The organism is Rahnella sp. BIGb0236 (genome assembly GCF_004364755.1).
GTDB lineage: Bacteria > Pseudomonadota > Gammaproteobacteria > Enterobacterales > Enterobacteriaceae > Rahnella > Rahnella victoriana.
The window spans coordinates 113,208-200,450 of sequence record NZ_SOAO01000008.1 but is presented as its reverse complement, the minus strand read 5'-3'; the positions used below and the strand labels follow the sequence as shown (position 1 = coordinate 200,450).

General features: G+C 52.8%; 79 protein-coding genes, 2 tRNA genes and 1 other RNA gene (1 of these 82 cut by a window edge). 41 read left to right on the top strand and 41 right to left on the bottom strand.

Features of this window, described 5'->3' with window-relative positions; genetic code table 11:
• Positions 1-142: 142 nt before the first annotated feature.
• From EDF78_RS17260 to EDF78_RS17235, 6 genes are all read right to left on the bottom strand, one after another.
• Positions 143-931 carry a heme ABC transporter ATP-binding protein gene (locus EDF78_RS17260; protein ID WP_133823554.1) on the bottom strand — a complete coding sequence of 263 codons (789 nt, stop codon included), beginning with the start codon at positions 929-931 and terminating at the stop codon, positions 143-145.
• Positions 924-1,931, bottom strand: a complete 1,008-nt coding sequence (locus tag EDF78_RS17255; protein ID WP_133823553.1) for an iron ABC transporter permease — start codon at positions 1,929-1,931, stop codon at positions 924-926. Before EDF78_RS17255 ends, EDF78_RS17260 begins: the two co-directional genes overlap by 8 nt.
• 17 nt (positions 1,932-1,948) lie before the next feature.
• Positions 1,949-2,779, bottom strand: a complete 831-nt coding sequence (locus EDF78_RS17250; protein WP_131693467.1) for an ABC transporter substrate-binding protein — start codon at positions 2,777-2,779, stop codon at positions 1,949-1,951.
• Positions 2,776-3,810, bottom strand: coding sequence for a ChuX/HutX family heme-like substrate-binding protein (locus EDF78_RS17245; RefSeq protein ID WP_131693466.1), 1,035 nt, complete (start codon positions 3,808-3,810; stop codon positions 2,776-2,778). The genes EDF78_RS17250 and EDF78_RS17245 overlap by 4 nt, the downstream gene beginning before the upstream one ends.
• A 340-nt stretch (positions 3,811-4,150) precedes the next feature.
• Complete coding sequence (locus EDF78_RS17240) at positions 4,151-5,197, bottom strand: 3-deoxy-7-phosphoheptulonate synthase (RefSeq protein WP_133823552.1); 1,047 nt, start codon at positions 5,195-5,197, stop codon at positions 4,151-4,153.
• Positions 5,198-5,325: 128 nt separating this feature from the next.
• Positions 5,326-6,147: a pyruvate, water dikinase regulatory protein gene (locus tag EDF78_RS17235; RefSeq protein ID WP_133823551.1), complete on the bottom strand. Its 822-nt coding sequence runs from the start codon at positions 6,145-6,147 to the stop codon at positions 5,326-5,328.
• 523 nt (positions 6,148-6,670) lie between these two features.
• On the opposite strand from EDF78_RS17235, the gene ppsA reads away from it, so the two are divergent.
• On the top strand, positions 6,671-9,046 hold the full coding sequence (ppsA, locus tag EDF78_RS17230) for a phosphoenolpyruvate synthase (protein ID WP_133823550.1): 2,376 nt from the start codon (positions 6,671-6,673) through the stop codon (positions 9,044-9,046).
• A gap of 134 nt (positions 9,047-9,180) precedes the next feature.
• Here ppsA and rprA read toward each other — a convergent pair.
• Together rprA and ydiK are read right to left on the bottom strand one after the other, a co-directional pair.
• Positions 9,181-9,291, bottom strand: an RNA gene (gene rprA / locus EDF78_RS17225) — antisense sRNA RprA.
• A 188-nt stretch (positions 9,292-9,479) separates the two neighbouring features.
• On the bottom strand, positions 9,480-10,577 hold the full coding sequence (gene ydiK, locus EDF78_RS17220) for an AI-2E family transporter YdiK (RefSeq protein ID WP_133823549.1): 1,098 nt from the start codon (positions 10,575-10,577) through the stop codon (positions 9,480-9,482).
• A 326-nt stretch (positions 10,578-10,903) separates the two neighbouring features.
• Between ydiK and EDF78_RS17210 the strand changes: the two genes are divergently transcribed.
• Positions 10,904-13,960: an FAD-binding and (Fe-S)-binding domain-containing protein gene (locus EDF78_RS17210; protein WP_095921457.1), complete on the top strand. Its 3,057-nt coding sequence runs from the start codon at positions 10,904-10,906 to the stop codon at positions 13,958-13,960.
• Between the two features lie 14 nt (positions 13,961-13,974).
• Complete coding sequence (locus tag EDF78_RS17205; protein WP_133823548.1) at positions 13,975-14,394, top strand: hotdog fold thioesterase; 420 nt, start codon at positions 13,975-13,977, stop codon at positions 14,392-14,394.
• A gap of 116 nt (positions 14,395-14,510) precedes the next feature.
• Here the strand turns inward: EDF78_RS17205 and EDF78_RS17200 are convergent, their stop codons facing one another.
• Complete coding sequence (locus EDF78_RS17200; protein ID WP_133823547.1) at positions 14,511-14,915, bottom strand: hypothetical protein; 405 nt, start codon at positions 14,913-14,915, stop codon at positions 14,511-14,513.
• A 457-nt stretch (positions 14,916-15,372) separates the two neighbouring features.
• Here EDF78_RS17200 and sufA point away from each other — a divergent pair, with 457 nt between their 5' ends.
• The 7 genes from sufA to EDF78_RS17165 all read left to right on the top strand — a co-directional run bounded on the left by sufA (position 15,373) and on the right by EDF78_RS17165 (position 22,398).
• Entirely contained in the window at positions 15,373-15,744 is a 372-nt protein-coding gene (gene sufA / locus EDF78_RS17195; protein ID WP_013576101.1) for a Fe-S cluster assembly scaffold SufA, read from the top strand.
• A 46-nt stretch (positions 15,745-15,790) separates the two neighbouring features.
• On the top strand, positions 15,791-17,314 hold the full coding sequence (gene sufB / locus EDF78_RS17190; RefSeq protein WP_015697806.1) for a Fe-S cluster assembly protein SufB: 1,524 nt from the start codon (positions 15,791-15,793) through the stop codon (positions 17,312-17,314).
• 123 nt (positions 17,315-17,437) lie between these two features.
• A complete protein-coding gene (sufC, locus tag EDF78_RS17185; protein WP_095921460.1) occupies positions 17,438-18,184 on the top strand; it encodes a Fe-S cluster assembly ATPase SufC in 747 nt (248 codons plus the stop codon).
• The gene (gene sufD, locus EDF78_RS17180) at positions 18,159-19,460 is read left to right on the top strand and encodes a Fe-S cluster assembly protein SufD (RefSeq protein ID WP_095921461.1); all 1,302 of its coding nucleotides are present in this window, start codon (positions 18,159-18,161) and stop codon (positions 19,458-19,460) included. The genes sufC and sufD overlap by 26 nt, the downstream gene beginning before the upstream one ends.
• Entirely contained in the window at positions 19,460-20,680 is a 1,221-nt protein-coding gene (sufS, locus tag EDF78_RS17175) for a cysteine desulfurase SufS (RefSeq protein ID WP_119826257.1), read from the top strand. The genes sufD and sufS overlap by 1 nt, the downstream gene beginning before the upstream one ends.
• A 28-nt stretch (positions 20,681-20,708) precedes the next feature.
• A complete protein-coding gene (gene sufE, locus EDF78_RS17170; RefSeq protein ID WP_095921463.1) occupies positions 20,709-21,122 on the top strand; it encodes a cysteine desulfuration protein SufE in 414 nt (137 codons plus the stop codon).
• 262 nt (positions 21,123-21,384) lie between these two features.
• Complete coding sequence (locus EDF78_RS17165) at positions 21,385-22,398, top strand: L,D-transpeptidase family protein (protein ID WP_131693460.1); 1,014 nt, start codon at positions 21,385-21,387, stop codon at positions 22,396-22,398.
• Positions 22,399-22,601: 203 nt separating this feature from the next.
• Here the strand turns inward: EDF78_RS17165 and EDF78_RS17160 are convergent, their stop codons facing one another.
• The 5 genes from EDF78_RS17160 to EDF78_RS17140 form a co-directional block, all read right to left on the bottom strand.
• Entirely contained in the window at positions 22,602-22,838 is a 237-nt protein-coding gene (locus EDF78_RS17160; RefSeq protein WP_056773575.1) for a major outer membrane lipoprotein, read from the bottom strand.
• Positions 22,839-23,131: 293 nt separating this feature from the next.
• Positions 23,132-24,544: a pyruvate kinase PykF gene (gene pykF / locus EDF78_RS17155; protein WP_015697801.1), complete on the bottom strand. Its 1,413-nt coding sequence runs from the start codon at positions 24,542-24,544 to the stop codon at positions 23,132-23,134.
• 549 nt (positions 24,545-25,093) lie between these two features.
• Positions 25,094-25,170 (bottom strand) — tRNA-Val (locus tag EDF78_RS17150).
• A gap of 29 nt (positions 25,171-25,199) precedes the next feature.
• Positions 25,200-25,276: transfer RNA gene (locus EDF78_RS17145), tRNA-Val, on the bottom strand.
• A gap of 220 nt (positions 25,277-25,496) precedes the next feature.
• Positions 25,497-26,870: an MATE family efflux transporter gene (locus tag EDF78_RS17140; RefSeq protein WP_095921465.1), complete on the bottom strand. Its 1,374-nt coding sequence runs from the start codon at positions 26,868-26,870 to the stop codon at positions 25,497-25,499.
• Between the two features lie 254 nt (positions 26,871-27,124).
• On the opposite strand from EDF78_RS17140, the gene EDF78_RS17135 reads away from it, so the two are divergent.
• A complete protein-coding gene (locus EDF78_RS17135) occupies positions 27,125-27,778 on the top strand; it encodes a riboflavin synthase subunit alpha (RefSeq protein WP_095921466.1) in 654 nt (217 codons plus the stop codon).
• 87 nt (positions 27,779-27,865) lie between these two features.
• On the opposite strand, the gene cfa is transcribed toward EDF78_RS17135, so the two are convergent.
• Together cfa and punC are read right to left on the bottom strand one after the other, a co-directional pair.
• Positions 27,866-29,017, bottom strand: coding sequence for a cyclopropane fatty acyl phospholipid synthase (gene cfa / locus EDF78_RS17130; protein ID WP_133823546.1), 1,152 nt, complete (start codon positions 29,015-29,017; stop codon positions 27,866-27,868).
• Between the two features lie 361 nt (positions 29,018-29,378).
• On the bottom strand, positions 29,379-30,590 hold the full coding sequence (punC, locus tag EDF78_RS17125) for a purine nucleoside transporter PunC (RefSeq protein ID WP_119826251.1): 1,212 nt from the start codon (positions 30,588-30,590) through the stop codon (positions 29,379-29,381).
• 136 nt (positions 30,591-30,726) lie between these two features.
• Between punC and punR the strand changes: the two genes are divergently transcribed.
• On the top strand, positions 30,727-31,632 hold the full coding sequence (gene punR, locus EDF78_RS17120; RefSeq protein ID WP_119826249.1) for a DNA-binding transcriptional activator PunR: 906 nt from the start codon (positions 30,727-30,729) through the stop codon (positions 31,630-31,632).
• Positions 31,633-31,671: 39 nt separating this feature from the next.
• On the opposite strand, the gene purR is transcribed toward punR, so the two are convergent.
• Complete coding sequence (gene purR / locus EDF78_RS17115) at positions 31,672-32,697, bottom strand: HTH-type transcriptional repressor PurR (RefSeq protein WP_095921470.1); 1,026 nt, start codon at positions 32,695-32,697, stop codon at positions 31,672-31,674.
• Positions 32,698-33,285: 588 nt separating this feature from the next.
• Positions 33,286-34,188 carry a C40 family peptidase gene (locus tag EDF78_RS17105; protein WP_119826247.1) on the bottom strand — a complete coding sequence of 301 codons (903 nt, stop codon included), beginning with the start codon at positions 34,186-34,188 and terminating at the stop codon, positions 33,286-33,288.
• A 354-nt stretch (positions 34,189-34,542) separates the two neighbouring features.
• Here EDF78_RS17105 and EDF78_RS25985 point away from each other — a divergent pair, with 354 nt between their 5' ends.
• Positions 34,543-34,671, top strand: coding sequence for a hypothetical protein (locus EDF78_RS25985; RefSeq protein ID WP_267890961.1), 129 nt, complete (start codon positions 34,543-34,545; stop codon positions 34,669-34,671).
• On the top strand, positions 34,652-34,993 hold the full coding sequence (locus tag EDF78_RS17100; protein ID WP_015697793.1) for a Grx4 family monothiol glutaredoxin: 342 nt from the start codon (positions 34,652-34,654) through the stop codon (positions 34,991-34,993). Before EDF78_RS25985 ends, EDF78_RS17100 begins: the two co-directional genes overlap by 20 nt.
• Positions 34,994-35,081: 88 nt before the next feature.
• On the opposite strand, the gene rnt is transcribed toward EDF78_RS17100, so the two are convergent.
• The 3 genes from rnt to EDF78_RS17085 form a co-directional block, all read right to left on the bottom strand.
• Positions 35,082-35,792 (bottom strand): ribonuclease T, encoded by a 711-nt coding sequence (rnt, locus tag EDF78_RS17095; protein ID WP_095921473.1) that lies wholly within the window; start codon positions 35,790-35,792, stop codon positions 35,082-35,084.
• Between the two features lie 92 nt (positions 35,793-35,884).
• Entirely contained in the window at positions 35,885-36,292 is a 408-nt protein-coding gene (gloA, locus tag EDF78_RS17090) for a lactoylglutathione lyase (RefSeq protein ID WP_013576081.1), read from the bottom strand.
• Between the two features lie 163 nt (positions 36,293-36,455).
• The gene (locus EDF78_RS17085) at positions 36,456-37,547 is read right to left on the bottom strand and encodes an alkene reductase (protein WP_095921474.1); all 1,092 of its coding nucleotides are present in this window, start codon (positions 37,545-37,547) and stop codon (positions 36,456-36,458) included.
• A 200-nt stretch (positions 37,548-37,747) separates the two neighbouring features.
• On the opposite strand from EDF78_RS17085, the gene EDF78_RS17080 reads away from it, so the two are divergent.
• Together EDF78_RS17080 and EDF78_RS17075 are read left to right on the top strand one after the other, a co-directional pair.
• On the top strand, positions 37,748-37,987 hold the full coding sequence (locus EDF78_RS17080; protein ID WP_095921475.1) for a DUF1289 domain-containing protein: 240 nt from the start codon (positions 37,748-37,750) through the stop codon (positions 37,985-37,987).
• A 106-nt stretch (positions 37,988-38,093) separates the two neighbouring features.
• Positions 38,094-38,990 carry an aldo/keto reductase family oxidoreductase gene (locus EDF78_RS17075; protein WP_095921476.1) on the top strand — a complete coding sequence of 299 codons (897 nt, stop codon included), beginning with the start codon at positions 38,094-38,096 and terminating at the stop codon, positions 38,988-38,990.
• A gap of 4 nt (positions 38,991-38,994) precedes the next feature.
• Here the strand turns inward: EDF78_RS17075 and EDF78_RS17070 are convergent, their stop codons facing one another.
• From EDF78_RS17070 to EDF78_RS17060, 3 genes are read right to left on the bottom strand one after another with little or no spacing between them, the layout of a single operon-like run.
• A complete protein-coding gene (locus EDF78_RS17070) occupies positions 38,995-41,046 on the bottom strand; it encodes an FUSC family protein (RefSeq protein WP_133823545.1) in 2,052 nt (683 codons plus the stop codon).
• Between the two features lie 9 nt (positions 41,047-41,055).
• Positions 41,056-41,913 carry an HlyD family secretion protein gene (locus EDF78_RS17065; RefSeq protein ID WP_095921478.1) on the bottom strand — a complete coding sequence of 286 codons (858 nt, stop codon included), beginning with the start codon at positions 41,911-41,913 and terminating at the stop codon, positions 41,056-41,058.
• 2 nt (positions 41,914-41,915) lie between these two features.
• On the bottom strand, positions 41,916-42,140 hold the full coding sequence (locus EDF78_RS17060; RefSeq protein WP_095925101.1) for a DUF1656 domain-containing protein: 225 nt from the start codon (positions 42,138-42,140) through the stop codon (positions 41,916-41,918).
• A 194-nt stretch (positions 42,141-42,334) separates the two neighbouring features.
• Between EDF78_RS17060 and slyA the strand changes: the two genes are divergently transcribed.
• Positions 42,335-42,769: a transcriptional regulator SlyA gene (slyA, locus tag EDF78_RS17055; protein ID WP_095921479.1), complete on the top strand. Its 435-nt coding sequence runs from the start codon at positions 42,335-42,337 to the stop codon at positions 42,767-42,769.
• 114 nt (positions 42,770-42,883) lie between these two features.
• On the opposite strand, the gene EDF78_RS17050 is transcribed toward slyA, so the two are convergent.
• A complete protein-coding gene (locus EDF78_RS17050; RefSeq protein WP_095921480.1) occupies positions 42,884-43,354 on the bottom strand; it encodes a glycine zipper 2TM domain-containing protein in 471 nt (156 codons plus the stop codon).
• 396 nt (positions 43,355-43,750) lie between these two features.
• Here EDF78_RS17050 and anmK point away from each other — a divergent pair, with 396 nt between their 5' ends.
• The 5 genes from anmK to pdxY all read left to right on the top strand — a co-directional run bounded on the left by anmK (position 43,751) and on the right by pdxY (position 48,443).
• Positions 43,751-44,869: an anhydro-N-acetylmuramic acid kinase gene (anmK, locus tag EDF78_RS17045; protein ID WP_119826243.1), complete on the top strand. Its 1,119-nt coding sequence runs from the start codon at positions 43,751-43,753 to the stop codon at positions 44,867-44,869.
• 84 nt (positions 44,870-44,953) lie between these two features.
• Positions 44,954-45,265 carry an MliC family protein gene (locus EDF78_RS17040; protein WP_095921482.1) on the top strand — a complete coding sequence of 104 codons (312 nt, stop codon included), beginning with the start codon at positions 44,954-44,956 and terminating at the stop codon, positions 45,263-45,265.
• 111 nt (positions 45,266-45,376) lie between these two features.
• A complete protein-coding gene (gene pdxH / locus EDF78_RS17035) occupies positions 45,377-46,042 on the top strand; it encodes a pyridoxamine 5'-phosphate oxidase (RefSeq protein ID WP_095921483.1) in 666 nt (221 codons plus the stop codon).
• A 162-nt stretch (positions 46,043-46,204) separates the two neighbouring features.
• Positions 46,205-47,479 (top strand): tyrosine--tRNA ligase, encoded by a 1,275-nt coding sequence (gene tyrS, locus EDF78_RS17030; RefSeq protein ID WP_095921484.1) that lies wholly within the window; start codon positions 46,205-46,207, stop codon positions 47,477-47,479.
• 103 nt (positions 47,480-47,582) lie between these two features.
• Positions 47,583-48,443 (top strand): pyridoxal kinase PdxY, encoded by an 861-nt coding sequence (gene pdxY / locus EDF78_RS17025; RefSeq protein WP_095921485.1) that lies wholly within the window; start codon positions 47,583-47,585, stop codon positions 48,441-48,443.
• Positions 48,444-48,518: 75 nt separating this feature from the next.
• Here the strand turns inward: pdxY and gstA are convergent, their stop codons facing one another.
• From gstA to EDF78_RS17000, 5 genes are all read right to left on the bottom strand, one after another.
• Complete coding sequence (gstA, locus tag EDF78_RS17020) at positions 48,519-49,124, bottom strand: glutathione transferase GstA (protein WP_095921486.1); 606 nt, start codon at positions 49,122-49,124, stop codon at positions 48,519-48,521.
• A gap of 172 nt (positions 49,125-49,296) precedes the next feature.
• Positions 49,297-50,163, bottom strand: coding sequence for a 4-hydroxy-tetrahydrodipicolinate synthase (gene dapA, locus EDF78_RS17015; RefSeq protein ID WP_133823544.1), 867 nt, complete (start codon positions 50,161-50,163; stop codon positions 49,297-49,299).
• A gap of 124 nt (positions 50,164-50,287) precedes the next feature.
• Positions 50,288-51,961, bottom strand: coding sequence for a GGDEF domain-containing phosphodiesterase (locus tag EDF78_RS17010; protein ID WP_133823543.1), 1,674 nt, complete (start codon positions 51,959-51,961; stop codon positions 50,288-50,290).
• A 191-nt stretch (positions 51,962-52,152) separates the two neighbouring features.
• Positions 52,153-53,220, bottom strand: coding sequence for a GGDEF domain-containing protein (locus tag EDF78_RS17005; protein WP_162928662.1), 1,068 nt, complete (start codon positions 53,218-53,220; stop codon positions 52,153-52,155).
• 208 nt (positions 53,221-53,428) lie between these two features.
• Positions 53,429-53,698: a hypothetical protein gene (locus tag EDF78_RS17000; RefSeq protein ID WP_095921490.1), complete on the bottom strand. Its 270-nt coding sequence runs from the start codon at positions 53,696-53,698 to the stop codon at positions 53,429-53,431.
• Between the two features lie 306 nt (positions 53,699-54,004).
• Between EDF78_RS17000 and EDF78_RS16995 the strand changes: the two genes are divergently transcribed.
• The gene (locus EDF78_RS16995) at positions 54,005-55,036 is read left to right on the top strand and encodes an AraC family transcriptional regulator (RefSeq protein WP_095925102.1); all 1,032 of its coding nucleotides are present in this window, start codon (positions 54,005-54,007) and stop codon (positions 55,034-55,036) included.
• 165 nt (positions 55,037-55,201) lie between these two features.
• Positions 55,202-57,097, top strand: a complete 1,896-nt coding sequence (locus EDF78_RS16990) for a diguanylate cyclase (protein ID WP_095921491.1) — start codon at positions 55,202-55,204, stop codon at positions 57,095-57,097.
• Between the two features lie 94 nt (positions 57,098-57,191).
• Here EDF78_RS16990 and dtpA read toward each other — a convergent pair whose 3' ends face one another.
• The 8 genes from dtpA to pspF form a co-directional block, all read right to left on the bottom strand.
• Positions 57,192-58,703: a dipeptide/tripeptide permease DtpA gene (gene dtpA / locus EDF78_RS16985; protein WP_095921492.1), complete on the bottom strand. Its 1,512-nt coding sequence runs from the start codon at positions 58,701-58,703 to the stop codon at positions 57,192-57,194.
• A 582-nt stretch (positions 58,704-59,285) separates the two neighbouring features.
• Positions 59,286-60,488, bottom strand: a complete 1,203-nt coding sequence (locus tag EDF78_RS16980; RefSeq protein ID WP_119826235.1) for a peroxidase-related enzyme — start codon at positions 60,486-60,488, stop codon at positions 59,286-59,288.
• Between the two features lie 129 nt (positions 60,489-60,617).
• Positions 60,618-61,427, bottom strand: a complete 810-nt coding sequence (sapF, locus tag EDF78_RS16975; protein WP_095921494.1) for a putrescine export ABC transporter ATP-binding protein SapF — start codon at positions 61,425-61,427, stop codon at positions 60,618-60,620.
• Positions 61,427-62,419, bottom strand: coding sequence for a putrescine export ABC transporter ATP-binding protein SapD (gene sapD / locus EDF78_RS16970; protein WP_095921495.1), 993 nt, complete (start codon positions 62,417-62,419; stop codon positions 61,427-61,429). Before sapD ends, sapF begins: the two co-directional genes overlap by 1 nt.
• The gene (gene sapC / locus EDF78_RS16965; protein WP_095921496.1) at positions 62,419-63,309 is read right to left on the bottom strand and encodes a putrescine export ABC transporter permease SapC; all 891 of its coding nucleotides are present in this window, start codon (positions 63,307-63,309) and stop codon (positions 62,419-62,421) included. Before sapC ends, sapD begins: the two co-directional genes overlap by 1 nt.
• Complete coding sequence (sapB, locus tag EDF78_RS16960) at positions 63,296-64,261, bottom strand: putrescine export ABC transporter permease SapB (protein ID WP_095921555.1); 966 nt, start codon at positions 64,259-64,261, stop codon at positions 63,296-63,298. Before sapB ends, sapC begins: the two co-directional genes overlap by 14 nt.
• Positions 64,258-65,922, bottom strand: a complete 1,665-nt coding sequence (gene sapA, locus EDF78_RS16955; protein ID WP_133823542.1) for an ABC transporter substrate-binding protein SapA — start codon at positions 65,920-65,922, stop codon at positions 64,258-64,260. Before sapA ends, sapB begins: the two co-directional genes overlap by 4 nt.
• Before the next feature lie 364 nt (positions 65,923-66,286).
• Positions 66,287-67,294 carry a phage shock protein operon transcriptional activator gene (pspF, locus tag EDF78_RS16950; protein ID WP_133823541.1) on the bottom strand — a complete coding sequence of 336 codons (1,008 nt, stop codon included), beginning with the start codon at positions 67,292-67,294 and terminating at the stop codon, positions 66,287-66,289.
• A gap of 233 nt (positions 67,295-67,527) precedes the next feature.
• Between pspF and pspA the strand changes: the two genes are divergently transcribed.
• The 6 genes from pspA (at position 67,528) to EDF78_RS16920 (ending at position 71,647) form a co-directional block, all read left to right on the top strand.
• Positions 67,528-68,199 (top strand): phage shock protein PspA, encoded by a 672-nt coding sequence (pspA, locus tag EDF78_RS16945; RefSeq protein WP_133823540.1) that lies wholly within the window; start codon positions 67,528-67,530, stop codon positions 68,197-68,199.
• An 89-nt stretch (positions 68,200-68,288) separates the two neighbouring features.
• Positions 68,289-68,516 (top strand): envelope stress response membrane protein PspB, encoded by a 228-nt coding sequence (gene pspB, locus EDF78_RS16940; RefSeq protein ID WP_013576050.1) that lies wholly within the window; start codon positions 68,289-68,291, stop codon positions 68,514-68,516.
• Positions 68,516-68,875 carry an envelope stress response membrane protein PspC gene (gene pspC / locus EDF78_RS16935; RefSeq protein WP_095921559.1) on the top strand — a complete coding sequence of 120 codons (360 nt, stop codon included), beginning with the start codon at positions 68,516-68,518 and terminating at the stop codon, positions 68,873-68,875. The genes pspB and pspC overlap by 1 nt, the downstream gene beginning before the upstream one ends.
• Positions 68,876-68,959: 84 nt before the next feature.
• Positions 68,960-69,211 (top strand): phage shock protein PspD, encoded by a 252-nt coding sequence (locus EDF78_RS16930; protein WP_095921560.1) that lies wholly within the window; start codon positions 68,960-68,962, stop codon positions 69,209-69,211.
• Positions 69,186-70,583, top strand: a complete 1,398-nt coding sequence (locus tag EDF78_RS16925; RefSeq protein WP_133823539.1) for a YcjX family protein — start codon at positions 69,186-69,188, stop codon at positions 70,581-70,583. The genes EDF78_RS16930 and EDF78_RS16925 overlap by 26 nt, the downstream gene beginning before the upstream one ends.
• The gene (locus tag EDF78_RS16920) at positions 70,580-71,647 is read left to right on the top strand and encodes a YcjF family protein (protein ID WP_133823538.1); all 1,068 of its coding nucleotides are present in this window, start codon (positions 70,580-70,582) and stop codon (positions 71,645-71,647) included. The genes EDF78_RS16925 and EDF78_RS16920 overlap by 4 nt, the downstream gene beginning before the upstream one ends.
• A 114-nt stretch (positions 71,648-71,761) precedes the next feature.
• Here EDF78_RS16920 and EDF78_RS16915 read toward each other — a convergent pair whose 3' ends face one another.
• A complete protein-coding gene (locus tag EDF78_RS16915; protein WP_013576041.1) occupies positions 71,762-71,953 on the bottom strand; it encodes a hypothetical protein in 192 nt (63 codons plus the stop codon).
• Between the two features lie 424 nt (positions 71,954-72,377).
• Here EDF78_RS16915 and EDF78_RS16910 point away from each other — a divergent pair, with 424 nt between their 5' ends.
• From EDF78_RS16910 to hemB, 3 genes are all read left to right on the top strand, one after another.
• The gene (locus EDF78_RS16910) at positions 72,378-73,664 is read left to right on the top strand and encodes an HlyD family secretion protein (protein ID WP_133823537.1); all 1,287 of its coding nucleotides are present in this window, start codon (positions 72,378-72,380) and stop codon (positions 73,662-73,664) included.
• The gene (locus tag EDF78_RS16905) at positions 73,651-75,750 is read left to right on the top strand and encodes a peptidase domain-containing ABC transporter (protein ID WP_095921568.1); all 2,100 of its coding nucleotides are present in this window, start codon (positions 73,651-73,653) and stop codon (positions 75,748-75,750) included. Before EDF78_RS16910 ends, EDF78_RS16905 begins: the two co-directional genes overlap by 14 nt.
• A 216-nt stretch (positions 75,751-75,966) precedes the next feature.
• Complete coding sequence (gene hemB, locus EDF78_RS16900; protein ID WP_119826220.1) at positions 75,967-76,941, top strand: porphobilinogen synthase; 975 nt, start codon at positions 75,967-75,969, stop codon at positions 76,939-76,941.
• Positions 76,942-77,054: 113 nt separating this feature from the next.
• Here the strand turns inward: hemB and EDF78_RS16895 are convergent, their stop codons facing one another.
• Positions 77,055-77,270, bottom strand: coding sequence for a YgdI/YgdR family lipoprotein (locus tag EDF78_RS16895; RefSeq protein ID WP_133823536.1), 216 nt, complete (start codon positions 77,268-77,270; stop codon positions 77,055-77,057).
• Positions 77,271-77,677: 407 nt separating this feature from the next.
• Here EDF78_RS16895 and EDF78_RS16890 point away from each other — a divergent pair, with 407 nt between their 5' ends.
• The 6 genes from EDF78_RS16890 to opgB all read left to right on the top strand — a co-directional run bounded on the left by EDF78_RS16890 (position 77,678) and on the right by opgB (position 85,448).
• A complete protein-coding gene (locus tag EDF78_RS16890; protein ID WP_095921571.1) occupies positions 77,678-78,802 on the top strand; it encodes a branched-chain amino acid ABC transporter substrate-binding protein in 1,125 nt (374 codons plus the stop codon).
• A gap of 86 nt (positions 78,803-78,888) precedes the next feature.
• A complete protein-coding gene (locus tag EDF78_RS16885; protein ID WP_095921572.1) occupies positions 78,889-79,803 on the top strand; it encodes a branched-chain amino acid ABC transporter permease LivH in 915 nt (304 codons plus the stop codon).
• A 10-nt stretch (positions 79,804-79,813) separates the two neighbouring features.
• The gene (gene livM / locus EDF78_RS16880; protein ID WP_119826214.1) at positions 79,814-81,103 is read left to right on the top strand and encodes a high-affinity branched-chain amino acid ABC transporter permease LivM; all 1,290 of its coding nucleotides are present in this window, start codon (positions 79,814-79,816) and stop codon (positions 81,101-81,103) included.
• On the top strand, positions 81,100-81,993 hold the full coding sequence (locus EDF78_RS16875) for an ATP-binding cassette domain-containing protein (RefSeq protein WP_119826212.1): 894 nt from the start codon (positions 81,100-81,102) through the stop codon (positions 81,991-81,993). The genes livM and EDF78_RS16875 overlap by 4 nt, the downstream gene beginning before the upstream one ends.
• Positions 81,990-82,706, top strand: coding sequence for an ABC transporter ATP-binding protein (locus EDF78_RS16870; protein WP_095921575.1), 717 nt, complete (start codon positions 81,990-81,992; stop codon positions 82,704-82,706). Before EDF78_RS16875 ends, EDF78_RS16870 begins: the two co-directional genes overlap by 4 nt.
• Before the next feature lie 435 nt (positions 82,707-83,141).
• The gene (gene opgB / locus EDF78_RS16865) at positions 83,142-85,448 is read left to right on the top strand and encodes a phosphatidylglycerol--membrane-oligosaccharide glycerophosphotransferase (RefSeq protein WP_131693443.1); all 2,307 of its coding nucleotides are present in this window, start codon (positions 83,142-83,144) and stop codon (positions 85,446-85,448) included.
• 171 nt (positions 85,449-85,619) lie between these two features.
• Here the strand turns inward: opgB and EDF78_RS16860 are convergent, their stop codons facing one another.
• Positions 85,620-86,027 (bottom strand): hypothetical protein, encoded by a 408-nt coding sequence (locus tag EDF78_RS16860; protein ID WP_095921577.1) that lies wholly within the window; start codon positions 86,025-86,027, stop codon positions 85,620-85,622.
• 158 nt (positions 86,028-86,185) lie between these two features.
• Here EDF78_RS16860 and EDF78_RS16855 point away from each other — a divergent pair, with 158 nt between their 5' ends.
• Both EDF78_RS16855 and EDF78_RS16850 read left to right on the top strand, forming a co-directional pair.
• On the top strand, positions 86,186-86,992 hold the full coding sequence (locus EDF78_RS16855; protein ID WP_133823558.1) for a helix-turn-helix transcriptional regulator: 807 nt from the start codon (positions 86,186-86,188) through the stop codon (positions 86,990-86,992).
• 180 nt (positions 86,993-87,172) lie between these two features.
• Positions 87,173-87,243, top strand: the 5' portion of a protein-coding gene (locus EDF78_RS16850; protein ID WP_133823535.1) for a MetQ/NlpA family lipoprotein. It continues 772 nt past the right edge of the window; the window shows 71 of its 843 coding nt (coding positions 1-71); its start codon is at positions 87,173-87,175; its stop codon lies off the right edge, out of view.

Below are 87,243 nucleotides of genomic sequence, written 5' to 3'. Positions count from 1 at the left end.
GGGAAAGAGCCTTTCCCCGAGTGGTAAAGGAAAGGCCCTGGAAGTATCCTAAAGCTCAGAAAAAAGCCAGTCTGTTGCTTAACTGACTGGCATTACACATCTGCTGTGGCATTTTTTTTATTTCCGCTGACCAGGGCCGGATCTACTGGCGCAAAAACACCTGCGGCAGCGCCGTTTCCGGATGCGGACAGACATTCAGATCGGCCTGATACCAGCGACTCAAAATCCCTTCACTCAGCACTTCGGCAGGCGTACCGCTGGCGACCACGCTGCCGCTGTGCAACAAAATGATCCGGTCAGCATACAGTGCGGCAAGATTCAGATCGTGCAGCACGCAACACACGGTCAGTGGCGTCTGCCGGGTTAACTGACGCAGCAGACGCAATGAATGTTGCTGATGGTATAAATCCAGCGCCGAGGTCGGCTCATCGAGAAACAGCCAGCGCGGCGAGGGCTCAGGCTGCCACAGCTGGATCAGTACCCGCGCAAGCTGCACGCGTTGTTGCTCACCGCCGGAAAGATGGCGGTAATCGCGTTCGGCGAGACTCAGGCAGTCCGTTTGCGCCATCACTTCCGTCAGCGCGCGCTGCATATTTTGCTGTCCGTGAGGTGAGCGCCCCAGCGTCAGCACTTCCCGCACCTTGAAACCAAAGGCTAATGTGCTGTTCTGGCGCATAACGGCGCGTGTCCGGGCCAGTTCCTGCGCGGTCCATTCGGTGAGGGGTTTTCCCAGAAGCGAGCACTGGCCTGACTGCGGCGTCAGATAACCGGTCAGTATCCGCATCAGTGTCGATTTCCCGGCGCCGTTTGGCCCGATCAGCGCCACCATATCGCCGCTTTGCAGACTGAGCGACACATCATTGATCAGGCGACGCCCGCCGGCGGAATAGGAGAGGTTTTCTGCATGCATTGATGAACTGAAATCAGACATTGCGCGGCACTCCTGAACGCAGGATCAGCCATAAAAAGTACGGCCCGCCGATCAGGCTGGTCAGCAATCCCACCGGCATTTCAGCCGGCGCCACCAGCGTGCGTGCCAGGGTATCGGCCAGCAACAGCAGACAGGCACCGGCCATCGCTGAACCCGGCAGCAGCCAGCGGTGATCCGCGCCGATACGCATGCGCAACAGATGAGGGATCACCAGACCGATAAAGCCGATCACACCTGACACCGCCACTGCCGCGCCCACCAGCAGGGCACTGAGCAACAGCAACTGCAACTGAGTGCGACGGACGTTGACGCCCAGATAGTGCGCATCCTCCTCACCCAGTTGCAAAATATTCAGGCGGCGGGCCATAAACATGGCGGCGACACAGGCGGGCAGGATCAGCGAGGCGGCGACGGCCAGCGTAGGCCATTGCGCCTGTCCCAGACTGCCCATGCTCCAGAGAGAGAACTGACGTAACTGCTGATCATCACTGACATAGGTGAGCACGCCGACCGCCGCGCCACACAGCGCATTGATGGCAATCCCCGCGAGCAACAACCGGGACAACCCGCCATGCCCGAAACGGCTCAGCGTAAAGACAATGGCGGAAATCGCCAGACTGCCAATAAATGCGCTGATCATGTGGCTGTAAAGCGCCAGCAAGGGCGGCAGCGCCAGTGGCATGACAATCGTCAGCGCCACGGCCAGCGCAGCTCCGCTGCTGATACCAAGCAAACCCGGATCCGCCAGCGGATTGCGGAACAGTCCCTGCATTACTGCGCCGGAACAGGCCAGCGCACACCCGACCACCACCGCGAGTAACACTCTTGGCAGGCGGATAGTCAGCCAGACCTCCCACAAACCATCATCAAATGGCCGCGTGAACAAGGTTCTCAGTGACAGGGACATGGCGCCGGTATTGGTTGCCAGAACCGCCAGTACCAGCAGAGCACCGCCGAGGCCGATCAGCGCCCAAACCGGCGAGCGGCGTCGTGATGGCATTGGAGGGCTCATGCTGCTCATGGGTGCTGTTCCGCTGCCTGACGAAGCTGCGCCATCACGGCCGGGGTCTGCAGGCCGAAGCCCAGCAATGACATATCATCCAGCACCAGCACGCGCTTGTTTTTGCCCGCAGGCGTCATGGCCACACCCGGTAACTTCCACACCTGATCCATTCCGCCCAGTGATTTGACGCCGTCTGACGTCAGCAGAATGATATCCGGCGCGCTGGCGATCACACCTTCCTGCGAGAGCGGGCGATAACGGCTGAAACCCTGCATGGCATTTTGCGCACCGACGGAGGTGATCATCGCATCTGCGGCGGTATTCTGACCGGCCGCCATCGAGGACATGCCACCGTGACTCATCACAAACAGCATTTTCACCGGCAGGGCATCGTGATGAATGGCAGCAATCTGAGCACGATACGTCGCGATCAGTTTGTCACCTTCTGCCTGACGGCTCAGCGCCGCAGCAATCACCTCGATTTTTTTCGGCACGGTATCAGCAGAAGGCGTGCCCGGGACCCGGACAACCTTCACGCCGTTTTGCTCCAGCTGCTGTAATACCAGCGAAGGCTCAGCCAGTTCACTGCTCAGCACCAGCGAAGGGTGCATGGACAGAATGCCTTCCGTGTTCAGCTGGCGCATATAGCCGACATCCGGCAGCGCCAGTACCGCCTGCGGATGCAGGCTGGTGCTGTCACGGGCGACCATCTCATTGCCTGCACCCAGCGCGTAGACAATCTCAGTAACATCGCCACCGATGCTGATCAGCTTTTCAGCCGCCTGCAACGCCGGAGCCGCCAGCAAAACAGCGGCAGCCATCAGTGTTTTCAGCGTGTATTTCATGCGGCAACGCCTTCATGACTGAGCTGAGCCAGCTGCTCGCGCCACTGCGTTTGCTCCGGATTGCCTTCGGTGCGCTGACCATAAAGTTGCGCGATCTGGGTGCCATCGGCAGCGAACAATTCCAGACTGGTCACGAAACCGTCTTTGGTCGGCTTACGGGTGATCCAGCTTTGTGCAATGGCACTTTCTACCAGATGCAGGGTGAAGCGTGAGTTAAAGACGTTAATCCATTCACCGTGCGGCATGACTTTTTCAATCTGCCCGGTGAAGATCTGCACACAGCCACGGTTACCGACGAAAATCATAATTTCATTCTGGTCTTCTTTGGCGATGTTCAGTAAGCGGGTCAGCGAACCATTTTCGACACGCCATGCCAGATCGTCACCGACAGCCTGGAAAGCCTGCTGACGGGTGATGTCATGGCGTTTCAATAACTGGAAGAACTGATGAACGTCGGTCATTGCGCGCCAGTCAGCATCGATAGCCTGGGCATCGGCGGCATTCAGGGCAGGTACTGCCGGCGCGGCTTCAGGCTGCAACGGCGGGTTAACATCACTTTTGTACTGCGCGATCAGCGCGTCCCATGCCGCCATATCGGTTTCATCAGTGTTATAGACTTTATGCACCGCATCGCCTTGCGCATCGAAGAACTGAATGCTGTGACGCACACCACGGGCCGTGGTTTCTGACATGCTGAAAATATGCTGCCAGTGTTGCAGGAACAGACGCAGATCCAGCGCACGCGGGTTAAGGATCAGACCTGCATGGCCGTTCAGATGTTGGTTCTCGTAACGCCCCTGTTGTTCATGCACTGCATAGTCGTTACGGGTAATGGATTTGGTGCCACCGACATTTTCCAGCGCAGCGAGGAGCGTGCGGGCATCAACATCCAGTCGTGAGGCATCGTGGGAAACGCGCAGGGCGGTTAATTCCGCTTCGCTGATCCCCAAAATTTCCGCCAGATCGCGGGCATATTTACCGGGATTGGCTTCTTTGGCCTGTAAATAGTCCTGATAGTGAACTGAATGCATTGCTGTCTCCTCGTTTTCTAAAGTCATCCGCGCGGGGCGCGGATAAAAACTCGCGATGTTATGTGAATGATTTGTAAAAATATTCGGGTCAGAAGCCCGGATTATTCATGGATAGTAATGGGAATTAATATCAATTTGATAATCATTATCAAATCATTGCCAGAACACATCAAGGAAATTTTTGTGGCGGGGATGTAATTTTTCGCTGATAACCTCTTCATTTAAGAGGGGAAGCGGGATTAAAGAAAGTTGAAAAAGACAGCGATGACAGGGGGTCAGCCATAAGACGAGAGTAAAAAGGGCAACATTTGTTGCCCTCAGTCAGGTTACAGCGAGGTGATCAAAAGCGGCTGTCGGTGGCGTTTGCCAGCATCTCCAGCAAGGTTTCGGTATCTTCCCAGCTCAGGCAAGGATCGGTAATCGATTTGCCGTAAACCAGTGGCTTACCCGCGACGATAGGCTGAGTGCCTTCAACCAGGAAGCTTTCCGCCATAATGCCCGCAACGGCGGTCGAACCGCTGATGATTTGCTGGCAAATATCGTCTGCCACTTCCAGCTGACGGCGGTGCTGTTTCTGGCAATTGCCATGACTGAAATCGACCACCAGACGCTGAGGTAAATCGAATTCTGCCAGATTCAGACAGGCTTGCTCAAGATCATCCGCATGATAATTCGGCTTTTTACCGCCACGCATAATCACATGCCCGTAAGGGTTACCGGCGGTGCGGTAAATGGTCATCTGACCATTTTTGTCCGGCGACAGGAACATATGGCTGGTGCGTGAAGACCGGATCGCATCAATGGCGATACGGGTGTTGCCATCCGTCCCATTTTTGAAACCTACCGGGCAAGACAGCGCCGATGCCATTTCGCGATGGATCTGGCTTTCCGTGGTGCGGGCACCGATGGCACCCCAGCTGATGAGGTCGGCAATATACTGGCCGATCACCATATCCAGAAACTCAGTGGCGGTCGGAATACCCATCTGGTTGACGGTCAGCAGCACTTTACGCGCCAGCTCAATACCGTCATTAACACGGCAAGACCCGTTGAGTTCCGGGTCTGAGATCAGGCCCTTCCAGCCGACAACAGTACGTGGCTTTTCAAAGTAGGTACGCATGACGATTTCAAGACGGTCCTGATACTTTTCACGCATTACGCTGAGCTTACCCGCGTAATCAATAGCCGCTTCGATATCGTGGATAGAGCAGGGACTGACAACGACCAGCAACCGCTGATCTTCACCACTGATAATCTTTTCAATCCGTTTACGTGATTCCATCACGTGTTGTGCGACCGACGGGGAAATTGGCAATTTGTCTGCCAGTGCCTGAGGCGTGATCAGGCTGTCGATGCGCGTCGTACGCAGTTCATCTGTTTGTGACATCGTGTTCTCGAAAATTTGTTTCTTCTCTGCGGCAGGAATACCGGGAAGTGATGCCGATCACAATAACGCAAAAACCGACGAATTCAACCACTGTTGGCAGGATATGCCATCCACATCAGTAAAAGGATTCAGAACATACGTCGGCTCATGCCAAAGCTGTCCATGATCTTCGCTGAAATCTCCTCAACGGAATAATTTGTGCTGTTGAGGTAGCGGATCTGGTTCTTGCGAAATAAGGCTTCGACTTCAGAGACTTCCATCCGGCACTGGCGTAAAGAGGCATAACGGCTGTTTTCAACACGCTCCTGACGAATTGCCGTCAGACGATCCGGGTCAATCGTCAGCCCGAACAACTTGTGCATATGTGGCTTTAAGGCGGCGGGTAACTGGATGTTGTCCATGTCGTCGGCAGTAAACGGATAGTTAGCGGCACGGATACCAAACTGCAACGCCAGATAGAGGCTGGTGGGCGTTTTACCGCAGCGGGACACGCCGAGCAAAATGACCTGCGCCTGATCGAGATTACGCAGGGAGATGCCGTCATCATGCGCCAGTGTGTAATCAATCGCGGCGATACGGGCATCATATTTGCTGATGTTGCTTGCCGTCAGGCCGTGAGTCCGGTTGGCGATAGGGGTCGGATCTACACCGAGTTCATTTTGCAGGGGCGCAACCAGCGACTGAACAATGTCCTGACAGAAGCCTTCACTGCCTTTAATGATGTCGCGGATAGTGGGTGAAATGATGGAATAAAACACCAGCGGGCGGGCACCGGTTTTTTCATAAATGTCATTGATCTGGCGGCAGACGGCTTTGGCGCGTTCTTCACTTTCTACAAAGGGCAACGAGTAAGTTGTCGCGTTGACCGGAAATTGAGAAAGCACAGCATGGCCTAACACCTCAGCCGTGATGGCGGTACCGTCGGAAATATAAAACACGCTTCTGTCCACGCACTGCTCCTGATTGATATCACTTCATTTACTGATCGGCTCATCACACCCTTCCGGTGCGTATTTAGTAATAACCAGAATTCGCGGAAATAAAAAGCCTAATTCTTCTGCTACGGGATGTTCTGTTCATTGCTGCGAGGCAGTGCGCAAAATGGCTGTAATAAATGAAATGGCATTTTAAATTTTCCACGTTATCTCGCAGCTTTTTGAATTGCTTCAGCAGAACTTCAGCAGCTCTGATAGCATTAATTCCGCTGAGAAACTAAATGCGATTTATCCATGATTCATAAGGAATAATAACGATTTTGTCCCGATCACAAAATTTGAAGCGCTGGAATTTTCCTAAACAAAAATAGTTTGATTTGCTGGATCGATTCACCTGTCTGTTCCTTATGGATCATTATGCTAGTCTCAAAATGACAGCGTTGTTAAAACCCCTCAAAAAGGTGGCAGGCAACGACTGAATAACCGGTTCGCATTCCTCCTGACCTTTACTGTAAATAAATTAAGAAAGGACTGTTTCATGGCTCATCTCGATCCCGATTTACGCAATGTTATCTGGTACAACCAACTGGGTATGAACGACGTTGATAAAGTCGGGGGCAAGAACGCATCCCTCGGGGAAATGATCACCAATCTGTCTGATCTGGGTGTTTCCGTTCCTAACGGTTTTGCCACGACGTCTCAGGCATTCAATGATTTTCTCGATCAGAGCGGCGTAAACCACCGAATCCATGAATTGCTGGATAAAACGGATGTGGATGATATCGGGCAACTGACCAAAGCCGGCACCCAAATCCGTCAGTGGATCATTGAAACGCCCTTCCAGCCTGAACTGGAAAAATCCATCCGCGAAGCTTATCAGCAGCTTTCCGAGGGTGAGCCAGATGCCTCATTTGCTGTTCGTTCCTCGGCCACCGCGGAGGATATGCCGGATGCCTCATTCGCCGGGCAGCAGGAAACCTTCCTGAATGTTCAGGGCTTTGATGCCGTGCTGACCGCGGTGAAACATGTTTATGCGTCTTTATTTAATGACCGCGCGATTTCTTATCGTGTGCATCAGGGTTACGACCATCGCGGCGTCGCGCTTTCTGCCGGTGTGCAGCGCATGGTGCGTTCAGATCTCGCTGCGGCGGGCGTGATGTTCACCATCGATACGGAATCAGGTTTTGATCAGGTGGTGTTTATTACCTCGGCTTACGGCCTCGGTGAAATGGTGGTTCAGGGCGCGGTGAATCCGGATGAGTTCTACGTGCACAAACCGACGCTGGAGAAGAAAAAACCCGCGATTGTGCGCCGCACGATGGGCTCGAAAAAAATCCGCATGGTGTATGCACCGAGTCAGGAACACGGCAAGCAGGTACAGATTGAAGATGTCCCTGCCGAACTGAGCAGCCGTTTTTCACTGACGGATGACGAAGTTCAGGCGCTGGCGCGTCAGGCTCTGTTGATTGAAAAACACTATGGTCGTCCGATGGATATCGAATGGGCGAAAGACGGGCATAACGGCAAACTGTATATCGTACAGGCGCGTCCGGAGACTGTGCGTTCAAACGGTCAGGTTATGGAACGCTATCAGCTCAATGGCAGCAGCAACGTGCTGGTAGAAGGGCGTGCAATCGGCCACCGTATCGGTGCCGGTCCGGTCAAAATCATTCATGACATCAGCGAAATGCACCACGTTAAAGCCGGTGATGTGCTGGTGACCGACATGACGGATCCCGACTGGGAGCCGATCATGAAAAAAGCCTCGGCGATTGTCACCAACCGTGGCGGTCGTACCTGTCACGCGGCCATTATTGCCCGTGAACTGGGCATTCCTGCGGTGGTCGGATGTGGCGATGCCACCGAAAAACTGACAGAAAACCAGAAAGTGACGGTTTCCTGTTCTGAAGGCGACACCGGCTATGTGTATCAGGATGAGCTGGATTTCTCCGTGCAGAGTTCAGAAATTGATGAACTGCCGGCATTGCCGCTGAAAATTATGATGAATATTGGCAACCCGGATCGTGCGTTTGATTTCGCCTGTCTGCCAAACGAAGGCGTCGGACTGGCGCGTTTAGAATTCATCATCAACCGCATGATTGGCGTGCATCCAAAAGCATTGCTGGAGTTTGACCAGCAAACGCCAGAGCTTCAGGAAGAGATCAGCAAACTCATTCAGGGTTATGACAGCCCGAGAGAATATTACGTCGCAAGACTGACGGAAGGGATCTCTACACTGGGCGCGGCGTTCTGGCCAAAGCGTGTGATCGTCCGTTTATCTGATTTCAAATCAAATGAATACGCCAATCTGGTCGGTGGCGAGAAATACGAACCTCATGAAGAAAACCCGATGTTAGGTTTCCGTGGCGCCGGTCGGTATGTTGCTGACAGCTTCCGTGATTGCTTCGCGCTTGAATGCGAGGCAATGAAACGGGTGCGCAATGATATGGGGCTGACGAACGTTGAAGTGATGATTCCGTTTGTGCGTACCGTGGCACAGGCTGAAGCGGTGGTGGCTGAGCTGGCAAACCAGGGGCTGAAACGCGGCGAAAATGGTCTGAAAGTGATCATGATGTGTGAAATCCCGTCAAATGCCTTGTTGGCAGATCAGTTCCTGGAGCACTTTGATGGCTTCTCTATCGGGTCTAACGACATGACTCAGCTGGCACTGGGGCTGGATCGCGATTCGGGTGTGGTGTCTGAACTCTTTGATGAACGTAACGACGCCGTGAAAGCGCTTCTGTCGATGGCCATCAAAGCCGCGAAGAAACAGGGTAAGTATGTCGGTATCTGTGGGCAGGGCCCGTCAGATCATCAGGACTTTGCCCAGTGGCTGATGGATGAGGGCATCGACAGTTTGTCGCTGAATCCTGATACTGTCGTACAAACCTGGCTGGCGCTGGCTGAGAAGTAAATAAATTCCTAATGCCCTAAATTAAAGGCTGTCACTTACAGGTGATGGCCTTTTCTTTTTTCTGAGCCGCTCATTTCGGGAAATAGAAAAGAATAAGGATGAAGGAAGAAATAACAAAATGGCGGGAAAAAGATTAAAAAAAAAGCCCGTCTTGGGAGACAGGCAAAGACTACACACAGCAATTTGGGGTATACAGGCTCAGGGGAAAGCATGTATATAAATCAGTGAGTTGAAATCCGAACTGTTAATAATACTAAGTTTCTCAATGTATTTAGTCTGTAAGAATTCTCCTAATAGAGTTTATTCTCATTCTCATGGATGAAGCGGGATGTTGTCTTCGGTTAAAAAGTCATGGCGGGATTTGAATAAAGAAAAAGGCGTTGCCCGTTAAATTTTCGGAGCAACGCCTGAGATGCATTAACGCGTGATGAAATTACTCGTCCAGTGCTTTCAGTGCCTCGACTGGATCTGCATCAGGCTCCGGTGCTTCATTCACCCAAAGTGAAATCAGGCGATAGGATACCGCCAGCACAACCGGTCCGATGAACAGGCCAATCATACCGAAGGCAAACAGGCCACCGATAACGCCGGATAAAATCAGTAACATCGGCAAATCTGCACCCATCCGGATAAGAACCGGGCGCAGTACGTTATCGAGCGAGCCGACCACGCAACTCCACACCAGCAGCACGGTGCCCCAGGTATTGTCACCAGACCAGTACAGCCAGATGATAGCCGGGATCAATATCAGCAATGGCCCGATTTGCGCGACACAGCAGACGAACATCACGACCGTCAGTACCGTGGCGTAAGGGATCCCGGCGATTGTCAGCCCGATACCGCCCAGCACAGACTGAACAATCGCAGTCACCACCACGCCCAGTGCCACTGCCCGGATCGCCTGACCGGCGAGGATCACTGCCGCATCACCGCGCTCTGCCGCCAGACGCACCGCGAAATGACGGATGCCCATCGCAACATTTTCCCCACGGCTGTAAAGCAGCGCACTGAATAACAACATCAGCGCACAGTGCACGATAAAGCGACCCAGATGACCCGCTTGTGTCACAAACCATGCAGCAGTTTGTCCGACGTAGGGTTGCACTTTACTCATCAGCGCATTACCGCCGCCATTAATCAGGGCATGCCAGCCGTTGTAGAGTTTATGCCCCACCAGCGGGATCGCATTCAGCCACTGAAAATCTGGCATGTGTAACGAAGAAGGATGGCTGGCAATTTCGACCAGCGGTGCGCCGTTCTCCACCGCGCTGCTGACCAGCAAGGCGATAGGCATGACGAACAACAGGATCAACAGCAGCGTCATGATAATGACGGCCAGAAAACGGCGTCCCCAGAGAAGGCGCTGAAGCCTGATCATCAGCGGCCATGTGGCGATGACCACCATTCCGGCCCAGACAAACCCGAGAATAAAGGGTTGGACAATCCAGATGCTGGCAACGGTCATCAGGGCAATAAACAGAACCCCGAACATAATCTGGGGTAAGTCATAACGTTTAATTGGGAGATTCATTCATGTTTCTCATATGGATAAACGAAATAAGGCACGAACCCTGTGCCTCAAAAAATGTGTCAGACAACGTCAGTCATAAAATAAGCATGGAACACCACGCGGCATTTGGATAGTGCGCCACACAATAAGTTGCAACGCGTTGTTGCAACGAGTGCTTTTTGCGAGATGTCATGAAACATCTGCAACAAAGGTCAACCAGACGGAGCGCTTAAAAACGAAGTATGTTAGTTTTTATTCTGGGTAAAGAACAGGGTGGATCTGCCCCGCAGATCCGGCAGGTCGCCTCGGGCCCGCCAGGCATACAACAAAGAAAGAGTCATAATTCAATGATCCCACAGATTTCTCAGGCGCCGGGTGTCATCCAGCTGGTGCTCGATTTTTTGGAAGCGTTAAAAAGCAATGGTTTTACGGGTGATCTCACAACAACTTATGCCGACAGACTGACGATGGCCACAGACAACAGTGTCTATCAGCTGTTGCCTGATGCGGTGTTATTCCCGCTTGCCACGTCGGACGTCGCCCTGATTGCGCGTCTTGCAGGACAGGAACGTTTCAAAACGCTGGTGTTCACGCCACGCGGCGGCGGCACCGGCACCAACGGCCAGTCACTTAACCGCGGTATTGTGGTGGATATGTCCCGTCATATGAACCGCATTCTGGATATCAATACCGAACAGGGTTGGGTGAAAGTGGAAGCCGGTGTGATTAAAGACCAGCTCAATGATTACCTGCGTCCGTTTGGTTATTTCTTTTCCCCTGAACTCTCGACCAGTAACCGCGCCACACTGGGCGGCATGATAAACACGGATGCGTCGGGGCAGGGGTCACTGGTATACGGTAAAACCTCCGACCATGTGCTCGGTGTCCGGGCCATCGTGCTCGGCGGCGATATGCTCGATACCACCGCCATCCCTACGGCTCTGGCGGATAAGCTGGGTGAAGAAGATTCGGTTATCGGGCGGATTTACCGCACCGTGCTGGACAGCTGTCGTGATAACCGTGCGCTGGTGATCGAAAAATTCCCGAAACTTAACCGCTTTCTGACCGGTTATGATTTGCGCCATGTACTGAGCGACGATCTGCAAACCTTCAATCTGACCCGCATTCTGACCGGTTCAGAAGGTTCGCTGGCCTTTATTACCGAAGCGCGGCTGAACATCACCCCCATCCCGAAAGTGCGCCGTCTGGTCAATATTAAATATGACTCGTTCAACTCAGCACTGCGCAACGCGCCGTTTATGGTGGAAGCCAAAGCGCTGTCTGTGGAAACCGTCGATTCCAAGGTACTGAATCTGGCGCGTGAAGACATTGTCTGGCACAGCGTTCGTGATTACATCACGGATGTTGAAGGCAAAGACATGCAGGGGTTGAACATTGTCGAGTTCGCTGGTGATGACGCTGAGCTGATTGAAAGTCAGGTGAGTGCGTTATGCGAGCGGCTTGACGGTCTGATGAGTGATAAAGAAGGCGGCGTCATCGGCTATCAGATTTGTGCCGACCTGGCAGGAATCGAGCGTATTTATAATATGCGAAAAAAAGCCGTCGGTTTGCTGGGTAACGCGAAGGGGCAGGCTAAACCGCTGCCGTTTGCAGAAGATACCTGCGTGCCGCCTCAGCATCTGGCGGATTACATTGTTGAATTCCGTGCACTGCTCGACAGCCATAACCTGAGTTATGGCATGTTCGGTCATGTGGATGCCGGGGTATTGCATGTGCGTCCCGCGCTGGATATGTGCGACCCGCAGCAGGAAATGTTGCTCAAGCAGATCTCTGATGAAGTGGTGGCGCTCACCGCCAAATACGGCGGTTTGCTGTGGGGAGAACACGGCAAAGGTTTCCGTGCGGAATACAGTCCGGCATTTTTTGGCGAGGCACTGTTCCATGAATTGCGCCGCATCAAAACGGTGTTCGACCCGGATAACCGTCTGAACCCCGGTAAAATTTGCGCGCCGCTGGAATGCGATGAACCGATGATGAAAGTGGATGCGGCTAAACGCGGAACACTCGATCGTCGTATTCCGCTGGAAGTTCGTCAGTCTTTCCGTGGCGCCATGGAGTGTAATGGCAACGGTCTGTGCTTTAACTTTGATGTCAAAAGCCCGATGTGCCCGTCGATGAAAATCACCGGCAGCCGCATTCACTCGCCGAAAGGCCGTGCCGGACTGGTGCGCGAATGGCTGCGTTTATTGTCAGAGCAGGGTGTGGACCCGCTGGTACTGGAAAATGCGTTGCCGGAAAAAGGCTTGAGTTTCCGCAGCCTGATCGACCGCACCCGCAATAGCTGGCATGCCAGTAAAGGCGAATATGACTTCTCACACGAAGTGAAAGAAGCGATGTCGGGTTGTCTGGCCTGCAAAGCCTGCTCAACGCAATGCCCGATCAAGATTGATGTCCCTGGCTTCCGTTCCCGCTTCCTGCAGCTATATCACACGCGCTATCTGCGTCCGGCACGAGACCATGTTGTCGCCAGTGTTGAAAGTTATGCACCGCTGATGGCGAAAGCCCCTAAATTGTTCAACTTCTTCCTTAAACAACCGTGGGTCAGGGAGATGAGCCGGAAGAGTATTGGCATGGTGGATTTGCCCCTGCTGTCTTCCCCGACGCTGCGGGAACAACTGTCAGGCCATCGTGCCAGCAACATGACGCTGGAACAGCTGGAGGCTATCCCGCCAGTGCAACGAAACGACTATGTGCTGGTCGTGCAGGATCCGTTTACCAGTTTCTATGATGCAAAGGTCGTGGCTGATTTTGTGCAACTGATTGAAAAACTGGGACTGAAGCCGGTACTGTTGCCATTCTCACCCAATGGTAAAGCGCAGCATATCAAAGGGTTCCTGACTCGTTTTGCAAAAACAGCGAAGAAAACATCGCAGTTTCTGAACCGTGTAGCGCAGTTAGGTATGCCGCTGGTGGGGGTCGATCCGGCGCTGGTGCTCTGTTATCGCGATGAATATAAAGAAATCCTTGGCGATGCCCGGGGTTCATTCCAGGTTCAACTGGTGCATGAATGGCTCGACAGCTGGCTGGCAGAACGTCCTGCACAACAGCAAAGCGGCGAGTCCTGGTATTTGTTCGGGCACTGTACCGAAAGTACCGCGTTACCAAACAGCAGCAAACAGTGGAGCGACATCTTTGCCCGTTATGGTGCGAAGCTGGAAAACGTCAGCGTGGGCTGCTGCGGTATGGCCGGCACCTACGGTCACGAAACCAAAAATCTCCAAAACTCACTGGGGATTTATGAGCTCTCCTGGCATACCTCCTTGCAGCGGTTGCCGCGTCAGCGCTGTCTGGCAACCGGGTATTCCTGTCGCAGTCAGGTAAAACGCATTGAAGGCAACGGCGTTCGTCACCCGCTGCAGGCTTTGCTGGAAATCATTCCCTAACAAAAGGAAGCACGATGTCATTCTGGAAACGGAGTACCACGCTGGAAGCCCTGAATCAGCGCAGTCAGGGATGCATGGTCGGGCATGTGGGCATTGAATTTACGGTACTGGGAGAGGATTTCCTCGAAGCGACAATGCCGGTGGATGCCCGTACGACCCAGCCATTTGGTTTACTTCATGGTGGCGCATCTGTAGTGCTGGCCGAAACCCTCGGATCAATGGCGGGCTATCTGTGCTGCGAGGGCAATCAGACCGTGGTCGGCGTGGAAATTAATGCCAGCCATATGCAGTCAGCAAGGGAAGGGCAGGTGCGCGGTGTATGCCGTGCCTTACGTACCGGACGCCGGAGTCAGGTATGGCAGATTGAGATTTTTGATCAGAAAGGCAATCTTTGCTGTGTGTCGCGACTGACCACCATGGTGATAGAACATTGATGTAGGCTATTAATCGCGGCGTGTGGCACGGTTGATATCTCTGAGAGGCGGATACATGTTATATGTGTCCGCTTTTTTATTTGGCTTAAAGCAAGGCGTAACTTATTGAAAAAGAATTAAAGCTGGAAAGGGACGCGCTTGGCAAAGTCAGTTTGAAAGGCTGTTGCTTTTTCCCAGATGCCCATCATGGCATAATACTGACAAATGAGTTTTAACGTATGTCGCGCAAAATGATAGCTCTGAACACGGAAGAGTTCGCAGCGGACAACACTGTTGATTTCCAGTATCAGCCGGTTGTGTAATTTGCATAAAGCATGCAGATAGCTGTGGTCATCCCCGTTTTGCAGACACAGATTGGCCATATCCAGACAGATACTGTTAAAACGTTTGAGGTGGCAGAGATGTGCTTCAGGGCGTCGCAAGGCAGCATCCGCCATATAAAAATCCACCGTCGCATCGCGGACACTGGATTTATAGTCGTCGATCTTGCCTTGCAACCACGCATTTACCGATTGAGCCATTCTCAGTATTCCGGGTTATCTGAATGATAATCATTATCAAAGAATGACTATCATATTGGCAAAAAATCACCGGATCAACGATTTCATCCGGTTTTTTTCATTTTGTTGCTCAAAAGCAGCTAAGCAAAAAGAGCCTTATTCTTTCGATTATGTCGAATTCATAAATAGGCATTTCCGATGAATGTTTTATAATAGACACAATGAAAGCTATTAAACCTTAGCATTTATAGGGTTATTTTAAATTTTTAACAAAAAATTGACAATTTATTCAATCAGTTGATGGTTGCGGTGTTCAAGACCCGCCAGCGGCCGGATGTAAAGACGATACGCATTGAGTGTCTTTCCTTATGCGTCATCGCTATACCCTCTTAAAACAAGAGGTTGAAGTGATTAACGTTATCACTAGAATAGAGACAATAGGTCTTGTCTATGACCGTAAAAATATGAGGTAAGACAGATGCAAACTGAAACTGTCGGCTCTTTCTCTTTAGACGACAACGTATGGCAAGGTGTGAGCCTGACTGATTCTGCAGCCAAACAGATTAACACGCTGGTGGCACAGGATCCCGAGGTCAAAGGTCTCCAGCTCTCCGTGAAACAATCGGGCTGCGCCGGCTTCGGCTACGTTCTGGATTTAACCAAACAACCGGCCAGCGATGACCTGGTGTTTGAACATGACGGCGCTTTGCTGTTTGTTCCGCTGAAGGCCATGCCTTTCATCGACGGAACCGAGGTGGATTTTGTCCGTGAAGGACTGAATCAGATATTTAAATTCAATAATCCTAAAGCTCAGCATGCCTGCGGGTGTGGCGAAAGTTTCGGTGTTTAAGACTTTCTGTTTCTAAGATTATTGTAAACAAAGCGATGTAACCAACATGTCACGAAGCAACGTAGAAATTCCAGATGATGTGCAGTCTTGGGTCGGCGAGGGGACGAATTACAAGGAAGGGTTCTTTACCCAGCTGGCAACCGATGAATTAGCATCAGGCATCAACGAAGATGTGGTGCGTGCGATTTCCGCAAAGCGCAACGAGCCTGAGTGGATGCTGGAGTTCCGTCTGCAGGCTTATCATGCCTGGTTGAAAATGGAAGAACCGCACTGGCTCAAAGCGTATTACACGCCTCTTGATTACCAGGATTACAGCTATTATTCCGCGCCATCCTGTGGCAGCTGCGATGATACCTGCGGTTCTCAGCCTGGCGCCACGCAGCAACCTCCGGAAGATTCTCACAGCATTCCTGCGCTTGACGGTAAAAACTACCTCACCAGTGAAGTAGAAAAAGCCTTTGAGCAACTGGGTGTTCCGGTTCGTGAAGGCAAAGAAGTCGCGGTCGATGCAATCTTCGACTCCGTTTCTGTCTCCACGACTTACCGCGATAAGCTGGCGGAATCGGGCGTGATTTTCTGCTCATTCGGCGAAGCCATTCACGAATATCCTGATCTGGTACGTAAATACCTCGGGACCGTGGTGCCTGCACAGGATAACTTCTTCGCCGCGCTGAATGCCGCCGTTGCTTCTGATGGTACCTTTGTTTACGTGCCAAAAGGCGTGCGTTGCCCGATGGAACTGTCGACGTATTTCCGTATTAACGCGGCGAAAACCGGTCAGTTCGAACGTACCATTCTGATTGCTGACGAAGGCAGTTATGTCAGTTACATCGAAGGTTGCTCGGCGCCGGTACGTGACACCTACCAGCTGCACGCAGCGGTCGTAGAAGTCATCCTGCACAAAGACGCGGAAGTGAAATATTCCACCGTGCAGAACTGGTTCTCCGGCAGCAAAGACAGCAGCGGCGGTATTCTGAACTTCGTGACCAAACGTGCATTGTGCGAAGGCGCAGGTTCTAAGATGTCCTGGACGCAGTCTGAAACCGGTTCAGCGATTACCTGGAAGTACCCGAGCGTGATCCTCAAAGGGGATAACTCCATCGGTGAATTCTTCTCGGTTGCGCTCACCAGCGGCAAGCAACAGGCCGATACCGGCACCAAGATGATCCACATTGGTAAAAACACTAAGTCGACCATCATCTCTAAAGGTATTTCTGCCGGTCACAGCCAGAACAGCTATCGCGGTCTGGTGAAGATCCTGCCGAGTGCTGAAAACGCCCGTAACTTTACGCAGTGTGACTCCATGCTGATTGGTGCCGACAGTGCCGCACATACGTTCCCGTATGTTGAAGTGCGTAACAACACGGCTCAGCTGGAACATGAAGCCACGACGTCAAAAATCGGCGATGATCAACTGTTCTACTGTCTGCAACGTGGTATCAGCGAAGATGATGCTATTTCCATGATTGTTAACGGTTTCTGTAAAGATGTCTTTTCCGAGCTGCCGCTGGAGTTTGCTGTCGAAGCACAGAAACTGCTGGCAATCAGCCTTGAACACAGCGTCGGTTAATTCTCCGTACGCTTTTCCTCCCGACGTCGCAGGGTGTGATGTGGTCGTCGGGCAGGTTTGAGTTCAGCACAGTCAAAGCATAAACAGAATTATGAGCGCGCAGGCGCAAACTCAAGGATACGTATGTTAAGCATTAAGAATTTGAAGGTCCGTGTCGAAGAAAAGGAAATTCTGAAAGGACTTGATCTGGAGATCAAACCGGGTGAAGTACACGCCATCATGGGCCCGAACGGCTCAGGTAAAAGTACACTCTCCGCGACACTGGCTGGCCGTGAAGATTACGAAGTGACCGACGGTTCCGTAATGTTCAACGGTAAAGATTTGCTGGAACTGGCGCCTGAAGATCGCGCTGGCGAAGGCGTATTTATGGCTTTCCAGTATCCGGTAGAAATTCCGGGCGTGACCAACCATTTCTTCCTGCAAACCGCAGTGAATGCGGTACGTAAATACCGTGGTCAGGAAGCCATGGATCGTTTTGACTTCGCCGATTTTATCGAAGAGAAAATCGCGATGCTGAAGATGCCTGCCGATTTGCTGACCCGTTCAGTGAACGTTGGCTTCTCCGGCGGTGAGAAGAAGCGTAACGACATTCTGCAAATGGCGGCACTTGAGCCAAATCTGTGCATCCTTGATGAAACAGACTCCGGTCTGGACATCGATGCGCTGAAGATCGTTTCTGACGGTGTTAACACATTGCGTGACGGCAAACGTTCATTCGTTATCGTTACCCACTACCAGCGTATCCTCGACTACATCAAGCCTGACTACGTGCACGTTTTGTATCAGGGCCGCATTGTTAAATCCGGCGATTTCACCTTGGTTAAACAGTTAGAGGAGCAAGGTTATGGCTGGCTTACCGACGAAGAGTAATGTCCCTGCGGCGGGCAGTTCGCACGCCATGCAGCAACTTTACCGTCTTTTTGAAAGCCGTGGCGGTGAGCAATCTCCCCACGCACATGCGCACTGGCAACAGGTGCTGCGTCTCGGTTTTCCGCATGCCAAACTGGAAGACTGGAAATACACGCCGGTTTCCTCACTGCTGGGCAATCAGTTCTTTGCTCCTCAGCAGCAGGCGCTGACGGTTGAGAAAGTGAAATCCCTGGCATTGCCACTGGATTGTTACCGTCTGGTTTTCGTGGATGGCCGTTTTGATGCGAGCCTGAGCGACAGCGACACCGGTGCGTTTGAAATCGAAAAACTGAGCCCGTCTGCGCAACAAACGTTGCCGGATCCGATTCAGTCAGAGGTGTTTTTACACCTGACAGAAAGTCTGGCACAGGATCCGTTTACCGTGCGTTTGCCTGCGGGCAAGCAAGCTGAAAAACCGCTGTATCTGTTACATCTGAGCAGTGGTCGTGATCAGTCACGTGAAATGAATACTGTTCATCATCGCTATCATCTGGCGATTGAAAACGGTGCGAATGCCGAAGTGATCGAACACTATCTGAGTCTTAACGATCAGGGGCATTTCACCGGTGCGCGTATGACCGTGAATGTGGGCGATAATGCAGATTTCACGCATTACAAACTGGCGTTCGAAAGCCAGGCCAGTTTCCACTTCTCGCACAATGATCTGGTCATCGGGCGTGACGCCCGTGTGTCCAGCCACAGTTTCCTGTTGGGCGCGGGTCTGACCCGTAATAACACCAGCGCGCAACTGAACGGCGAGAACAGCAATCTGGATATCAACAGTCTGGTTCTGCCGGTTGATTCTGAGATTGCCGATACCCGCACGTATCTGGAACACAACAAAGGCTATTGCAACAGCAACCAGCTTCACAAAGTGATCGTGAACGATCGTGCTAAAGCGATTTTCAACGGCATGATCAAAGTGGCGCAGCATGCACTGAAAACTGACGGCAAAATGACCAACAACAACTTGTTGCTGGGCAAACACACTGAAGTTGATACCAAACCTCAGCTGGAAATTTATGCCGATGACGTGAAGTGCAGCCACGGTGCGACAGTGGGTCGTATCGACGACGAACAGCTTTTCTATCTGCGTACCCGTGGGATCAGCGGTCAGGATGCTCAGCAAATGATCATCTTTGCTTTTGCCGCTGAACTGACGGAAGCCATTGAGAATGAAACCCTGCGTGAAGTCGTGATTGCCCGTATTGCAGGCCGACTCAATCGAGGTAAGTAATGAGTTTTCCACTGGAAAGAGTACGTAGCGATTTCCCTGTGCTGAGCCGTGAAGTCAACGGCCAGCCGCTGGCTTACCTTGACAGCGCGGCCAGCGCACAGAAACCGCGTCAGGTCATTCAACGTGAAATGTCATTCTTCGAGCAAGGTTATGCTGCGGTTCACCGCGGCATTCATACCATGAGCGCAGAAGCGACTGAGCAGATGGAAAACGTCCGCACTCAGGCCGCACAATTCATGAATGCCGCATCGGCGGAAGAAATTGTCTTCGTCAAAGGTTCCACGGAAGCCATTAACCTGGTCGCCAATACCTGGGGGCGTGCATTTTTACAGCCCGGCGACCACATTATTCTGACTGAAATGGAACACCACGCGAACATCGTGCCATGGCAGATGCTGGCGAAAGAACGCGATTTGCATATTGATGTCTGGCATCTGACGCCGGACGGCGAGCTGGATTTGTCACAGCTCGAATCGCTGATTACGCCGCGCACTAAATTACTGACGATGGCGCATGTCTCTAACGTGCTGGGCACCGTTAATCCGATCGAAAAAATCATCCCGCAGGCGAAAGCGGCCGGGCTGACCGTTCTGATCGACGGCGCACAAGCGGTCATGCACCATGCGATCGACGTGCAGGCACTGGGCTGTGATTTCTATGTCTGGTCCGGGCATAAACTTTACGGGCCGACCGGCATCGGTATTCTGTATGGCCGCAAGGCCTTGCTGGATCAGATGCCTGCCTGGGAAGGCGGCGGTTCGATGATCAAGCACGTTAGCCTGACGGAAGGCACGACCTTCGCGGCTGCCCCGTGGCGTTTCGAAGCGGGCACACCTAATACCGGCGGGATTATGGGATTAGGTGCGGCGATGGAATATGTGACTGAACTGGGTCTGGAGAATATCCATGCTTATGAACAGGAACTGATGAACTATGCCCTCGAACAGATGGCGACAGTACCGGACATTCAGATCTACGGTCCGGCGACCCGCGCAGGGGTCATCGCGTTCAACCTTGGCAAACATCACGCCTATGATGTCGGCAGTTTCCTTGATCAATACGGTATTGCTATCCGCACCGGCCATCACTGTGCGATGCCATTAATGTCCTTCTATGGTGTGCCGGCTATGTGCCGTGCGTCGCTTGCGATGTACAATACCCGGGAAGAAGTCGACCGTCTGGTCGCGGGACTGCAGCGTATTCACCGGTTGTTGGGGTAATCCCGGCAGCCTTGATCAGGATGTTGTTATGGCTTTGCCAGATAAAAATAAGTTAGTTAAAAACTTTTCCCGGTGCCCGAACTGGGAAGAAAAATATCTGTATGTGATTGAGTTAGGTGGCCAGTTACCGGCATTGCCGGAAGCGCATCGTCAGGATAAGAACCTGATTTCAGGCTGCCAGAGTCAGGTATGGATTGTGATGCACACCGATGAAAATGGCGGGCTGACTTTCGAAGGTGACAGTGATGCCGCTATCGTTAAAGGTCTGGTCGCGATTGTATTCAGCCTGTATCAGGGTTTAACGCCGCGTGATGTGGTGGAACTGGATGTCCGTCCGTTCTTCACTGAACTGGAACTGAGCCAGCATCTGACGCCTTCACGCTCGCAAGGGCTGGAAGCGATGATCCGCTCCATTCGCGCCAAAGCTGCGGAACTGTCGTAATTTCGGCGTCCGTACGCTGCTTTGCTCATTAGGATTTATCTGCTAATGAGCAAAGCAAATCCCGTCTTTCTCCCCACGTTTTTGCTTTTTAGTCCTGATTTTTCAACTCTCTATCCTCCGGCTTTTAATTCCGTTTTATGACAGGTAACTTTCTGATTTACCGTGGTTTGATTGCCATGAAATTCTGCGCTGCTAGTATTACCAGACAAGATAAATTGTCTTGCCTCAGATTCGCTGAGCGCAGGCCGAAAAAGGACTGAGTATGAGACGCGCATTACCCCTTCTGGCGATGTTAGTGGGCACTATGATGGCCACGCATACCATGACCGCAAGTGCAGCGGAATATCCCTTGCCACCAGAGAACAGCCGCCTGATTGGCGAAAACACTACGTATGTGGTGCCCAACGATGGTAAACCGCTGGAAGATGTGGCGGCAAAATACCAGATCGGATTGATCGCTATGCTGGAAGCCAATCCCGGAACGGATCCTTATTTGCCGAAAGCCGGGACGGTGCTGACCATTCCATCGCAGATGTTGCTGCCGGATACCAAACGCGAAGGGATCGTGGTTAATCTGGCCGAACTGCGTCTGTATTATTATCCGAAGGGCGAAGATAAGGTCATCGTCTATCCGATTGGTATTGGTCAGCTGGGCCGCAACACGCCGGAAATGGTGACGTCCGTCAGCCAGAAGATCCCCAATCCAACCTGGACGCCTACTGCCAATATCCGCAAAGCCTATCTGAAAGATGGCATCACTTTGCCGGGCATGGTGCCTGCCGGGCCGGATAATCCGATGGGATTGTTTGCCATGCGTCTGTCAGCAGGCACGGGGCAATATCTGATCCACGGGACGAATGCCAATTTTGGCATCGGCATGCGAGTCAGCTCCGGCTGTATCCGCCTGCGTCCGGATGACATTGAAGCGCTGTTCAATTCCGTGCCGAAAGGAACCCGCGTACAGATCATCAATCAGCCGATCAAGTACGATATCGAACCGGACGGGAAACGCTATATCGAGGTGCATCAGCCGTTATCTCACACTGAAAAAGATGATCCGCAAACCAAACCGATCCCGCTGACTGCTGCAATGAAGAAATTCGTTAAAAGCGACGACACCAATGCAGAGATGGTGAAAGAGGCGATAAAACGCCGTTCGGGGATGCCGGTCGTAGTGAGTGTGGGTGATAAAGCGGGCGATATGCCGCCGGTTATCAATGAACCGCAGACCGCGACGTCGGGTGAACCGGCAGTGACGACCGCCAGCACGCAGTAAACGTCACAGGAAAGCCATAGCTGGGATGTAATCAAAAGGGGCCATTATGGCTCCTTTATTATGTCTGACATTCAGGAGGGCGATAGAAGGCGTTTTATAGCCATACAGGATTGATGATTGACAGGTTGGCAGGAGAAGGGAAAGCCTTTTGCAGGCAAAAAAAATGGCGCACTGAGTGCGCCATTGAACTAGAGAAGTAAATATTACTTCTTGTAAGCGTGAGCTTGGTTGTCCAGACGTTGGTTAGCGCGAGCTGCATCGTCTTTAGCTGCTTGAACGTCAGAACGCATTGCGTTCACGTCGTTGCTCAGTTGGTCAACTTTAGAGTTCAGAGTAGAAACGTCTGAAGACAGTTGGTCGATTTTAGCATTGCTTGAACAACCAGCCAGCATAGTTGAAGCCAGGATTACAGCGCCCAGTACCAGTTTAGTGCGATTCATTATAAAACCCTCTAGATTAAGTTAATCTCCATGTAGCGTTACAAGTATTACACAAACTATTTTCTAATGAGAATAATTTTTTGCCGGTAAACGCTATATTTTGATCGTTCGCTCAAAGAAGCATCTTTTTTTACGAAAAAGTTAAAAATTGCAGCGAAAACAGCCGTATTCCATGGGACTTATCCCAATTTAGCAGCGACTGCTTTTAGCACTTTTTATGAAACAAGATACTTTTTGAATAAATGAGCGCCACATTTTGCGGCGCTCATTAATGCTCATGGTCACGTTTTTAATTAAACAACATGCACCGAAGAAGTATTGGTTGTGCCGCTCTGAACCAGTGCGCCAGAAACCATGACAACGATATCACCTTTCTGAGCCAGACCACTTTCAATCGCGGCTTCTTTACCGATACGGTAGAAGTCGTCAGTAGAAGCAATCTCTTTCACCAGCTGAGTCACTACGCCTTTTGTCAGGATTAACTGACGTGCAGTGATTTCATTGGTGGTCAGGGCAAGGATAGTCGCATGCGGGAAGTATTTACGCACGGCTTTTGCTGATTTACCGCCGCTGGTTGCGACCACGATCAATGGTGCATCCAGTTTCTCAGCTGTTTCAACAGCACCGCGGCACACTGCTTCAGTGATGCGCAGTTTGCGATTTTCGTTCTGGCCATCGATGCGGCTTTGCATCACGCGGTCAGTACGGTCGCAGATGGTGGCCATGATAGTCACTGCTTCCAGCGGGTATTTACCTTTCGCACTTTCACCGGACAGCATGACTGCGTCGGTACCGTCGATGATGGCGTTCGCCACGTCGCCAGCTTCAGCGCGGGTAGGGCGTGGGTTTTTGATCATGGAATCGAGCATTTGCGTCGCGGTGATGACCACTTTGCGCGCACGGTTACATTTCTCAATCATCATCTTCTGCGCGAAGATCACTTCTTCAACCGGGATTTCAACGCCCAGGTCGCCACGTGCAACCATGATACCGTCAGAAGCTTCGAGGATTTCGTCGAAGTTGTTCAGGCCTTCCTGGTTTTCGATTTTGGAGATGATCTGAATGTGCTCGCCACCGTGTGCTTTCAGGTGTTCGCGGATTTCCAGAACGTCCGAGCGTTTACGGATGAAAGAAGCCGCAACGAAATCAACGCCTTGTTCGCAACCGAAGATCAGGTCGCGCTTATCTTTTTCAGCCAACGCTGGCAGAGCGATAGAAACGCCTGGCAGGTTAACGCCTTTGTTTTCGCCCAGATCGCCATTGTTCAGCACTTTACAGGTCACTTCAGTTTCGGTGACGTTAGTCACTTCCATGCCGATCAGACCATCGTCCACCAGAATGGTGTTGCCGATTTTCAGGTCAGCGGCGAAGCCCTGATAAGTGACAGCAACACGTTCGGTGTTACCGATCACGCTTTGGTCAGTGGTAAAGGTATAAGTCTGGCCCGCAACCAGAGAAGCGTCTTTGCCGCCTTCCAGTTTCATGGTGCGGATTTCAGGACCTTTGGTGTCCAGCAGAATTGCCGCTTTGTGACCGGTCTTCGCCATCACGTTGCGGATATTTTGAATGCGCTGACCGTGCTCTTCATAATCACCGTGGGAGAAGTTCAGACGCATAACGTTCATGCCTGCATCAAGCAGTTTGGTCAGCATTTCTTCGGATTCGGTTTTCGGGCCGATGGTACAAACAATTTTGGTCTTTTTCATGACGATTTTATCTACAAGTTGTGATGGATTGGAAAAGTGTTTGCCTGACAGCATGGCTGCCCGCGCGGAATTGGGGTGTTGCCTGGTTGAATCAAATCATTACTAAGCGTAGAAGACTGTGAAAGGAATGGTGTAGTAAGTTCAGCCAAAGCATAGCGATTTGTGCGATTTATCATCGCTACTGGAGTGGTCACGCTTTTATAAGTGCGATATCGACAGATCAAGGGGCTGAAACCATTCAATCGAAGAGACGATGCGTATTATAGAGGGGATCAGGTTGGGAAACCAAATAAAAAACGTGATGCGGCGCAAGCTTAGCGCAGATTTCGGAACGTTGTTTTGAAATTATCCAATGCGGGCAGGGGAGAAAGCACAGGCGATAACGCTTTGTTCACGCAACTTTCAAAAATGACACATACGGGAAATAATCTTAAAAAAATACAAACGGATGACTTAACGTAAATTCAAAAGGTCATGAGAAATCTGTCAGGAAATGTTCAGGGTGTTTTGAGGGAGTGTGTTGCAAGAGGAGAGTTTGGGAAGTTGCTTTGGTGCGTCCGAGTGGACTCGAACCACCGACCCCCACCATGTCAAGGTGGTGCTCTAACCAACTGAGCTACGGACGCACAATATGCAACGGTACTGCTAAGAAAGATGGTGCGTCCGAGTGGACTCGAACCACCGACCCCCACCATGTCAAGGTGGTGCTCTAACCAACTGAGCTACGGACGCATCGTTTTTCTTTTTCGTCAGCCAGTGTTGGCGACGGGGACGAATATTAACGACCTCTCTGAATACTGGCAAGGGAAAAAAGACATTTTCCTGTCATATTGTGCGTGACTGCCGAGCTTATGTGCATTGCGTTGTTTTTTTAGGCATAACAGCCAGCGTACTGGCTGAAAATTCCGCGCACCGGGACATACATTCACGGCCCGCGGAAAGCGGAAGGGGATCAGCGGCCCGCTTTTTGCAAAATGGTATAAGAGGGCTGTTTCTGCAACCAGCGCATCCGTAACGTCATCATCAACGCGGCGAAGGACAGGCCCAGAATAAATCCGCACCAGAAACCGCTCGGCCCCATACGTGGCACCAGAAAATCGGTCAGACCGAGGGTATATCCCACCGGCAGGCCCAGCACCCAGTAGGCGACAAAGGTAATATAGAAGATTGAACGTGTGTCTTTATAGCCGCGCAACACGCCGCTGCCGATAACCTGTACCGCATCTGAAATCTGGAACAGCGCCGCAAAGATTAAAAGATGCGACGCCAGCGTCACCACTTCCGGGCTGTCATTATAAAGAGAAGCAATGTCCTCGCGGAAAATGATGGCCGTCAGACTGGTGCAACAGGCCATCATAATGCCCGTGCAGATACTGGTATAAGCAGCCACTTTTGCGCCCTCGACGGAGGATTCACCCAGCCGTGAGCCTACCCGGATGGTGGCAGCAACCCCCAGCGATAAGGGGATCACAAACATCAGCGAACCGACATTCAGGGCGATCTGGTGGCTGGCAACCGCCACGATACCCAGCGGGGAGACCAGCAGGGCAACGATCGCAAATAGCGTCACTTCGAAAAATAAGGCCAGCGCAATCGGCATGCCTAACTGGATCAGGCGGCGCAGCGTCGGCCAGTCAGGTTTAGCAAAGCGCGAATGTGGCTGAGTATCACGCAGGGCGCGATTGTGGCGCACATAAATGCGCATCATAAAGAACATCACCCAATACACCGTGCCGGTTGCCACGCCGCAGCCCACACCGCCGAGCGCGGGCGCACCAAATTTCCCGTAAATGAAAATGTAGTTAACAGGAATATTGACCAGCAGGCCGATAAAGCCGAAGACCATGCCCGGCTTAGTTTTGGACAACCCTTCACACTGATCGCGCAGCACCTGGAAAAACAGATAGCCCGGCGCGCCCCACATGATGGCGTGCAGATAGCCGACGGCTTTCGCTTTCAGCTCAGGATCAATATTGTGCATCAGGTCGAGAATATGGTTGCTCTGATACAACACCGCGATGACCAGAACGGAGACGCCGGAAGCCAGCCAGAAACCCTGCTGGACCTGATGACCTATTTTGTCGCGGCGGCCTGCGCCATTGAGATGTGCAATGGTTGGCGTCAGCGACAATAATAAGCCGTGACCGAATAAAATCGCGGGCAACCAGATGGAGGTCCCGACGGCGACGGCAGCCATGTCCGTTGCGCTGACGGAGCCGGCCATTATAGTGTCCACCACACCCATGGAGGTTTGAGCGATTTGCGCAAGGATGACCGGGATGGCAAGCGCTAATAACACCCGCGCTTCTGCAAGGTACTTCTGCACAGATACACCTTTTTTGTTGATTATATTGAATAAAAAAAGCCACAAGACGCGGCATTGAACAGAGAAAAATAGTCCGAAGATTGTACATCGTCGGTATTTTTAAGCAAACAAAGCTGTTAACAGCCGGTTAAATAATGAAATTGAAGCGGACGGTGCTATTTCTTACCGCAGAGAATTGGCTTTCAATTAATTCTGCGGCAAACTGGCGGAAGTGACGTTTTAATACAACAGATTCAAACATTGAGGAAAAGGCTATGTTTACCGGAATTGTACAGGGAACCGGAACGGTAGTGTCTGTCGACGAGAAACCCAATTTCCGTACCCATGTTGTTCGTTTACCTGAAGATATGCTGGATAACCTGCAACTTGGTGCGTCGGTTGCGCACAACGGGTGCTGTCTGACGGTGACTGAAGTCAACGGCGATCTGGTCAGTTTTGACCTGATGAAAGAAACCCTGCGCCTGACCAATCTCGGTGATCTGAAAGAGGGTGACCAGGTTAATCTGGAACGCGCCGCGCGCTTTAATGACGAAATTGGCGGACATTTAATGTCTGGTCATATTATTTGTACTGCGGAAGTCGCAAAAATTCTGACATCAGAAAATAACCGTCAGATCTGGTTCCGTATGCCACATGAAGATTTGATGAAATATGTATTACATAAAGGGTATATCGGCATTGATGGTATTAGTCTCACCATCGGTGAAGTGACCCGTACCCGTTTCTGTGTGCATCTGATTCCGGAAACGCTTCAGCGTACAACGCTGGGTACCAAGCGTCTGGGCGACAAGATTAATATCGAAATCGATCCGCAAACACAGGCGATCGTCGATACCGTCGAGCGCGTCTTAGCCAGCCGCGAAGCAGCGATGGCAACGGCACAGGCGATGATCGATAAAGCCGAATAAGCCGGATAGTGCCTTTTCAGGTGATTTACAGACACAAAAAAACCGGACGTTGAATGTCCGGTTTTTTTTGGTCACGTCATACTGCCATTAACGCGGAACGCGCATCCCGCCATCAACCCCTTCAGGGCTGAAGACCACCTGCCACAACTGAATGTCACGGGCTCTGAACGCACCCGCACAAGCATTGAGGTAGTAAGTAAACATGCGGTGGAAACGATCCCCATATTTTTCTGCCAGTTCCGGCCAGTATTTCTGGAAACGTTCATGCCACGCCATCAGCGTACGATCATAATCCGCACCAATGTTGTGCCAGTCTTCCATTACGAACAATGATTCACTGGTTTGCGCAATTTGCTGAACAGACGGCAGACAACCGTTCGGGAAGATGTATTTATCAATCCACGGGTCGACGTTCAGATCTGTTTTATTAGAACCGATGGTGTGCAGCAGGAAAATGCCGTCAAGTTTGATATTGCGTTTGGCGACATTAAAGTAGGTCTGATAATTTTTCGGACCCACATGTTCGAACATCCCGACAGAGACAATGCGGTCAAACTGATCGTTGAGGTCACGGTAATCCTGCAACAGGATGGTGACATCCAGACCTTCGCAGCGTTTCTGGGCGAGTTTTTGTTGTTCAGCGGAAATCGTAACACCCACGACGCTCACGCCATAATGCCGGGCAGCATACTCGGATAATCCACCCCAGCCGCAACCGATGTCCAGCAAGCGCAGGCCCGGTTTTAATTGCAGCTTATCGCAGATCATTTTGAGTTTTGCTTCCTGCGCTTCTTCAAGCGTAGTGGCATCCTTCCAGTAACCACAGGAATATTGCATATAAGGATCGAGCATCAGGCTGAATAAATCATTGCCCAGATCATAATGCTCTTTGCCGACAATCCATGCCCGTTTGCGTGATTGCAAATTGGTCAGGCGTGCCGCCGCGATACGCAAGGTATCTTTAAAATGGTGGGGGAGTTTATTTTCCAAACCGGCACGAAGAACGCGCTGAAAAAAGATATCCAGACGATCGCATTCCCACCAACCGTCCATATAACTTTCGCCGAGGCCCAGAGAACCTTCCTGTAAAACACGCTTAAAGAAGTCAGTGTTTTTTACTTTAAGGTCGAAAGGACGATTACCATTTACCTGAATATCTGCCATCGCCAGCATTTCACTGGCGATGCGGTACCACTGATTGTCCTGAATGCTTTGGTCTTCTATACACGATGAACTCATAGCTTCTCCATCACTTTCTCTTCTGACTTATTAACCTGCCGGGAAAAGCAAAGGCTATTTTTGCAGGTCTTTATGAGAACAGACGACTCAGCGCCTCGTCCAATATCCGACACCAACAGAGGAAATTAGAAGAACACCTGCGCGCCGGGGGCGTGCAGGGAAATCGTCCTTGAAAAACGCACTATAAAAAATAGTGTGACGCTGTCCGCGCGTCGGGCTTAAGTATGTAATAAAAGTTTTGTAAAAATGCTATTTTATTGGGTTTTGTTGAGTATAGGCTCGCAGGCAGGCATTCTCAATAGTTAATCGTCGCAAATGAAAATGTCCGTTAAGTGATTGTTACTTAAGGTCATTATCACCCTTAATTCACCTGCCCGCGCTGAGCTTCCTGCCCGGATTTCTGTTTCACATCCTGAGTGCTTTCTGGTCGCAGTGACAGCCACCGGCCCAAAACCACCAACAATAGTGTAGACAGCATGATTGTGACTGTCGCCATTAATGGTTGCACAATAAATGCGGAAACCAGCAGACTGGCGAGGAAACACAGCCCCAGTTGCAGGGTATTCTGCAACGCCGCCGCTTTCCCTGTATTAGCAGGAAATGGCATTAAGGCATTTGCGACAACAATTGGATAGATTGCACCATTCACCAGAGCCATTAAACAGAACGGGATCAACAGGCTGATCAGTCCGGCATGGGTGAACATCCCGATACAGAACAGGCTCACCATACTCACCGCATAACCCGCCAGTAACCACGGCAAAATCCGGTTTCCGTCCAGCTTACTGATCAGAACGCGACAGCCGAAACCGCCCAGCAGGAACGCGATGGTCTGCGGAACATAACTCAGGCCAATGGCACCAGGGGAATAGCCCATGTCGCTTAAAATAAACGGTGAACCGGTCAGCCACGCGAAGAAACCAGCGGAACAGGCGGAGTAAATCATGACGTTACCGCTGTAAACCCGTGATTTAAGCAAGGTGCCAAAGCCCGCTTTATCGGCTTTGGCCTGTGGCGCAGGTTTGTTTTCGCGCAATGTCAGCGTGGTGATCAACAGAACAACAGCCACGACGGTCAGCAGGGCAAAGATCGCTTCCCAGTCAAAATGATTCAGCACCCATGCGCCGAGCAACGGGGCGAGGGCTGGGGAGAGCGCCACCAGCGGCATAATGCTGGCGAAGGTTTTTTTAGCCACATCCGCCGGGAAACGGTCAACGACGATGGCCTGCCAGGTGACGGCTGCCGCACAAACGCCCATTGCCTGCAGGAACCGCAAGGCCAGCAGGGCGCGCACGTTTTCAACCCACAACACACCCAGACAACCCACTGCAAACAGTGTCAGGCCAATGAGCAATACCGGTTTACGGCCGATGCGATCGGACAGCGGCCCCCACAACAACTGGCCGATGGCAAAGCCGCCGAGAAAAATACTCAGGCTGGCGCTGATCATGCCCGGACTGGTTGTCAGACTGGTTTGCATGGCGCTGAAGGCAGGAAGGTACATGTCGGTGGCTAAAAAGCCGAGCATGCTCAGTCCCGCGAGATAGAGCATAAATCCAAAGGAGGGTTTCATTATTGTCTCGTTAATGTCGTGATTGCAGGTGATTTGACGCAGATTACGTACCGGAGGCGGAGTTTAACGCTTTGATAACAGCGTTGTGAAACGCTAATATTTGCACTCTGCTATCAAAAAAGTTGAAGGCTAAAATATGTGGTCAGAATACGCTCTTGATGTGGTGGATGCGGTGGCAAGAACGGGCAGCTTTAGTGCCGCGGCGCAGGATTTACACCGCGTGCCTTCTGCCATCAGCTACACCGTCCGGCAGCTTGAACAATGGCTGGCAGTGCCGTTATTTGAACGCCGTCATCGTGACGTGGTGCTGACGCCTGCGGGCAAGGTTTTTGTCGATGAAGCCCGCATTCTGACAAAAAAAATGATAGCCACCCGTCGCCAGTGTCAGCAGGTCGCTAACGGCTGGCGCGGCGAACTACGCGTGGCGGTAGACCGGATTGTTAAACCCGCGCGGACGCGAAGGCTGGTACTCGATTTTTACCGCCATTTTCCCGATACGGAACTGATCATCCACTCGGAAGTGTTTAACGGTGTCTGGGATGCGCTGGTGGACGGAAGGGCGGATGTGGCTATCGGTGCCACGAGAGCCATACCGGTGGGTGGCCGGTTTAATTTTCGCGACATGGGATTCATGGACTGGCACTGCGTGGTCAGCCCCCAACATCCGCTGGCGCAGTTGTCCGGTTCGCTCAGGGATGACCAGCTGCGGCCTTATCCGGCGCTCTGTCTGGAAGACACCTCCCGCACATTGCCCAAACGCGATACCTGGACGCTCGACAACCAGCGACGTCTGGTGGTGCCTGACTGGACCTGTGCGCTGGAATGCCTGACAGAAGGATTATGTGTCGGCATGATGCCGGTTCATCGCGTCATCCCGTGGATAGAACAGAATAAATTGCAGGTGCTGACACTGGAAAATCGTTTCCCCGACAGCCCGTGTTGTCTGACGTGGGACCAGAGCAATCCGTCGCCGTCACTGGCGTGGTTACTGGACTATATGGGCGATACAGAAACGATGAATGAGGAATGGTTGCGGGATTAGCAAAAAAAAACGCCTGCACAGGCAGGCGTAGTTACACAATTAACGGCGGTAGTCGCGATACGGACCGTCGGCCACGGAACGGCGTTCAACCAGTTTCGGATGCACTTCGATGGTCTGCGATTCTTCGCGCTTACTGACAATTCTGTCCAGCAACATGGTAAAAGCCATTTCGCCCAGACGCTCTTTAGGCTGATGAACCGTGGTCAGCGCCGGTGAGAAATAGCGGGCATTACGCACATTGTCATAGCCGATCACAGAGATATCCTGCGGAACCCGCAGGCCAAGCTCATCGGCAGCACAAATGGCGCCCATCGCCATCACGTCACCGCCACAGAACACCGCAGTAGGGCGGCTTTTCTGCATCAGGATTTTATGCATCGCCTGATAGCCGGATTCCGGTTCAAAATCGCCCTGAACGACCCATTCATCACGCAGAGGAATATTGGCTTCGGTCAGTGCCTTCACAAAACCCTGGAAACGACCGCCGCCGGTATTACGCGCCAGTTGCCCCGGGATCACACCAATATCACGATGACCGCGTTCAATCAGATAACGACCGGCCATGTAGCCGCCCTCGAAAGCATTATCAATAATGCTGTCGGTGAAGTTTTTGCGCGCCTCGCCCCAGTCCATGACGACCATCGGGATTGAGCGGTACTCCTCCAGCATATTAAGCAGTTCGTCGGGATATTCCGCGCACATCACCAGCAAGCCATCGACGCGTTTTTGCGCCAGCATCTGCAGGTAAGCCTGTTGTTTCTCCAGATTGTTGTGCGAGTTACACAAAATCAGCGTGTAGCCTTTGGAGAAGCAGCTGTTTTCGACGGCTTCAATCACTTCGGCGAAATAGGGCGCTTCACTGGAGGTGGCCAGCAGACCGATCGTTTTGGTGTTATTAACCTTCAGGCTGCGCGCCACGGCGCTTGGCGAATAGTGTAAGTCCTTGATGGCAAGGAGAACCGCAGCTTTAGTTTCTTCGGCGACGAAACGTGTTTTATTGATGACGTGCGACACGGTTGTAGTGGAAACGCCAGCGCGCTTTGCGACATCTTTAATCGTTGCCATGTAAACAATGACTCCTGAACTCACGTGTTTCAGCACGTTAGCATTATGTTAATCGTTTGCTTGCGTGGATTTAACTGCTGACTTCTAAAAGGGCAGTGAAATCGTTGGGTGGATTCTTCAGAATGAGGCGTGAAATGCTCTCGGGTGAAATCGACCGGCACACAGGCGTGGTAACCGACAATTTTCTCTTATAATGCAGGAAAGTGGAAGCAAAATTCTCATGACAGCATTGTCATTCAGCACAAGATTTTAAATGTGAATTATGAGAAAATGCGTTGGCACACATTTAGTGTGGCTTAAAAAATGCCACAACTTGATCCGAAAGGGGGTTTGATGGACAGCAACCTGAAATTATCGTTGATCACCACGGTATGCGCTTTGCTTATGATTATCGCTTTCAGCTTTACTGCGGTAATGAACTGATTTTATAAGCGATCCGCAATAAAAAAGGGCGATCCCGGTAACAGGTATCGCCCTTTTCAATGTGATGCAGTCACCTTATCCGCCGACATTCTTCCCTGCAGAAACTCTTCGTTAAATGCTATTCATTGGCTGATTAGCGAAACTTCAGACTTAACGAATTGTTTATTATCGGATCGTTTTCGGGGTCATTACCCGACGTGCGCCCACATAGTGATCTTGCCAGTAATCATCGCCCAGTGAGGTGATTTTAATGTCTTCACCGGTTCTTGGCGACTGGATGAATTTGCCATTACCGACATAAACACCCACATGGTCTGCTGCGCCGCGATTATTAATTCTGAAAAACACCAGATCGCCGCTTTCCAGTTCACCGCGTTTGACCGGTGCCGCATCGCGCAGATGGTACATTTCATTCGCTGTGCGTGGCATCTTAATGCGAATCAAATCTTTGTAGGCATAATAGACTAAGCCACTGCAATCAAAACCGGTGTTGGGAGAGGTGCCGCCCCAGCGATACGGTTTGCCGACCTGGTGCATCAGCTTGGTCATCGCCGTTTGCTGTGCGTGCTGATAACGTTTTTTGTGTGTCGCGCTCAGCGTAATCGGTTTGCTGTCTTCTTCGCGGAGCTTCTTGCCCTTGCGGTGGCGGCCATAAGCGTCTTTCTTACTGACCTTTGCGCTACTGTTCTTTGCCAGTGCGCGGGTTTTGGTTTGTTTCTCGGTCTTGCTCTCGGCCCGCGTGGTCCTGAGGGTCTTTTCTTTTTTACTCTCAGCCCGGGTCGTTTTTACGCTTTTATCAGAAGTGGCCTTTCGTTTAACCAGTTCAGTACTTTTTACTTTCTTCTTCGAATTCTTGTCCTGTGTTTTTTGTTCTGTTACCGGCGCGATTTTTGATTTTTTATTGGTTTTGGCGGCGGCGGTCTTTCGCTTTCGGCGTTCTTCAGGGGCGGCCTGATTAACATGGCTCTTTCGCTGATCGGCAGAGACGCGCGTCTGTGGCGATGCATGGGCGATATTGAGGAAAAGCTGGGTAAAGAGCAGCACAAAAAGCGTGAACAGTAAGCGCATAGCTTCGTTACCATGAGTGGTAGGGTTAAACATCAGGGTTGTCAGAGTATTGCCTAAAAGAACCCGACAAAAAAGCACGAATTGACTCGATTCTAGATCATATTGTGAGAAAAAGTTAATAGCTTTTTTTATGTCGAAATAACCGCCATTTTTAGTCAATAAAATAACCATTTTTCATCAGGTTAATATTTGAGTTAAAGAATGGGATTTTGCAAATCTGACATTATCGTTGAACGCCAAAAATGTTATTCTCGATGAATCTTTAAATATGTGAACCTGAACCCAGGCGCCGAAAATTGTTTAATAAAATGCCAGTATTGAGAAAGACCCCACAAAAAATGGCGTTTTTATCTGGTGGCAGCCATCGTTACAATAGAAGGCATTGTGTTTGCGCACCGTCTTTGTGTGCTGCGCGTGAAGAGTAATGACCGTGACAGCCTGTACCGGCTTGAGGAAGCAAGAAATGACCACTCCAACGATTGAAAAGATTCAGAAGCAAGTTTCTGAAAACCCGATTCTGCTGTACATGAAAGGTTCTCCAAAACTGCCAAGCTGCGGTTTCTCCGCCCAGGCCGTTCAGGCGCTTTCCGCTTGTGGCGAACGTTTCGCTTACGTTGATATCCTGCAGAACCCGGATATCCGCGCTGAGATGCCTAAGTTTGCTAACTGGCCAACCTTCCCGCAGTTGTGGGTTGATGGTGAACTGGTTGGCGGTTGTGACATCGTGGTTGAGATGTTCCAGCGCGGCGAACTGCAACAGCTGATCAAAGAAACGGCTGAGAAATACAAATCTTCTGAAGAGTAATGTCTGAGAAGAGCCGGTCTTGTGGCTGGCGAATAAAAAGAGCGACATCATGTCGCTCTTTTTTTGTCTGCTATCCGCACTCAATCCGCTATTGCTGATTTTCTTCCGGTGCCGTTTCGGCTTCGTCTGCGGTCATCGCCAGCGGCCAGCCGCCCAGGCGTTTCCAGCGGTTTACCAGCTCACAAAACAGTTCTGCGGTGCGTTCGGTGTCATATAACGCGGAATGCGCCTGACTGCTGTCAAACACCATTCCCGCGCTGATACAGGCTTTCGCCAGAACCGTTTGCCCCAGCACCAGACCGCTCAAGGCGGCGGTATCGAATGTCGCGAAAGGGTGGAACGGATTGCGTTTCAGCCCGGCACGTTCCGCTGCTGCCATCAGGAAACTGTGATCGAAATTGGCATTATGCGCCACGATAATGGCACGGTTGCAGTTTTGCTCTTTCATGCCCTTACGGATGACTTTGAAAATCTCGTGCAGGGCGTCATATTCGCTGACTGCCCCGCGCAGCGGGTTCGTCGGATCGATACCATTGAATGCCAGTGCTTCCGGCACCAGAATTGACCCCTCGAAAGGTTCAACATGGAAATGTACGGTCTCATCGCTTTGCAGCCAGCCGTCCTCATCCATCTTCAGGGTGATCGCCGCTATTTCCAGCAACGCATCGGTTTGGGCATTAAATCCGGCAGTTTCTACATCAATAACCACCGGATAAAAACCACGGAAACGGCCTCTCAGGGCGTTAATGTCACTATTCTCGGCCATTAGTTTCTTATCTTCATCGAATTCAGCGCGCATTATGACAAATTTTGCCGCCGCTTGCAGGGGTGTGGCAAAAATCGGGCAATAAAAAAGGGCGCGGTAGCGCCCCTTGCAGCATTCAGGGTGAATTAATTGCCCAGACCCTGACCGGCATGTTTGGATTCAATCAGTTCGATTTTGTAACCGTCCGGATCTTCAACAAACGCAATAATGGTCGAGCCGCCTTTCACCGGGCCGGCTTCGCGGGTGACTTTGCCACCTGCATTGCGGATGTCGTCACACGTTTGTGCCACGTTATCCACGCCGAGCGCGATATGACCGTAAGCGGTGCCGATATCGTAGCTGTCGACGCCCCAGTTATAGGTCAGTTCGATCACCGCGCCTTCGCTTTCTTCGGTATAGCCGACAAAGGCCAGGGAATATTTATATTCGGTGTTCTCGCTGGTGCGCAGCAGGCGCATGCCTAACACATCGGTATAGAAACTGATAGCGCGTTGCAGATCGCCAACACGAAGCATGGTATGGAGTAAACGCATAGGTTCCTCTTTATTTGCAGGATGAGAATTATCGGGTCAAGCCTAACCGATAGCTGCCGTTTTGTCTGTATTACGCCAACCGGTTGTTGAATGACTGACCAAAAAAAGCAGCAGCCGGAGGGTACTCAGCTGCTGCAAACAAGGGTGCATTAATTTTTATTGATTACAGTGTCGGATAGTCTGTGTAGCCCTGAGCACCGCCGCCGTAGAAGGTTTCCGGTTTCGGCTCGTTAAGCGGCGCATGGGATTTCAGGCGTTCAACCAGATCCGGGTTGGCGATATAACTGCGGCCAAAGGCCACGGCATCGATGTAACCTTTTTCGATCAGCTCTTCGCCTTTTTCGGCGGTGTAAGCGCCTGCGCCGACAATCACGCCCTGATAATGCGCACGGATCACCGCACGGAATTCTGCGGTATAAGGTTTGCCGCCTGCCCAGTCTGGTTCTGAAATGTGCAGATAGGCCAGTTTGCGTTTGTTCAGTTCGTCGAGCAGATAAATCGCCGCCTGTTCCTGGTCTTCGCCGTTGTCCAGCCCGTTGAATGGCCCCATCGGAGAAATACGGATCCCCACACGGTCTGCGCCGATGGCGTCAATGGCGGCATCCACCACTTCCAGCGTCAGGCGGGTACGGTTTTCAATGCTGCCGCCGTACTGATCTTCGCGCAGGTTAGAGGCCGGAGACATAAACTGGTGCAGCAGGTAACCGTGCGCGGCATGCAGTTCGATGTAATCGAAACCGGCTTCGGCGGAGCAGGCTGCCGCGTGACGGAAATCATTCACGATGCCCGGAATTTCGCTCAGTTCCAGCGCGCGTGGCGTCGGACAATCGACACGAATGGCGTGGCCCTGTTCGTCGCGCAGGCTGGTACGGGTATTCGGATTCACAGCTGAGGGTGCAACCGGCGTCTGGTTGTCCGGCTGTACGCTGTTGTGCGAAATACGACCGGTGTGCCACAGCTGAACGGCAATGCGACCGTCTTTCTGATGCACACCGGCGACGATTTTTTTCCATGCCGCGACTTGCTCAGGCGTATGCAGGCCAGGCGCACCGGCGTAACCTTTCGCCTGGAAGGACACCTGTGTGGCTTCGGTAATGATCAGCCCGGAACTGTGGCGCTGGGCATAGTATTCCCCCATCAGCGGCGTAGGGATATCACCTGGTTCGATGCTACGCAGACGGGTCAGCGGCGCCATAAAAACGCGGTTAGGCAGGGTGTTTTTGCCAACAACGATTGGCGTGAAAAGCTTACTCATTTCAGTCACTCCGAAGTTAATGGATTGATCCGCATACGGTTAATAAAAAGGTTTCCGGTGATGCGATCAGGTCGTTATTCCCCCTTTTTACCGTATCAACAGCCCCGGTGACTACGCGCACAGTGCCTTTTCACAAATCACCTTGCGGGATAGCCGGAAAACGTCTTGAATGAAAGTTCACCGTTATTGGCGGAGGGCGTGTGGCCCAGCAACTTGAGTTTTTTGAAATCCCCAGTCCGTGCCGTGGCATTTGTCAGGCTGACGAGCGCGGTTATTGCCGTGGTTGCCTGCGCAGCCGTGAGGAACGTTTCGGCTGGATGAAAATGACCGACGCGGAAAAACGCCATGTGCTGCGCTTATGCCAGCAGCGTTTACTGCGCCAGCAGCGGGCCGGAAAACAACCGGATGAGCCTCTGCCGGAGCAACCGGAACTGTTTTGAGTGCGTACCTCTCACTTCTTTGTATTTCCCCCGCCGGCATCAATACAGCGTTCATCCGGTTGTGTATTCTGTCGGATGAATTTACGAAAAATATAAAGGAATCAAAATGGAAGCTCGTACCACGATTTCTCCGCAAGGCCCGAATTTCTCTAAACTGATTTGCGGTTACTGGCGCCTGATGGAATGGAATATGACGCCGCAACAGGTGCTGGCGTTTATGGAACAGCACATTGAGCTGGGTATCACCACGGCTGACCATGCCGATATCTATGGCGATTATCAGTGCGAGGCGGCGTTTGGTGAGGCATTACGTCTTAAACCGGCGTTGCGCGAGAAAATGCAACTGGTCAGCAAATGTGGCATCGCAACCAAAGCGGATCCGGACAATAAAATCGGGCATTACATTACTGATAAAGACTATATCGTGGCGCGTGCCGAGAAATCGCTGAGCAATCTGCAGACGGATTATCTGGATCTTCTGCTGATCCACCGTCCTGATCCGCTGATGGATGCCGATGAAGTGGCAGAGGCGTTCACGCAGTTACACAAAAGCGGCAAAGTGAAGCATTTCGGCGTGTCCAACTTCACGCCAGCGCAGTTCAGCCTGTTACAGTCGCGCCTGCCTTTTTCGCTGGTGACCAATCAGGTGGAGATATCGCCAATCCATCAGCCCGCCATTCTGGACGGCACGCTGGATCTTTGCCAGCAACTGCGTATCAGGCCGATGGCCTGGTCTTGTCTGGGAGGCGGTCGTCTGTTCAGCGAGGCGGAGTTCCAGCCACTGCGCGATGAACTTCAGGCCGTTGCGCAGGAAATTGGCGCAGACACCATCGAGCAGGTGGTCTACGCCTGGGTGATGCGTCTGCCATCGCAGCCGTTGCCGATTATCGGTTCCGGCAAAATTGAGCGCGTGCAATCCGCCTGGCAGTCATTGTCCCTGAATATGACCCGTCAGCAATGGTTCCGCATCCGTAAAGCGGCGATCGGTTACGACGTTCCGTAATGTCTTACGCGGGTTTTGTGGTGCTGACCACCGGACCCGCCGGGCCATCGTCTGTTGAGATGGCCTGCTGCAACTGAGAAAGCGAGCAGTATAAACGCCAGATCACACCGGCCAGTTCACGCGCCGCCGGTTCAGGATGATGAGTCAGTGAATTGCTCATCCGCAACAGTTCGATCAGCGTGGCGTCCAGATTTTCATGGCTGACGCCGCGCTCCGTCATCACGCCTTTCAGGCAATGAATACAGACGTCACGCACCGCAGAAAGCGGGTCAGAGCGGGTTTCCCATTCACGTAATTGCCAGACGATGTGGCTGCAATTGAGCAGCACCACACCCCAGCGCAACAACCAGGTACGCGAGATCTGATCCTTACTCTGATTGAGCTGATTCATCCGGTGATAAATCAGCGACTCAAACTGGAAATGGCTCAGCGACGGTTTGCGGCTCAGCTGATCCATAAAATCACGGCGCAGGGCGCGGATAATGCGGCGGCTTTTACGTTTATCAGAACTTGGCCTTAATACCTGAAAGGCAATCCCTGCCAGCATCACACCGGCAATTTTTGCCACGCCGTCATTCATAAAAGCCTGATAGTCATAGTCCGGGGGATTGGTAACGGCCAGAAATGATCCCATAAAAACAATCAGTTGACCCCATAAACCGGCATAACGTTTGTATTGCAGTTTCATCATCTGCATGGTGACTAACATCGGCAGGAAGAAGGCACAGAAAACCCAGAAGCTGTCGAGCTGGATCATCAATCCGAATTTGAGCAGGAAGCAACCGGCAAACAATAAGCCCAGCGATTTGATCAGCAGGGTGACACTGCTGATCGGTGAGGTGGTGGAAGAATACAGCACGCAGCTGACGGCGGTGAGTGCCACCGCACCGGCGCCGGAATCCCATTGCGTGGTCATCCAGAACGCGCAGCCGATCACGATGCACAGGAAAGTCCGCAGGCCGTTATAGGCGGCTTCCACCGTGTCGGTATGTTGCGCCAGATGGCTGATTTTCGGCGGCTGGATGTTTTCAGCTTCCGCCGCATTGGCATTTTCTACCCGGCGTAACCAGCGTTCACTGCGCAGGTACAGCCAGCAGAAATCGCGTAAACGCAGCCAGAATGCCTGATGGCGGAAATCCGAGGTGTCTTGCGGCCGGATGTGTTGCAGAATTTTCGACAGCTTATATTTATCGGTATCGGGCCTGCGCAGTTCGTCGAGCAGTACTGCCAGCACCTCCGGTAAATTCTCCGGCGGGTGTGGCCAGTTGAGCAGCATACGACGCAGGCTGGAAATATAACTGGTCATGCGTAATTGCTGATGCAGCAGATAATTCAGCACGTTGTTCTGACGCCGCAGCCGGTAGTGGCTCCAGAACGCCTGAATGCGCAGCAGGTTCATGGTCAGAATCTGGCCGATCAGCCCTTCGTGCGAGGTTCTGATTTGATCGGAAATTTCAGTGCGCCACAGTAGTTGGGCGTGTTCCAGCAACTGCGTGTGCATCTTGCGCAGCGAGGTGAGCAGGGCGTCGCCGTCGGAGGTGCTGGGCAGCACCATCATCATAAAACCGCCGCATAAAATACCGGTAATGACTTCACCGACGCGGGCCTGGGCAATATCAAATATCTGCGTCGGATCGGTCACATCGACCGTCGAGAACGCGATGATCGCCGCGGTATAACCCGCCAGCGCAAAGGCGTAGGAGACGTTATTCTGATAATGGTTCGAGATATAGGTGCAAAGACCCAGCCACGCGGCAATGGCAAAGGTAAACAGCCACGGTTCATTGAGGCAATGTCCGGCGATAAACACCGCGCCCATTGCGCCCAGCAGGCTGCCGATGATACGTCCAATGCTCTTGCTGATCACGCCGCCGACCGTCGGGAAACTCACGACGGCCGCTGACGTCAGTGCCCAGTAAGGCTCATCCATCTGGAATTCAAATGCGATATACAGCGCCAGAATCATCGCGATGGAATTGCGCAGGGCATAACGCCATTGCCCGCCGGTGGCTTTTCCCCACGGGGTATTTTTCCATTCGAGCCAGGAAAGGTTCACCGGGCAGCCTTAATGGCGAATCGAAATGGTGCAGGTGGTACCGGCCACCAGAACCACATGTTCCGGCACATTTTCCAGTTTGATACGCACCGGCACGCGTTGCGCCAGCCTGACCCACGGGACATTCGGTTTCACGTTCATCAGTAAATCTTCCGGCGTGTCGAGACTCTGGTCATAAATGGCGCGGCCAATACTTTCTACCCGACCCTGCAAAGGAATATTGCCATTAAATAACGTGATCTCTGCCTGACTGCCTTCACGAATATTCTTAAGTTTGGTTTCTTCGAAATAGCCGAGCACGTAAAACGAATGAATATCTACCAGCCCGACCAGCGGTGTGCCGGTTGTGGCATAGTTACCCCGGCGGGTTTGTAAATTGGTGATATAACCATCAGCAGGGGCCACAATATTGGTTTTACTCAGATTCCATTTAGCTTGTTCTAATGACGCCTGCGCAGCCTGATAGGCCGCCTGCATCGATTTGGCATTGATATTCGATTCATCCAGAGATTCAGCGGAAATAACGTTGGTGCCCAGTCCTCTGCGGCGCTGCGCCTCATGATTGGCCTTCGCTAAATCAGCCGCCGCTTTTGCCACTGCCGCATCGGCATTATCAACGGCAATTTTAAACGGCACCGGATCGAGGCTAAACAGGGCGTCACCGCGTTTAACAAACTGATTATCATGGATATGGATATCAATAATTCGCCCGGACACTTCCGGCGTGATATCGACAATCTCGGCCCGTACTTTCCCGTCGCGGGTCCAGGGAGACTGCATATAATAATTCCACATCCACCAACCTGCGCATATTGCGACCGCGAAAACCAGCACCGTGGAGAAATATTTGAGTGTCTTAAATTTCATTTTCAGAGGTTCACCATAAGCATCAGGGCGGCACAAATAGAGATCACAAAAAGAGATAAATCCATCAGGGTGGGATGCCAGACTTCACCGGAATAAATCCAGTCACGCAGCACCCGGTGTATCAGCAGCCAGAATACTAACCCCAGTAAAAATGCTTTGAACATCGGGGGGAAATAAAGTGAGGCACCCAGGACCAGATCCGGTAGCGGGAAGCCTGAGTGAAACATTTGCGCATTCACAATATTAATCTCTGCCGGTGATTGTGTTATAAACAAGTTTACCTTTGGAAGCAGAGACGCCGCTTCCGGATGCAATAGTACCTACCATTATATATAGAATTGTAATTTCTCGATTAAAGTTCCTAAAACTAAGCTAAACTCTGGGGAGTTATCTTAGCATGCTAATTATAAGGAGGGGATAATTGGAATCGAATCTGGGGTCAGATCTAGCACGATTAGTTCGTGCCTGGCGTGCGTTGATTGACGATCGGTTAAAACCGTTGGAACTCACGCAAACACATTGGGTAACTTTACATAATATCAATATGTTACCACCGGAACAGTCGCAAATTCAGCTGGCGAAAGCCATCGGGATTGAGCAACCGTCTCTGGTTCGTACCCTGGATCAGCTGGAAGAAAAGAAGCTGATCACCCGTCAGACATGTGCGAGCGATCGCCGTGCTAAGCGCATCAAGCTGACAGAAGAAGCCGCGCCAATCATCAATGAGATGGAGTCAGTGATTGATTCCACGCGCAAAGAGATTTTGTCCGGCATGTCTTCTGCTGAAATTGAACAACTGGGCGGGATGTTGTCCCGGCTGGAAAAAAATATTGCTTCCCTGCAAAGCAAATCATAAGAATCACCTCTTTTTAGTCCGTCACACAGCGTTGCTTTTGATCTGCCGGTTAAGTTCGACCCATAAAAAAACCGAAGCCATTGGCTTCGGTTTTTTGCTTCAGGGCCAGGGAAATCAGGCACCCGGAGAAACGGTAATGGTGCTGCCGCTGCTCGCCATGCTGACACGCTGGCCGACGCTGAATTTGGTCGGGCCGGCTTTCTGAACCACCTGAATGGTTGTGCCGTCATCACGACGGATTTGCAGCTCTACACCGTTAGAACGGTTAAGTGTGCTTTGTACGCCCTGACCTGCAACGCCCCCCGCCACAGCACCGGCAGCCGTCGCCAGACTACGACCCGAACCGCCACCGACGGTGTTACCCAGGAAGCCACCTAAGACGGCACCACCCAGTGCCCCGACGATATTGGCATCGTCACCGCCCTGGATTTGTACGGCACGGGTAGAGACGATAGTACCGTAGGTAACCTGCTGAATTTGTTTCGCCTGAGAGGCGGAGTACACATCGCCAGACAGAGAGTTATCGCTGACGCAGCCAGCAAGGGAAACGCCGGCCAGTGCGACGACGAGTAAACGCTTAATCATAAATAGCTCCTTTTTAATGCTGCTGAACTGCTTTCAGAAGAGCGCCAACAACAGAGAAAAACGGTACAGGGTTCAACATCAGTGTCGAAGGTGTCATATAACATATCTGCTTCACTTACTCCAAGTATACAGCAGCCGTGCTCAACTAATAATAAACGCAGGTTTAGGTTTTAGACAGCCTTGTGCCAAATCAAAAATACTGACGGGAAATGATGTTATTGGTTATTAAACCCTCACAGCTATTTTGAAGAATAAAAAAACGTAACAAGAAAAACACGAAGTCATCACAAGGTGTAATAAAAATTCAGTAACTCATGGCGTTGTCATTCAAATACCGATTACTCTGGAGCTATTACTTTTGTCGGACACTTTTCTCGGGAGTTTAGGATGTTATCTATGAAGTCAGGTCGCTATATCGGGGTCATGTCCGGCACCAGCCTCGACGGTGTTGACGTCGTGCTGGCCGCGATTGATGAACGTATGGTCGCGCAACAGGCCAGTTATTCGCATCCTATTCCCCCTGCGCTGAAAAATGCCATCCTCAGTATGTGTCAGGGGCAACAGGTGACTCTCGAACAGGTCGGCACGCTGGATACCCAACTGGGAATATTATTCGGTGAAGCGATCCTCGGGTTGCTGAAAAGCGCCAATATTGCCCCTGAAGAGGTGACGGCGATTGGCTGTCACGGACAGACCGTCTGGCATCAGCCAAAAGGCGAAGTGACGTTCTCGATGCAACTGGGGGATAACAACCGTATCGCCGCCATGACCGGTATCACTACCGTCGGCGATTTCCGCCGTCGCGACATGGCCTGGGGCGGGCAGGGCGCACCGCTGGTTCCGGCTTTCCATCAGGCGCTGTTGTCGGATCCGGCAGAGCGGCGGATGATCCTCAATATCGGCGGCATCGCGAACCTGTCGATGCTGCTGCCGGGCCAGCCGGTACGCGGCTATGACACCGGGCCGGGCAATATGCTGATGGATGCGTGGATCTGGCGTCATCGGGCCAAACCTTATGACAAAAACGCTGAATGGGCCATGCAGGGACGGGTGAATTTGCGTCTGTTGCAACAGATGCTGTCAGATCCTTACTTTGCTGAGCCCGCGCCAAAAAGCACCGGACGGGAATATTTCAACGCCGCGTGGCTGGAAAAACAGCTGTCACGCGTCCCGGAAATTCCTGCGGCGGATGTACAGGCCACCCTCGCCGAACTGACAGCGGTCAGCATCGCCGAGCAGGTTCAGCTGGCGGGCGGTTGTGATCGCCTGATGGTCTGCGGCGGCGGCGCGCGCAATCCGCTGCTGATGGCGCGGATGTCCGCCATGCTGCCCGGCACGGAAGTCTGTACTACCGATGCCTGCGGTATCAGTGGTGATGACATGGAAGCGCTGGCCTTCGCCTGGCTGGCGTTCAGGACGTTATCCGGCCAGTCGGGTAATCTTCCGTCGGTGACCGGCGCAAGCCGTGAAACGCTGCTGGGGGCGATATATCCGGTAGTTTCCACCCGCGCCTGATGCGTTCTCGGTTTTATCTCAATGTGCTGCGCCTGCGGGCGTGGTACATACAAGAGATAAACGAAGACCATCAGGGAGTACGGAATGAAAAAGGCGATTATCGCTTCTTTAGCAGGGTTAACGCTGGCCGGGTGTAGCCAGTTTGGACATCAGACGGAAAGCCCGACAACCGAATTGCATTACCAGTGCGGCACATTGCCGCTCACCGTTACGCTGAACAAACCGGCGCAACAGGTGGATATGGTCCTCGATGGCGAGCAGCTGAAACTGAAACAAGTTGAAGCGGCGTCCGGCACCCGTTACAGCGATGGCCGTTATACCTTCTGGTCGAAAGGCAATCAGGCGTTTGTGCAGCGCGGTGAGAACGTCATCATTGATGACTGCGTGCAACAATAGAATTTATCCCCTCCGCTTTACCTTTCTTACGCCCCGCGTCAGGAACATTGAGATCCTGACGCGGCGGGTGCACAATGCGTTTACCTTTCTTTGATACGCAACTGAATCCATATGTCTGATAACAAAGAGTTTGATATCGCGGACTCGCGCCGTGAATACACCCGTGGCGGGCTACGTCGTGCAGATTTAACCCCGGAGCCGCTGCCTTTGTTTGAACACTGGCTGAAACAGGCCTGTGATGCCCGTCTGGCAGACCCGACGGCGATGGTGGTGGCGACGGTGGATGAGCGCGGACAACCTTTCCAGCGTATCGTGTTGCTCAAGCACTATGATGAAAAGGGACTGGTGTTCTACACCAATCTGGGCAGCCGTAAGGCGCAGCAACTGGCAAACAATTCCCGCATCAGCCTGTTGTTCCCGTGGCATATGCTGGACCGGCAGGTGATCGTGCTCGGCCAGGCAGAACGCCTGTCGACGCTGGAAGTGATGAAATACTTCACCAGCCGCCCGAAAGACAGCCAGATCGGCGCGTGGGTTTCACAGCAATCCAGCCGGATTTCGGCGCGTGGCGTACTGGAAAGCAAATTCCTCGAACTGAAACAAAAATTCAGCAATGGCGAAGTGCCGTTGCCAAGTTTCTGGGGTGGATTCCGCGTCAAAGTGGATTCGATGGAATTCTGGCAGGGGGGCGAACATCGCCTGCACGATCGTTTCATCTATCAGCGTGACGAAGCAGAAACCGAAACTGGCTGGAAAATAGACCGCCTCGCACCTTAACCACGAAAAAAGACGCGATTTCCTAGCGCTCTGACGACGGGCGCTTTATTCTATGTCGTTCCCCGTAAAGGTGAGAGAAAAGGCACATGCGCGGCATGATGTCAGACATGAATCTGCACACATTCAGTACATATTTCTGAGTACAAACAAACGGAGTCTTTGATGGCGAGCAGCAACCTGATTAAACAATTGCAAGAGCGGGGCCTCATTGCCCAGGTGACGGATGAAGAAGCGTTAGCAGAGCGACTGGCGCAAGGGCCAATTGCACTCTATTGCGGTTTCGATCCTACCGCAGACAGCTTGCATTTGGGACATCTGGTGCCTTTGCTTTGCCTGAAACGCTTCCAGCTCAACGGGCACAAGCCTGTGGCGCTGGTGGGCGGCGCGACCGGTCTTATCGGCGATCCGAGCTTTAAAGCCACCGAGCGTAAGCTGAACACCAATGAAACCGTGAACGAATGGGTAGAAAAAATCCGCCAGCAGGTTTCGCCGTTCCTGGATTTCAGCTGTGGTGAAAACAGCGCCATCACCGCCAATAACTATGACTGGTTTGGCGGCATGAACGTGCTGACCTTCCTGCGTGATATCGGTAAACACTTCTCTGTTAACCAGATGATCAACAAAGAAGCGGTGAAACAGCGTCTGAACCGCGACGACAGCGGCATCTCCTTCACGGAGTTCTCTTACAATCTGTTGCAGGGTTACGATTTTGCTTCCCTGTACGATCTGCACAAAGTCGAGCTGCAAATCGGCGGTTCCGATCAGTGGGGTAACATCACCTCCGGTATCGACCTGACCCGCCGTCTGCACCAGAAACAAGTGTTCGGCCTGACCGTTCCGCTGATCACTAAATCTGACGGCACGAAATTCGGTAAAACCGAAGGTGGCGCAGTGTGGCTGGATCCGAAGAAAACCAGCCCGTACAAATTCTACCAGTTCTGGATCAACACCGCGGATGCCGATGTTTACCGCTTCCTGAAGTTCTTCACCTTCATGAGCATTGAAGACATCAATGCGCTGGAAGAAGAAGACAAAACCAGCGGCAAAGCGCCTCGCGCGCAGTACGTTCTGGCGGAAGAAGTGACCGGTATGGTCCACGGCGCAGAAGGACTGGCCGCGGCAAAACGCATCACCCAGAGCCTGTTCTCCGGTTCCCTGAGCGAAATGACCGAAGTCGATTTTGGTCAGCTGGCGCAGGACGGCCTGGAACTGTTTGAAGTACCGCGTGACACCGACCTGCAACAGGCGCTGGTGATTGCCGGTATGGCACCGTCTAAAGGTCAGGCGCGCACGATGATCTCGTCCAACGCGGTGTCAGTGAACGGCGAGAAACAGACCGATACCGAATACAGCTTCACCGACAGCGATCGTCTGTTTGGTCGTTACACCTTGCTACGTCGCGGTAAAAAGAACTACACCTTATTGCTCTGGGCATAAATTTTCGTCCGGCCGGGCGGGAGGCTGAAAAGTCTCCCGTTCTTGTTCCTTGATCACAGCTATTCCGCCATCTCCCCCGATGACGTTGCAATCGGAAATCCTCATGAAAAGCATTCTTTCTATCCAGTCACATACCGTTTTTGGGCACGCGGGTAACAGCGCGGCAGAATTCCCTATGCGTCGTATGGGAGCAAACGTTTGGCCGCTGAATACCGTTCAGTTTTCCAATCATACCCAGTACGGACACTGGACCGGCTGCGTGATGCCCGCCGCACATCTGACAGAAATCGCGCAGGGAATTGCGGAAATTGACCGTCTGAAGGATTGCGACGCGGTACTGAGCGGTTATATCGGTTCGCCGGAGCAAGGGCAGAGCATTCTGGAGATTGTCCGTCTGGTGAAAGCCGCCAATCCTGATGCCTGGTATTTTTGTGATCCGGTCATGGGGCATCCTGAAAAAGGCTGTATCGTGGCACCGGGCGTGGCCGAATTCCATTGCAATCAGGCGCTGGTGAATTGCGACATCATCGCGCCAAACCTGCTGGAGCTGGAGCTGCTCAGCGGCCATGCCGTTGCCAGCGTAGAAGAGGCGGTCAGTACCGCCCGCGAACTGATCAGCAAAGGCCCGAAAGTTGTGCTGGTGAAACATTTAAGCCGTGCCGGTTATCACAGCGACCGTTTCGAGATGCTGCTGGTCACCGCTGATGAAGCCTGGCATATCGACCGTCCGCTGGTGGATTTTGGCGTACGTCAGCCGGTGGGTGTTGGCGATCTGACCAGCGGATTATTGCTGGTAAATCTGCTGAAAGGCGAGGCGCTGGATAAAGCGCTGGAACACGTCACGGCGGCGGTTTATGAAGTGATGCTGACCACGCACGCGATGGGTGAATACGAGCTGCAAATTGTGGCGGCGCAGGACAAAATGGTTAAACCTGAGCACCATTTCCCGGCGGTAAAACTGTAAGATTTGCCTCCATAAAAAACGCCCCGGGCTATGAAAGACGGGGCGTTTTTGTGGATGCTTTACAGGCTCAGGAAATTACTTCAGGCCTTCAGCCGTCAGCGCCGCATCAACGGCCGGACGCGCTGCAACACGTTCCAGATAAGCATTCAGTTCGGTCAGCGCAGTCAGGTCAAACTTCAGCGCCTTCGCCCAGCCCATCACCGTGAACAGATAGGCATCCGCAACGCTGAAACGGGCACCCAGCAGGAAGTGATTGCCTTTCAGAGACTCATTCACGTAAGCAAATTTCTTGCTCAGTGCTTCGCGGGTCAGCGCCTTAAACTCTTCCGGTGCTTTTGGATTGAACAACGGCGAGAAACCCTTGTGCAGTTCAGTCGCGATATAGTTCAGCCATTCCAGCGCGTGATAACGGGCTGGCGTTCCCTGTTCCGGCATCAGCTGGCGGTCAGGTTTCTGGTCAGCCAGATACTGCACGATAGCCACGCCTTCGGTGAGAATACTGCCATCATTGAGCAGCAGCGTCGGGATCTGGCCTTTCGGGTTAACGGCGAGGAAGTCATCACCGGTTTCGGTTTTCTTGGTCGCCAGATCGACTTTCTCGATGCTGAAGTCCAGACCCGCTTCACGCAGGACGATATGTGGCGAAAGGGAACAGGCACCGGATTTATAATACAGTTTCATAAACACTCCATTGGATGAGCAACCCGGCAGAACCCGCGAAACATTCCGGTTCCGCGGGGCAGCGACAGGCTTATATAAAATCTGCTTCTATCCTAGAACTGGCGGGCACAAATGTCAGCGTTTTAATTGTGACAGTGCGTCCGGGTGCGCAGATTCTAAAGTACGGGCTCCCTCAGCGGGTATGCTGATTCAGAAAATCCCGCACCGCCACTTCAACATTTTCCGGCGCTGGCAGCATGGGTGAGCGCAACTCATTATTCATCAGGCCATCCAGCGATAAGGCGTATTTAATGGCCGCCGGGTTCGGGGCTGAGAACATCAGGCGGATCATCGGCAGCAGCCCGAAGAAGGTTTTACGCGCGGCAACAATATCCTGCTCCCTGAACTGGCGGATCAGCTGAACAAATTCTTCCGGGAAAATATGCGATGACGCAGCAATCGCGCCCGCACCGCCCAGACTCAGGGTGGAAAATATCTGCACGTCCTCACCACACAACACATCCAGTTCCCCGTCACCAATCAGCGAAAGCGTCAGGTCGATACTGCCGCCACAATCTTTCACGGCGGTAATGCGCGGATGTTTAGCCAGCTGGCGGAAGGTCTCAAGTTCCATATGCACGCCGGTACGGTAGGGGATGTTGTACAACACCACCGGCACCGTGGCGCGGTCGGCAATTTCATTAAACCAGGCCACCAGCGCAGGCTGAGAAGGGCGTAGGTAATACGGCGCGGGGATCAGCAGACCGGCAACCGGGCGGCATTGGATCGCCTCCTGCATGTCGCGGATAACCGGCATGTGCGTGCCGGACAGTCCCATGATCACCTGATGACCCGGCACGATTTCCAGTACCGCATCCAGCACCTGCAACTGTTCTTCTTTGGTGAGCATCGGCGCTTCACCGGTGGTCCCGCAAACGACAACACCATCAACGCCCCGTTTGAGCAGCCGGGTGCACAATGATTTCAATGCGCTAAAGTCGATCTCACCCTGACGGAAAGGCGTGACCAGCGGGACCCAGATACCTGAAAACGATGACATGATGTAATTCCTTAAACGGCGTGATTTATCAGCCTCGGATCATGTCAGTAAAACAGGGACGAGCGCCAATTGAATGAATTAATAAGGTGTTTTGAGTTATCTATGGTGCTAATGAATGCAGGGGTCAGGTACCGGCCAGCATATTCATTTCATTGCTGAGTAAGGTACTTAATACTTCAACCGGCACCGGGCGTGAAAAAAGATAACCCTGAAGATGGGAGCAACCTGCTGATACTAAAAAGGATTTTTGCAGCTGATTTTCAACGCCTTCGGCAATCACATTGAGATGCATTTTATTGCCCAACTGCGAGACGGCAGAAACGATGGCGGCAGTATCGTTCACTTCTGTGACGTACTGCACAAACGAACGGTCGATTTTTACACTGTCCACCGAGATATCTTTCAGCAAACTGAGGCTGGAGTAACCGGTGCCGAAATCATCGAGGGAAATTTTCACCCCGGCTTTACGTAACGTCGCCAGATGGCTGAGGCTGACCGGGTTGGCATTCATAACCGATGTTTCGGTGAGTTCAAGTTCCAGCCGCGATGGCGGGAAATCCTCTTCCGCCAGAACTGCCAGAATGCGGGGGCCGAAATCAGGTTCGCCCAGTTGCACCGCAGAGACGTTGATCGCCAGATTCAGCTTGCCGAAGGTTTTGATATCCCGGCATGCCTGACGCAGAACAATTTCCCCAAGCTGGATCACCAGCCCGGTTTCTTCAGCCAGCGCAATAAACTGAACCGGCGAGACCTGTCCCAGCACCCCATGATTCCAGCGCGCCAGTGCTTCGACACATACCACTTTTTCGTCGCGGCTGCGTAAAATCGGCTGATAGACGCAGGAAAGATCGCCTTCTTTAGCCAGCGATTCGGCCAGCGCCTTCACCATGATGCGTTTGCTGACGCTGCTGGCATCGAGCAGTTCCGAGTAAAACGAAAACATATTTTTGCCGCGCTGCTTGGCTTCCAGCAACGCCGTGTTGCCGCGTCGCATGATTTCGCCTGCGGTAATGTTCTCTGCACCAAACATCACGATACCGAATGAAATGGTGATCATCGGGTTGGCGCGCGTCAGGGTAAACGGCTGGCGCATCATCACCAGAATTTCCAGCGCCAGATTATTGGCCATTTCACTGCTCGGGCTGTTGCGCAAGATAATGGAGAATTCATCGCCGCCGATGCGTGACACCGTGCCGCTGTTGCCGACTTCATTACGCAGACGCTGACCGAATTCACACAGGATCGCATCGCCCGCCTGATAACCGTAGGTGTCGTTGATATAGTTAAAATCGTTCAAATTCAGCAGGAAGAGGGCGTACGGCTCGGGGCGATACATGCGCTGTGCCGCAATCTGGCTCAGCTCTTCGTTCAGTGCGGTGCGGTTTGGCAGGCCGGTTAACACATCGTGGCGGGCAAGGTAACGGATTTGCGCTTCTGAACTGCGTAACAACGAAATATCCATAATGGAGGTCAGAATAAAATGCCGGGTCTCCAGAGTGACGCGGGATTTACGCACCAGCACATTGCGCCGTTTACCTGACGGATCCACCAGTGTTTCTTCATTAACGGTTTTTTCACCGGTTTCCAGTACTTCGATATCGCGCTGGCGCTGCCGTGCCGCTTGTTCAGTATCCGTAAAAAAAGACACATCCTGACCAATCAACTCTTCCCGCGGACGACCATAAAATTCACTGGCTTTCTGATTAAGAAACACCAGTTTCCGCTGGTCATCTTTAAGAACCGTCGCTTCGGGAAGAGCATCAAGAACTGCCTGGCATATCGCAATATCTGTAAGCATGAGTTAACTACCCCGAGCAGAAAATGAGTGTGATGTGGCAGAGCGTGTAAGCCAGTGAACTCATCAGATTGTTTTTTGCAATTATTACTCACAATTGGATGAGAATATTACCGTTGTTTTTAAATTTTAAAATTCAATCGGTTATCACGCCCTAAGTAAGGTATTCGATATATTATTCGGGTGAATAACGATCAACTCAGTTCAATACGGTTTTTACCGGCGGATTTTGCCCGATACAAAGCATGATCTGCCTGGATTAATAAGTGCGAAATCGAATCTTGTTCCGGTTCACTGAATGCCATGCCGACACTGACCGTCATCGGGATATTATGCAGGGAATTCTGCGCCAGCTGAAAACGAATAGTTTCCGCCATTTTTATCGCCTGATCTTTGGGTTGCGTGGTCAGACAGGCAAATTCCTCACCGCCGATACGGGCAAAAATATCTTTTTTTCCCAGCGTGGAATTGACCACGTTGCAAAAGAAAACCAGCGCCGAATCGCCACCGGCATGGCCGTACTGATCATTGAGTCTTTTGAAATTATCCAGATCAAACAAGATAAGTTGTAGCGGGAATACGTTATTTTTACGCTTTCTGATCAGTTCATTACCGTATTCCAGAAATGCGCGGCGATTGCCCACGCCGGTCAGCGGGTCACGCAGGGACGCTTGCTTATAACCGAGTTGCCCGCGCTCATACACCATGGCGAGAATGATGAAAGACAGACAGATAGCGTACAGAATAGCTTCAAAAATCAGTATAGCGAAGAATCCGCTGCTATGACCGCCCGCTGTCTCCGCATAAGGAATGCCATCATCGAAGTACGGCCGGACAAGATAGAAACAGGCATGGAATAAACTCAGCGGCAGCGCGGGCCAGAACGTCACATGAAGCTGTTTGCGTGCATGCCAAAGCTCAACCGTGGTCAGCAGCGTATATCCGGCAATTAACAGCGAGCCGAGAAAAATCCGCTGGGAAAGCGCGTGATAAAAAACAGGATACAGGCAGAACAGCGCCCAGATAAGCGGCCCGGCAAACACCACGGGCAGCAGGATCCGCCGTCCGGTAAAGGTGCGCAAAGCGGCCCACAGTATGCCGTAGCAAAACAGGATGGTGATGTTGCTCAACAGCACCGGAATAATGTCATGGGCGCCTGAACGGAAGCTGCTGAGTAAGGTTCCGGCGGTAGAAAAGGCCAGCATCAGGGCGGTAAGCCCGAGCGTCGGATCCCTGCGGCCACCGATCCATGCAAACAGCATGACCCCGGTAAGCAGGATGAGAATATAAAGCTCAAAAATAAATAACGTGTAAACGTCGAGATGCATAAATTGTATGAGTTGTTATTTGCGGGTATGCCGGATGTTATTCTGACTGATAAGAGGCACCGGACAGAAACACTTTCAGTAAATTTAGGAATTTCTTTATAAACGAAGGAGGCTGGCGCGGGATAATACGGCAATAAAGCACTCAGTGATGCTTTTTGGTGCCGAATTTTTCATCCCATTCGCGGCGATAACCACGGGATTGTTTGCGGCCTTTGAGCCACAGAAAGGTGCAAACGATACAGACGCCTGCCGAGAAAACGATATTTCGCATGTCCTGATCATAAAAAATAACCAGCACACAATCGAGCGCCGCAATGATGGCAAACCATTTATGCATATGCGACTGCCTGCGGGTTTCCGCATTGATTCTTTTCAGCTGACGTCCTTCATCCAGGACCTTTCTTTTTTCCATCGCATGCTCCTGGTGATTCTCTGAGTCATTAATTTGACTTAGTTTTAATTAAGGATAGCAAACCGAAAAGTGCGGTTAACGCCGGTAATATTAACTGATCCGCAAATTATTATCGCGAATTACCTGCGGGCACAATCCGCCGGTTAACGCGGTTTACTGCCTGATTTCACAGTCTTTTAGACAGGCTTTGTGCATATCCAAAATAAGGGTCTGCGGTGAAAAAGTATTACCAATTGCTGCTGAGGATTGATTTCACAGGCTGACGTGGATTATCGTTTCGGAATTATCTTAATTTTCGGTGACAAAATGAGCGACTCCTCTTCACGCAAGATCGTTGACGGCGCCAACATTTATCAGGATTTCGAAACCCGTTTTTACGAATGGGAAGACGGAATGTCCAGTGCCGGTTTTAAACTGGAATTGCCTGACCGTCACAGGGAAGAATTTGACTGGGGCGTGACGGGCTACAACTTTGGCCGCGTCATTGGTGGCGTGCTGACCGTCAGTGAGCATGATATTAACCGCCAGTACGGCAACCTGTTTTCCATGCCGGATCACATTGTGATTTTCATCATCATCATCGGCGGCATGGAGTGCCAGTGTTATGGCGAGCGATTTATGCTTAATCAGGGAGACATCATGATTCAGGATATGTCTCAGCCGATTAAGATCCATGTATATCCGGGGGATCAGAAACCGCGCCTCGGTTCTTACCAGTACATCATTATGCCCAAGCACAGCCTGCATTTTAATGTCGACATTGCGGCACTGCACGGCAAACGCATCCCGGCCACTTCTCCGGTCAATATCATCCTGCGCAATCACTTTGCCACCATGGTGCAGGTGTTTGATCAGATGACCGAGCAGGAAGTCCTGAGCACCGGCGAAGGGGCGGCTGCCGTGTTCCTGCAAACGCTGCATCTGGTGGCGGGCAAAAAAGTGGAACACCCGTTTGAGCAGAGCGCGCGTCTTGAACGCATCTGCCTGTATATCGAAAAGCATCTGGGCAGTCCGATCAGTATCGATATTCTGTGCAAAGATTTTGGCATTTCCCGCTCCGGGCTATACCGCCTGTTTGAGCCGCTGGGGGGCATCGCGCAGTTTATCCGCAGCCGCCGTCTGTTGCTGGCGAAGCGACTGCTGCGTACGTCTTCCATGTCAGATCAGAGTCTGGCCGCCATCGCCCGCCAGTGCGGGCTGGAGCTGAGTTCGCTGCGCCGTTACTTCCATGAGTTCTACGGGGCAACGCCGTCAGAGATGCGGGAGAAATTCCGCCGTGATGCCGAGCTTTCCGGGCAGGCGGATGCCACGCATGTGAATTGGGTGAGTTCGCTTTAATCGTTTGATTTAGCCTTATTTGTTCACCAGCTGTTAAAAAAATACGCATTTCGTGATCTGTCACTATTCTGATTTTTGCCTCTCAGGGGCGGATTCAGCGCCGTCTTTTCGGACAAACACAGTAGACTTGGTGGAATATTCACCAGTAATCATTGAGAGTGCATTATGTTAGTCCCTCAACCGGCAGTAGATGAACAGGCTCGTCTTGCCATACTGGCTTCTCTGGGCATACTGGATTCCCCCAGAATTGAGGAAATCGACCGGATCACCCGGATGGCCGCTCGCCAGTTTCAGGTCAGGGCGGTGGTTGTTTCGCTGATTGATGCTGACCGGCAGTGGTTTTTGTCTCATACCGGGGTTGATATCAACCAGTCTCCCCGCGATACCTCATTTTGTGGTCACACCATTCTGGAATCCGGCCCCCTGATTGTGCGGGATGCCCGCCTCGATTTGCGTTTTCATGACAACCCGCTGGTGACCGGTGCCCCGCACATTGTGTTTTATGCGGGTTGTGCGCTGCACTCGAAAGAGGGGATCGCACTGGGCGCCATGTGTCTGATTGATGATCGGGTACGGGAATGGAGCGACGAAGACCAGCAGACGTTGACGGACATGACGGCGCTGGTGCAAAGCTACATTTTTCATCTGGAAAACCGTCAGTACACGGCGCGGGTGGAAGATAATCTGGCAAAAAGTGAAGCCCTGTTTGAACAGACATTTGCGCACGCCGCCGTCGGGTTTTCGCTTGTCGGCCTCGACTGGCGCTGGCTGCGGATCAATCCGCAGGTGTGCAATATGCTCGGGTACGCCGAATATCAGCTGCGCGCCTGCCTGCTGCATGACGTCACGCATCCCGAAGACATTTATGCCGAGAACATTCTGGTTCCCCGTTTGCTTTCCGGTGAGATCAACAGCTTCAGCGTTGAAAAACTTTTGCAACGGGCTGACGGCAGCACGCTTTGGGTGACACTGACCGCCTCGCTGGTGCGCAATCCCGCCGGTGAAGCCCATCACTACATCGTGGTCATCAACGATATTACCGAACGGAAACACATCGAACAGGCGCTGTATACGCTGCAGGAAGACCTTGAACGGCGGGTGGCGGCGCGCACCAACGAGTTACAGGTGGCGATGGATCAGTTACATCAGGAAATCGCCCAGCGGCTGACGCGTGAGCGTGAACTGACGGAAAGTAAAAACCGTCTCAGGGCGATCACCGACAACATTCCCGCGCTGATTTGCCATGTAGATGCCAGCGAGCAATACACCTTTGTGAACCATTTCCATGCAAACTGGTACGGCGTTGAGGAAACACAGGTCAGCGGGAAGACGGTCAGGGAAGTGGTCGGGGATGACAGTTATCAAAAAATTCAGCCCTACATCCGTCAGGCTTTACAGGGCATTGCTGTCAGTTACGAAATTGAGTTGCCGCATCATTCCCGTCACGGCAAAGGCGGCGTACTGCATACCACGCTGATCCCCTGCGACGATATCCGCCAGGGCTACTACGGCCTGTCGACAGACATCAGTGAGATTAAAGAATTACAGGCGCAGCTGGAATTCGAAGCCAATCACGATCCACTGACCGGCTTACCTAACCGGCGCGCGTTTCAGCAGTCCCTGATGTATGCAGCCAGACAACAAGAAAAAGCAGATAAAGACATCGCATTGCTCTTTTTGGATATTGATAATTTTAAAGCTTATAACGACACCTACGGGCACGAATTTGGTGATTTAATCCTGAAGTTCTTCGGTCATACCCTGCGCAGTCATCTGCGTTCTCAGGACGTGGTGGCGCGTCTGGCCGGGGATGAATTTACCGTTTTGCTTGGGCATCTGGTGAATACCGAAAGTGATGTCAGCCGCATTTGCATCAGCCTGATGAGCGCATTACACGCCATCGAGCGGGTGGCCGGGGTTCCGGTGGCATTATCCGCCAGCATCGGTGTGGCCGTCGGACGCGCCCGTCAGCCGCTGTTACCCGATACGCTGATGGCACGCGCCGATGCCGCGATGTACCGGGCGAAGCAGAGCGGGAAAGGGCGGTATTATTTGGGGTGAAAAACAGGGGAACGGCGGAGGGGCAGGGCGTTGCACCATAAAAAACGCCTCCCGGAGGAGGCGTTCGTCAACCATCGTCAGATTCTTTCTGCGCTTACTGCGCGGAAGCCAGTTCTGGTTGTTTTTCGTCAGTGTCGCGATCCAGCGTCATGCGGTGCAGTTTAGATGCTGTGACCAGCATCAGAACCGCAATCACGGCAGTCGCGATACCAATCTGCAGGAACACATGGCTGTAAATAGCCAGTGAAGCATGAGCATCTTCAATGTCTGAAGGCACAGCAGTCAGGTTTGCTACGTAGCCTGCGATGATCGCCGCCGCAGCGGTAGTCAGGAACCAGGCACCCATGATGAAGCCCATCAGACGCTGTGGAACCAGTTGTGCCACCATCGCCAGACCCAGACCTGAAATCATCAGCTCACCGATACTCTGCAGCGCGTAGCTCAGCACCAGCCAGTTAACAGACACGATACCCTGCTCATTCGCCAGGCTTGCACCCCACGGCAGAACCAGGAACGCACCTGAACACAGCACCATACCAATCGCAAACTTGTGCGGCATTGGCATACGGTCGCCCACTTTGGTATAGACAGCCGCCAGAATCGGGCTTGCCACCATGATCCAGAACGGGTTCAGCGCCTGGAACTGCTCAGGCTGGAAGCTGATACCCAGCAGATCATGACCCACGTTGTGGATCGCGAAGAAGTTCAGCGACGTTGGCATCTGGCTGTACAGCACGAAGAACACCACCGCTTCCATCATCAGCAGGAAGGCAACAATCATCTTACGACGTGCAATGCCCTGCATGGAGAAGGTTTCTTTCGCAAATACAATGATGATACCCACGGACACCACACCCAGAACCATACGTGCGATGGTTTGGTTATGCAGCAACCAGCTGGACAGGAACACCAGTGCCACCACGCCGACCAGAACCATCAGCAGTTTTTTGAACTGCAGCGGTGCGAAGTCTGGTTTTGAACCCTGACGTTTTACCCATTTGCGGCAGAACATGAAGTTCACGATGGTGATCAGCATACCGACCACGCTCAGGGAGAACGCGACGCTCCAGCCGTACTGCGCGGCAAGCCATGGCGTTGCCAGCATGGAGAAGAATGAGCCGATGTTCACAGACATGTAATACATGGTGAATGCGCCATCAAGACGCGGGTCATCTTTTTCGTAGCAGGTAGAAAGCAATGAGGATGGATTTGCTTTAAACAAGCCACTGCCGACGGCGATAGTCGCCATACCCAGATAAACCCAGAAGACTTCGTGGCCGGAATAGGCAACGAAGGAATAACCTAACGCCAGCACAATCGCGCCAAGCACGATCACGCGTTTTGACCCCAGCACTTTATCGCCGAGCCAGCCACCGATTGCCACGAAGCCGTAGACCAGTGCACTGAAGGAAGAGAACAGGGTGATGGAATCGGCTTCACTCAGGCCAAGCATTTTGACCAGGTAAACCGCCATGATCCCTTGCAGGCCGTAATAACCGAAACGTTCCCACAATTCGATGGAGAAGATCAGGTAAAACGCTTTTGGCTGTTTGAAGGCGTTCAGACTCACGCTTTCGTTGTTTGGTGTTTTGTTTGCAGTTGACACTCGGACCTCTGTTTATTCCTTCCGCCTTTCAGTGGCGGAAACGCATAAGTGGCGCGAAATAAGCACCCTTTGCATTGTTATAAGATGGGATGACGGCAAGTAATGTTCACTATCTTCGTAAATGAGGCAAGGAGTTTGACATATGTCGTTACATTTAACTTATCCGACCTGATTAAACTGTGTTCGAAATGTTATGCAGAATTAACGTTTATGTTTTCTAAATAGACAATGTGAATATGTTGTATGAATAATAATCCACAATGCGTTGTGGTTATTGTTTTACCGGAAAAGTCTTAAGCGGTTTTATTGTCTGGATGAAGATGAATAAACAGTGAATACATCTGCGATAACGAGGTTTTTCTGGGTTTTTATGAACGCCCGATTTGCTGCTGAAGAGCTATCAGGAACGGGTCACAGTGTAATGTGATCTGCATCGCGTTTTAACACTAAATTTCCGATTGAAAATAAGATTAGTACGACTTATGGCGGTTAAGTGGCGCGGGCATTTACAATTGTCCACTCCGGCAGGGGAATATCCTGCCGGAGAGAGGGGATTTAGCATGAAAGGAAAAGGGGGGAGAACTACGGGCTCAGCGTATCGCCCAGCGTCTGAATAAGACGATTCGACCAGCTGAACAGCGCCGTTGTCAGCAGAATATCCAGAGATTGCGTCGCCGAATAACCCGCATCTGATAATCCATGTAACTGCCGGGCATCAAACCGCTCAGGCGTGCGGGTCAGTGCCACGACCGCCTGCAATAATGCGGCCTCTTTTTTATCTGTCAGGTTTTTCGATAACGTATCGACAGCATCATCACGATGATGCTCTTCGAACAACGTGTTGATCAGCCGGTCATTACCGCCCGCTTCAAGATACAAACGTCCGTGGATGCCGGCGCAGTACAAACAACCGTTGAGTTGCGACGTCGCCACGGCAGCCAGTTCGCGCCACGCCGCTTTAGGCAGTTCGCCTGCCTGCATAATGTGATTGAACACCGCCGAGAATTCGCTCAGTGCGTCGGCATCATGCACCAGCAGGGTATAGAACGAGGAGGAGCGGGCATCCGGTGCGATCAAATCCAGCACATCCTGCTGATGCTGGCTGGCGCTTTCCGGCGCGACTTCCGGCAGCCGCGAAGTCCACTGCAACATCGCCAGTGAAAAGCCGGTTTGTTCGCAGCCTTCCGGTGACGGGAAACCGGGCAGCACGGCAGCCGCGCGGCCCCGTAAACCATTGAGCACAGCCAGCACGCGCGCCTGATAACTGACAAAACCGATCAGCTGGGTAAAGGTCACAATATCGCGGGTACTGAAACCCACGTCGTACAGCTGGTGCAGCATCGGTGTGGTGATCAGTGTCGGCTGGGTGGCAAGCAGGCGGGCGAACTGGGTAATGTGGGTCTGGCGGATGTTGCTTTCACGGGAGGCATCAGGGCTGGAGAGCGGGGCGAGGCGTGCGGCGTAATGGCTACAAAGTGTCTGCACGCCGCTGACCTGCGCGACGGTCAGTGCACTGCTCAGCCGGTCATATAAAGATAACGTTTCGGTCCGCGATACGTTCAGCGTCTCCGGGAACAGCACGTCATAGCAGGCGCGGGAAGCATGCAGCAGTCTCTGACGTTCATTAAGCAACTGACGCAGTGTCGGGTCAAGTTGCGCATCAAGGCCCAGCAGAAAGCGATCCTGAACCAACGCAGCATGCGGATCGAGCGGCAGATGACCATACTGGCTGGATTGAGTTTCATGATACCAGCCGCTGTGCGCGGCCTTGCGTTGTTGTTCCATGAACGGGTCCTTTCTTCAAGCCTGTCACTCAGGCGAATTATCAGACCCTATCGTTGCCGATACTGCTGTCGATATAAAATAATGTTAAGCGATAAATCATATCGAAAAGGAATAGATGACGTTTTAGCCTTAATTCCCGTCACGCCGCCAGGCATCGGCGGTCAGTGCTTCACCAAAGTGGCTGGAAATCAATCGCTTGGTCAGATCATGCAAGGGGGCCGCCAGCACTTCAGCGGTATTGCCGCGTTCCACCACTTCACCCTCATGCATCACCAGCACCTGATCGCTGATATGTTTCATCATGCCCAGATGCTGCGTCACATAAATGTAGGAGATCCCCTGCTTCTCCTGTAACTCGAGCATCATATTGATGATTTGCGAGCGCATCGACATGTCGAGCGAGGCCAGCGCCTCATCGGCCACAATCACTTTCGGTTGCAGGATCAGCGCCCGCGCCAGCGCCACACGTTGTTTCTGACCGGATGCCAGCATGTGCGGATAATAATTGGCGTGATCGGGCAGCATACCGACCAGACGCAAGGTCTGATTAATGCGCTGTTCACGCTGCTGGGCATCCATTTCCCCGTTCAGACGCAGCGGGGCTTCAAGCAACTGTCCGATACGCTGACGCGGATTGAGCGAGGTGCTCGGATCCTGAAAAATCATCCTGATTTGCTGGCTGCGGAAGCGGTAATCGCGAAACTCCAGCGGATGCTCATCAATCAGGATCTCGCCGCCGCTCGGCTCCACCATGCCGGACAGCATCTTCGCCAGCGTCGATTTCCCTGAGCCGTTCTCGCCAATAATCGCCAGCGTCTGTTTTTCACGCAGCGTAAAACTCACCGGCTTCACGGCATCAAGATTCATTTTGCGGAACAGTCCGGTGCGATAACGGAACGTTTTGCTCAGATTTCGGACTTCGAGCAGGGTTTCGCCCATTATTGCTCCTCCATGTTCAGCGGAAAGTGACAGGCATACGCATGGGTTTTCGCCAGCCGCAGACGCGGGGTTTCGATGCATTTTTTCTGTGCATACGGGCAACGCGGCCCGAGACGGCAGCCAATCGGCAAATGTTCCAGTGACGGAATGGCTCCCGGCAGCGTATTCAGGCGGCTCTTATGGGGCAGTGAACGCCCGAAGTCCGGCATCGCGCGGATCAGCGCCTGAGTATAAGGATGATGCGGTACCGACAGCAGTTCTTCACACACGGCGCTTTCCACTGTTTGCCCGCAATACAGCACGTTAATGCGGTTCGCCCATTTACTCATCATTTGCAGGTCGTGGCTGATCAGCAAAATCGTGGTGTTATTGTTCTGGTTGAGACGCGCCAGCAGGCGGAAAATCTGCGCCTGTGTGGTCGGTTCCATGGCGTTGGTAGGCTCATCGGCAATCAGCAGACGTGGCTGGTTCGCCAGTGCAATGGCGATCATCACTTTCTGGCATTCACCTTCGGTCAGCTCATACGGATAACTGGCCATAATGTCTTTGTGATCTTTGATGCCGACGCGGTGCAGCAACTCGATGGCGCGTTTTTTCCGCCATTTCCAGCGCTGATACCAGCGTCCTTTATACGTCCAGCCGGGAATGGCCTGAATCAGCTGACGGCCGATGTTTTCAGAAGGATCCAGACAGGACTGCGGTTCCTGAAAAATCATCGACACGTTTTGCCCGACCAGTTTGCGCCGCTCGCGTGGCGACAGCTGCAACAGGTCGATATTGTCAAAACGCATCCGGTCGGCGGTGACGCGCCAGTTGTCTTTGGTCACACCACAAATTGCTTTGGCAATCAGGCTCTTGCCTGAGCCGGATTCGCCTACCAGTCCGCGGATTTCACCGGCATTCAGGGTCATGCTGACGCGATCTACGGCTTTCACCGGACCGTCGGCAGTCATAAATTCAATGGTCAGATTGCGGATATCGAGTAACGGCATTATTCCACCCCCGCATTGATCGCCCGACGCACACCGTCACCCAGCAGGTTGATCAGCAGCACGCTAACCAGAATGGCGGCACCCGGCAACATTACCGTCCACGGCGCGACATACACCAGTTCCAGCGAGTCGCCGAGCATCGCGCCCCATTCCGGTGAAGGCAGTTGCGCGCCCAGATCGAGAAAACCTAACGCGGCGATATCCAGGATCGCCATCGATAACGCACGGGTAAATTCCGTTGCCAGCACCGCCACAATATTGGGCAACACGGCATAGCGCAGGATTTGCCAGGTCGAGGCACCGTCGAGCCTTACGGCCACCACATACTCTTTTTCCAGCTCATCGTGTACGGCGCTGTAAATCGTGCGCGAAATACGTGGCAACAACGCCAGCCAGACGGCCAGCATCGCGTGTTCCAGTTTCGGGCCGATAAAGGCCACCACCACAATCGCCAGCAGCAGGGAAGGGATCGACAACAATGTATCGAGAATATGGTTCAGGATGGCCGATTTCAGGCCACGGCTGATCCCCGCCAGTACGCCGATAATGACGCCACACAGCGAGGCCGCCAGCGTGATCACCAGCGCGCCACCGATCGTCGGCGCAGCACCGGTTAACATCCGGCTAAGTAAATCGCGCCCCAGATCGTCCGTGCCGAGGAAAAACGACACATTGCCGTAGCGCGACCAGGAAGGCGGCAGCAGCTGATAACCGAGGAACTGCTGATCGAGCGCATAAGGCGCCAGCAGATGACCGAAAATACACAGCAACAGCAGACCCAGCACGCCGTAAAAGCCGATCATCGACAGCGTGTCGCGGTAGAAAATCCCCCACGTATGGCGCAGCGGACTGGGAACCTGTTTTTCGCGGTATACATTATCGAAGGGCATACCATTCCTTATGTTTCAATGGATTCATCACCGCGCCCAGAATGTCTGACAGCACGTTAACCACAATCACCAGCGAACCGACCACCATCACACCGGCAGAAATTGCCGCGTAATCCTGCTGGCGGATGGCGTTAATCAGCCAGCGGCCGATGCCCGGCCAGTTAAAGACCACTTCGGTGATCATCGCCAGCGTCAGCATGGTCGAAAATTGCAGGCCGAGTTTAGGAATGATCGGCGGCAGCGCATTGTGCAGCACGTGGCGGCGGATAATGGTAAAGCGCGATAAACCACGGGTGGCGGCGGCTTTCACATAGTTTTTCGCCAACACATCGTCGGTGGAAATGCGCATCAGGCGGATCACTTCGGTGGTCGGTGCGACGGCCAGCGCGGCGATCGGCAAAATCATATGGCGGACGGCACTCATGATCATTTCATGGCGATAAGGTGAATCGGACAACCACGCATCCACCAGCGTCAGGCCAGTGACGGTTTTCAACTGGTAGAGCAAATCAAGACGGCCTGAGACCGGCAGCCAGCCCAGTTGCAACGAGAAGAACAGCATCAGCAACACGGCCAGCCAGAATACCGGAATCGAAAAACCGAGCAGGGCGAGGCTGCTGATGGCGACATCCGGCCATTTACCGCGCATCACCCCCGCCAGAATACCCAGCGGGATACCGACGATTAGCGCCAGCGCGAAAGCCAGCACACACAGTTCCATGGTGGCCGGAAAAACCGATTTCAGCTGATAGGTAATGCTTTCGCCATTAATGCTCGACACGCCAAAATCAAACTGGAACAGGCCGGTAAAATAAAAGTGATAGGCATCCCACAACGACGCCCCGCGCAGCGGCGCATTCGGGGTGAAATAACTCAGGCTGAACGCCACCAGACTGAGCAGAAACAGGGTGACCAGCAACAGTAAAATACGACGTAACGTGAAGATGATCATGGGGCTTTCCTTCCTTCATCATCCCGGAACACACCCGCAAACGACGAGTTGCCAAACGGGCTCAGCACCAGCCCTTTAATATCATAACGGTAGGCCTGCAGACGCAGGGAGGACGCCAGCGGCAGCACCGGTAACTCCTGCTCAAGGATTTTTTGCGCCTGCTGATAGAATTCAATGCGCTGAGAAAGTTGTTGTGACAACAGCCCCTGACGTAACAACTCATCGAATTCAGGGCTACACCAGTGAGCATAGTTGGTCTGCGAATGGATCGCCGCGCAACTGAGCATCGGGCGGAAGAAACTGTCGGGGTCGTTGCTGTCCGTCGACCAGCCGGTCAGCGTCAGATCGTGGTTCATTTCCATCAGCTTGGCTTCCTGAAAACGTCCTTCGACCGGCACAATCGTCACCCGGATGCCCACCTGTGCAAGATCGGCCTGGATCAGCTCGGCGGTTTTCAGCGGGCTGGGGTTAAAGGATTGCGACGCCGTCGGTACCCACAAATGCAGACTGAGTTTCTCCTGACCGAGATCTTTCAGTATTTGCTTCGCTTTTTCAGGATTGTATTCCGTGACCTGTGCATTGCTGTCATACGCCCAGGAGGCGCGCGGTAAAATAGAGGCGGCGGTTTCTGCCGTGCCGTAATAAATCGACTGCATCAGACGCTGGTTATTGATGGACAGCGCCACTGCCTGACGGATACGCGGATCGTTGAGCGGCGCTTTGCTGGTATTGAATGCCAGATACGCAACGTTCATGCCGGGGCGCAGGGAAAGACGCAGGCGCGGATCCTCACGCAGAATCGACAACTGACTCGCCGCCGGATAGGCCAGCACATCACACTCGCCGGTCAGCAATTTGGATAAACGCCCGGTGCCGCCGACACCCATATCAATCACCACCTGCGACATGCGCGGGGTGCCTTTCCAGTACTGGCCGTTGCGCGCCAGCCGGACGTACTGGCCGGTGCGGTATTCGCCAAGCTGGAAGGGGCCGGTACCGACCGGTTGGCGGTCGATCTCTTCTTCATTACCGGCTTTGGTCAGACGGCCGGCATATTCGGCGGAAAGCACCGGCGCATAGTGTGTCGCCAGATGCCAGAGGAACGAGGCGTCCGGGTTATTGAGGCGAAACTCAACCGTATAATCATCGAGTTTTTTGACGCTTTTCACCGTGCGGCTAAACTGCAGGCTGTCGAAATACGGGTATTCCTCGCCGTTCACTGCGTGATAGTGATTATCCGGATCGATAATGCGCTGGAAGCTGAACACCACGTCGTCGGCGTTCATTTTACGGGTCGGTGAAAACCAGCGGGTTTTCTGGAAAGGCACGTCTTTGCGCAGGTGGAAACGGTAGGTAGCGCCGTCATCCAGCACGTCCCAGCTTTGCGCCAGTTCGGGGATCAGGCGGTAGGTATAGGGGTCGACATCCAGCAGGCGATCGTATAACTGTGCTGCAAGAGTATCGATAATTAACCCGCTGCTGGCCTTCTGCGGATTAAAAGTATTGATCATGCCGTTAACGCAATAGACAAAGCCGCTCTGGCGAATATCTTTCACCGGCGTACTGACTGCCGTCGGGCTGGCGTGTTGGGGGGCAGTCTCAGCAAAAGCTGCTGTGGACAAACTGCTCAGTAAAAGCATCCACAAAGTTAGACGACGCATAAGGGCTTCAAAGTTAAGGTGCAATACCTTAAGTGTACCGTACTCTGCGAAGTACCCCAATCCATTGCGCAAAACAGCGTATGATCCTGCGGCACATCGCGCAAAAATTATCCGGACAAGGCGTAAAGCGAAATAAAGCGGAGTCCTTAATGACCTTAAGGATGTTCAATAAGTAGCCATAACGACATTGTGGTAATGAGAAATATTCTCAATAAAGTGCTTTACAGACGATACTGAGAACCATTATCATTCTTTTCACCGGACGAGAGACGGCCCGCCAGGGACGTTAACCGCGAGGTACGACATTGCTCACATTGCTTCCAGTATTACTTAGCCAGCTCGGGTGCTGGCTTTTTTTTGCCTGTTATTCAGCCACTTCCTGCGAATTCACCTGAATGGCGTGTTTCTTCAACATTCCGCGCAACTGATGATATGTCACGTTCAGCAGCTCAGCAGCCTTACGCTGGTTGAACCGCGCCTGCCGCAAAGCCTGTTCAATCAGATTCTTTTCCTGCTCCGTGACCCATTGTTTCAGATCTAAGGGTAACGTCGGCAGAGCGTCAGGCTGACTGACATCTGCCGGAACAGCTGCGCAAGTGCGCCGCGCAAAGGGGTTGAGGATAATGTTGTCGAGCGGGAAATCGCTGGTGCCGTGACGGTACATCGAACGTTCCACCACATTTTTCAGCTCGCGGATATTGCCCGGCCAGCGGTAGGCCAGCAGGGTTTCACGGGCATATTCGGTAAAGCCGGGAAATAAAGGCAATGAAAGTTCGCGGCACATCTGGATGGCGAAATGTTCGGCCAGTAACATGATGTCCTGCTGGCGTTCACGCAGAGGCGGCAACTGCACCACATCAAACGCCAGCCGGTCGAGCAGGTCGGCGCGGAATTTCCCTTCTGCGGCCAGTTGCGGTAAGTCATCGTTAGTTGCGCACACCAGCCGCACATCCACCTGCAACGGCTGGCTGCCGCCGACGCGCTCGAGATGGCCGTATTCAATCACGCGCAGCAGTTTTTCCTGCACCAGCATCGGCGCGGTCGCCAGTTCATCGAGGAACAGCGTGCCGCCGTCCGCCCGTTCAAAGCGTCCGAGATGGCGTTTTTGCGCGCCGGTAAATGCGCCCGCTTCATGACCGAACAGCTCTGAATCCAGAAGATTTTCATTGAGCGCCGCACAGTTGAGCGAAATGAACGGCCCCTGCCAGCGGGGTGACAAATAATGCAGACGGTGCGCGATCAGTTCTTTCCCGCTGCCGCGTTCGCCGGTCACCAGCACCGGTTTGTTCAGCTTCGCCAGTTGCGAGACCTGTTCCAGCACTTCGATGAAGGCATTGGCCTCGCCGAGTAAATTGTCTGTGTTATCCGTCATTTGCCTTTCCTTGTGTGGTGAAAAACACTAACACTTAGTGAAAATAATCATCTCGAAAAATAAGCATAGCAGAGACGCTATGAAAAAATTCAATTTATTCATGAAGATAATGATTTTAAAAAGTTGGCACGGATCCTGATAGAGAGTTATCGCCGCGGTAGAAAATTATCATGTGGCTTTAACCGGTAATCATTTGGCCGGAAACCAAACAGAAACAAAGAGGAATTTCGATTATGGGTATTTTTTCTCGCTTCGCTGACATCATTAACGCCAACATCAATACTTTGCTGGATAAAGCAGAAGATCCGCAAAAACTGGTTCGTCTGATGATTCAGGAAATGGAAGACACGCTGGTGGAACTGCGTTCTACCTCCGCCCGTGCGCTGGCAGAAAAGAAACAGCTGATCCGCCGTATCGATCAGGGTGAAGCCCAGCAGATTGAATGGCAGGACAAAGCCGAACTGGCGCTGCGTAAAGATAAAGACGATCTGGCCCGTGCGGCGCTGATCGAAAAGCAAAAACTGTCCGAGCTGGTCACCACGCTGAAAAACGAAGTCACCGTGGTGGAAGAAACACTGGATCGCATGAAGCCAGAAATTGGTGAACTGGAAAGCAAACTGACCGAAACCCGTGCGCGTCAGCAGGCGCTGACCTTACGCCATCAGGCGGCGGCCTCGTCGCGTGACGTTCGTCGTCAGCTCGACAGCGGTAAAATTGATGAAGCCATGGCGCGTTTTGAGCAGTTTGAACGCCGCATTGATCATATGGAAGCGGAAGCAGAAAGCGTCAGCATCGGTAAAAAGAAATCGCTGGATCAGCAGTTTGCCGAACTGAAAGCCGACGATGAAATCAGCGCACAAATCGCTGCCCTGAAAGCGAAAATGAACGGCAACCAGGACGCATAATGTTTGCCAGTAAACCTGCCTGTTCGCAGGCAGGTTGTTGCAGGATAAACGCCGTAACCGGTAATAAAAAAGACTCATAAGGAGAGACAATGAGCTTCCTGTTCTTAGCCATCCCGCTGACCATTTTCGTTTTATTCGTGGCGCCCGTCTGGTTGTGGCTTCACTACAGCAATCGCCAGCAAAATGGCAGCCAGCTCAGTCAGCATGAGATGCAAAATCTCACCAGCCTGACCCATGAAGCGCAACGTATGCGCGAACGTATTCAGGCGCTGGAAGAAATTCTTGATGCCGAACATCCGGGCTGGAGGCAATCATAATGGCGACCCGTCTGTCTGAGAAAAAACTCTACCGTGTGCCGGAAGAGGGCGTGGTAAAAGGCGTGCTGGCCGGGCTGTCGCATTATCTGGGCGTGCCGGTTAAATTGCTGCGGATTATGGCCGTATTGTCGATTTTCTTCGGCCTGTTTATGTTCACCGTTGTGGCATACATCATTCTCAGTTACGTGCTGGACCCGGTGCCTGCCAGTGAATATGACGAAGATACCGCGCCGTCGCCGCGTAATTTGCTGGAAGAAGCCGACCGCGAGCTGCAAGCCAGTGAGCAGCGTTTGCGTCAGGTCGAACGTTACGTCACCTCAGAAACCTTTGGCGTACGCAGCCGCTTCCGTCAGCTTTAACTCAGTATTATCCGCTTTGCCTCTGGTCGCCGGAAATTGCTCCGGCTGCCATTTTCCCTTTCACGTCCCGCTTAAGGAATCACTATGACCCGTTATCTGAATTCCTCGCTGCCGGGTAAGCGCAGCCTGTTTTCGAAAATTTTCAGCGTGGCGATCACGCTGGCGCTGACCTTTGGTCCTGCCGGGCTGGCGGCGCGAGTGCTGGGCGTGGTGGGAAAAGGGCCACTGCGGTATGTTTTAGCACTATTATTAGAACCGTTATTCAAACGTATTCTGACCGCGCTGTTTGGGCGCTACGCCAGGGAGAGCAATGAAAAGACTACAAAACGAGTTTAATTCACTGATCAATCGCGGCATGGATCGCCATCTGCGGCTGGCCGTCACCGGTTTAAGCCGCAGCGGAAAAACCGCCTTCATCACCGCCTTCGTTAACCAGCTTTTACATATGCACAGCGGCGCACGCTTACCGCTGTTTTCGGCTGCCCGCGAGGAGCGTCTGCTCGGTGTAAAACGCGTTCCCCAACGTGATCTGGGCGTGTCGCGATTTGCCTACGACGAAGGGCTGGCATCGCTTTATGGCACGCCGCCCGCGTGGCCGACGCCGACCCGTGGCGTCAGCGAAATCCGTCTGGCACTGCGTTACCGCTCTAAAGATTCCCTGCTGAGTCACTTCAAAGACACCTCCACGTTATATCTGGAGATCGTCGATTATCCCGGCGAATGGCTGCTGGATTTGCCCATGCTGGAGCAAAATTATCTCGACTGGTCCCGCCAGATGGCGGGGCTGTTACAGGGCGATCGTGCAGAATGGGCGAAGCCGTGGCTGACGTTGTGCCAGCAATGTGATCCGCTGGCACCGGCGGATGAAAATCTGCTGGGCGCGATAGCGCAGGCGTACACCGACTATCTGGTGCGTTGCAAAACGGAAGGTTTACATTTTATCCAGCCGGGGCGTTTTGTTTTACCGGGCGACATGGCCGGTGCGCCTGCGCTGCAATTCTTCCCCTGGCCCGAACTGAACCGTTATTCCGATGCGCAACTGGCGCAGGCAGATAAAAACAGCAACCTCGGCATGCTGCGCGCCCGTTTCGACTACTACTGTCAGCACATCGTGAAGGGCTTTTATAAAGACCACTTTGTGAAATTTGACCGCCAGATTGTGCTGGTCGATTGCCTGCAACCGCTGAACAGCGGACCGCAGGCGTTCAACGATATGCGTCTGGCGCTGACTCAGCTGATGCAAAGCTTCCACTACGGCAAGCGCACGCTGTTCCGTCGTCTGTTTAATCCGTGTATCGACAAACTGATGTTTGCCGCCACCAAAGCCGACCACATTACCGGCGATCAGCACGCTAATCTGGTGTCGCTGTTACAGCAACTGGTGCAGGAAGCCTGGCAGAATGCGGCGTTCGAAGGCATCAGCATGGACTGCGCCGGTCTGGCCTCGGTGCAGGCGACGGAAACCGGCATGGTGGAATATCAGGGGCAAACGTTGCCCGCGCTGAAAGGCCACCGTTTGCAGGATGGCGCGCCGCTGACCGTATTCCCCGGCGAAGTGCCTGCACGCCTGCCGGGACATGCGTTCTGGCAGAAACAGGGTTTCCATTTTGACGAGTTTCGTCCGCGTGAAATGAGCGTGGACACCCCGTTGCCGCACATCCGTCTGGATGCGGTGATGGAGTTTTTACTGGGAGATAAAATGCGATGAGCGAACCGATTAAACCGCGTATCGATTTTGAAACAGAATTAAAGGCCCCGGTCGATCCGGTGATCAAACCGGCGCTGGCGTTTGACGAGCAAATGTCAGAACGTTTTATTCCGGTTTCCGTTGAAACGGATGAACAGCAGGAAGAGGGCGAGGCCGAAGCAGTGCTCAACCGCGCATTGAAACCACGCCGCAGTTTATGGGGAAAAGTGGTGCGTCTGGGCGTGGCGGTGCTGGGGATCAGCGTCGTGGCGCAGGGCGTGCAATGGGTACACGACGCGTGGATCCAGCAGGACTGGGTGGCGCTCGGTGCCTGTACCGCCGGCGGGTTGATTATCATCGCCGGTGTCGGTTCCGTCGCGACGGAGTGGCGGCGTTTGTACCGTCTGCGTCAGCGTGCTGACGAGCGTGACACGGCACGGGACTTACTGCACAGCCACGGTTTGGGGCAGGGGCGGGCGTTTTGCGAAAAACTGGCGGCGCAGGCCGGGCTGGATAACAGTCATCCGGCATTGCAACGCTGGCAGGCATCGCTGCATGAAACGCAAAATGACCGCGAAGTGGTCGAACTCTACGCCCGTCTGGTTCAGCCGGTGCTCGATGCGCAGGCGCGTCGGGAAATCAGCCATTCCGCTGCCGAATCGGCACTGATGATCGCCGTCAGCCCGCTGGCGCTGGTGGACATGGCGTTTATCGCCTGGCGCAACCTGCGTCTGGTGAACCGTATCGCCGTGCTGTACGGCATCGAACTCGGCTATTACAGCCGCATCCGCCTGTTCCGTCTGGTGCTGCTGAACATGGCCTTCGCCGGTGCGTCCGAACTGGTGCGCGAAGTGGGCATGGACTGGATGTCGCAGGATCTGGCCGCGCGTCTGTCTGCCCGTGCGGCACAGGGTATCGGTGCCGGTCTGCTGACCGCACGTCTGGGCATCAAAACCATGGAACTTTGCCGTCCGCTGCCGTGGCTGGAAGGGGATAAACCGAAACTCGGTGATTTTCGCCGCGAGCTAATCGGCAAGCTGAAAAACAGCATGGTGAAGAGTGATAAAACCAGGTCAGGCGTTTAATGATCCGCTGATGGAAAAATAATACAAAAAAGCCCCCGCGTGAGCAGGGGCTTATATTACTCTGACTGAGTTGCTTATAAATAAACTTTCTATAAAACGAAAGCCGTTTATAAACTAGGTTGTCAGATAGTTCTGTGCTTTAGCAAGACCATCGGAAATTTGTGAATACGCCTTGTTCACCGCATTACTGGTGTCACTTACCGCGTCCTGACCAAAGTTTGATAGGCGATCGGCAACTTTATTCACATCTTCCGACCAACCCGCACCATTAACCATTTCAATATCATGTTCTGTTAATTGTTTCATCTTAGGCCTTCCTTTTAATCTGTTAAAGCAAGTCCCCTTAAATACCGGGGGCGATGAAAACATTGAGTAAGTCTATGGAGATAATTTCTACGCAATGTCTTCACAGGGATTAAGCCTAGAGCACTGCGGAATGAATTTGACTAGGAATAATCTCCTAAGTGGAATTTTAAATATAACCCTCTGTTTTAAATAATCATTAATCCTTAAGAAAACAGAATGATTAATTTTACGGGCAAAAAATAATCATCATGAGGTGAGGGTTTTTAATTGTGATTCCGGATGTAAACTAATATGACAGCGCAGCCGTAACTGAACACAAATAAGGGTTTTTTCTGTTTCAGAGTAATCGCGGTGGCAGAGGGAGTGCGGGCTGCTATCTTTCAAAGATTCTGTTTTTCAGCCTGTTTTTCCGGACTTATAAAATATGCTCTTTCGTAAAGAGGTGAATGAACATCAGCAAAGCCACTGGGCGGGTAGGGCGTTATTACTCGCGGGCTGGCCTTTATGGATCGTGACCTCGCTGACCGCTCTTTTCCTGTTCGCCTTACTGATTTTCCTGATCTTTGCTAACTATACCCGCCGCATTAATGTCAGCGGTGAAATAATCACCCAGCCGCACAGCATCAATTTGTTCAGCCCTGAGCAAGGGGTGGTGACGAAATTGTACGTGGAAACGGGCAAGCCGGTAAAAAAAGGCCAGCCGCTGTATGAAATCGATGTCAGCCGGGTAACACAGGCCGGGAACGTCAGCACCACCACACTGGCCGCCATCAAAAAACAACGCGAGCAAATCGATTCCATCGTGGCGCAGCTGGAGCATAACAAGCAGGAAACGCTGCAAAATCTGCAACAGCAACTCGACCAGTATCAGAAGGCGCATGAGGTTTCGCAAAGTATGGTGGATTCCGCGCAGGAAGGGCTGGATGCCATGAAGAAAAGCATGCAGAACTATGGCGCATATCAGAAGAAAGGGCTGATCAATACCGACCAGCTGAATAATCAGCGTTACCTGTTTTATCAGCAGCAAACCTCATTCCAGAGCCTGAATACGCAGGCGATTCAGGAAGCGTTGCAGATCACTAATCTGCGCAGCGAACTGGTCACCCGCGCGGCGGAGTTCGATAACCAGATTTCGCAGTACGGCTACCAGCGTAATGACCTCGAGCGTCAACTGGCGCAGGCCGATGCCAGAGGTTCATTGCTGATCACCGCGCCGACCTCCGGCAAAATCTCCTCGCTGAGCGTCACCCCCGGACAGATGGTTAACGCCGGTGACAGTCTGGCGCAACTGGTTCCGGCCAGTAATTCTCCGTTCTTTCTGGTGGCCTGGCTGCCGAACGAAAGTGTGCCTTACGTGAAATCGGGCGAGCACATTAATATTCGCTATGAAGCCTATCCGTTTGAAAAATATGGTCAGTTCCCCGGCAAGGTGGAATCGATTTCTTCCGCACCGGTTTCTGAGCAGGAGCTGAATTCCTACGCCAGCGCACCGCGCACCGCCAACGGCACGGTCAGCGGCCCCTATTACAAAGTGATTGTGTCACTGGATAAAAAAGCCATGGACTGGCACGGCGAGACGCTGAATTTATCCAGCGGCATGAAAGCCGAATCGACATTATTCCTGGAGAAAAGGCCGCTGTATCAGTGGATGTTGTCTCCGTATTACAGCATGAAGAAAAGCGTGGTGGGGCCAATCAATGAATCTCGATAACGTACGGGAGCTGGCTGACCGCCTGCACTTTAGCTGGCGCCACCGGGTGCCACAGATTATCCAAACCGAAGCCGCCGAATGCGGGCTGGCGAGTCTGGCGATGGTATTCGGCTATCACGGCAAACATGTCGATTTGCAGAGTCTGCGCCAGCGCTACGGCATCTCCTCACGCGGCGCGACGCTGCGCACCCTGATGGATATCGCCACGGCCAATGAGATGAAATCCCGCGCCCTGAAGCTGGATATCGACGAGCTGAACGCGCTGAAAACGCCGTGCATTTTGCACTGGGATCTCAATCATTTTGTGGTACTGGTCGGAGTAAAGCAGGGCAAAGTCATCATTCACGATCCGGCCTTTGGCCGCCGGTCGCTGGGTATGCGCGAAGTGTCCGAGCACTTCACCGGCGTGGCATTGGAGCTGTGGCCGGACAACGGTTTCACCTCAGAAAAACCGCGTGTCAGGTTGGATCTGCGCAAAATGATGGGCAACGTCAGCGGGTTGATCCCGGCGCTGACCAAAATCTTCTGCCTGTCGCTGATGATCGAATCGGTCAACCTGCTGCTGCCGGTCGGCATGCAACTGGTGATGGACCACGTGATCCCGGCGAAAGACCCGGATTTACTGACCCTGATTTGCCTCGGTCTGCTGTTCTTCATCATTTTCCGTACCGGCGTCAGTATGCTGCGCGCCTGGACGTCGCTGGTGATGAGTACGCTGATTGACGTGCAGTGGAAGGCGCGTCTGTTCGACCATCTGATGAAACTGCCGCTCGATTATTTTGAGAAACGCAAACTGGGCGATATTCAGTCGCGTTTTACCTCGCTCGATACACTGCGCACCACGCTGACCACCAACGTGGTGAACAGCATTATCGACGGCATTATGTCGGTCGGACTGATCGTGATGATGGTGTTATACGGTGGCTGGCTGATTTGGGTGATCCTCGGATTTACGGCGATTTATGTCGTGTTCCGTCTGACCACTTATAACGCTTACCGGCAGGTTTCCGAGGAGCAGATCGTTAAAGGCGCCCGCGCCGGTTCGCACTTTATGGAAACGCTGTACGGCATCAGCACGCTGAAAGCGCTCGGGTTGTCGAAAGCCCGCGCTAATTTCTGGCTCAATCTGAACATTGATAACGCCAATGCGACGGTGCGCAAAACCAAGTTCGAGATGATGTTCACCGGCGGTAACACGCTGATCGCCACCCTCGATCAGGTGGCGTTGTTGTGGCTAGGGGCGACGCAGGTCATTGACGGCCATATGACCCTCGGGATGTTCGTGGCCTTCAACACCTATCGCGGGCAGTTCTCCGAACGCGCAGCCAATCTGCTGAATATGGTGTTGCAGCTGCGGATGCTTTCCCTGCACCGCGACCGTATCGCGGATATCGCGCTGACCGACACCGAAAAATCGTTACCGGAGCGTGAGTTACTGCGGGCGGGCGAGGCGGCGTCGCTGGAAGTGCGGGATCTGGTGTTTCAGTATGACAGCCTTTCCGCGCCGCTGATTAACGGCCTGAATCTGTCGGTGGCGGCGGGGGAAAGTGTGGCGATCACCGGGCCGTCGGGGCAGGGTAAAACCACGCTGATGAAAATTATGACCGGTTTGCTGACCCCCACTGAAGGCCGCATTCTGATCAACGGCATGGATATCACTACCGCCGGACTGAACAATTACCGCAGTTGCATCGCCTGTGTGTTACAGGATGATACGTTGTTCGCCGGATCTATCGCCGAGAACATTGCCAGTTTCGACGAACAGAAAGATGAAGCGCGTATTATCGACTGCGCGCGCCGTTGCAACATCCACGACGATATCGAACGCATGCCGATGGGCTATGAAACGCTGATCAGCGAACTGGGCGGCAGCCTGTCCGGCGGTCAGAAACAGCGTTTGCTGATCGCCCGCGCACTGTATCGCCGTCCGGCCATTTTATTCCTCGACGAGGCCACCAGCCATCTCGATCTGGATAACGAAATGCGCATTAATCAGGCCATCAGCGAACTGGATATTACGCGGATATTTATCGCGCACCGGCCATCCACGATTGCCTCAGCAGATCGCGAGATCAAACTCGGTTAACTCCTTCCTTCAGGCCATCCCAACCGGTGGGATCGCCTGAGATAAAATGCGGCCTCTGTTACATCTCCTCACGGAAAGTTCATCATTTGTTTAAAAGTTATTATAAAATGCGGGCTTCATCGTCTGACGGCGCTGCATTGCCTCCTGCCGTCTGAACTGTCTGCGCTCCTGTTTCTCAAAAATATCAGCGCAACAGATTAATTTTTAGGAGTTTTCATGTCGAATCAGTTCCCGAGCTCACGCCTTCGCCGCCTGAGACAGTCCGAATCCCTGCGCACTCTTTTTCAGGAAACTGAATTTAGCGTCAATGATCTGGTACTGCCGATTTTCGTAGAAGAAGAGACCTCTGAATACGTACCCATCGAAGCCATGCCCGGTGTGCTGCGCATCCCTGAATCCCGTCTGGCGTTTGAAATCGAACGCTATGCCCGCGCCGGTATCCGCTCGGTGATGACCTTCGGTATTTCGCATCACATGGATGCCACCGGCAGCGACACCTGGAACGAAAACGGTCTGGTCGCGCGTATGGCGCGTATCTGTAAAGACACCGTGCCTGAAATGATCGTCATGTCCGACACCTGTTTCTGCGAATACACCTCACACGGCCATTGCGGCGTGCTGCATGATCACGGCGTGGATAACGACGCGACGCTGATCAACCTCGGCAAACAGGCTGTGGTTGCGGCGGCGGCGGGCGCAGATTTCATCGCACCTTCTGCGGCGCAGGACGGTCAGGTACAGGCGATCCGCAGTGCGCTGGATGAAGCCGGTTTTATTGATACCTCGATCATGGCGTATTCCACCAAGTTCGCGTCATCCCTGTACGGACCTTTCCGTGAAGCGGGCGGCAGCGTGCTGAAAGGCAACCGCAAGCAATATCAGATGAACCCGATGAACCGCCGCGAAGCCGTGCGTGAATCGTTGCTCGACGAGCAGGAAGGCGCCGATGCGCTGATGGTCAAACCGGCTGGCGCGTATCTGGATGTGATCCGCGATATCCGCGAAGCCTCCCGCCTGCCACTGGCGGCCTATCAGGTCAGCGGTGAATACGCAATGATCAAGTTCGCGGCACAAGCCGGTGCTATCGATGAACGCGCCGTGGTGCGTGAAAGCCTGGGCGCGATTAAACGTGCGGGCGCAGACATTATCCTGACGTACTTTGCGATGGATATCGCTGAAAACGGGCTGTGATCCCCTTCGTCCTTCAAGCCACCTTGCTGCGACCCGAATGATTTTGGGGTTGAGAACAGTGTTCTAAAAATACAAAACCGGGCAATTGCCCGGTTTTTATTTGCCCGTAAAGGCTACTTCTTCACAATGCCCGCAATATCATTGGTATTCATCAGATGATAATCGCCGTTCATGTCGGTGTAGCTGGTCATGCCGGTATCGCGGTCACGATCGGGTTCGCCGTGGGCGAAAAACTGGTCACCGGATTTGGTGTTGATCACGTAATCACCAGCACAGCCGGTCAATGTCAGCGCCAGAACCGCAGCCGTCAGGCAGGATAATTTCTTCATTGTTCAGTCGTTTCCCTTTGCAATCATCTGCCCGCATTACAAAACAACCCGCCGTAAGAAGCAAAGAATAAAAATGTCACTAAGCGTAATAGTGCGTGGTAACACGAAAATGTGCACCAGTGCGGTGCGATGTGATCCCGTCGTTGTTTCTGTCAGTTGCCCGTAACGCTCGCCTGCCGCTATCTATACTCACATAACCCGTAACATTCTCAGAGGTTCCGTAACACTGGCAGATATTTTGCTTACGTCCTGTACCGCAGAAATTTCTTACCTTTGATGTTTTTACCTTCGGAGAACTTGCGGGAAGGCCTCCGTCCGTTGCTGGTGCGTTAAATTTCAGATTGCTGCTTCAGATGTGTCTTTTTAGTTCCGGTTTACCCTCAAACTCAGTGCTAAGGATCATGATGATGTCGATGAAATTTATGAAAAGTCCTCTTTCTCTTTTGCTGGCAGGTTGTCTGGTCACCGCCTTTTCCGCGCGTGCGGATATTGTGATTGGCGTGGCTGGCCCGTTCACCGGCCCGAACGCCACCTATGGCGATCAGTACTGGCATGGCGCCACACAGGCAGCGGAAGACATTAATGCCGCTGGCGGAATCAACGGCGAGAAAATCAAACTGGTGCAGGGCGATGACGCCTGCGAACCAAAACAGGCAGTCGCTGTGGCTAACCGGCTGGTCGATCAGGATAAAGTGCAGGCGGTGGTCGGGCATTTCTGCTCCTCTTCCACCATGCCTGCGTCTGAGGTGTACAACGACGCCGGAATTATTGCCATCACACCGGGATCGACCAACCCGCAAATTACCGAACGCGGCATGAGCGACATGTTCCGTATGTGCGGACGTGACGACCAGCAGGGGCAGGTTGCCAGTGATTACATCATCGATAAGCTGAAAGCCAAAAAAGTGGTCATCATCCATGACAAGGACACTTACGGGCAGGGGCTGGCGGATGCCACCAAAGCGGCGCTCAACAAGCGTGGCGTGAAAGAAGTGATGTATGAAGGTCTGTCGCGTGGCGAAAAAGACTTTAACGCGCTGGTCACTAAAATCAGCGCGCAGAAACCGGATGTGGTGTTCTTCGGCGGCTGTCATCCGGAAGCCGGTCCGCTGGTGCGCCAGATGCGCGAGCAGGGCGTCCAGGCCACATTCTTCTCCGGTGACTGCATCGTGAACGAAGAAATGGTGACTGCCGCAGGCGGTCCGCAATACACCAACGGCATTCTGATGACCTTCGGCAAAGACCCGCGTCTGATCCCGGAAGGCAAAGCGGTAATCGATAAATTCCGCGCCAGCAAGTTCGAGCCGGAAGGCTACACCTTGTATTCCTATGCGTCAGTTCAGGCCATTGCGGCGGCGTTCAAAGCCACCGGCGGCAGCGATTCCGCCAAAGCCAGTGAATGGCTGAAAGCCAACAGTGTCGATACCGTCATGGGCAAAAAAGCCTGGGACAGCAAAGGCGATCTGAAAGTCTCGGATTACGTGGTCTATAAGTGGGATGACAAAGGCAAATATCAGGAAGTGAAAGAATAAAGGATAAAGCACTCTTATTTGCCATTTTGAACCCGTGTCAGACCGCGCCTTAGCCAGGCGCGGTCACAAAACGAGACTGCGTATTTATGGATTCATTCTTTCTGCAACAGTTGTTTAATGGCATCACGCTGGGCGCTGTTTACGGGTTGATCGCCATCGGCTATACGATGGTTTATGGCATTATCGGCATGATCAACTTCGCGCATGGCGAAGTGTATATGATTTCGGCCTACCTCTGTGCCATCGGGCTGGCGCTGCTCTCCTTCTTCGGCTTGCACTCTTTTCCGCTGCTGATCCTCGGCACGCTGGTGTTTACCATCGTGGTGACCGGGGTGTACGGCTGGGCGATTGAACGCATTGCCTATAAACCGCTGCGAAATTCCACACGCCTCGCGCCGCTGATTTCCGCCATCGGTATGTCGCTTATTCTGCAAAACTACGCACAAATCAGTCAGGGACCACGACAACAGGGCATTCCGACCATGCTGGATGGGGCATTCCGTTTCCATATCGGCGAGAGTTTTGTACAGATGACCTACACCAAAATTTTCATTCTGGTGGCTTCGCTGGTGGGGATGCTGGTCCTGTCATGGATTATCAGTCACACCAGACTCGGGCGGATGTGTCGTGCGGTGCAGCAGGACAGAAAGATGGCCTCGATCCTCGGCATTAACACTGACCGCATTATCTCGCTGGTCTTTATGATTGGCGCGGCGATGGCCGGGCTGGCCGGGGTTCTGGTGACCATGAACTACGGCACCTTCGATTTTTACGCCGGTTTCATCATCGGCATCAAAGCCTTTACGGCGGCGGTTCTCGGCGGCATCGGGTCGTTACCGGGCGCAATGCTCGGCGGGCTGATTCTGGGCATCGCGGAAGCGCAATTCTCGGGCATGGTGAATTCCGATTACAAAGACGTGTTCTCTTTTGGATTGCTGGTGGTGATCCTCATTTTCCGCCCTCAGGGCCTGCTGGGCCGTCCGGTCGTGACGAAAGTGTGAGGGGAAAAAAATGACGACACAAACTGCTGTAAACAGCGGCTTTTCACTGAAACGCTGTGTGCTGGATGCTGTTTTTGCCGGGCTGGTGGCGCTGATTATTTTCGGGCCGGTGGTCGGCGTGGTGCTTGATGGCTACAGCTTTAACTTTCACACGCAGCGGCTGGTATGGATTATCGCCGCGGTGATGGTGGGGCGTTTTCTGCTCAGTGCCTTTTTAGAAACGGCGAAGGGACAGAAAATGCGGGCGCGTTTCGAATCGGACAGCGCAGGCGTGTATGTCCGGCCACCGGATCACAAAAGCAATTTGCGCTGGATTATCCCGCTGCTGCTGGTGCTGGCGATTTTCTTCCCGTTCGTCGCCACCAAATACATTCTGACCGTCGCGATACTGGGGCTGATTTATGTGCTGCTCGGACTCGGCCTGAATATCGTGGTCGGTCTGGCCGGTTTGCTCGATCTGGGGTACGTGGCGTTCTACGCCATCGGGGCTTACGGGCTGGCGCTCGGGTATCAGTATCTCGGCCTCGGCTTCTGGTCGATGCTGCCGCTGGCGGCGGTGATGGCGGCGCTGGCCGGGGCTTTGCTCGGTTTCCCTGTGCTGCGCATGCACGGCGATTATCTGGCGATTGTGACCCTCGGTTTCGGGGAGATCATCCGTCTGGTGCTGACCAACTGGCTGTCGTTCACCGGCGGCCCTAACGGAGTGTCCGCGCCGCCGCCGACCTTTTTCGGGCTGGAATTCGGCAGGCGGGCAAAAGAGGGCGGCGTACCTTTTCACGAGTTTTTCCACCTCACCTATAACCCGAATATGAAGTTTATCTTCATCTACGCCGTGCTGGTTCTGGTGGTGTTGCTGGTGCTGTTTATTAAACACCGCCTGACCCGTATGCCGATCGGGCGGGCGTGGGAAGCACTGCGGGAAGACGAAATTGCCTGTCGCGCGATGGGGCTGAATCATGTGCTGGTCAAACTGTCGGCATTCACCCTCGGGGCCTCTACCGCCGGTATTGCGGGCGTGTTTTTCGCCACCTATCAGGGATTCGTGAATCCGACTTCTTTTACCTTTTTTGAATCCGCGCTGATCCTGGCGATTGTGGTGCTGGGCGGCATGGGCTCGACCATCGGCGTGGTGCTGGCAGCGTTTGTGCTGACCGTGGCACCGGAACTGTTGCGCAGCTTTGCTGAATACCGCGTCCTGCTGTTTGGCGTCCTGATGGTGGTGATGATGATCTGGCGACCACGCGGGTTGATCCGCATCAGCCGCAGCGGGTTTACCGTGCGTAAGGGAGTCGCACCATGAGCGAAGCAATTGCGGATAACACTATCCTGAGCGTGGAACATTTGCGTATGCATTTTGGCGGCATTAAGGCGCTGAACGATGTGAACCTGGCGGTGAAACGCGGGTCGATCACCGCGCTGATCGGCCCGAACGGTGCCGGAAAAACCACCGTCTTCAACTGCCTGACCGGATTTTATAAAGCGTCCGGCGGCAATATCTTGCTGAATACGCGCCGTCGCACCACCAATGTGATTCAGATCCTCGGGCAGAAATTCCAGCCGGATGACTGGGTTAAACCGGCACAACTGGGCAAACGGATTTTCTACAAAATGTTCGGCGGCACCCATCTGGTTAACCGCGCCGGACTGGCACGCACTTTCCAGAATATCCGGCTGTTTCGCGAAATGTCGGTGATTGAAAACCTGCTGGTGGCGCAACACATGCAGACCAACCGTAATCTGATTGCCGGCGTGCTCAATACGCCGGGCTATCGCCGTGCCGAAAATCAGGCACTGGACCGGGCATTTTACTGGCTTGAAGTGGTGGAGCTGGTGGACTGCGCCAACCGGCTGGCGGGGGAAATGTCGTACGGCCAGCAGCGCCGTCTGGAGATTGCCCGCGCGATGTGTACCGCGCCGGAAATGATCTGCCTCGATGAACCAGCCGCCGGACTGAATCCGGTAGAAACCCGCACGCTGAGCAAAATTATCCGCTTCCTGCGCGATCATCACGACATCACCGTGCTGCTGATTGAACATGATATGGGCATGGTGATGGAGATTTCGGATCATATTATCGTGCTTGATCACGGCGATGTGATTGCCGAAGGGGGGCCGCAGGCGATTCAGAACGATGAGAAAGTCATTGCCGCGTATCTCGGTGCTGATGAAGACGAAGAGGTCAGCTTATGAGTGACGCCATGCTGGAATTTCGTGATGTGAATGTGTATTACGGCGCGATCCAGGCGCTGCAACAGGTGTCTTTGCAGGTGAACCAGGGGGAAACCGTGGCGCTGATTGGTGCGAACGGTGCCGGAAAATCGACGCTGCTGATGTCGATATTTGGACAGCCCCGCCTGCACAGCGGGCAGATCCTGTTTCGCGGCGAGGATATCAGCCGTAAATCGACGCACTTTGTGGCCTCGGCAGGCATTGCACAGTCGCCGGAAGGGCGGCGTGTTTTCCCGGATATGACCGTGGAAGAAAACCTGCTGATGGGCACCATTCCCGTCGGCAACAAATACGCTGCGGAAGATCTGCAAACCATGTTTGATTTGTTCCCGCGTCTGAAAGAACGCCGTAAACAACGGGCGATGACCATGTCCGGCGGTGAGCAGCAAATGCTGGCGATTGCCCGCGCGCTGATGAGCCGTCCGAAACTGTTACTGCTCGATGAACCCAGTCTCGGGCTGGCACCGATTATCGTTAAACAGATATTCCAGACGCTGCGTGAACTTGCCAAAAGCGGCATGACCATTTTTCTGGTCGAGCAAAATGCCCATCATGCGCTGAAGCTGTCTGATCGCGGCTATGTGATGGTCAACGGACAGATCCGGCTGAGTGGTTCCGGGGAAGAACTTTTACATAATCAGGAAGTCCGCAAGGCCTACTTAGGCGGGATCTGATCCCCTGCCGCCTTGCTGCAACTGCCATTAATTTGGCGGGGGCAGCGGGTGGCACCTGAAAGGAATTATTCTGAATTTCATCATTTCCGATCTCCCTCCACATTTCTCCCACAGTATTCAGCTATCATGCATTTCTTACAGAAAGGTGACTATAAAGTTAAATTTCTGAGTTATCATGCGAAATTAGCCGTCAATAATTTGTAAAATGTCAGTTTTATAGGGCAAATCAGTGACCTGAATCAGGGTTAGGACGTTGACCCTCACAGGTTCAACAGGCTATATAGCGCTATCCGTTTTTGGCATGAATTTTCCTGTCTCAAGGATGAAGTGAATGACTAACGGGTCATTCGCTCGATGAGTTGAACCGTCGGCGCTGCTCTCAAAACAGCAGAATTGGGTCGTTGAGTTTATTGTTTAATCAGACAGGGTGCTGAAATGGCTTCTGAGATATTTTCTTTTGTTTTATTTCTTTCCTCTATTTTTTTATACGTCACCCGGGCGTCGGCCAGCCGTGTCTGGTTTTCGCTGGTGCTGTTTTTCCTCGGGCTATACGTCATCCTCAACGTCATCCTGATTGGCAGCAATTACTTCACCGGTGAAGGTATCACTGATGCGGTGTTATATACCGTCACCAGCAGCCTGAAAGGCGCGGGGCTGAACAAATACATCTTACCGTTCATCGGCTTACTGGCCGGACTTATCGCCGTCTTCACCTTGCTGGCGTGGTGCCTCAGACAACGTCGCGCGAAGAACAGCAGCGTGGTGTACAGCGTACTGGCGGTGGTGCTGGCGGTCTTCTCGGTGGGATCCACGCAGGCATTCCAGAACATTTCCCGTCTGGTGAAAACGCAAATCACCGGCAACGGCGCAGATTTCGATACCTATTACAAAGTGCCGGAAAAAATTATTAAAGGCGCGAAAAAACCGAATCTGGTTTATATCTATGGCGAAAGTCTGGAGCGCACTTATTTTGACGATAAAGTATTTCCGGGGCTGACCACGGAATTAAGCCGTCATAAAGCGCAAAGCACCGATTTCACCAATACCAAACAGCTGCCGGGCACCGGTTATACCATCGCAGGTATGGTGGCTTCGCAGTGTGGGATCCCGCTGTTTGCGCCGTTTGATGGCAATGCCTCCAGCGCACTGGCGACCTTCTACCCTGAAAACGTTTGTCTTGGCGATGTGCTCAAAGGCGCAGGCTACACCAACTACTTCTATCAGGGCGCAGAGCTGGCGTTTGCCGGTAAAGGCACCTTCCTGAAATCCCATGGTTTTGACCATCTTTATGGCTACAACGAATTGCGTCCGACCGTCGCGGATCCGTCATACAAAAATGACTGGGGCTGGTATGACGATACCCTGCTGGATGAGGTGTACAAAAAATTCGTGACGCTGAGTCAGGAAGGCAAACCATTCTCACTGTTCACGCTGACCGTCGATACCCATCATCCGGACGGCTTTATTTCGCGCGGTTGTACCCGCAAGGAATATAAAGTGAACGGAAAAGCCAATCAGTCGCTGAGTGCGGTTTCCTGTAGTCAGGAACTGATTGCCGCGTTTATCGATAAGATTAAAAAGTCCGGTTATTTTGATAACACCATCATTGTGGTGTCATCCGATCATCTGGCGATGAACAACACGGCTTACAGCATTCTGACCAAAGAAAACCGCAAAGACCTGTTCTTCGTGCTCGATGGGCGTCATCCGGTCGGCGATCAGAATGGCGCGAAACGCAGCACGCTGGATAACGGCGCGACGGTGCTGGATATGATGGGCGGCGATAACTACATCGGTCTGGGCCGCAGTGGTGTGTCTGCAACCTCCATGACCGCACAGTTCCTGAATATCGATGACAAAGTGAATGCCTGGAAACCGGCGGTCATCAAACAGTGGGGCTTCCCGAACAGCATTAATCATTACGCGGTGAACACCAAAGACAACACGTTCACGTTCTCCGGCATGACCATCAAAACGCCGTTCATCCTGAAAGTCACGGCAGACAAAATCGAACCGATGTTTGATGTCTATCTGTCCACGCCGCTGAAAAAACAGCTGGCCGGACTGGCCACCAGCGATAACTTTGTCTGGGTGGATAAATGCTACGAAATGGGGCGCGTCTGGGCGCCGGAACTGTCGCTCAATACCGGCCTGTGTGTGGCGTCCGGCAATCTGGGCGCGAAACCGACCATCGTGCAGGTCACCGGCGATACGTTCAAAGGTAAAGTGGACTTCGCTAAGGACACCTCAGGCAGCAATGCGATTTATCAGCAAACCCTGAAAACCCTGAACATTGACGATTCCGCCACAACGTATCAGTCGAAAGCTATCGCCTTTATGGTGCCGGGATTGCCGGAACAGGTGAAAGCCATCACCGGGGTTTCCGCTGTTGAAAACTGGGGACGCTGGTCTGATGCCAATCTGGCGCCGTCGGTGCAAATTGACTATGTCAAACCGCTGCCAGCCACCTTTGACGTGGTGATCCGCGCCCGCGCTTACGGCAACAATATCGATAAACCGGTGTCTGTCCGCGTCGGTGATCAGGAGCAGTTTGTCACCTTTGGCGACAAAGACGGCATCGTAAAAGTGCAGTTCACCAACCCCGGTGCGGCGCAGAGCATTGTGATCACGCCACCGGAACCGACCGAGCCGACCGAAGGCACCAGCGGTGGCTTCCAGCCACGCAAACTGGGCATCGGTATGGTGTCTCTCGAGGTTCAGCCGGTGGATCCGCAGTCATAATCCGCCGTCCGCCAGAAACGCAAAAACCCGCTCCGGCGGGTTTTTTTATGGCCGTTAACGCTGACTTTACCTGATGAATGGCCGGGTGGACTTTTCACCATACTGACTGATATTCTGCTAATGAGAATCACTCTCAAAAAAACTGGTCAGGCATCTGACTTTTCTGCCAGCTCACTGCGGGGATACATGACAATCAGTCAGGATCTTTTGCGCCAGCGCAAGGGCTTCATTTTCGTCGGCGACAATCAGCATCGGATAGCCCCAGAATTTCTCGTACGTGCGGGCAAAGCTTTCTGCGGCCATACGGTTGTCGGTATCCGGTTCAATATAAATACTGCCTTTTACCCGCTCGCGCAGGGCATGGCGGTTCTTCTTGCGCCAAAGCACAATCGCCTGCATTTCCTCCTGCGATTGCTCATGGCGCTCGCTGCCCAGACCTTCATCGTTAATAAAGACGAACGGCTGGTTGCGGTCAAGCAGGGCATCAAAATCGGCGAACGGCGACTGATTCGCGGCATGAACCGACGTGGCATTAAACTGCACCCTGACGATGGGAAATTGCCCGGCATTAATAAGCATGATGAGGCTCCTGTAGGTAAGAACGGGCGGCGCAGCATGCATTGCCCGCAAAGACCATCACCTTATCTGACCCGCTGGCAGGGCGTCATTGCACAGAATCGCCAGACTGTTGTTCAATCCGGCCACACTGCCGCGTCACGCCGGGAGAGGGGGTTATGATGTCGGTGTCGCTGACCGCCACGTCGCTCAGTCAACCTTCCGGCACGTTTGATGTCGATAATGTGCCGCGGCCCGTCGTGTTGCTGAACGCCACAGTGGCGTCAGAAAACTGGGAATATGCCCGACACAGCCATCGCCGGGCACAGCTTTTTTATACGCTGCGCGGCATCCTCAATTGTGAAGTCGATCAGGGGACATGGATTGTGCCGCCGCAATGCGCGGTGTGGATCCCCGGCAATCTGCCACATTCGGCGCGCGGTACGGGCGAAACCGAATGCTACTGCCTGTTTATCGAACCGGGTACGGCAGTGGATTTGCCGCAGGAATGCTGCACGATTGCCGTCTCGCCCTTACTGCGTGAACTGATGCTCAAAGCGACCCAATTTCCCGAACTGTATGCGGAACAGGGGCGCGAAGGGCGGCTGATCGCCACGCTGCTCGATGAAATTTCTGCCGCGCCGGTTGAAGGGTTACACCTGCCAATGCCGCAGGATGCGCGGTTACGACGCCTGAGCGCGCTGCTGCTGGCGAACCCGTCAGATAAAATTCTGCTGCGGGACTGGGCGACGCAGATTGGCATGAGCGAGCGCAACATGAGCCGCTTGCTGATGCAGGAAATCGGCATGAGCTTTGGCCAGTGGCGCCGGCAGTTGCATGTGATTTTGTCGCTTCAGCGGTTGTCGCAGGGGGAAAGCGTGCAGACCGTCGGGCTGGATCTCGGATACGAAAATGCCAGCGGCTTTGTCACTATGTTCCGCAAAACGGTCGGAAAACCGCCCGCCAGATACCTCGCCGAACGCCAGTAAACCCCGCCCATGTGCCTTAGCATTTTTATCGATTTGCTATGCCATTTCAGTTATTCATTTCCGAAATAACTATCATTAAAACAATATTATAAAGAAATATTCCGATGGGTATACTCGCCAAATTCCTGCACGGAAACACAGCCCTGTGCAGGCCTCTCATCATACTTTTGGGGATACGCAATGCGCACGAAATTGACTAAAACTAAGACCCGCCTTAACCGCGCTTTTTTACTGGCTGCAACGTCTGCGGT

What these genes read in the sequence shown, in the direction of transcription:
- punC (WP_119826251.1), bottom strand. Translation starts at nt 30,590, where the DNA reads ATGAAACCCTCCTTTGGATTTATGCTCTATCTCGCGGGACTGAGCATG.
- sufC (WP_095921460.1), top strand. Translation starts at nt 17,438, where the DNA reads ATGTTAAGCATTAAGAATTTGAAGGTCCGTGTCGAAGAAAAGGAAATT.
- sufA (WP_013576101.1), top strand. Translation starts at nt 15,373, where the DNA reads ATGCAAACTGAAACTGTCGGCTCTTTCTCTTTAGACGACAACGTATGG.
- EDF78_RS17205 (WP_133823548.1), top strand. Translation starts at nt 13,975, where the DNA reads ATGTCATTCTGGAAACGGAGTACCACGCTGGAAGCCCTGAATCAGCGC.
- EDF78_RS17200 (WP_133823547.1), bottom strand. Translation starts at nt 14,915, where the DNA reads ATGGCTCAATCGGTAAATGCGTGGTTGCAAGGCAAGATCGACGACTAT.
- EDF78_RS17105 (WP_119826247.1), bottom strand. Translation starts at nt 34,188, where the DNA reads ATGCGCTTACTGTTCACGCTTTTTGTGCTGCTCTTTACCCAGCTTTTC.
- EDF78_RS16855 (WP_133823558.1), top strand. Translation starts at nt 86,186, where the DNA reads ATGTCGGTGTCGCTGACCGCCACGTCGCTCAGTCAACCTTCCGGCACG.
- gstA (WP_095921486.1), bottom strand. Translation starts at nt 49,124, where the DNA reads ATGAAACTGTATTATAAATCCGGTGCCTGTTCCCTTTCGCCACATATC.
- EDF78_RS17250 (WP_131693467.1), bottom strand. Translation starts at nt 2,779, where the DNA reads ATGAAATACACGCTGAAAACACTGATGGCTGCCGCTGTTTTGCTGGCG.
- EDF78_RS17005 (WP_162928662.1), bottom strand. Translation starts at nt 53,220, where the DNA reads ATGCTGTTTGCATGGATCGGTGGCCGCAGGGATCCGACGCTCGGGCTT.
- sapC (WP_095921496.1), bottom strand. Translation starts at nt 63,309, where the DNA reads ATGCCCTTCGATAATGTATACCGCGAAAAACAGGTTCCCAGTCCGCTG.
- pspF (WP_133823541.1), bottom strand. Translation starts at nt 67,294, where the DNA reads ATGACGGATAACACAGACAATTTACTCGGCGAGGCCAATGCCTTCATC.
- EDF78_RS17160 (WP_056773575.1), bottom strand. Translation starts at nt 22,838, where the DNA reads ATGAATCGCACTAAACTGGTACTGGGCGCTGTAATCCTGGCTTCAACT.
- pspA (WP_133823540.1), top strand. Translation starts at nt 67,528, where the DNA reads ATGGGTATTTTTTCTCGCTTCGCTGACATCATTAACGCCAACATCAAT.
- sufE (WP_095921463.1), top strand. Translation starts at nt 20,709, where the DNA reads ATGGCTTTGCCAGATAAAAATAAGTTAGTTAAAAACTTTTCCCGGTGC.
- sufD (WP_095921461.1), top strand. Translation starts at nt 18,159, where the DNA reads ATGGCTGGCTTACCGACGAAGAGTAATGTCCCTGCGGCGGGCAGTTCG.
- EDF78_RS17100 (WP_015697793.1), top strand. Translation starts at nt 34,652, where the DNA reads ATGACCACTCCAACGATTGAAAAGATTCAGAAGCAAGTTTCTGAAAAC.
- tyrS (WP_095921484.1), top strand. Translation starts at nt 46,205, where the DNA reads ATGGCGAGCAGCAACCTGATTAAACAATTGCAAGAGCGGGGCCTCATT.
- EDF78_RS16860 (WP_095921577.1), bottom strand. Translation starts at nt 86,027, where the DNA reads ATGCTTATTAATGCCGGGCAATTTCCCATCGTCAGGGTGCAGTTTAAT.
- EDF78_RS17050 (WP_095921480.1), bottom strand. Translation starts at nt 43,354, where the DNA reads ATGATTAAGCGTTTACTCGTCGTCGCACTGGCCGGCGTTTCCCTTGCT.
- pdxY (WP_095921485.1), top strand. Translation starts at nt 47,583, where the DNA reads ATGAAAAGCATTCTTTCTATCCAGTCACATACCGTTTTTGGGCACGCG.
- ydiK (WP_133823549.1), bottom strand. Translation starts at nt 10,577, where the DNA reads ATGAATCTCCCAATTAAACGTTATGACTTACCCCAGATTATGTTCGGG.
- EDF78_RS17210 (WP_095921457.1), top strand. Translation starts at nt 10,904, where the DNA reads ATGATCCCACAGATTTCTCAGGCGCCGGGTGTCATCCAGCTGGTGCTC.
- EDF78_RS17085 (WP_095921474.1), bottom strand. Translation starts at nt 37,547, where the DNA reads ATGAGTAAGCTTTTCACGCCAATCGTTGTTGGCAAAAACACCCTGCCT.
- EDF78_RS17000 (WP_095921490.1), bottom strand. Translation starts at nt 53,698, where the DNA reads ATGGAAAAAAGAAAGGTCCTGGATGAAGGACGTCAGCTGAAAAGAATC.
- ppsA (WP_133823550.1), top strand. Translation starts at nt 6,671, where the DNA reads ATGGCTCATCTCGATCCCGATTTACGCAATGTTATCTGGTACAACCAA.
- EDF78_RS16980 (WP_119826235.1), bottom strand. Translation starts at nt 60,488, where the DNA reads ATGGAACAACAACGCAAGGCCGCGCACAGCGGCTGGTATCATGAAACT.
- dapA (WP_133823544.1), bottom strand. Translation starts at nt 50,163, where the DNA reads ATGTCATCGTTTTCAGGTATCTGGGTCCCGCTGGTCACGCCTTTCCGT.
- EDF78_RS17260 (WP_133823554.1), bottom strand. Translation starts at nt 931, where the DNA reads ATGTCTGATTTCAGTTCATCAATGCATGCAGAAAACCTCTCCTATTCC.
- EDF78_RS17075 (WP_095921476.1), top strand. Translation starts at nt 38,094, where the DNA reads ATGGAAGCTCGTACCACGATTTCTCCGCAAGGCCCGAATTTCTCTAAA.
- EDF78_RS17240 (WP_133823552.1), bottom strand. Translation starts at nt 5,197, where the DNA reads ATGTCACAAACAGATGAACTGCGTACGACGCGCATCGACAGCCTGATC.
- EDF78_RS17060 (WP_095925101.1), bottom strand. Translation starts at nt 42,140, where the DNA reads ATGTTTCACTCAGGCTTCCCGCTACCGGATCTGGTCCTGGGTGCCTCA.
- punR (WP_119826249.1), top strand. Translation starts at nt 30,727, where the DNA reads ATGTGGTCAGAATACGCTCTTGATGTGGTGGATGCGGTGGCAAGAACG.
- anmK (WP_119826243.1), top strand. Translation starts at nt 43,751, where the DNA reads ATGAAGTCAGGTCGCTATATCGGGGTCATGTCCGGCACCAGCCTCGAC.
- EDF78_RS16915 (WP_013576041.1), bottom strand. Translation starts at nt 71,953, where the DNA reads ATGAAACAATTAACAGAACATGATATTGAAATGGTTAATGGTGCGGGT.
- pykF (WP_015697801.1), bottom strand. Translation starts at nt 24,544, where the DNA reads ATGAAAAAGACCAAAATTGTTTGTACCATCGGCCCGAAAACCGAATCC.
- EDF78_RS17135 (WP_095921466.1), top strand. Translation starts at nt 27,125, where the DNA reads ATGTTTACCGGAATTGTACAGGGAACCGGAACGGTAGTGTCTGTCGAC.
- EDF78_RS16870 (WP_095921575.1), top strand. Translation starts at nt 81,990, where the DNA reads ATGAGTGACGCCATGCTGGAATTTCGTGATGTGAATGTGTATTACGGC.
- EDF78_RS16885 (WP_095921572.1), top strand. Translation starts at nt 78,889, where the DNA reads ATGGATTCATTCTTTCTGCAACAGTTGTTTAATGGCATCACGCTGGGC.
- EDF78_RS16905 (WP_095921568.1), top strand. Translation starts at nt 73,651, where the DNA reads ATGAATCTCGATAACGTACGGGAGCTGGCTGACCGCCTGCACTTTAGC.
- EDF78_RS17065 (WP_095921478.1), bottom strand. Translation starts at nt 41,913, where the DNA reads ATGAAATTTAAGACACTCAAATATTTCTCCACGGTGCTGGTTTTCGCG.
- EDF78_RS16895 (WP_133823536.1), bottom strand. Translation starts at nt 77,270, where the DNA reads ATGAAGAAATTATCCTGCCTGACGGCTGCGGTTCTGGCGCTGACATTG.
- EDF78_RS17245 (WP_131693466.1), bottom strand. Translation starts at nt 3,810, where the DNA reads ATGCATTCAGTTCACTATCAGGACTATTTACAGGCCAAAGAAGCCAAT.
- EDF78_RS17040 (WP_095921482.1), top strand. Translation starts at nt 44,954, where the DNA reads ATGAAAAAGGCGATTATCGCTTCTTTAGCAGGGTTAACGCTGGCCGGG.
- pspB (WP_013576050.1), top strand. Translation starts at nt 68,289, where the DNA reads ATGAGCTTCCTGTTCTTAGCCATCCCGCTGACCATTTTCGTTTTATTC.
- EDF78_RS16990 (WP_095921491.1), top strand. Translation starts at nt 55,202, where the DNA reads ATGTTAGTCCCTCAACCGGCAGTAGATGAACAGGCTCGTCTTGCCATA.
- rnt (WP_095921473.1), bottom strand. Translation starts at nt 35,792, where the DNA reads ATGCGCGCTGAATTCGATGAAGATAAGAAACTAATGGCCGAGAATAGT.
- EDF78_RS17165 (WP_131693460.1), top strand. Translation starts at nt 21,385, where the DNA reads ATGAGACGCGCATTACCCCTTCTGGCGATGTTAGTGGGCACTATGATG.
- EDF78_RS16930 (WP_095921560.1), top strand. Translation starts at nt 68,960, where the DNA reads ATGACCCGTTATCTGAATTCCTCGCTGCCGGGTAAGCGCAGCCTGTTT.
- EDF78_RS17255 (WP_133823553.1), bottom strand. Translation starts at nt 1,931, where the DNA reads ATGCCATCACGACGCCGCTCGCCGGTTTGGGCGCTGATCGGCCTCGGC.
- cfa (WP_133823546.1), bottom strand. Translation starts at nt 29,017, where the DNA reads ATGAGTTCATCGTGTATAGAAGACCAAAGCATTCAGGACAATCAGTGG.
- sapD (WP_095921495.1), bottom strand. Translation starts at nt 62,419, where the DNA reads ATGCCGTTACTCGATATCCGCAATCTGACCATTGAATTTATGACTGCC.
- sufS (WP_119826257.1), top strand. Translation starts at nt 19,460, where the DNA reads ATGAGTTTTCCACTGGAAAGAGTACGTAGCGATTTCCCTGTGCTGAGC.
- opgB (WP_131693443.1), top strand. Translation starts at nt 83,142, where the DNA reads ATGGCTTCTGAGATATTTTCTTTTGTTTTATTTCTTTCCTCTATTTTT.
- sapA (WP_133823542.1), bottom strand. Translation starts at nt 65,922, where the DNA reads ATGCGTCGTCTAACTTTGTGGATGCTTTTACTGAGCAGTTTGTCCACA.
- EDF78_RS16920 (WP_133823538.1), top strand. Translation starts at nt 70,580, where the DNA reads ATGAGCGAACCGATTAAACCGCGTATCGATTTTGAAACAGAATTAAAG.
- gloA (WP_013576081.1), bottom strand. Translation starts at nt 36,292, where the DNA reads ATGCGTTTACTCCATACCATGCTTCGTGTTGGCGATCTGCAACGCGCT.
- sufB (WP_015697806.1), top strand. Translation starts at nt 15,791, where the DNA reads ATGTCACGAAGCAACGTAGAAATTCCAGATGATGTGCAGTCTTGGGTC.
- EDF78_RS16875 (WP_119826212.1), top strand. Translation starts at nt 81,100, where the DNA reads ATGAGCGAAGCAATTGCGGATAACACTATCCTGAGCGTGGAACATTTG.
- sapB (WP_095921555.1), bottom strand. Translation starts at nt 64,261, where the DNA reads ATGATCATCTTCACGTTACGTCGTATTTTACTGTTGCTGGTCACCCTG.
- livM (WP_119826214.1), top strand. Translation starts at nt 79,814, where the DNA reads ATGACGACACAAACTGCTGTAAACAGCGGCTTTTCACTGAAACGCTGT.
- hemB (WP_119826220.1), top strand. Translation starts at nt 75,967, where the DNA reads ATGTCGAATCAGTTCCCGAGCTCACGCCTTCGCCGCCTGAGACAGTCC.
- purR (WP_095921470.1), bottom strand. Translation starts at nt 32,697, where the DNA reads ATGGCAACGATTAAAGATGTCGCAAAGCGCGCTGGCGTTTCCACTACA.
- pdxH (WP_095921483.1), top strand. Translation starts at nt 45,377, where the DNA reads ATGTCTGATAACAAAGAGTTTGATATCGCGGACTCGCGCCGTGAATAC.
- EDF78_RS16910 (WP_133823537.1), top strand. Translation starts at nt 72,378, where the DNA reads ATGCTCTTTCGTAAAGAGGTGAATGAACATCAGCAAAGCCACTGGGCG.
- pspC (WP_095921559.1), top strand. Translation starts at nt 68,516, where the DNA reads ATGGCGACCCGTCTGTCTGAGAAAAAACTCTACCGTGTGCCGGAAGAG.
- sapF (WP_095921494.1), bottom strand. Translation starts at nt 61,427, where the DNA reads ATGGGCGAAACCCTGCTCGAAGTCCGAAATCTGAGCAAAACGTTCCGT.
- EDF78_RS16925 (WP_133823539.1), top strand. Translation starts at nt 69,186, where the DNA reads ATGAAAAGACTACAAAACGAGTTTAATTCACTGATCAATCGCGGCATG.
- EDF78_RS16890 (WP_095921571.1), top strand. Translation starts at nt 77,678, where the DNA reads ATGTCGATGAAATTTATGAAAAGTCCTCTTTCTCTTTTGCTGGCAGGT.
- EDF78_RS17010 (WP_133823543.1), bottom strand. Translation starts at nt 51,961, where the DNA reads ATGCTTACAGATATTGCGATATGCCAGGCAGTTCTTGATGCTCTTCCC.
- EDF78_RS16995 (WP_095925102.1), top strand. Translation starts at nt 54,005, where the DNA reads ATGAGCGACTCCTCTTCACGCAAGATCGTTGACGGCGCCAACATTTAT.